Genomic DNA, 114,298 nt, shown 5'->3' with positions numbered 1-114,298 from the left:
CGGTTGGTCACGAACACCAGCGTGTCGCAGCCGGCCTCGATCGCCTCGTCCACGGCGTACTGGATCAGCGGCCGGTCGACGATCGGCAGCATCTCCTTGGGGACGGTCTTGGTGGCGGGAAGGAAGCGCGTTCCCAGCCCGGCGACCGGGAACACGGCCTTGCGAATGCGTTGGGTCATGTCTTGCGTGCCTGTCTTGCGGGGAATGCGACCACGGTACCGGCGCCGTCGCGGCCGGGCGTGACGACCGCCGGCCGGAACTCGGGCAGCGTGTCGCGCAGCAGCAGGGCCAGCGCCTCGGTGTCGAACGCGACCACCGCCTCGCGCAGGCGCACCAGTGCAGGCTGGATCTTCTCGGCTGACACCGACCGGGCCTCGGCCTGCAGGATCTTCGGATGCACGGTGGGACGGTAGCGTTCGTCCGCATGGAACAGCGTTTCGTGCAGTTTCTCGCCGGGTCGCAGGCCGGTGTAGACGATCGCGATATCGCGCTCGGGCTGCTTGCCGGCGAGCCGGATCATCTGCTCGGCGAGCAGCCGGATCGGGATCGGTTCGCCCATGTCCAGGGTGTAGATCGCCTGGCGCGAGCCGATCGCGACGGATTGCATGATCAGCTGGCAGGCCTCCGGGATGGTCATGAAGTAACGCGTGACTTCCGGATCGGTGACGGTCACAGGGCCGCCATTGCGGATCTGCTCGCGGAACAGCGGCACCACGCTGCCTGCCGAATCGAGCACGTTGCCGAACCGCACCGTCACGAAATGGGTGCCTTCCGGCTCGGCGAGCGACTGGCAGACCATTTCCGCCAGGCGCTTGGTCGCACCCAGCACGTTGACCGGATCGACCGCCTTGTCGGTGGAGATCAGCACGAAGGTGCCGACCTTCGCCGCGGCCGACGCCCGTGCCACGACCTCGGTGGCGAGCACGTTGTTGCGCACCGCCTCGCGCAGCTGGCCCTCCAGCATCGGCACCTGCTTGTAGGCGGCGGCGTGGAACACCGCGTCGGGGCTGGACAGGCCGAGCGCGTGCCGCATGACCGCCGGGTCGCCGCAGTCGCCGAGCACGGGGATGCACTGGATCTGGGGGAAGTCGCGCCGCAGTTCGGACTCGGCCTTGATCAGCGCGAGCTCGTCGATCTCCACCAGCGCGATCCTGCCCGCGCCATGGCGCGCGCACTGGCGGCACAGTTCGCCGCCGATCGAGCCGCCGGCGCCGGTCACGAGCACGCTGCGACCGCCGAGCCAGCCCCGGATCGCCTTCCAGTCGGGCGTCACCGGCTTGCGGCCGAGCAGGTCCTCGATCGCGACTTCCTTGAGTTCGCCGGGCAGCGACCTTCCCTCGAGCATGTCGTCCAGGCGCGGTACCGTGCGGAACGGCAGGCCGGTCCGCTCGCAGGCGGCCACGACCCGGCGCATGGTGGCGGCGTCGACCGAAGGCATCGCGATCACCAGCAGTTGCGCCGCGGTCTCGGGCGCGATCCTGGCGACGTCCTCGACCCGTCCCAGCACCGGCACCCCCTGCAGGCGGCTGCCGCGCAGCTTGGCCGCGTCGTCGAGGAAGCCGACCGGCACATAGGCGCCGGCCCGGCGCAGGTCGCGCACCAGGGTCTCTCCCGCCTGGCCGGCCCCCAGGATCAGCACCCGCAGCGCAGCCTGGTCGGTCCTGGCGATGCTGTGGTCCTTCCAGGCGCGGTACAGCAGCCGCGGCATGCCCAGCAGCGCGGTCAGCAGCAACGGATACAGCAGCAGGACCGAACGCGGCACCTGGTCGAGCCGGTTGTAGACGAACAGCACCAGCATGATCGCCAGCAGGCCGATCATGGCCGCCTTCAGGATGTTGATCAGGTCCGGCAGGCTGGCGAACCGCCAGACGCCGCGGTAAAGGCCCACCTGCCAGAACACCGCGCCCTGCGCGCCCAGCACCAGGAGCAGCTCGGTCGAAGACAGGGGCGGCACCGGCAGCAACGGCAGCATCGCGTAGCGGAAGTGATGCAGGCCCGACCAGCACAACCAGACCATGAACAGGTCATGGACGACCACCGCCATCCTCGGCACCGTGGTGGTGACCCGATCCTTCCAGTTGACCATGTTCAGGGCTTCCCGTCTCTGAGACTGCTAGGTCTTTCCCCCGCGGTGAGCCCGCGAAGCCGCTTCCATGCCAGCCCCCCCGCCAGCAGAAAGGTCAGGTACGTTGCCATGATAACCGTGGAACTCCATGAACGCATTACAAACATCGCCAGTACCGCGACCAAAGCGGCGGCGCCGTAGGCGAGCGTGACCAGCACGTGCCCGCCCCTGTTGCGCGCCCAGGCCTGATAGGCGTGCTGCACGTGCGGACGCCACCAGGCCTCGCCCCGCACCATGCGCGCAAGCAACGTCAACGACGCGTCAAGAAGAAACGGCAGCAGGGGAAACAGGTACAGCACGCGGGTGCCCCAATCCTGATGAAGGGAACCCAGCGCCAGTGCGCCTGCCAGGGCGTAGCCGAGTGCGCCACTGCCCACGTCGCCGAGAAAGATCCGGGCCCGCGGAAAATTGAACGGAAGGAAGCCGCAGGCCGCGGCGGCGAGCGCCAGGCCCGCCCAGAACACCGGTCCCTGTCCCGCGAACAGCGCGTATCCCGTCGCGACGATGGCGGCCTGGCTGGAGGCGATGCCGTCGATGCCGTCCATGAAATTCCAGACGTTGGCGAGGACGACGGCCGCGACGAACGCGGTGGCGGCATCCTCCCAGCCACCACCCTGCGTGCGCAGCGCCCATGCCAGCAGCGCCGCCGCGACCACGTGCACGCACAGGCGCGGAAGGGCCGGCAGTGGCCGGTGGTCGTCGATCCAGCCGATGCCCGACACCAGTACCAGGCCCGTCCCCGCCAGGACGGCAGCGGTGACATGCCCGGGCGCCGCCAGGACGCCAGCCGCCAGCGCAAGCAGCAGCACGACGACGATCGACACGCCGCCGCCACGCGGGGTGGCCGCGGCGTGGCTCCGGCGCTCGCCGGGCTGGTCGATCAGCCGGCGCCGCAGCGCATAGGCGCGTGCCAGCGCCGTGGTGGCGCCGCCGATGGACAGGCCGGCCAGCAGCCAGATCGCGACCGTCGCGGATGGCGCCATCAGACGACGGCGTAATTCAGCAACGGCTTGATCGTGCCCCAGTCCTTGCAGCTCGGGCACTGCCAGTGATGGCTGCGCGCGCCGAATCCGCAGCGGGTGCAGCGATAGCTCGGGTTGCGCACCAGCAGTTGCTCTGTGATGAGCCGCAGGTCCTGCAGGGTCGCGGCGAGATCGGTGTTGTCGGCCAGGGTGAGGTCGATCAGGGTGGCCTCGCCCCGCACCGAGGGGCGATCCTTCAGCTGCTGCGCAAGGTAGGCGCGCGCGGCATGGACCCCATCCTGCGCCTCGACCAGCCGGGTGAGCGCAAGCACAGGGGCGATGCCGCGGTAGTGCTCGCTCATCTCGGCGAGGAACTTGCGCGCGCCCGAAGCATCGCCGACGCGGTCGTAGGCGGCCAGCAGCGCCGGCAGCACTTCGGGAAGGAAGTCGGTGTCGTGGCGGGCCGCGCGTTCGTAGGCGCGGATCGCGGCGGCATCGTTGCCGGCATCGGTTTCCAGGCGGCCGTCGAGGATCCCCGCGCGCACCGACTTCGAATCGGCGGCGTAGGCGCGCGCGACCGCTTCCCGCGCGCCCTCGGCATCGCCGGCCAGTCGCAGGCGGTCGGCGAGCTCGCATTCGAACTGCGCCACCAGCTTGCCCATCGGCTCGCCGGTGGCGGCCTCGAAGCGGGTGGCGTTCTCGATCGCCTTGGCCCAGTCGCGCTCGGCCTCGTAGATGCCGATCAGGTGCTTGAGCGCCTGCGGCGCGCGCTGGTCGATCTTGGCCAGGTCGGTGAACACCACCTCGGCACGGTCGAGCAGCCCGGACTTCATGTAGTCCTCGCCCAGCGCGAGCAGGGCCAGGACCTTCTGCTGGTCGTTGAGGTCGGCGCGCTGCGCCAGTCCCTGGTGGAGCCGGATCGCGCGGTCGACCTCGCCGCGGCGGCGGAACAGGTGGCCGAGCGCGAGCTGGGTCTCGAAGGTTTCCTTGTCCAGCTCGGCGATGTGCAGGAACAGTTCGATCGCCTTGTCCGGCTGTTCGTTGAGCAGGTAGTTCAGGCCGCGGAAATAGGTGGTCGACAGCCGGCTGACCTGGGTGTCGCTGTGGCGCTCGCCTCCGCGGCGGCCGATGACCCAGCCGCTGAGCGCCGCGATCGGCAGCAGCAGGAAGAACCAGAACCACTCGGTGACGAATGCCATGCGCTCAGACTCCCGTGTGGTAGGGCGGTCGCGGCGGATCCTCGACCGCGCGGTCGCGCCGCTGCTGCCGCCGCAACGGCACGATCACCGCAAACGCCAGCGCGATGCCCCCGCAGAGCGCGCCCGCCAGCAATGCCGCCAGCAGCATCACGCCGAGGCTGGCATCGAGGACGGCGAACCCCAGGTCGAGGTGTACCGGCTGAGGATTCAGCGCGCCGACGGCGATGCCGATCAGGACGAACAGGAGGGCGGCGAGTATCCGGAGCAAACGCATCGCGCGAAGGCCTGGCGCGGGTGCGCGGCCTACTCCTCGGCCGGCAGCGGAATGACGGCGGTGACCCGCTCGCGCAATTCCTTGCCCGGCTTGAAATGGGGGACATGCTTGCCCGGCAGCGCGACGGCGTCGCCGGTCTTGGGATTGCGCCCGGTCCGCGGCGGCCGGAAGTGCAGCGAGAAGCTGCCGAATCCACGGATCTCGATCCGCTCCCCGTGCGCGAGCGAGCCGGCCATCATCTCCAGCAGCGACTTCACCGCCAGGTCGACGTCGTCGGCCTTCAGGTGCGCCTGGCGCTGGGTCAGGATCTCGATCAGTTCCGATTTGGTCATCGTCGACGCGCCCGTGGAAGTCCGCAAGGGCGGCCCGGACACGTGCCGGGCCGTCCCTCCTGCAACCGCCCGGCCGCGAAGGCCGGGCGTCTGCGGCTTTCGCCGCGAGTCCACTTACTCGGACTTGTTTTCCAGCTGCTCGCGCAGCAGCGCGCCCAGCTTGGTGGTGCCGCTCGACGCTTCCGCCGCGTTCTTGTTGTACTCGGCCAGGCTCTCGGCGGCCTCGGCTTCGTCCTTGGCGCGGATCGAGAGCTGCAGGGTGCGGCTCTTGCGGTCCTGGCCGACGTACTTGGCCTCGACCGCGTCGCCCACCTTGAGGTGCTGGCTGGCATCGTCGACGCGGGTGTCGGCGACGTCGCGCGCGGCGACATAGCCTTCCACGCCCTCGCCCAGGTCGATGACCGCGCCCTTGGCATCGACTTCCTTGACCGTGCCGGTGACCTTGGTACCACGCGGGTGGTTGGCCAGGAACTGGCCGTACGGATCCTGCTCGAGCTGCTTGACGCCAAGCGAGATGCGCTCGCGTTCCGGATCCACCGCCAGCACCACGGCTTCCACGGTGTCGCCCTTCTTGAAGTTGCGCGCGACTTCCTCGCCGGTCGAGTTCCAGGTGATGTCCGACAGGTGGATCAGGCCGTCGATGCCGCCGTCCAGGCCGATGAAGATGCCGAAGTCGGTGATCGACTTGATCTGGCCCGACACCTTGTCGCCCTTCTTGTGGATCGCGGCGAAGGTCTCCCACGGGTTGCTGGTGACCTGCTTGATGCCCAGCGAGATGCGGCGACGCTCCTCGTCGACGTCGAGCACCATGACCTCGAGCTCGTCGCCGACCTGCACCACCTTGGACGGATTGACGTTCTTGTTGGTCCAGTCCATCTCGGACACGTGCACCAGGCCTTCGACGCCCGGTTCGATCTCGACGAACGCGCCGTAATCGGTGACGTTGGAGACCTTGCCGAACACGCGGGTGTTGGACGGATAGCGGCGGGCGATGTTGTCCCACGGATCCTCGCCCAGCTGCTTCAGGCCGAGGCTGACGCGGTTGCGCTCGCGGTCGTACTTGAGCACGCGCACGTCGAGCTCGGCGCCCACTTCCACCACCTCGGACGGATGGCGCACGCGCTTCCAGGCCATGTCGGTGATGTGCAGCAGCCCGTCGATGCCGCCGAGGTCGACGAACGCGCCGTAGTCGGTGAGGTTCTTGACCACGCCCTTGAGCACCGCGCCCTCGACCAGCTTCTCCATCAGCTGCTCGCGCTCTTCCGAGTGCTCGCTCTCGACCACCGCACGGCGGGAGACGACCACGTTGTTGCGCTTGCGGTCGAGCTTGATCAGCTTGAACTCGAGTTCCTTGCCTTCCAGGTACACCGGGTCGCGGACCGGGCGCACGTCAACCAGGGAACCGGGCAGGAACGCGCGGACGTCCTTGATGTCGACGGTGAAGCCGCCCTTGACCTTGCCGCTGATGCGGCCGGTGATGGTCTCGTTCTTCTCGAGCGCTTCCTCGAGTTCGTCCCACACCATGGCGCGCTTGGCCTTCTCGCGCGACAGCACGGTTTCGCCGAAGCCGTTTTCCAGGGAGTCCAGCGCCACCTTGACGACGTCGCCGACGGCGATGTCGATCTCGCCGGCGTCGTTACGGAACTGCTCGATCGGCACGATGCCTTCGGACTTGAGGCCGGCGTTGATGACGACCACGTCGGTGCGCACGTCGACGACGGTGCCGGTGACGATCGCGCCGGGCTTGAGCTTGGCCAGGTTGGCCTGGCTGGCTTCGAACAGTTCTGCGAATGATTCGGTCATTTTGGAGATTACTCGGTTGAGGACACAGACCGCGCGCCGGCTTCGGCGCCGCGGTCCACCCGTTGTCGACCTGCGCGGGATTGCGTATGGCCGTGAGTGTTGTGTTGGACGGAACCGCACGGGAACTTCCCGCACGGGGCTGGTGTCTGCCTTGTTCGACCCGGCGGGGTCCCCCGCCCCGGACCGGGGCGCTGGAACCGCGCGACGGCCCTCAGGCCACGGATGTCCGCGGTCGGGGAGCCACCACGGCCAGCACGCGCTCGACGACCGCGTCGATGTCCAGGCCGGTGGTATCGATGTGGACGGCTCCCTCGGCCGGCCGCAGCGGCGCCACCGTGCGACTGGCGTCACGGGCGTCGCGCGCGAGGATCTCGCGCAGCAGACCGTCCATTGTGACCGAAACCCCCTTGTCCTTCAACTGTTTATAGCGCCTTTCCGCGCGTTCCCCGGCGCTGGCGGTCAGGAACACCTTGTACGGGGCGTCCGGGAAGATCACCGTGCCCATGTCGCGACCGTCCGCGACCAGCCCTGGCGCCCGGCGGAACGCCCGCTGGCGGTCCTTGAGCGCCGCCCGCACTTCCGGGATCGCGGCGATCGCGGAAGCCGCGGCGCCCGCGGTTTCGGTGCGCAACTCGTCGGTGGCGTCGTGGCCGTTGACCATCACCCGCAGCTCACCGGAATCCGATTCCCGGAAGCCGATTTCGGTATCGAAGGTGCACCGGACCAGCGCCCCCGCATCGTCGAGGTCGAGGTCGGCCCAGCCCGCGGCGACGCCGACGGCCCGGTACAGCGCCCCGGAATCGAGGTAGTGCCAGCCGAGCCGCTGCGCCACCAGGCGACTGATGGTGCCCTTGCCGGAGCCGGAGGGGCCGTCGATGGTGAGCACGGGGATCGGGTCGGTCATGCGCGGCACCTGAGGGGGAGGCGAGGGATTATCCTGCAGCGCGCGCCACGCCGCCCGCCTCCGCCACGATCCGGACAAGCGCTTGAATGGGCGGGGAAAAGACCGCTATAATGCGCGGCTTCGTTTTCCGCCTGCCCGTTTCCGAACCGTTTCCGAGGTCTGTCATGAAGGTCCTGTCCTCCCTGAAGTCGGCGAAGGCCCGTCACCGCGACTGCAAGGTCGTTCGTCGCCGTGGCAAGGTCTTCGTGATCTGCAAGTCGAACCCGCGTTTCAAGGCGCGCCAGCGCTGACCGCACGATCCGTCGCCCGGGACCCCGGGCGCCGCGGATCCCGAGACGTAACGCGAACGGCCGCAGCGATGCGGCCTTTTTGCGTGCGTGCGGCGGCGGGCGGCCGGGAGCCGACGGAGGCCTTGTCCCCCGTGCGCGCCAAACCCGGCAACCGACACAGCGCCCCGCGGCCGAATCTGCTACAACGCCGGGGCCACCCGCCCTGAATCCCGACGGAGCCCGACCATGCGCCTGATCCCGAGCCTCGCCCTGTCCGCGCTGCTGTGCGCCGCGGGCGCCGCTTCCGCCGACACCCTGCTGGTCGACCGTGCGCAGCACAAGGCGCACGTCGCCCTGCCCGAGCGCGGACTCAGCGCCGCCCAGGTGCAGGCCCGCTTCGGCGTCCCCACCGAGAAGCTCGACCCCCGCGGCGGCCAGAAGCGCCAGTGGCCCACGATCAACCGCTGGGTGTACCCGGCCTTCACCGTGTATTTCGAGCGCGATCGCGTCATCGACGCCGTCCTCAACCAGGCCCACACCGCCGAAGTCGGGCCGAAGCCCGCGATCCGGTAGTCCCGCCGAACGATGACCGCAGCGACATCGCGATTCCCCGCGGAGTGGGAACCCCAGTCCGCGGTGCTGCTCGCGTGGCCGACCGCCGACACCGACTGGGCCGCGCGCCTGGCCGAAGTCGAGGACACCTACATCGCACTGGTCGCGGCGATCACCCGCTTCGAGCCTGCGATCGTGTGCGTGTCCGATGCCGACGTGGAGGCCTATGCGCGCGCGCGGCTGTCGTCGGCGCGGGTCGACATGGACCGGGTGCGCTTCGTCGAGGTGCCCTACGACGACACCTGGCTGCGCGACTCCGGCCCGATCAGCCTGCGCGGGGCCGACGGCTTCCGGCTGCTCGACTTCCGCTTCACCGGCTGGGGCGGCAAGTTCGACGCGAGTCGGGACGACCTGCTGGTCGAGCGGCTCCACGACCTGGGAATCTTTGCGAACAGCTCGCGCCAACCGGTTGATTTCGCTCTGGAAGGCGGCGCGATCGAAACCGACGGCGCCGGCACCCTGCTCACCACCTGGCAGTGCCTGCACGAGCGCCACCCGGACGCCAGCCGCGGCGAACTCGACCGCCGCCTTGCGGGCTGGCTGGCGCAGGACCGGGTGCTCTGGCTCGAGCACGGCGCGCTGGAGGGCGACGACACCGACGCCCACATCGACACCCTCGCCCGCTTCGCCGCGCCGGATGCGATCGTCTACCAGGCCTGCGACGATCCCGCCGACAGCCATTACCCCGGCCTGCAGGCGATGGCTGCGGAACTCGCCGCGCTGCGTACCCGCGACGGCACGCCCTACCGCCTCTTCGCGCTGCCCTGGCCGGCGCCGATCGTGGACGAGGGACGACGACTTGCGGCGTCGTACGCCAACTTCCTGATCGTCAACGGTGCCGTGCTGATGCCGGCCTACGGCGATCCGGCCGACGCCGCGGCCGCGACCGTGCTGGCGCAGGCGTTTCCCGTACGCGAGATCGTCCAGGTACCGTGCCGGCCGCTGATCTGGCAGAACGGCAGCCTGCATTGCGTGACCATGCAACTGCCCGAGGGGCTGGCGTAGGAGCGCCCCCGGGTTCCAAACCCTTCCGGGCTTTACGCGTGCGGCGGTCGCGCCGGGGGCGGCTGAATGTCAGGCCCGCGATGCCCGCCGGCGCTCCGCGGCCGGCCCTACAATGTGCCGATGAAGACCAGGACCCTGCCCGTCGCGCTGATCCAGGAGCGCAACCACGGCGATGCCGACGCCAACCTGACAGTGATCGAAGCCCGTGTCGCAGAGGCCGCGAAGGCCGGCGCCAAGCTGGTGCTGCTGCAGGAACTGCACAACGGCTGCTACTTCTGCCAGCACGAGTCGGTCGCCGAGTTCGATCTAGCCGAGCCGGTGCCCGGGCCGAGTACCGAGCGCCTGGGCCGGCTTGCGAAGCAGCATGGCGTGGTGCTGGTCGCGTCCCTGTTCGAACGGCGGGCCGCAGGCCTGTACCACAACACCGCGGTCGTGCTGGAACGCGATGGCAGCGTCGCCGGCAGGTACCGCAAGATGCACATCCCGGACGACCCGGGGTTCTACGAGAAGTTCTATTTCACCCCCGGGGACCTAGGCTTCCAGCCGATCGACACCTCGGTCGGCCGCCTGGGCGTGCTGGTGTGCTGGGACCAGTGGTATCCGGAAGGCGCGCGGCTGATGGCGCTGGCCGGCGCGGAGCTGCTGCTCTATCCCACCGCGATCGGCTGGGACCCGGACGACGACCAGGGCGAGAAGACCCGCCAGCGCGACGCCTGGGTGCTGAGCCACCGCGGCCACGCGGTCGCCAACGGCCTGCCGGTCCTCTCCTGCAACCGAGTCGGCCATGAGCCTTCGCCGATGGGCGCGAGCGGGATCGATTTCTGGGGCAACAGCCACGTGCTCGGGCCCCAGGGCGAATTCATCGCCGAGGCCGGCACGGAGGCGACGGTGTTGCTGGCCGAGATCGACCTGGCCCGCAGCGAACACGTGCGGCGGATCTGGCCGTTCCTGCGCGACCGCCGCATCGACGCCTACGACGGCCTGCTCAAACGCTATCTGGACTGACTCCGTTGCCACCCCTGATCCGAGCGGCGACCGAAGCCGACATTCCCGCGATCGCCGCCATCTACGCCGATGAAGTCCGCGAACGCGTCAACACCTACGAGTACGACGTCCCCGACGCAGCGGAAATGCACCGCCGCATGCGGGCGATCGTGGGGGACGGCTTCCCGTACCTGGTGGCGGAGCTGGACGGCCGGGTCGCGGGGTACGCCTATGCGGGAAGTTTCCGTGCGCGGCTGGGGTACCGGTTCACGGTGGAGAACTCGGTCTACGTGGCCGCCGATGCCCAGGGACACGGCATCGGCGCAGCCCTGCTTGCAGCGCTGATCGAAGCCTGCGAGGCGCGTGGCTACCGGCAGATGATCGCGGTGATCGGCGAACCCACCAATACCGCCTCGATCCGCCTGCACGAGCGCTTCGGCTTCGTCCACACCGGCACCATGCCCGGAATCGCCTGGAAGCACGGGCGCTGGCTGGATACCGTGTTCATGCAGCGCCCGCTGGGCCCGGGCGCGTCGACCGCGGCCGCGGAAGACCCGGGAACCGGCACTTGATTGATACGAACGGTCGTGCTTTTATGGGGGCGTGCTCATGACGCCCTCCCCCACGAAGGGTGCCACCACGCGCGAGGCCATCCTCGCGCGTTCCTACGCGCTGGCCTGCGTCAACGGCCTCGAAGGCCTCACCATCGGTGGGGTCGCCGAGCAGGTCGGCATGTCCAAGAGCGGGGTGTTCGCGCACTTCGGCTCGCGCGAGGAACTGCAGCTCGCCACGCTCGACCTGGGCGGCGAGCTGTTCATCCGCGACGTCCTGGTCCCGGCGCTGCGCGAGAAGCGTGGCCTGCCGCGACTGCGCGCGATCTTCGCCAACTGGGCCGAGTGGGTCCGCCACGAGGACGACGGCGGCTGCCTGTTCCTCGCCGCCGCCAGCGAATACGACGACCGCCCCGGCCCGATCCGCGACCGCGTGCTGCAGCAGGAATCCGACTGGCGCGACCAGTTGGCCAAGGCCGTGCAACTGGCGATCGACAGCGGCGAACTCGCCGCCGACACCGAGATCGCGCAGGTCGCGTTCGAGATCTACGCGATCGCGCTCGCGGTCCATCACGACGCCGGGCTCACCGGCTACACCGAAGCGGCCGCACGCGGATTCCGCGCGTTCGAACGGCTGCTTCGCAGCTACTCCCCCACCGCCTGATCGCCGAACCCGAGAGGACCCTGGCATGGATGTTCTGGACGCAGAAAATAGCACGATCGTTCGTACTGAAAATCTGGACGGCAGCCTCGATTCGATCGACACCGGGCTGGGCGCGCCGGTCGCCGACACCCCGACTACCCAGGCGTCATGGCTCGGGAGCAACTGGCGCATGTCTGCCCTGCGCACCGCGATGCGCGTGCTCTCCCGGGTGTCGCCGGAACGCGCGGCCGCGCTGTTCGACCGGATCTGGTTCTCGGCGCCCAGGACCAAGCCCCGACCCGATGCCAGCGCCTGCCTCGCCCGTGGCGAGGCGCTCGCGTTCCGCGTACATGGCCGGCGCGTCGAGGCCTGGTCGTGGGGGCGCGGGCCGACGGTGCTGCTGGTCCACGGCTGGGGCGGTCATGCCGGGCAGATGCATGCGCTGGTCGAACCCCTGCTCGCGCGCGGCTTGCGGGTGGTCGCCTTCGACGCCCCGGCGCATGGCCGCTCCGATCCGAGCCGTCTCGGCGGCCACCGGGTGAGCATGCTCGAGATCGCCGACGCCCTGCGGGTGGTCGCCGCCGGGGTCGGACCGCTGACGGGCCTGGTCGCGCATTCGGGTGGCTGCACGGCCACCGCGCTGGCCCTGCGCGACGGCTGGGCGGGTCCGGGACGGATCGCGTTCGTCGCGCCGTTCGCCCTGCCTTCCGCCGCGATCGAGCCGTTCGGCCGCGCGATTGGCGCCAGCCCGGCGGTAACCGCACTTTTCAGCACGAAGGTCGAAGCCCGGTTCGCCCGTCCATGGACCGATTTCGACATGCCCGGCCTGGCGCGCCTGCGCGCGCTGCCGCCGCTGCTGGTCGTGCACGACCGCGGAGACCGCGACGTGCCCTACTTCCATGGACGCGCGGTGGCGCAGGCTTGGCCCGACACGCAACTGGTCAGCACCGACGGGCTCGGGCATCGGCGGCTGCTGCGCGATCCATCGGTGGTGTCGGACATCGCCCGGTTCATGTCGCAGGGCCGCGCGGCCCCGCCTCCGGCCACGCCCGGGGACGCGCGTTGCGAACTCGACCACGCCTACGCCTCCGCGGGCGTCTGCGGGCGGACTACGGCAGCGGAGTGAACGCGGCCCCGCGGCGACGTCCGCGCTGCTTTCCCTGTCGCGCGCCAGGTACTACCCTGTCCCCCGCAGACAAGACGGCGCCGCAAGGCGCCGTCTTGTTGTCGGAACCTCCCTCCATGCAGATCCTTCCGTTGAGCGAACACGCAGCCCCCGCCGCCGAAGCCGACTGGCGCGCCCAACCCCACGCCATCGTCGAGCGCGACGGCGTGCGCTACACCCTGCTGGGAACCGCGCATGTGTCGCGCGCCAGCGTGGAGGCGGTCCGCGCCGCGATCGCCGGGGGCGGCTTCGACGCGGTCGCGGTGGAGCTGGACCAGCAGCGCCTGGACGCGATCAGCGATCCGGACGCGCTCGCCAGGCTCGACCTGGTCAAGGTGCTGCGCGAGGGCAAGACCCCGCTGTTCGCCGCCAACCTTGCGATGGCCAGCTACCAGCGCCGCCTCGCCGAACAGCTCGGCATCGAACCGGGTGCGGAACTGAAGGCGGCGGTCGAGGACGCGCGCGCGCGCGGCCTGCCGACGCACCTGATCGATCGCGACGTCGGCCTGACCTTCCGCCGCGCGCTGCAGCGGCTGGGCTGGTGGCAACGCGCGAAGCTCGGCGGCGGCATCGTCGCCGGCCTGATCGTCGACGACGAGGTCGCCGAACACGACATCGAGAAGCTCAAGCAGGGCGACATGCTGCAGGCCAGCTTCAGCGAGTTCGCCGAGCAGACGCCCGAGCTGTACGACACCCTGATCGCCGAACGCGACCGCTACATGGCCGCCCGCCTGCGCGCGAGCGCGGGAAGCGCGCGCGAAGTGCTGGCCGTGGTCGGAGCCGGGCATCTCGACGGGCTGGCGCGGCACCTGCGCGAGGACGATGCGACGCCGGACACGGTCACGGCCGCGCTCGAGACGATCAAGCCGAAATCGAAACTGCCGGTGATGGAGATCTGCATCGGCGCGTTCCTGCTCATCGGCTTCGCCTGGGGCTTCGCCAGCGGCGGCCTCGACGTCGGCACCGACCTGCTGCTGTACTGGGTGCTGTGGACCGGCGGCCTCGGCGCGCTGGGCTGCCTCGTCGCCGGCGGCCATCCGCTGAGCATCCTCGGCGCGTTCGTGTCCTCGCCGTTCACGCCGCTGCATCCGGCGCTGGCCTCGGGCACCGTCAGCGCGCTGATCGAGGCCTGGGTGCGCAAGCCGACCTACGCCGACTTCATGGCGCTGCGGCAGGACGTGAACACGGTCCGCGGCTGGTGGCGCAACCGGGTGGCGCGCGTGCTGGTGAACTTCTTCCTGACCTCGCTCGGCACGGCGATCGGCGTCTGGACCGGCGGCGCGCGGATGCTGGCGCGGCTGTTCGGCTGACCGGCCTGCTCGCGCGCAGTACCCCACGAGGTTCCCGAGGAAGCGCCACAGGATCTTCGCGCCCACGGTCTAGCTGCGCGCGTTTCGCACCACGTGCGATTCGATCGCATCGAGCGCTGCGCGGGTTCGCCTGGATCTTCGGCGAGCAGGACATCGCCATTGCCACCTGAGCAGCGGATGCGCGTAGCGCAGCAGCGGATCTTCCCGCACCCGGGGGCGATCGGCGTATGCATCCGCCCGGCGGCTGAGGTACGTCGGCACGTAGTACGTGCCCGAAGCATGCATGGCCTAGAGGATCGCTCGCGCGCCAGGTCGTGGCGGTCGACCATCGACCGCCGATCCTCGCGCCATGCCGGCGTGCCCGCTGCCGCGCGCAGCGCGGCGGACCCGTCGAACGACTCGTGCAACAGGAATCGCGCGTGCTCCAGGCACCGTTGCTGGCGCCCCCCGATCGCAGCCACCGCGTGCGGCCGATGCCCGACCACCGGCATGCGGTGCCGCCGCGCCTCGTCGACCAGCGCGAGGCAGGCCTCGCGCGGGATCCCGTCGTACACCTTGATGGTGTCGATGCTGCCTGCGAAATGACGCACGAACGCCCTCGCCTGCGCAGGCATGGCGGTGCCGAAGAATGCCGGCACGTTGCCCAGCCGCGACGCCATGTCCGGGCCGTTGGCCATGAAGCTGCTGGCCGGATGGCCGCCCGGTGGCCAGCGGATCGAGCCTCGCGGCACGCGTGCGCGTCCCCTCCCCGGCGAAAAGCGGACCGCGCCCTGCCGGGGACGGAAGCCGGGAAGTGCGCGTCGGCCTATTCGGCGCGCAGCGGCACCGGTGCCTGCGCGACGGGCTCGCCCCGGCGTCCGCGCGCACGACGCACCACCCGCGACGTGCCCGTGCGCAGGTCGTCGAGCAGCGCGTAGATCGTGGGCAGGAACAGCAGGCTGACCACGGTCGAGAAGGCGAGGCCACCGGCGATCGCGCGTGCCATCGGATAGTACGGCGGCATGCCGTCGGCGGTGTCGGTGTTGAGCGCGATCGGGATCATCGCCAGGATCGCCGTGCCCATCGTCATCAGGATCGGGCGCAAGCGCTCGCGGCTGCCCTCGACCAGCGCCTCGGTCCTCGGCATGCCGCGCCGGCGCAGGTTGTTGATGTGCTCGATCATCACGATGCCGTTGTTCACCACCACGCCCATCAGCACCAGGATGCCGATCACCGCCATGATGTTCATCTCGGTGCCGGTGATCCAGAACAGCCAGTACACGCCGAAGATCGAGAACAGCACGCAGGACATGATCGCGGTCGGGAACAGCAGCGACTCGAACACCGCCGCCATGATCACCAGCATCAGCACCAGCGCGATCGCGATCGCGCGCAGCATCTGGTCCATGCCGTCGATGTTGATGTTGAAGCCCATGCCGGAGAAGGTGTAGCCGTAGCCGGGCGGGAACTGCACGCCCTCGAGTGCGGTTTCGACCGCCTTGCGCGCCTCCTCCACCGGCACGTCCTTGGCGATGCCGGCCTCGATGCGCAGCATCGTCTGCCGGTTCAGGCGCTGGATCGAGGTCGAGGCCGGGTTGAGGCCGACGTCCACCATCGCCATCAGCGGCACCTGGGTGCCGTTCGCGGCGCGCACCATGAAGCCCGACAGGTCCTCGATGCCGTACTCGTCCGATCCGGCGAAACGCACGTTCACCGGGATCTCGACGTCCTCGCGGTGGAAATCCCGCAGCGACGAGCCACGCAGCGCCATGCCGACGAACTGCGCCACTTCCTGCGCGCTGAACCCGTACGCCGCGGCGCGTTCCCGGTCCACGCGCACCGACAGCTCGGTGTTGGCGTCGCCGGTGTCCACGCGCACGTCGCGCAGCTTCTCGTTGCGCCCGAGCATCGGCACGATGTCGGCCGACAGCTCCTGCAGGACCTGGGTGGAATCCCCGATCAGGCTGAAGCTGATGCCCTCGCCCTCGTTGCCCATGCCGCCCGGCCAGCCGAGGCCGATCTTGGCGCGCGCCGACTGCGGCAGCCCCTCCCGGATCTTCTCCTGGATCTGCAGGCTCACCGCACGGTCCTCGACGTCGAGGAACAGGCGCGTCGAGGCCCAGCCCTGTTCGCTGTAGCGGCTGTAGACCTTCTCGATCCGGAACGCCTCGCGGTTGGCGTTGACGAACTGCTCGACCCGCGCGACCTCCTTGCCCATCTCCTCCTTCGAATAGGCGCCCTTCCACTGGTAGAAGATGTTGACCTGGCTGGGATCGCCGTCGTCGCCGCCGCCCTTGGTGTTCATCATCGGGTAGACGCTCGCCAGCGAGATCGCGAGGATGCCCACCACGCTCCAGCCGCGGTGGTCGAGCGTCCAGCGCAGCACGCGCGCGTAGCGGTTCTGCATGCCGGTGATGAAGGGCGACTTCACCGCCGGCGGGGTCTTCATGCGCGCCGACAGCATCGGGATCAGGCTCACCGCGACCAGCCACGAGGCCAGCAGCGAGACCGAGATGGTCAGCGCCAGCTGGGTGAGGTAGATGGTGATGATGTTGCGTTCGCCGAACATCATCGGCAGGAACACCACGCAGTGGCACAGGGTGCCGGCCGACAGCGCGATGGCGACATGGCGGGTGCCGATGATCGAGGCCAGCCAGGGCTTGTCGGGGTACTTCTCCCGCTCCTGGTAGATGCTCTCGACCACCACCACCGCATTGTCGACCAGCATGCCGACCGCCAGCAGCAGGCCCATCATCGAGATGATGTTGAGCGAGATCCCGGCGAAGTACATGAAACCCAGGGTCATGATGAAGCAGATCGGAATCGCCGTGGTGACCATCAGCGTCGAGGGCCAGTGGCGCAGGAACGCGTACAGCACGATGATCGACAGCGCCAGGCCGATGCCGCCCGCCTCGGCCAGCGCCAGCAGGGAGCCGGTCACCGCCTCGCCCTGGTCGTCGCTGATCTCGATGCCGATGCCGCGCATCGCCGGATCCTCTTCCAGTACCGCGATCTCGGCGCGCACCGCTCGCGAGAGATCGACCAGATTCGCGGCGCGTTCCTTGTACACGTCGACGCCGACGCTGGGCTTGCCCTCCATCTGTCGCACGTAGCTCATGCGCTGCGGTTGCAGGCTGACCTCGGCGATGTCGGACAGGCGCGTGCCGCGATCGTCGACGCGCAGGTCGCGCAGCGCCTGCAGTTCCTGCAGTTCACCGCGCGGTTGCACGCGCAGCCGGCGCCCATCCTCGGTGATCTGCCCGGCGGACACCGAGAAGTTGGCCGCCTGCAGCCGCTGCACCAGTTCGTTCAGGGCCACCCCATGCGCGCTGAGGCGGTCCTTGTCTAGCGCGACCAGCACTTCCTGCCGGGCCACGCCTTCGACTTCGACGCGCGCCACCCCGGGCAGGCGCTCGAGCCGCTGCTTGATGCTGCGCTCGATCAGGTCGGCGCGCGCGCTCAGGTCCTCGTCGCTGGTCAGGCGCAGGCTCATCGCCTCGCGGTCGCTGGTACTCCAGCGCTGCACGTAGTAGCGGCGGAAGTCGTCCGGCAACTGGTCGCGCACCGAGTCGATGCGCTCGCGCGCCTCGGATGCGGCGATGGCGATGTCGCGGCTCCAGTCGCTGAACTGGACCTGGATCTGGCCGCCCTCGGCGTTGGCGCGCGAATTCATCGACTGGATGCCGGACATCGTCGCCAGCGCTTCCTCCACCGGGCGCAGGATGTTGCGCTCCACTTCTTCCGGGGTGGAGCCCGGATACGGCAGCGAGACGAAGAAGAACGGGATGGTGGCCTCGGGCTCGGCTTCCAGCGGCAGCCGGAACGAGGCGATCAGCCCGATCGCCACCATCGACACGAACAGCATGATCGTGGTGATCGGCCGGCGGATGGAAAGCTCGGTGATGTTCATCGCATCAGCCCCTGGCACCCGGTCCGTCCAGCGCATCGTGCTCGTGCGACAGCACTTCGGCGACCTGCGCGGCGGTGGTGCGCGCGCGGCGGCCACGTTGCGCGTAGTGCTCGTCGGGCTTGCGGTCGAGCAGGTCGTAGACCACCGGGATCACCAGCAGGGTCAGCAGGGTCGACACCAGCAGCCCGCCGATCACGGTGATCGCCATCGGCGAGCGCACCTCCGCGCCCTCGCCGAAGGCCAGCGCCAGCGGCATGAAGCCGAACACCGCCGTCAGCGTGGTCATCATGATCGGCCGCAGGCGCGAACGCGCGCCCTCCACCAGTGCCTCGCGCTTGGCCACGCCGGCCTCGCGCAACTGGTTGACCTTGTCGATCAGGATGATCGCGTTCTTCACCACCAGCCCCACCAGCAGGATCAGGCCGATGAACACCACCACCGAGATCGGCGAACGGGTGAGCATGAGCGCCGCGACCGCGCCGACCATCGCCAGCGGGATGGTGAACAGGATCACGAACGGATGCAGCAGCGATTCGAACTGCGAGGCCATGACCAGGTAGACCAGGAACACCGCGAGCCCGAACGCGAACAGCAGCGAGCGCACCGAGTCGCCCAGTTCCTCGCCCTGCCCGCCCATGCGCATCACCACGTCGGCGCCGAGCGGGTTGTCGGCCACCATCTTCTCCACGTCCGCGATCGCGGTGCCGAGGTCGATGTCGCGCAGGTTGGCCGAAACGATCGCGACGCGGCGCTGGTCGGCGCGGTGGATCTCGCTCGGGCCGGAGGTCGAGACCACGTCGGCGACCGAGGCCAACTCCACCGGGTTGCCGCCGGTCGGGTTGACGATCAGGCGCCGGATGTCGTCCACCGAGGAGCGCTCGGACTCCCGCACCCGCACCAGCACGTCGATCTTGCGGTCGCGGAAGCTGTAGCGGGTGGCGACGTTGCCGCGCACCTTGTTCACCACCGCGTCCGCGATCTGGCGCGTTGTCAGGCCCAGCGCGGCGGCGCGGTCCTGGTCGAACACGACCTGGATCTCCGGGAACCCCTGCTCCACCGTCGAGGTGACGTCGGCGTAGTTCGGGTTGGCGCGCATCAGTCCGGCGAGGCGGACGCCGGCGACGCGGATCGCCTCGAGGTCGCTGCCCTCGATCTCGATCTCCAGCGGCGGCGACAGCGAGAACAGTTCCGGCCGCGCGAAATCCACCTGCGCCGAGGGATAGGCCTGCATGGTGGTGCGCAGGCGCTCGACCAGCGCCGCCTCGCGCGAGGTGTCGTCCATCACCACCGACAGCTTGCCGATGTTCTCGCCGCTCTCGGTCGGGCTGGCGTCGAGCCGGGTGCCGGTTCCGGAGACGCCATACAGCAGGCGCACGCCCTCCTCGTCGGCATGCTTGCGCTGCACGTCGCGCACCAGCGCGTCGGTCTGCGCCAGCGGGGTGCCCGGCGGCAGCTTGGCGGTCATCTCGAACCGGTCCTGGGCCAGCTGCGGGATCAGGTCCAGGCCCAGGAACGGCAGCGCCGCGACGGTCAGCGCGAACGCCAGCGCCGCGCCGGCGAGCACCGGCCAGGGCCGCGCCAGCGCCGCCGGCAGCATCCGCAGGTAGCGCGCCTCGGCGCGGTTGTAGGGCGCCATCGCCAGGTCGCTGGCCTTGCGCATCACCGGCCCGACCACGGCGACCAGGCCGCGCCACAAGCGCACCAGCGCCCACGCCGCGGCGAAGAACAGACCCCGGATGGTCGCGCCGATGCCCCGTCCGGTGGCGGCGACCGGCTTCTTCCAGCGGCTGGCCGGACGCCACTGCGGATGCGGTTCCTCTTCGGGGAACGCCATCGGTGGCCGGTCCTTGAGCGCGCTGAGCATCGGGATCAGGGTCATCGACACCACCAGCGAGACCGCGATCGCGATCGAAACGGTCAACGCCTGGTCGCGGAACAGCTGCCCGGCGATGCCCTCGACGAACACCAGCGGCAGGAACACCGCGATCGTGGTCAGGGTCGAGGCCACCACCGCCATGAATACTTCGCGCGTGCCCGAGATCGCCGCTTCCAGGATGCCCAGTCCGCGCTCGCGCGCCTTGGCCACCGATTCGAGCACGACGATCGAGTCGTCGACCACCAGCCCGGTCGCCAGCGCGAGCCCGCCCAGCGACATCAGGTTGAGGCTCAGGCCCAGCTGGCCCATGAAGAAGAACGTGGTGATGATCGAGATCGGCAGCGACAGCGAGATCACGAACGTGCTCCAGCCGTCGCGCAGGAACAGGAAGATGATCAGGATCGCGAGCACGCCGCCGATCACCGCATCGACCTTGACGTCGCGGATCGCGTGCCGGATGAAGACCGACTGGTCCTCGACCACGGTCATCTCGATGTCGCGCGGCAGTTGTTCGCGGACCAGTTCCAGCCGCGCTTCGAGCGCGTCGGCGGTGGACACGGTATTGGCATCGCCTTCCTTGTAGACCGCCAGCTCGACCGCCTCGTGGCCGGCGCTGCGGATCACCGCCTCGCGCTCCTTGTAGCCCTGGCGCACCTGCGCCACGTCGCGCAGACGCACCGGCGAGGTGCCGCCACCACCGCCGTCGCTGCGCAACGCCGCGATCACGTTGGGATCGCGGCTGCCCAGGATCGCGGTCATCAGTTGCTGGTTCTCGCCGGTGGACGACGCAGCGGACGCGCCACCCGCGGTGGTGAGCAGCATCTCGCCGATCTGCTCTACCGTGGCGAACTGGTTGACCGTGCGCACCAGGTAACGCTGCGAGCCTTCCTCCAGGCGTCCGCCGGAGAGGTTGACGTTTTCCTGCTGCAATCGTTCGATCACGTTGTCCAGCGACAGGCCGAGCTGGGCCAGCCGGCGCTGGTCGATGTCGACCTGGATCTCGTCCTCGAGCCCGCCACCGACCTTGACCGCGGCGACGCCGGCCACCGGCTCGAGCTTGCGCTTGAGGTCGTCGTCGGCATAGCGGCGCAGCTCCATCAGGCGACGCACGGCATCCGCCTCGCTGCCGCCTTCCTGGGTGGACGACAACGCCAGGCGCATGATCGGCTGGGTCGACGGGTTGAAGCGCAGCAGCACCGGCGGCGACGCTTCCAGCGGCAGCTGCAGCGTCTCCATCTTGTCGCGCACGTCGAGCCCGGCCTGCTCCATGTCGGTGCCCCAGGCGAACTCGAGCACGACATCGCTCTGGCCGGTACGCGAGATCGACTTGAGCTTGCGCAGTCCCTTGACCACGCCCAGCGCCTCTTCCGCCGGCTGCGAGATCAGGGTCTCGACTTCCGCCGGCGCGGCGCCTTCGTAGTCGGTGCGCACGGTCAGCGTGGGGTAACTCAGGTCGGGCAGCAGTTCCACCTTCAGGCCCGACAGCGAGATCAGGCCGAACAGCACCAGGGTCAGCGTCATCATCGCGATGGTGACGCGGCGCCGCGTGGCGAACTCGACCAGGTCGAAGCCGCCCCCGGGCGGCGGATCGTGCGGGCCCATCAGTTGCCCGCCCGCGCCGCCGCGGCCGGCTCCGGCTTCGCCTTGTCGGCCGCGGCCTCGCCCAGCACCTGCACCGCGCTGCCTTCGCGCAGCGCGGCCTTGCCGGCGACGACCACGGCATCGCCCTCTTCCAGTCCCTCGCGCACCTCGATCCAGCCGCCGTCCGCATAACCGAGCGTCACCGCGACCCGCGAGGCCTTGCCGTCGCGGACCGCATACACCGCCGGTTCGCCGCCATCCTCGAGCAGCGAGACGCGCGGCACCACCAGCGCGTCCGCGCGCTGGTCGTAATTGATCGACAGCCGGCTGAACATGCCCGGCTGCAGCCCGCCGTCGCCGGCGAACGCGGTGACCACGCGGAAGGTGCCGGTCCCGGTGTCCACCACCGGCGACACCCGATCCACGGTGCCGGTGAAACGCTTGCCGGGCAGCGCGTCGGCGACCAGTTCCACGCGCTGCCCCGGCTTGAGCTTGGCGACCTCGCGCTCGGGCACGTTGAGCGTGGCCTCGAGCCGGCTGCTGTCGACGATCCGGAAGATCGGCGAATTGATCTGCACGAAGTTGCCCGGCTTGATGTCGCGCGAGGCGATCACGCCCGAGATCGGCGCGACCACGTGGGTGTACGACAGCTCGAGGTTGGCGAGGCGGTTCACCGCGCGCGCGTTCTCCAGGTCGTAGCGCAACTGGTCGAGATCGTTGGCGCTGACCATCTGTTGCGCTTCGAGCTGTTGCGCGCGCTTGAAGTTGGCCTCGAGCTTGCGCAACTGCGCGGAACTCTGCGCGGCCTGCAGGCGGGCGCGGTCGGCGTCCAGACGCACCAGCGGCTGCCCGGCGCGGACCGCTTGGCCTTCCTCCACCAGCACCTCCAGCGCCACGCCCGAGGTCTTGGCGACCACCTGCGATTCGGCAAGGGGTTCGAGGGTGGCGGTGTTGGCATAGCTGGCCGCGATCGCACGCCGCGCGACCTTCTCGACCTCGACCGGGATCGGGTCCGGCCCCTTGTCTTCCGCATCCTTGGCCTGGGCGTCGGCGCCACCCTTGCAGCCGGCCAGCAGCAGCGCGGCCGCAAGCGTGCCGATGACCAGGACCGGGCGGAATGCCGGGAAGATTCGGTTCGTATACATGGATTTGGCCAGACCCCTATGGTGTTGTAGCAAGGTATATCACCCTGACTGCGGGCGGTATCCGCCGAAGGTCATGGTGACTCCCGGCGGCAGGTCTTTCGACGGCGGCAGGGATACGGACGTGACCGACGCGGTTGCACACCGGCCGCAAGCGCAGTGCATGCCCGCGTGTGCGCACCGGCGCGCCGCTTCGCGATCCGTTAACAGTCGGTGGAGCGCAAGCTATACTGGCCCGATTGCGCGCCGATGCACGTCGTCGCCCATTCCGATACCTCAAGCCATACAGCCACCAGGATTGCGGACACACTCCATGACGCGACCGTTGACGATCGCCGCCGGCCTCGCCGTTGCCTTGCTTGCGCTGGCTTCCCTGCCACGCACCGCGCCGGCCCAGGATGCCGAAACACCCCCGGCCGAAGCAGTTCCAGCCGAAGCGTCGCCGGCCGAAACCGCTGAAGCGCCCGCCCCCGCCACGCCGCCGCCGGCGGCCGTTCCCGCCGCCCTGACGGGTGATGCCGAGACCGGGCGCCTGCTGACCTACACCTGCCAGGGCTGCCACGGCATCGTCGGCTACAAGAACGTCTATCCGACCTACCACGTCCCGCGGATCGGCGGCCAGTCGGCGGTCTACCTCGTCAATGCGCTGACCGAGTACAGGAAAGGCACCCGCACGCACCCGACGATGGAAGCGCAGGCGCAGAGTTTTTCCGACCAGGACATCGCCGATATCGCCGCCTTCCTGTCGGAGCTGAAGCCATGAGCCGCGCCACCGCCCGTCCCGACCGCATCGGCCGGCTGGCCGTCGCGCTGCTGTTCTCCCTCGCGCTGGCCGCCTGCGGCGGCGAGTCCGGAACCGGACACGCCGACGGCGAGCAGATGTCCTCCTCGGCCGGCCTGCCCAAGGGCCGCGTCGCCGAAGGCGAAACCCTGGCCAACGCCAAGGGCCAGGCCACGGGACAGTCGTGCATCGACTGCCACGGCGCCGACGGCAACGCGCCGCTGGACGACACCTACCCCAAGCTGGGGGGCCAGTATTACGACTATCTCGAGCACGCGATCGTGCAGTACCGGGACGGCAGGCGCGAGCACGCGCTGATGTCGCAGCAGGCGGCCAACCTCAGCGACCAGCAGATCGCCGACCTCGCCGCGTATTTCGCCTCGCGTCCTTCGCAATTGCGGGATCTGCACGGCGCGCATTGAGATCGGGGCCGGGCGCCCGCCGCCCGCCGCCCGCCGCCCGCCGTCAGGATCGAGCAAGGCCCGCGGATCGCGGGCCTTTTTTCATTCGCTCACCGCTCCCGTCCCGGGAGCTTCGTGTACCCGCTGTCGCGCGCAGACCCCCGCCGGAGCGCGCCCGCGGTTGCAGAGGTCTTGGTTCACTGCCGGAACGGAGGCCTTTCGCTAGGACTCGCCTCGACGCGAAGACCACCCACGTCGCGCACGCGGATCATGCACGACGCCTTCGCTTCCGGCAGGTCGCCTCAGGGCGTGGCCGGCGCCGGGCCCAGGCTGTCCTGGTCTTCCTGCAGCTCGCGCTTGAACGGCACGTCCGGCGGCTCGCGCGCCTCGGCCTCGACGTCGAGCATGTTCGGATCGCTGATCCCGCAGGCGCCGCCCAGCATGAGCATGGCCACGGTGCAGCGGATGCGCTTGCCGGTGCCGGGAATCGGGATCAGCACCTCCTTGATGCTGCGCCGGACCCATTCCTGCAGCAGGGTCTCGTGCGGCACCCAGAAGCGGTCGAAGGCGCTCGGCTCGTAGCCGATCGGCGGGCGCTTGAGCCAGGTTCCCCTGCGGTCGATCTTTTCGAAATCCTCGGTGATCGTGCCGGGCGGCAGGCCGCCGCCGACGTCGCCGGCGCTGCCCGCAAGGCGCGGACTGCCGTCGGCGTTGAACAGGCCCGAAGGGCTTCCCGACTGCCCGCCCGGCACGTTGCGGTCGGAATCGCCCCAGTCGTCGCCACGCCGCGGCGAAGGCAGCGCACCCGGCGCCGGGCTCGATGCCGGTCCCGCACCCGCCGTGGCGGCCGAGGGCGTCGCGCCCTGCCCGCTCTGGCGTCGGCCACCGGCTTCGGTCGAGGACGAAGGCGCAGTGCCGCTGGCGGCGGGCGTGCCCTGCGCGGTGCTGTCGGTTGCGTTTTCGGCGGCGCCGGCCGCCGGGCGGGGGGCGCGCAATTCGATCTCGCGCTGGGTGACCGCAGGCCCGTCGCGCTGCAGTTCGGGGATGGCCGGCGTCGTGCTGCGCGGAACGCGCAGCGCGATCTCCGGCGCGGGCGTAGGCACGGCGCGCTCGACGATCTCAAGCTCCGGCTGGCGCACGTCGGGCACGTTGACGTCGCGACGCGGCAATGGCCGGATCTGCGGCGGTGGCGTCACCGTCGGCACTTCGACCAGGCGCACCTCGGGCGCTGGCGCGCTCAGCTCGGGCGTGGCCAGCACCGGCGGCCGGGGGACGTCGATGGTCGGTGGCACCAGCACGAAGTCGCTGTCGGGCTGCGGCGTATCGGTCACCTCGAGCGGTTGCGCGGCGACCGGCGGCGGCTGCTCCGGCGCGGGTTCCACCTCGGCCACCGACGGCGGAGGCGCTGGCGGCGAAGCCTGCGGCGCACTCGCTGCCGGTGCCGCGGCGGCCGGTTCCGGGCTGGCCGCCACCTGCGGCACCGTCAGTTCGGCCTGTTGCGAACCACCGCCTTCATCCTGCGGCGTGCCCTCGCCGATGAACTCCACCTGGGTGATGTTCTCGCCCAGCCGCTCGGCCTCGGCCTCGTCGCTCGGGAAACGCCCGACCATGAACATGATCATCAGCTGCAGCCACACCATGTGCAGCAGCACCGACGTGCCGATCGCGAACACGCGCGTGCGGCGATCGGGCGCGGGTCGTTCGCGCCAGTCGGCCCGCCACAACCGGGCGAACGCCTGCAGGCCGTTGAGCCGGCGGTAGCCCCGCGGATACACCGGCTGGCGGGCGAGGAACACCGACACCAGGTCCTGCGCCACCACCGCGATCCGGCGCACCTCCACGCGCGCCGACGCGAACCACTCGTCCCAGCCCGGGGGGAACTGCCCGACCGGCCGCGGCGGGCGGATCGAACGTCCCTTGCGCCGCGAGCGCCGGACCGCCTCGATCAGTTCGCTGGACGAGTACACCCGGCGCGCGTTCCGTCAGTCCGCGCGCGGCATGTAGGGCGCCGTCCCGGTCTCGTGGTCGGTCGCATCGCGCACCGCGGTCACGCCGGGCACCTTGTCCATCAGCGTGCGCTCGATGCCCTGCTTCAGGGTCACGTCGACCATGCCGCAGCCGTGGCAACCGCCGCCGAAGCGCAGCACCACCACGCCTTCGGCGGTGATTTCCTGCAGCGCGACATGGCCGCGGTGCATGGCCAGCTGCGGGTTGATCTCGGACTCGATCAGCCAGCGCACGCGTTCGACCATCGATGCCGATTCCGGCGGCGCCTCGCCCTTGATCTTCGGCGCGCGGATCTGCAGCTGGCCGCCGGTGGCGCGCGACTCGTAATCGATCTGGGCGCCATCGAGGAACGGCGCGCTCTCCGGGTCCAGCCAGAGCGTGAAGCCCTCGCAGTCGATCGCCCATTCGTCGCCCTGCAGGTCGGCCGGCTCGGTGAACTCGAGCCGCACGTCGGCCCGCGCCGTGCCTGGGTGCACCGCGGCCAGGCGCACGCCGAGGCCGGGCAGCGCCTCGCGTTCGATCAGCTTGCGGAAATGCGCCTGCGCATTGTCGGAAATCTGGATCATGGTCGGTTCCGTGTTTCGACGTATTCTAGGGCCAGCCCCGCGAGATGCCCGCACGCCGCGCCGCGGCAGGCGCCCCCGCACACGATCCGTTCATTCGTGGCGCCGCCATCCACAGGAGATTCCGCCATGTCGGACCTGATCCCGCTCGTCCAGGCCCACTGCCTTCCGCGCCGCGGTGGCGAACACCGGCTCGGAGAAGCCCGCATCCGCGAACTGCTGCCGGAGATCCCCGGCTGGGAGCTCGCCGAGAACGGTCGCGCACTGACGAAGACCTTCACGTTCGAAGATTATTACCGGACGATGGCGTTCGTGAATGCGCTGGCCTACCTCGCCCATCGCGAGGACCACCACCCAGACCTCGGCGTGCACTACGATCGCTGCGTGGTGCGCTTCTCCACCCACGATGTTGGCGGGCTGAGCGAGAACGACTTCATCTGCGCGGCCAAGGCGGACGCACTCGCGGCCTGACCGGGCCCGGCCCGCAAGGCCCTTCGGACCCCAGGCCGACCCGCGACCTCGATGCGTGGTTGCGAAGGATGCCGGCGCCCGCACCGGAACGGGCCTGACGGGACGCACCTGCCATCCGGGCTTCAGCCCAGCCGGTCCAGCACCTCGACCAGCTCCGGCGCCAGCGGCGCGCTGAGCACGTAGGGCGCCGCGCCGCCGTCGAGCGCGAACTCGAGCGAGGCCGCGTGCAGGAACAGCCGCGTCAGGCCCGCCTGTTCGCGCAGGCGCTGGTTGACCTCGACCGCCCCGTACTTGTCGTCTCCGGCCACCGGGTGGCCGATGTGCTGCGCGTGCACGCGGATCTGGTGGGTGCGGCCGGTCTCGATCCGCACCTCGCAGTAGGAATGCCCGCCGCGGCGCTCGAGCACCCGGAAGTGGCTCAGCGACGGCTTGCCGTCCGCATGCACCTGCACGTGCCGTTCGCCGCCCTGGCGCAGGCCGATGTGCAGCGGTGAGTCCACGCTCATCACCCCGTCGGGCATGCGCCCGGCCAGCAGGGCCAGGTAGCGCTTGGCGATGCCGCCTTCCTCACGCATCAGGGCCTGCAGTTCGCGCAGCGCCGAGCGCTTCTTGGCGATGACCATCAGGCCGGAGGTGTCCCGGTCCAGCCGGTGCACCAGCTCCAGCGGCTCGCCGGGACGCAGCGCGCGCAGGGTCTCGATCACGCCGAAGCTGATCCCGCTGCCGCCGTGGCTGGCGACCCCGGAAGGCTTGCTGATCGCCAGCAGGCGCGCGTCCTCGTGGACGATGCTGGCCGCCATCGCCGCCAGCAGGCCTTTCGCCGGCGTTCCCCTGTCTCCTGCTTCGCCGAGACGTACCGGTGGGATCCGCACCTGGTCGCCCCCCTGCAGCCGGGTCTCCGGCTTGGCCCGGCCACCGTTCACCCGCACCTGGCCGCTGCGCACGATCTTGTAGACCAGCGACTTCGGCGCCCCCTTGAGCTGGGACAGCAGGAAGTTGTCCAGGCGCTGGCCGGCCCGCTCGGGGTCCACCCGGACGGTGCGCACGCCGCCGCCGGGGGCGGGCTGGGACCGGGTCTCGTTCATTGTCATGCTTTATCTGATACACTCGGCGGGCGAGATAAGGTGCTGATTTCGCTGGAAGATTCCCGGGCCGAAAGCCCGCCTTCCGCGAGACCCGTCGAGTGCGCGACCACCGCCCCCGGGGCGGCCATGTTAGCGGCTGGACGGCAGTTCCGGACATCGCCCTCTGCGAAGGCAGCGGTGCTGAACATGTCCCGTGCGGCGCGAGAGCCGGCCCGAAAGGCCGTCCCGCGTCAGCCGCCGGCCCTGCAACACTTTTTTGAATTGAAGCGCTCCCGCGGTCCGCCGTGGTGTCGTAGCGCTGGAAACCCGGGATCGCCGCTGCGCTTGCGCGGCTGGCGGCCAACCGAAGCTCCAGGCGAAACGCCCCGGCGTTCCGCGCGCCTGCCCCCACCCGCAAGGACGGGGGCAGCGAGTAGCGCGAGGAACGCAACCATGAAGCGAATGCTCATCAACGCCACGCAGGCCGAAGAACTGCGCGTGGCCATCGTCGACGGCCAGTCCCTGTACGACATCGACATCGAACAGCCGTCCCGCGAACAGAAGAAATCGAACATCTACAAGGGCCGCATCACCCGGCTCGAACCGTCCCTCGAGGCGGCCTTCGTCGAATACGGCGCCGAACGCCACGGCTTCCTGCCGCTGAAGGAAATCTCCCGCGACTACTTCCAGGCCGGCGCCGACCACCGCTCCGGCAACATCAAGGAACTCCTGCGCGAAGGCCAGGAAGTCGTGGTCCAGGTCGACAAGGAAGAGCGCGGCAACAAGGGCGCCGCCCTGACCACGTTCATCTCGCTGGCCGGCCGCTACATGGTGCTGATGCCGAACTCGCCCACCGCCGGCGGCGTCTCGCGCCGGATCGAGGGCGACGACCGCGCCGAGTTGAAGAAGGCGATGGACGCGCTGACCATCCCCGACGAGATGGGCGTGATCATCCGCACCGCCGGCGTCGGCCGCGACGCCGAAGAACTGCAGTGGGACCTCGACTACCTGCTCTCGATCTGGCGCGCGATCGCCGGCGCCGCGCTGAGCAAGCCCTCGCCGTTCCTGATCTACCAGGAGTCGCGCCTGATCACCCGCGCGCTGCGCGACTACATGCGCGCCGACATCGGCGAGATCCTGGTCGACACGCCCGAGATGTTCGAGGAGGCGAAGGATTTCGTCGAGCAGGTGATGCCGCACAACCTGCGCAAGCTCAAGCACTACACCGACGATGTCCCGCTGTTCAACCGCTACCAGATCGAATCGCAGATCGAGGCGGCCTACGAGCGCACGGTGCGCCTGCCCTCGGGCGGTGCGCTGGTGATCGACCAGACCGAAGCCCTGACCGCGATCGACGTCAACTCCGCGCGCGCCACCAAGGGCGCCGACATCGAGACCACCGCGTTCAACACCAACCTGGAGGCGGCCGAGGAAGTCGCGCGCCAGATGCGGCTGCGCGACCTGGGCGGCCTGGTGGTGATCGACTTCATCGACATGGACTCGGGCAAGCACCAGCGCGAGGTCGAGAACAGGCTGCAGAACGCGCTCAAGTACGACCGCGCGCGCGTGCAGCTGGGCCGGATCTCGAAGTTCGGCCTGCTCGAGATGAGCCGCCAGCGCCTGCGCGCCTCGCTGGGCGAGTCGAGCCAGATCGTGTGCCCGCGCTGCGAGGGCCACGGCCGCATGCGCAGCGTCGAATCGCTGAGCCTGTCGATCATCCGCGTCGCCGAGGAGCACGCGATGAAGGACAACACCGGCCAGGTGCTGGTGCAGGCGCCGGTGGAGATCGCCAACTTCCTGCTCAACGAGAAGCGCGGCGCGCTGGCCGAGATCGAGAAGCGCCACGACGCGCCGATCGTCATCGTCGCCGACGAACAGCTGCATACTCCGCACTACGAGGTCACGCGCCTGCGCGAGAACGAACTGGGCGAGGAGTCGGCGCGTCCGAGCTACCAGCGCGGCACGCCGCGCAGGGTGGCGACGATCGCGCTGACCAAGAACAATCTCAACGTGCCTGCGCCCGCGGTCACCAACGTGCGTCCGTCGCAGCCCGCGCCGGTCCGCGAACCGCAGCCCGAGCCCGTGGCTCCGGCGCCCGCTCCGGCGCCGGCCCCGGCACCGGTGCCCGTGGCCGCACCCGTCGCCGCCGGTGGCCTGTTCGGCTGGGTCAAGCGGATCCTCGGCAGCGAACCGGTTGCGACCCCCGCACCTGCACCGCAGGCCGCCCCGTCGCAGCGCGGCGAGCGCCCGGCGCGCGGCGAGCGGAACGATCGGGGCGAGCGCAGCGGCGCCGCCCGCCGGGAGCCGCGCAACGGCAGGTCTCCCCGTCGCGAGGGAACGGCGCAGGCGGCCGCGCAGTCGCAGAAGGAGCCGCGCCAGGGTCAGCAGGCCCGCGGCCAGCAGGCGCGCCAGCCCGCGGCGCAGCCCGGCCAGCCCCAGTCGCAGAAGAAGCCCAGGCCGGCGCAGAAGTCCTCGTCGCCCAAGGCAGCTGAAGCCCCGGAAGCGACGGAACAGCACGCGACACCGGTCGCGGAAGCCGCTTCGGACAAGGCGCCCGCACTCGCCGGCATCGCAGTCCAGGCGCCGCTCGCGACAGACGAGGCGCAACGGGAAGACGCGACCGCGATCAATCCGATGGCGGCCGACGCCGGCACCGACGAGGCGCCAGGCGCTGCGGGCGGCGACGATGCCGCCGCCGGTGGCCGCCGTCGCCGCGGCCGCCGCGGTGGGCGCCGCCGCCGTCGCGGAGCAGGCGAGACAGCGACGGGCCTCTCCGCCGACGGCATCGACGACACCGACGCGGACGGCGAGGAAGAGAACGACGAGGTCGATGCGGCCGCGAAGGTGCTCGCACAGCGCAGCCAGCCCGAGTTCGAGTTCGATGAGCCGGGCGCCGCGAGGGATGCGGCAGCCCTTCCCGCGCAGGCAACGGGCGGATCCGCCAGCGAGCCGACGGGCGCGCCACGGCGCACGGCAGACGCCGCATCGTCTCGCATGCCCTCACCCGTGATCGAACCGCCGCAGGCAGCCGGTGCCGCGGACGACACCGCGGCGGATGCCGTACCACGTCCGGTGGCGGATGTCGCCGCCGGGCCTGTCCCGGCGAACGTGTCCGCGGAGCCGCTGCCGCGCGATGCGGTGGACGCCCGACCCGACGCCCCCGTCGCCAGTGCGCCCGTCGGCGACGCCGCGATGCCCGCGCCGCCCGCGCAGCCCCTGGTCGCCGATGCGGACGCCGGAATCGAGGCCGTCGCATCCGCCGCGCAGGCAGCTCCCGAGGCGGTGGAAGCCGCCGCAACCGCACCGCTGCCGCAGGCCGACATCGCGCCGGGCCTGTTCGATGCACCCGCACCGGCACCGGCACCGTTGGTGGCGCAGCAGGACGCCTCGCCCGCTGCCGAAGCTGCAGACTCGGTCGAAGCGGTCGAAGTCGTCGACAGCGCCAACGACGAACGCGAGGACCCGGCCGGAGAAGGCGCCACCCGCAGCGCCTGACGCCCGTGGCCCGGGTCCATGCCGATCGCGGCTGGACCCGGGCCGGCTGTATCGACCTGCGGACCCGCGGGTGGTCGAAAGACCGCGTGCGGGCGGCGCGCCGTTTCACTCGATCGGCCCGTACGCCGTACGCCGCACTCGCGCCGCGCGCCTGCGGCACCGCTGATCCGCCCGGGCCTCGCCGCCCGCGCCGCTGCGTTTGCGCCGGCGCGATCGCCGCCACGTGCGTCGTCCACCCGTTCGGGGTCGACGGCTCCGCGCCCGCAACAGGTCGGTCGCGACGCAGCGCCGACGCGAACCGCTACAGCACCTGCGACGGATCGACCAGGCCGTACTGGCTCGCCAGCCGCGCCAGCGCGATGTTGTCCTCGATCTGCAGCTTCTGGAACAGCCGCGACTTGTGCGTGTTGACCGTCTTCGGGCTGAGGCTGAGCTTCTTCGCGATCTCTTCCTGGCGCAGCCCCTGCACGAGCAGCATCGCGATCTCCAGTTCGCGCGGCGACAGCTCGTCGAAAGGCGAACCACCGCCGATCAGTCCGGCCAGCGCGAGCTTCTGCGCGATGCCGCTGGCGAGGTAGCGCCTGCCGCGCGCGACGTCGCGGACCGCGCGCAACAGCTCGGCCGAGTCGCCGCCCTTGCCGACGTAGCCCGACGCGCCGGCCTCGATCAGCTTGCGCGGCATCGGTCCGTCTTCCAGCACCGACACCACGATCACCTTGGCGTGCCGGCCCTTGACCACGCGTTCGGTCACCTCCAGGCCACTCACACCCGGCAGGTGCAGGTCGCACAGCACCACGTCGGGCTTGAGCTTGCGGATCATCGGCAGCGCGCTCTCTCCGCTCTCCGCCTCGCCCACCACCTCGATGTCGGTTTCACCCGAAAGAATCATGCGCATTCCCGCGCGGACCAGCGCATGGTCGTCGACCATGAACACCCGGATCGTCATCCCTGTCTTCCCTCGTTGTACGTCCCCTGCACGGAGGCTAGCGCCATGCGCCGTGCCTGCGCAAGCGAGCACCCGGCACGGCCCACGGCCGAGCCACCCTGTGCGCGGCGCCACGGATGACCGACACTGCCGCGCAGTCCCTGCCCGGCCCGACCACGGCAACTTCCGATGACCACGACCACGACATTCCGGATCCAGCGCCTGGCGGCAGACGACCTCGTCACGTTCCGCGCGATGATGGCGATGATGGGCGAAGCGTTCGAGGACCGCACGACCTACACCGCGGCGCAACCCGACGACGCCTACCTGCGCGCGCTGCTGGACGGGCGCCAGTTCGTCGCGATCGCGGCCATCGCGGGCGACCGGGTGGTCGGCGGGCTGGCGGCGTACGAGCTGCCCAAGTTCGAGCAGGCGCGCAGCGAGCTGTACATCTACGACCTCGCCGTGGACGCGGCGCATCGCCGCCGCGGCATCGCCACCGCGCTGATCGCCGAGTTGCGCGGCATCGCGCGCGAACGCGGCGCCTGGGTGATCTACGTGCAGGCCGATCCGCCGGACGCGCCCGCGGTGGCGCTGTACACGAAACTCGGCGTGCGCGAGGACGTGCTCCACTTCGACATCGGCGTGGACTGAGCGGGGCCCGGACGCGCGACGGACCGGTCGCGGCGTCGTCAGGCGAACAGCAGCTTGGTGCCGGCGATCGCGAGCACCACCGCGAGCAGGCGCTTGATCGCGGCATGCGGCAACCGGTGACTGCCCAGGTGCGCGCCGAGGTAACCGCCGATCAGCACCGCCGGCACCAGCGGCAGCACGAAGCCAGGCAGCGACTGCGTCGCGCCGAAGTTGCCGCCCAGGCCCGCGGCGGAATTGAGCAGGATGAAGGGCGCCGAGACGCCGGCCGCGGTGCCCGCACGCGCCCAGCGCATGAAGATCAGCAGCGGGGTGAGGAAGATCCCGCCGCCGGTCCCGGTCAGCCCCGCGAGCAGGCCCAGCCCGGCCCCGGTGGCCAGCGCGACCGGTTTGCCGGGCGTGCCGATCGCGCCCTCGCGCGGCGGCCGCAGCACCAGTTGCAAGGCCGATGCCAGCAGCACCACGCCCACCAGGATCCTGAAGACCCGCGTCGGCAGGTCGAGGTAACCGCCGACGAACGCCAGCGGCACCGCCAGCAGCGCGAACGGCCAGAACAGCGTCCAGGAAAAGTGCCCGGCGCGGCGGAACTGCCAGGTCGCGATCGACGCCACCAGGATGTTGAGTACGAGGGCGGCGGGCCGGATCTGTTCCGGTGCCAGCCCCACCAGCGACATCACCGCGATGTAGCCCGAAGCGCCCGCATGCCCCACCGACGAATACAGCAGCGCGACCAGCGCGACCCCGGCGATCAGCCACCAGGCGGCGTCCGCCGCGATCATCGCGGCTGGAACATGATGATCCCCATGCCGAGCAGTGCCACCGCCGCGCCGGCGACGTCCCAGGGCGTCGGACGGATCCCGTCGACCGCCCACAGCCAGGCGAGCGCGGTGGCGACGTACACGCCGCCGTAGGCGGCGTAGACGCGACCGGCGGCGGTGCCGTGGAGGGTGAGCAGCCACGCGAACGCGGCCAGGCTCAGCGCGGCCGGCAACAGCAGCCAGGCCGACCGTCCCTGTTTCAGCCACAGGTACGGCAGGTAGCAGCCGATGATCTCGGCCAGCGCGGTGAGGAGGAACAGGCCGGATGTCTTCACTGCAAGCGCCTCGCGCGGAAGGGGGTCTCGTCCGACGGCACCGCTCCAACGCATTGCGCGGGCGGGGGACCGATCGCAGCGGGCATCGTGGACGGGGCCCGGGACCGCACGGAACAGGCCTCAGGATGCTACATCGCGGCTTCGACGGCGACACGGCGCGCCGCTCCCCGTGGCGAGCGTCCGCGCGTCCGCGCGTTCGCGGGCGCTCCGGCATCGCGCGGCCATGCCGCCGCGACGATCCTGCGACAGGCGCTCATCGTGGCGAACGCCGGGGGACCGCTCCCGGCCGGGGCCGGCCCTTCGACACGTGCGCATTCGCCGGCACCGACCAGCGCCACGGCAGGTCGACGGCCCGGCTGATGCCGACGCGGGGGCCGACCACGGGGTTCGCCGGCGGAAGCACGCCATCGCACACGATCCACAGCCCGGCGTCCCCGGTCACCAGGTCCGCGCCGTCGAGCGCGCGGGTGATGCCCATCGCCTGGCCGAGCCGGCCCGGGCCCGAGCCGATGTCCCGTTCCTTCGCCGGGCCTCCCCGCGCCTGCCGCATCAGGTCCACGCCGGCCACCGGTTCGATCGCCCGCAGCAGGATTCCGTGGCCTTCGCCGACCTCGCCGCAGACCGCGTTCGCGCACCAGTGGATGCCGTAGTTCAGGTACACGTACAGATGTCCGCCGGGACCGAACATGCTGGCGTTGCGCAGCGTCGGACCGCGATGCGAATGCGCGGCCGGATCCTCGCTGCCGGCGTAGGCCTCGACCTCCACGATGCGACCGGCGCGCCCGTCCGCGCGCACGAGCACCTTGTTCAGCAATTCCGGCGCCACGACCGCCGGATGGCGCAGGTAGAAGCTGCGCGGCAGCGGGTTGCGATCAGCCATCGGTCGCGCTGCCCGCCATCGGTTCGTTGCGGGGCCCACTCACGGAAATCCGGCAGTGGCGGTGGTCGCCGCCCGGCCCGACCGCATGCCCCTCGCGCCGACGCGTCGGCGCGGCCGTGGCGATGTCCTTCCGACTCCCATGTCCTGCCTGCGAAGCGTGGAAAGGGCGAACGGTACGCCACGCGTGGCAAGATGACGTCAGCGGTACGGCTGCCGGTGGCTGGCAGCTGGCCGAAGACGCCTCCATCACGCCTGCCTGTCTAGCGTGTCTCCAGGCTGGAAGGGGAACGACATGCACGTGACCTTCGTAGGCGGACCGTGGCACGGAGTCACCAGGGACTGCCCTGCCCCCCCTGCCCCCGCGCATCGGTGCATCGGACCTCAGCGTCTACGTGCCGCTGACCGACCATCCGGCCACCGGCGGGGTGCTCGCCGACCCCTTCGAGCTCTCCGATGCCTATGCGCTGGTCGAGCTGGGTCCGCGCGAACTGCTGGAACGGCTCGAGGATGTCATGCTGGTCCAGTGAGGCGCACGAGGCGCCACCTTGCCGGCCAGCGCTGCGGGAACGTGGCCGCACACCCGGCCCGCTGCCCGGACGATGGAAAGAACTGGCGGAAGGGGTGGGATTCGAACCCACGGATGGTTTCCCATCGGCGGTTTTCAAGACCGCTGCAATCGACCACTCTGCCACCCTTCCGGCGGCGCATATTGTCGCCGGTTTGGGCGCCGGCTGCGTCGTTGCGCGCTCCGCCCCGCGTCCCGGCCACCGAACGGCGGGGCCACGGTCCGACGCCGCAGGGCATTGCGGGATCGGTACCCCGTAGCCGCGTTGCCGCGCGTCGGGCGTAGCGCCATGCGGACGTGCACCTGTGCCCGGTCCAGCGACCGCATCCGCAGCAGCGCGATGCTCGCGGTACCGCGCCTGCCGCCCGGGCACGGCAGGCGCCTGGATCGCGCTAGCGCATGGCCGCTTGCGCAGGCGCGGACGCCGGCTTCCGGCGGGGAGCTGCCACCCGTCCCGGGTCCCCCTCCTCGGCCCCGTCCTTGCCGCAGTGCCGGCAGTTGAGGCTGGATTCCTCGATCAGCGTCGGCAGCCGCTCGGCCAGGAAATCGATGAACACGCGCACCGCCGGCAGCATGCCGCGGCGCGAGGCGAACACCGCGTGCGCCACGCCCTGCGGCAGCCGCCACTCGGGCAGCACCACTTCCAGCTCGCCGCTGCGCACCGCGTCGGCGCACAGGGTTTCGGGCAGCATGGTGATGCCCAGACCCTGCTTGGCCAGGTCCATCAGCATCGGGAAGTCGAAGCCCGAGACCCTGGGCTTGAGCTCGATCCGGCGCACCTCGCCGTCGCGTCCCTGCAGTTCCCAGCGCTGCCGGCCCTCGTCCTCGCCCATGCTCATCGAGGTGTGGCCCTCGAGATCCTCGGGGGTCTTCGGACGACCGGCACGATCGAGGTAGCGCGGGCTGGCGACCAGCAGTTCCTGGATCATGCCGAAGCTGCGCATCACCAGGCTGCCGTCGTCGTCGAACTTGGTGCGCACGCGGATCGCCACGTCGAAGCCTTCGTTGATCACGTCCACGCGACGGTTGCTGACATGCAACTGCACCCGCACGTCGGGGAACCGCGCCAGGAAATCCGGCAGCAGCTTGGGCATCAACTGTTGCGCCACGCCCACGGGGACGCTGGCCTTCACCACGCCGCGCGGCTCCGCGCTGAGCCGGTCCACGACCTCGCGCGCGGCGGTGGCCTCGGCCAGCATCGACTGGGCATGGCGGTGCACGCTCTGGCCGACGTCGGTGACCGCGAACCGGCGCGTCGAACGCTGCAGCAGGCGCACACCGAGCTCGTTCTCAAGCTGGCTGATGCGGCGGCTCAGGCGAGACTTGGGGATCCCGAGCGCGCGCTCGGCCGCGGCGAAACCACCGTGGTCGACCACCATCGCGAAGTAATACAGATCATTGAGGTCCTGCACTTTAACCTCCTTTATGGAACGATGCGTGATATTTCACCACGTTTATTCCACTCATGCAACGCACTACCTTATCTCCGTGGCGGCGACGCCCGCCGAACCAACCCGAGGAGCGAGGCCCATGAAACTGCTGCACATCGATTCCAGCGTTCTGGGCGACCAGTCGGTCACCCGCGAACTCACGGCCGCCATCGTCGCACGCTGGCGGTCCCGGGTGCGTGGGCTGGAAGTCCAGTCCCGCGATCTTGCCCGAGACCCGCTGCCGCACCTGTCCGCGGCCACCCTGGCCGGGAGCGATGCGCTCGAGGCCGCGCGCGGCGAGACGGCCCTTCGCGAATTCCTCGAGGCCGACGTCGTGGTGATCGGCGCCCCGATGTACAACTTCGCGATCCCCTCCACGCTCAAGGCCTGGATCGACCGCATCGCGGTGCGCGGGCGAACCTTCCGCTACACCGAAAACGGGCCCGTGGGACTCGCGGGCGGCAAGCGTGTCATCGTCGCCACCGCGGCCGGGGGCATCCACGACGGACAGCCTTCCGACTTCGTCGAGCCTTACCTGCGGCACACGCTGGGCTTCCTCGGCGTGCAGGACATCGAGTTCGTGCGTGCCGACGGGATCGGCCTGTCGCCCGAACACCGCGCGGCATCGATCGCCGCTGCCCTGGGTGCGCTGCCCGGACCCGAGCGCAAGGCAGCCTGAACCCACGCGCAAGCCGCGCCCGTCACGGGCGCGGTCGCGTGGCGGGCTTCTCCCGTCGATCCCGACTGCAGGAACAGGTGGCCGCCGGCCACCGCTTCCCGTCCGAGGAGATCGACATGAAACGCACCTGCCCCACCGGGTCCCTGCTGGCGCTCGCCCTGGCGCTGGCCCTCCCTGCCACGGCGCAGCCGCCGCCCGCCGAGCCGGAAAACGATACCGGATACGGCATCCAGGGCGGGTTCGAGGAAGAAGCCGGATCCGACCCGTTCGATGATCCCACCGCCGAAGCCGATCCCTGGTCCGAAGTCGAGGCCGGGGCGGACGCCGGATCCGAGGAGTCGTTCGACTCCCTTTCCGAGTCTCGGGACCATGACGACGCCTTCGCGGCAGATCCCGCCGATCCACGGGACGCGGCCGATATCGCACCCGAACCCGCGGACGCCGGGGCCTCCACCAGCGCGGAACTGAAGGACGGACTCAGGCGCATGTTCGTCGGAGTGCTGATGCCGGCGGTGGAGCGCCGCGTCCGCAAGGCCGTCGAGGGAGACGACGCGCCGCAGTCCGATCCCGTGCCGCAAGCCGACCCCTAGCCCATCGCCCGGGAGCGTGGCGGGTTTTCGCCGCGTTCCGCGACTGCCCTTGCGCATGCGATGCCGTGTGGGCAATGGCCCCCGTCGCTCGCGCCGACTTCCGACACATTCTCCAGGAGCCACCATGGACACGATCCACTTTCCCGCATCGCGCCGCGTGCGCATGGCCGCCGCACTGGTCGCCGCCACGCTGGCGTTGCTGGCGGCACTGCCGGCCCATGCGGCCACATGGGCCGCCCGCCACGGAATGACCGCGGCGCAGTACCAGCAGGCCTTCGACGACTTCGACAAGAAGGGTTACCGGCTGACCTCGATCTCCGGCTACGACAGCGGTGGCGCGCGTTACGCCGCGCTGTGGAAGAAAGCCAGCGGTCCCGCATGGGCCGCACGCCACGGGCTCAACCCCGAGCAGTACCAGGCGGCCGTCAGCCACTACGTCGAGCAGGGTTACCGGCTGACCTGGGTCAACGGCTACGCGGTCGGCGGCAAGCCCTATTACGCCGCGATCTGGGAAAAGAAGGGCGGCCCGGCCTGGAAGGCCCGCCACGGCCTGACCGCCGGGCAGTACCAGGCCGTGGTCGGCGAGCTGTCGAAGCAGGGCTACGGCCTGTCGCACGTCAGCGCCTTCGGCCTCGGCGGCTCGCCGCGCTTCGCCGCGATCTTCGAGAAGGGCGGCCCGGCCTGGGTGGCGCGTCACGGGCTGTCGGCGGCCGACTACCAGAAGGCCTTCAACGATTTCGGCAAGCAGGGCTACCGGCTGAAGGTGGTCAGCGGCTACCGCCAGGGCAACGCCGACCGCTACGCCGCGATCTGGACCAAGGCGCCCGGACCGCACTGGTCGGCGCGGCACGGCATCCCCGCCGCGCACTACCAGGCGGTGTTCGACAACCATCGCTACCAGAGCTGGGAGCCGCGCTACATCGAGGCCTTCAATGCCGGAAACGGCGTGCGCTTCAACGGGGTCTGGGAGAACTCGACCTTCCGTGCGAAGGACCTGGCGCTGATCGAGCGCAAGGTGAAGTCGTACATGCGTGCCAACAACATCCCCGGCATGTCGATCGCGATCAGCCGCAACAAGAAGCTGGTGTTCGCCTCGGGCTACGGCCTGGCGGACAAGGAACGCGGCCAACCGGTCGGACCGGCGCACCGCTTCCGCATCGCCAGCGTCTCCAAGCCGATCACCCGCGTCGCGGTGGCCAGGCTGATCCAGGACACCAGCCTCGACTCGAGCTCGAAAGTGTTCGGCAGCAACAGCGTGCTCGGCGGGCAATACCCGACGCCGTCGGGCAACAAGAAGATCGAGGACATCACCGTCGACCACCTGGTGCGCCACCGCAGCGGCTTCGTCAATGTCGACAAGGACGGCGCCAGGAGCGATCCGATGTTCGCCTACGACGGCACCGGTCACAAAGGCCTGATCGAGTGGACGCTCGCCAACTATCCGCTCGGCTACGATCCGGGCACCGCGAACTACGACCCGGACAACGATCCGGAGACCAACGACATGTACTCCAACTTCGGCTATTCGTTGCTCGGCCGCGTGATCGAGTCCAGGTCCCGCAAGTCCTACGAAGCGTACGTGCGCGACGCCATCCTCAAACCCGCCGGCGCAAGCGGCATGGTCATCGGCGGCGACAAGGAGGCCGACCGCAAGGCCAATGAAGTCAAGTACTACGGCGGTGGCGCCTATTCCAGCGTCAAGCCACAGCGCTTCGACTCGCACGGCGGCTGGATCGCGACCTCGATCGACCTGCTGCGCTTCATGCGCCACGAAACCGCGCTTCCCACGTCCTACGCGCACTACGGCGAGATGAGCGGCACGATGTCGGTCTATCGTCGCCGCAACGACGGCTTCGGCTTCGCCGCGAGCACCAACACGTCCAACAAGAGCACGAAAGCGATGAACACGCTGTTGCAGGAAATCGTCGACGAAGTCTCGCTCTGGCCCGACGTCAACCTGTTCTGAACCGTCGCGGATCTGCTCGCGTTCGATCGGCCCTTGCGACGGCGTCCCCACGGGACGCCGTCGTTCTTTCCGCCTCGCCCTGCCCGCAGACTCAGGCGATCCGCTCGATCCCGCCCATGTACGGCCGCAGGGCCTCGGGCACGTCGATCGACCCGTCCGCCTGCTGGCAGTTCTCCATCACCGCGATCAGGGCGCGGCCGACGGCGACCCCCGAACCGTTGAGCGTATGCACCGGTTCCGGCTTGCCGGTGGACGGGTTGCGCCAGCGCGCCTGCATGCGCCGCGCCTGGAAGTCGCCGCAGTTCGAGCACGACGAGATCTCGCGGTATGCCTGCTGCGATGGCAGCCACACCTCCAGGTCATAGGTCTTGCGCGCGGCGAATCCCATGTCGCCCGAGCACAGCAGCATGCGCCGGTAAGGCAGGCCGAGTTTCTCCAGCACCACTTCCGCGCAGCGGGTCATGCGCTCGTGCTCGGCATCGCTCTCTTCCGGCCGGGCGATCGACACCAGCTCCACCTTTTCGAACTGGTGCTGGCGGATCATGCCGCGCACGTCGCGGCCGCCGCTGCCGGCCTCGGAGCGGAAGCACAGCGAATGTGCGGTCATGCGCAGCGGCAGGCGTTCGGGCTCGACGATCCCGTCGCGGACGAGGTTGGTGAGCGAGATCTCCGCGGTGGAAATCAGGTAGCGGCGGTGCTCGCCCAGCTGGGTGGCGAACATGTCCTCCTCGAACTTCGGCAGCTGGCCGGTGCCGTAAAGGCTGTCGGCGTTGACGACGACCGGGACGTTGGTTTCCTCGTACCCGTGTTCGTGCGCATGCAGGTCGAGCATGAACTGCGCCAGCGCGCGATGCAGGCGCGCCAGCTGCCCGCGCAGCACGGTGAAGCGCGCGCCCGACAGCCTGGCTCCGGCATCGCCGTCGAGCCAGCCGTGGCGGGCGCCCAGTTCGACGTGGTCCCTGACCTCGAAATCGAAGGCGCGAGGCGTGCCCCTGCGATGCTGTTCGACGTTCTGCGATTCATCGGCGCCGGCGGGCACCGACGGATCCGGCAGGTTCGGCACGCCCAGCGCGATCGCCTCGATCTCGTTGCGGATCGCGTCGAGCCGGGCCTCGCTGGCCTTGAGTTCGTCGCCCAGTCCGGCCACTTCCGCCAGCAGCGGCGCCGCGTCCTCGCCCTTCGCCTTGGCCTGCCCGATCGCCTTGCTGCGCGTGTTGCGCAGGTTCTGCAGTTCCTGGGTGCGCACCTGGATCTGCTTGCGCTCGGCTTCCAGCGCCTGCAGGCGCTCGACCGGCAGCGCGAAACCGCGCATGGCCCGCAGGGTCGCGGCGGTGTCGGCGAGGTGCTGACGGAGCAGGTTCGGATCGAGCATGTCGGCGGAATGTGGCGGGAAGACGCGGATTATCGCCGAGATGCGCGTGCGCTGCCGGGCCGCGGAGCGGTGCGCGAGCCGCGTATGCCAGAATCCGGACATCGTTTCCGCATCGTTGCCGCATGTCCACGTCCCCCGCGCCATCGTCGCCCTTCCGCCGATTCGCCCGGTTCCTGCCTGCCGGCCGCGCGTGGTGGCTGGTGGTCGCTGCCGTCGCCGCCGGCCTGCTACTGTTCGTCCTGGTGCTTTCGAACAGGCCCGACGAATTCGAGTTCCATCGCGCCGGGGCCGACCGCCCGGCCGGTGTCCCCGGGCAGGTCTTCGAACCGCTGCCGGCGCCGCTGCCCGCCGGCGAATCGACGGCGAGCGGCATGGACGATCGTCCCCCGGAGCGCGCCGAGGCCCCGCGCATCGATCAGCACGCCCCCCTGCCCGAACCCGCCGCGACGCCGTCCGAGGCACCCGGAGCGCAGGCGGCACCGCCGACTCCCGGCGCAGTCGCCGACACCACCGTGCCACGACCACTCTCCGCGCCGCCGCCGGACTATCCCACCGCCGCATTGCGCGCGGGCGCATCGGGCGACGTGGTCCTGCGCATCGAGGTGGGGGCCGACGGCCGTCCGGACTCGGTGACCGTGGTCGACAGCAGCCGCAACCGTGCGCTGGACCGCGCCGCGTTGCGTGCAGTCCGCGGCTGGCGCTTCCAGCCGGCGATGCGCGACGGCGTGCCGGTGCCGGGCACCGTTCGCCAGGTCATCAGTTTCGACGCGCCCCGCTGACAGGCGCTCACCTGGCGTTGACGCGGCGGCGACATGCCCTGCACGGCTGGCGTGAAATCGTCCGCCCGTCCCCGCAGACAGAAGGCCCACGCCATGTCCGACCCGATGAACCCGGAACGCCCCGCGCCGCGCGATCCCGCTCTCCGCCCGGAGACCCGCCCGGAAGACGAGCCGCCCCGCCGGGGTGCCGGCGCCAGCATGGTGCTCTGGATCCTGCTGCTGCTCGCGATCATCGCCACGGCGTGGTACTTCCTGGGACGCGACGATGCCGAGGAAATGCCCGAACCGACTCCGATCGGTGAAACGACCCCCGAGCCCTCGGAATCCCCGGTTTCCGCCGCCCCCGCACCGCGCGAAACCATGCCCGAGCGCGCTACCCCGCCAGCGGTCACCCGGGACGCCCGTCCGCTCACGCGGACGCCGCCCGAGTATCCCGCGGCCGCCCTGCGCTCCGGGATCGAGGGAACGGTGCTGGTGCTTGTCGAGGTGGGCGCGGACGGCGTACCGACCGACGTCTCGATCGCCCGTCGCAGCAGCTCGCGCGACCTGGACCGGGCGGCCCTGCAGGCGGTCCGGGGCTGGACGTTCCAGCCGGCCATGCGCGACGGCGAGGCGGTCGCATCGAGCGTGCAGGTGCCGGTCGACTTCCGGGTGGACAACCAGTAGCACGCAGCACCCGGACCCCATGGTGTCCGGCACCCCCGCGATCTGGCCGGGCTCCTTGGGGATGCGTCAGGGCATGGCGCCGGTGTGGAAGCATCCTCGCCCGCGGGTTGTGTGACGACCGGCCGCGCACTGTCACGCGCGTGTCGCGTAGCCGCCATCGTGGTTTCATCTTGACTGCGCATCCTCGTCCACGATTCCCGCAGGACGAGACTCATGCTGGTCGCCAGCGATACCCGGAGTGCACGTCGTACCACGTCCCCTGCGCGCCAGTTCGAACCGCGGGGATCTTGCCCCACCGCAGCGGGGAATACTTCGCTGCTTCGAGTGGGTCGCCTCTCCTCCGCGCGCCAGGTCGATCTCGCGAGCCAGGCGCTATGCAAGATGCAGCGCTTGCGGCAACAGCGCCTGGAAGCCTTCCTGGTCGATGCGGCAGGCCTGGAATCCTGCGCCGCGTCGATGCGCATGTGCCGCCAGGTGACGGTGGCCTCGTTCTCGCCACTGCTGCACCGCCACCTGCGCGCGGGGCGACTGTTCGTACCGACCTCGAACGAGGCATCCGCTGACCTGGCCTTGTATGCGCTGGCAAGTGGCGTGCCCCTCGAAGCGCTGAGCCTTGACCGCGTCGAAATGCCCGACGCGGGGCAGGCGACGCTCGCACCGGCCCCCGGCGACCTGTTCCTTTCGGTGGCCGACGCCTGCCATTGAGGCGGCTCGCCGGGCTCCACCTCGGCCCTGCGCTCAGGCGTCGCGCAAGCCGAAGCCCGCGCGCGTGGCCAGGGTGTCGAATCCGGGAAACGAGGTGGCGACATTGGCGATGTCGCCGATCCGCACTTCACCATCGGCCAGTTGCGCCGCGATCGCGAAGGCCATCGCGATGCGGTGATCGCCATGGCTCTCGACCACGCCGCCGCGCAACTGCCCGCTTCCGTGGATGGTCGCGCCATCCGGCGTTTCGTCCACCTCCGCGCCGAGGCTGCGCAGGCCGGTCGCCATGGTCGCGATCCGGTCGGATTCCTTGACCCGCAGCTCGGCCGCGCCACGCACCAGTGTTGCACCCTGGGCGTGGACCGCGGCGACGAACAGGGCCGGGAATTCGTCGATCATGTCGGCCACGTGTTCCACCGGCACCTCGATCCCGCGCAGCGGTGCATGGCGCACCACGAGGTCGCTGACCGGTTCTCCGCCCTGCTCGCCCGCAGGCGTTTCGCGGATGTCGGCGCCCATCAGCCGCAGCACGTGGAGCAGTCCGGTGCGGCGCGGATTCATGCCGACCCGGCGCAGCACCAGCTCCGAGCCGGGCACCAGCGTCGCGGCGACGATGAAGAACGCGGCGGAGGAGAAATCCGCCGGCACCACGATGTCGCGCGCGACCAGGCGATGGCCGCCCTCGAGTCGTGCGAACCCGGGCGAGAACTCGACAGGCCAGCCCAGCGCCTGCAGCATGCGCTCGGTGTAGTCCCGGGTCGGGTGCGGCTCGCGCACGGTCGTCGTGCCGGACGCGTACAGGCCGGCCAGCAGCAACGCGGACTTCACCTGCGCGCTCGCGACCTCGGTTTCGATGTCGATGCCCTGCAGCGCGGCACCGCCATGGATGTGCAACGGCGGTACGCCGCCGTCGCCGGTGTCGATGCGCGCGCCCATCCGCGCCAGCGGCACGGTGACGCGACGCATCGGCCGCTTCGACAGCGAGGCATCGCCGACGAGCGTGGTGTCGAACGACTGGCCCGCCAGCAGGCCCGCCAGCAGGCGCATGCCGGTACCGGCGTTGCCGCAGTCGAGTGGTGCCGCGGGCGCGCGCAGGCCGTCGATGCCGACGCCGTGGACGATGCGGCTGCCCGCTTCCGGCGCGTCGATGCGCACGCCCATGCTGCGGAAGATCGCCTCGGTCGCTCGTGCGTCCTCGCCCTCGAGGAATCCCCCGATGCGCGAGACGCCGTCGGCCAGCGAGGCCAGCATGATCGCGCGGTGCGAGACCGACTTGTCGCCCGGCACCACGAATTCGCCGCGCAGCGGCGTGCCTTTCGATGCGATCCAGTCCCTGGCCGTGACGCTGCTCATGGCGTGTTCCCGGGTGCAGACGCATTCGACGGCGGAATCGACAGCGTCGCGTTGCGACCTCCGGCAGTTGCGACCTGCACGCGGGCGCCACCGGCTCGCCCCACGCGCCGGGGCCGGGGAGAACCGAGCCCGCTCACGGCACCGCGACCGGATACGAGCCGAGCACGTGCACGTCGCCGGCGAAATCGTCGATCTCGGCGAGGGCGTCCTTCAGCGGCGATTCGTCGACATGGCCCTCGACATCGATGAAGAACGCGTACTGCCACAGCGCGCCGTGCGCGGGCCGCGATTCGATCCGGTTCATGCTGATCGCGCGCCGCGCCAGCGGTTCCAGGATCTTGTAGAGCGCGCCCGGCTGGTCGCGGATCGACACCATCAGCGAGGTCCGGTCGTTCCCCGAAGGCGGGAACGACGCGCGACCGACCACCAGGAAACGCGTGGTGTTGTCGGTGCGGTCCTCGATCGGGCCGGCCACGACCTTCATGCCGTAGACGTGGGCGGCGTTCTCGCCGGCGATGGCCGCCGCGTCGTCGGACTTCTTCGCCCGCCGCACCGCCTCGGCGTTGCTCGACACCGCTTCCCTGTGCACGTCGGGCAGGTTCTGCCGCAGCCAGTTCTTGCACTGCGCCAGCGACATGCCGTGCGAATACACGCGTTCGACGTCCTCCAGGTGGCCGGTGCGCGAAAGCAGGTACTGGTGCACCCGCAGCTCGACCTCGCCGCAGATCTTCAGCGGCGAGGTCAGGAACATGTCGAGCGTGGACTGGATCGTGCCCTGGCCGGAGTTCTCCACCGGCACCACGCCGAAATCGGCGTTGCCGGCCGCGACCTCGTCGAACACCTCCTCGATGCTCACCAGCGGCAGCCCGCGCGCGGAATGGCCGAAGTGCTTGTGCACGGCCTGCTGCGAGAACGTGCCCTCGGGGCCGAGGTAGCCGATCTTCAGCGGTTCCTGCTGCGCCAGGCAGGCCGACATGATCTCGCGGAACAGCCGCACCAGCACTTCGTCCGACAGCGGTCCGTCGTTGCGGTCGACGACGCGACGCAGCACCTGCGCCTCGCGCTCGGGCCGGTAGTAGTCGATCGCCGCGGCCAGCTGGCCCTTGGCCTTGCCCACCTGGTGCGCCCACAGCGCGCGCTCGGCGATCAGCGACTGGATCTCGCGGTCGATGCCATCGATCTGGGCGCGCACGGCCGCCAGGTCGGGCCTGGCCTGCTTGGCGAACTCGACGCGGCTGCGCGCGGAGGCCGCGGCGCCGGCCACGGACGCCGCAACCGCCTTCTGCGGTGAAGCGGACTTCGCCGCCGCGCGGCGCTTCGCGGGAGCCTTCGCGGTTGTCGAGGCCCTGGCGACCTTGCGGGTCTTCGCGGACTTGCCGGGGATGCGCTTAGCCATGGTGCCTGCGGAACTCCTGCATGTAGTCGACCAGCGCCTGCACGCCCTCGACCGGCATCGCGTTGTAGATCGAGGCGCGCATGCCGCCGAGCACGCGATGGCCTTTGAGGCCGATCAGCCCCGCCTCGCGCGCGCCCTCGAGAAACGCGGCGTCGAGCGCGGCTTCGGCGAGGAAGAACGGCACGTTCATGCGCGAGCGCACAGAGGGATCGACCTCGTTGCGGTAGAACCCGCCGGAGCCGTCGATCGCTTCGTACAGCAGCTTCGACTTGAGCGCGCTGCGGCGGTCGAACTCGGCGGTGCCGCCCTGTTCGATCATCCAGCGCACGGTCTGGCCCAGCAGGTACCAGTTCCAGGTCGGCGGGGTGTTGAGCATCGACTCGTTCGCCAGCTGCGAGCGGTAGTCGAAGATGTCGGCGCGGGGCTGGCCGGCGCGCTCGAGCAGGTCGCGGCGCACGATCACCACGCTGATGCCGACCGGGCCGAGGTTCTTCTGCGCGCCGGCGTAGATCAGCCCGTACTTCGACACGTCGACCGGTTCGGACGCGATGCTGGAGCTGAAGTCGGCGAACAGCGGCACGTCGCCGGTGTCGGGCGGCACCCGGCCCCAGCCGGGCCGAAACTCGACCCCGTGGATGGTCTCGTTGGCCGTGATGTGTACGTAGGCGGCCTCCTTCGACAGCCGCCACGTCTCGCGCGCGGGAATCGTGCGGAAGCCGTCCGAATCGCCGCTGGCGGCGATGTTGACGTCGACCGACACCAGTTGCTTCAACGCGGTCTTGCCCCAGTGGCCGCTCACCACGTAGTCGACCCGCTGCCCGGCGCCGGCGAAGTTGAGCGCGATCAGCGCCTGCTGCGTGGTCGCGCCGCCGGCGGGGAACAGCACCGCGTAGTCGTCGGGGATCGCGAGCAGCGTGCGCAGGTCGGCTTCGGCCTGGCGCGCCACCTGCAGGAACTCCGGGCCGCGATGGCTCATCTCGACGATCGAAGCCCCGGCATCGCCCCATTCGAGCATGTCCGCCTGCGCCTGGCGCAGGACCGCTTCGGGCAGTGCGGCGGGACCGGGGCTGAAGTTGTATGCGCGCGCCATCGGACTTCACGGGCCGGTTGGAGGAAGCGCATTAGTATGCCGCAGCGCACCAAGCGAATGCCGTGGGCGTGCAACTTTTTGGCCCCCGCATGCTCCAAGATGCAGTTCCGGAGGAAACCTTCCATGTCCCTGCGCAGCGTGCTCGCCATTCCCGCCTCGGCGGTTACCGATGAAACGGTGTACCGCGCGCGACGACGCCTGCTCGGGGCGTTCGCCGGCGCATCGCTGTTGCCCCTTGCAGGTTGTGCCGAGGCCGAACCGCCGCCTCCCTCGAATGCAGTGGTCACCCCGGCGCAGGCGAAATCCGGCTTCCGTACCGACGAGCCGCTCACCCGCTACGAGGACGTCACCAGCTACAACAACTTCTACGAGTTCGGCACCGACAAGGCCGATCCGTCGAAGGCGGCGAAGACGCTCAGGACCTCGCCCTGGAACGTCGCCGTCTCCGGCGAATGCGCCAGGCCCGGCACCGTCGCCCTCGACGATCTGCTCAAGGGCATGACCCCGGAGGAGCGCATCTACCGCCTGCGCTGCGTCGAAGGCTGGTCGATGGTGATCCCCTGGCTGGGCGTGCCGCTGGCGGAAGTGCTGAAACGGTTCGAACCGACCTCCAAGGCGAAGTACGTCGCCTTCACCACCCTCGCCGATCCGGTGCAGATGCCGGGCGTGCGCTTCCGCTCGATCGACTGGCCCTACCGCGAGGGCCTGCGCATCGACGAGGCCATGCATCCGCTCACCTTCCTCGCCACCGGCCTGTACGGCAAGCCGCTGCCGCAGCAGAACGGCGCGCCGCTGCGGCTTGTGGTGCCCTGGAAGTACGGCTTCAAGAGCATCAAGTCGATCGTCGAGATCCGCTTCACCGAGAAGATGCCCCGCACCGCGTGGAACCGGCTGCAGCCCGAGGAATACGGCTTCTACAGCAACGTCAATCCGGACGTCGACCATCCGCGCTGGAGCCAGGGCAGCGAGCGCCGCATCGCCGGCACCGGCAACCGCCTGTTCGCCGACCGCATTCCCACGCGCCTGTTCAACGGCTACGGCGACCAGGTGGCCTCGCTCTACGCGGGCATGGACCTCAAGCGCTGGTACTGACCGTCCGTGACGACGCCCCTGCCGCGACGCGGCTCGTCGCATGAAGCTCCGCAGCCCGGCGCCACCGCTGCTCGCTCCGTGCGCCTGAATCCCCGCATCCGCATGCGAACCCGCCCGCCATGACGCCCCGCGCCCTCACTGCCGCCAAGGTCGCCGTCCACGCCCTGGCGCTCACGCCGCTGTCCCTGCTGGGCTGGCGCTTCTGGCAGGTCTTCAGCGAAGCCGATATCGATGCGCTCGGCGCCGATCCCGTCGCCGCGATCGAACACGAGCTCGGGCTGTGGGCGCTGCGTTTCCTGCTGATCACCCTGGCGATCACGCCATTGCGGCAACTGACCGGGCAGCCGTGGCTGCTGCAGTTCCGGCGCATGCTGGGCCTGTACGCGTTCGCCTACGCCAGCCTGCACCTGGCCGCCTACCTCGGGCTCGACCTGCGCGGCTACTGGGCGCAGCTGTTCGAGGAGATCGTCAAGCGCCCCTACATCACCGTCGGCTTCGCCGCCTGGCTGCTGCTGGTGCCGCTGGCGGTGACCTCCACCCGCGGCTGGATGCGCCGGCTCGGACGCAACTGGGGGCGCCTGCACCGGCTGGTGTACGCGATCGCCGTGCTGGCGGTGCTGCACTTCTGGTGGATCGTCAAGTCCGACTACCGCGAGCCGTTGCTGTACGCCACGATCCTGGCGCTGCTGCTGGGCTGGCGGTTGTGGAAACGGCTGGCGAAGCGGCCTCCGCGCGCGACCTCAGCCTCAGCCTGAGCCGAACAGCAGCAGCGCCGCCAGCAGCAGGGCGATGCCGACCGCGGCGAGCAGCAGCCACGGCAGGCGCGAAACGTGGCCACTGCGTCCGGGTGCCGGTGCCGGCAGCGCGGCCGGCGCGGAGTCGTCCGGCACCGCCTCGACATCCGCCTCCGCCGGCCGCCGCCGCGGCGCCTCGACCACGAAGCGGTGGTGGCCGTCGAAGACGATCTGGTCGCCCGCCTCGAGCAGCGCGTCGCGCACCGCCTCGCCGTTGACCAGGCTGCCCTCGGCCGAGCCCAGGTCGCGCAGCACCACCTGGTCGCCGACCAGCTCCAGGCGCGCATGGCGATCGGCGAACGCCGGATCGTCGATGCGGATATCGGCCTCGGGATGGCGTCCCACCAGCCTGGGCTGCTCCAGGGTGAAGCAGCGACCGTGGAAGCGCCCGCCCACGCCGCGCAGCACCACGCGCAGGTTCGGCGCGTCCGCTGCAGGCGCCGCCGTCTCGATCGCGGGCGGCAGCTTCACCGGCTGCGGGGAGACCAGGCGCAGTTCGGTGCCGTCGACGTAGATCGCGTCGCCGACCCGCAGCATCGCCATGCGCCGCACCTCGCGCCCGTTCACGTGGACGCCGGGCGCGCCCTCGTCGACATTCAGCCACACGCCGCGACGATCCACGCACAGGCGCACCGGCTCGCCGGCGCCCCCCTCGACCAGTTCGAGCGCACCGCCTGCGCGCCGGCCCAGGCCGTGCACGCCGATCGCCAGCAGCCGGTCTTCCCGGCCCTGGTCGGCGAATCGCAGTCTGACGGACTCCATGGCGCGGCAATCTAGCATGTGCGGGCAGCGTCGCCGCCGGGTTTGGTGAACGCCGCGGTCCCGTCGCAGAATGGCGCACCACTCCACGCGCAGGCGCCACGCATCATGTCCGCGATCGACATCCGCCACACCCACACCCTGCCCGCGGGCAAGGCCCGCAAGGCCGTCGAGCAGGTGGCGAAGACACTGTCCGAACGGTTCGACGTGGATTACCGCTGGGACGGCGACACCCTGCGCTTCACCCGTTCCGGGGTGGACGGCCGGATCGCGCTGGAACCCGAGCAGTTGCACGTCACCGCCACGCTCGGCTTCCTGCTGTCGGCCATGAAGGGGCCGATCGAGGCCGAGATCCGGCGAGTGCTGAGCGAGAAGTTCTAGCCGCGTGGCCGTTCGCGCCGCCGGCGCGCGTCCGCCTCAGTCGTCGAACCTGAACGGATCGTCCTCGGCAGCGAACAGCCGCCGCGACGCCAGCGCCTCGTCCCGCTCGATCTCGGCGACGAAGGCGTCCGCATCGTCGAGCGATTCGAACGCGGCGAAGCCGCGCTCCAGGAAGCCCTGCAATTCGCTCAGCCCGGCCAGCTTCGCCGGCCCGCGCGAGAACGCCAGCAGCGTCGCCACCCCGGACATCTGCAGCGCGCTGCCGAAGCCGCGCCCGACCCGGCCGATCAGCGCGATCTGGCGCGCGCGCAGCTTCGCCTGCCCCACCTCGCGATAGGCCTCGCCATACAGCGCGGCGTCGAGCCGGCGCCGCCGCGGCGCGAGGTCCTGCAGCGCTTCGGCCATCGCCAGGTCGAGCTCCTGCGTCAGCGCGCCCAGCTCGATCGCGTCGGCGATCGTGCCCAGCAGCTTCTTCGGCAGCAGCCGCCGCATCATCGGGATCACCCGTGCGATGTCGGCGTCGCGGCGGGTGAAGTCGCGGTCGGCGTAGACGTCGTCGAGGAAGAACTCCGCCGCCGGCGCCCGCTGCGGGTCGTGCATGAAATGGCGGAAGCTGCGCTGCAGCCGTTCGGCCTGCCAGCGACGCAGCTCGGGCAGCCAGCGCAGGGCGTTGCGCGGCTCGCGGCGGGGATCGTGCAGGGCCTGGTGGCGCGCCAGCTCGCGACCGAGCCGATCCGAATCTTCCGACGTCATGCCCACATCCTGCGGGCGTCGCGCGTTTCGAGCAAGCCGTCGGATCGCGTCCGCTACACTCCGGCCACACCCAGTGGCCGTCGCCCATGCTCTCCCTCCACCCGGCGCGCAAACGTAGCAAGCACCCCGCCCGCCGGACGCCGCGGATCGGCCTGGCGATCGCCGGCGGCGGCCCGATCGGCGCGATGTACGAACTCGGCGCGCTGCGGGCGATCGACGAGGCCATCGAGGGCCTGGACCTGACCCGGCTGGACTGCTACGTCGGCGTCAGCAGCGGCGCGTTCCTCGCCGCGGGCCTGGCCAACCGCATCGGCACCGAGGAAATGTGCCGCGGCTTCATCACCGGTACCAGCGACGACATCGGTTTCCGCCCCGAGACCTTCCTGCGGCCCAACACCGGCGAATACCTGCGGCGCATGGCGCGGCTGCCGGCGCTGTCGCTGGCCTGGGGGCGGCGCCTGGCGGCGCATCCGGCGCGGGCGCTGCGCTGGTCCGAACTGATGGCGCGCTTCGGCGGGTTGCTGCCGACCGGCATGTTCGACAACCGCGCGCTCGAGCGCTTCCTGCACGACGTGCTGTCGCGGCGCGGGCGCAGCAACGATTTCCGCAATCTCGACACCGACCTGTTCGTGGTCGCCGTCGACCTCGACACCGGCGAGGCGGTGCGTTTCGGCGAACCGGGCTGGGACGACGTGCCGATCTCGAAGGCGGTCCAGGCCAGCGGCGCACTGCCCGGCCTGTATCCGCCGGTGGAGATCAACGGCCGGCATTTCCTCGACGGCGCGCTGCGCCGGACCATGCACGCCTCGACCGTGCTCGAGCGCGGCATCGACCTGATGATCGGGATCAACCCGCTGGTGCCGTTCGATGCGTCGCGCGCGCCACGCCGTTCGGGCGAGGCCGAGCCCCTCGGCCTGGCCGAGGGCGGGCTGCCCGCGGTGCTGTCGCAGACCCTGCGCACGCTGCTGCAGTCGCGCATGCAGATCGGCATGGAGAAATACCCGCAGCAATACCCGGAGGTCGATCAGCTGGTGTTCGAACCCAACGCCGGCGACAGCGAACTGTTCTCCATCAACCTGTTCAGTTTTTCCGCGCGCCAGCGCGTGTGCGAGCTCGCCTACCGCAATACCCGCGCCGACCTGCGCGCACGCGCCGCCGAACTGCGCCCGGTGCTGGCCGCGCACGGGCTGCGGCTGCGGGAAGAGCTGCTGGCCGATCCGCAGCGGAGCATCCTCGATTCGCTGCAGCCACCGCCGCCGCGCAGCACCGAGACCACCGCGCGCCTGCGCCGCGCGCTCGACGATGCCGAACGCCTGCTGGCGCCTGCGCCGTCGCCGCGTCGTCGCACGCGCTCGACGCGCCGCGTGGTGTGATTGCTCTAGCGTGCGCCGCCACGCTCCCACCCGACACCCGTCGCCCATCGGAGGGCACATGGCGAAGTTCAAGAAGACCTCGAAGAAGTCCGGCACCGGCGGCAAGGCCGATGCCCAGGCGCAGGCCGAGCGCCTGTCGAAATCGCTGAGCGAATCGGCGCAGCAGATCTGGCTCGCCGGCGTGGGCGCGTTCGGGCGCGCGCAGGCCGAGGGCACCAAGCTGTTCGAAGGCCTGGTCAAGGAAGGCGTGACCCTGGAGAACACCGCCCGCAGGTTCGCCGGCCACCGCGCCGAGGAAGTGCGCGATGCGGTCGGCAGTCGCGTCGGCCAGGCGCGCGAGCGCGCCGCCGATACCTGGGACCGGCTGGAGAAGGTGTTCGAGGGGCGCGTGCAGAAGGCGCTGGTGAGCCTCGGCGTCCCCGGGCGCGACGACCTGCGCGACCTCGCCAGCCGCGTCGACACCCTGACCGCGGAACTGCGCCGGCAGCGAGGCGGCAGCGCCCGCAAGGCGGCGTCCGTTCGCAAGGCGGCGCCCGCCCGCAAGACGCCGGCCAGGCGCGCCGGCCCTGCCCGCGCCACGACGGCGGCGAAGCCGGCAGGCAAGGCGGCGAAGAAGGCCCCGCGCAAGGCCGCGAAGAAGACCCCGGCCTGATCCAGCCGACCTGATCGAGCCGGCGGCGGCGGCGCCCCGTCGCCGCCCCCACTCGACCGGATCGATCGGGCAAGGCCCGTCCGCAGCTTCCGCTTGCGGGTCGACGGCGCCGGATGGCGATGGCAGTCCGGTCGCACCGCCCCGCACCCGGCGCGCGGCCTGGCGAACCCGGCCAGCACCGGCGCGGCGCCCGTCCGGAAGCCGCGCCCCGGCCACCGTACGTTGAGCTCGATTCCGGTATGCTTTGCGCCCCTCGCAACCCGGGCGAACGATGTCCAACTGGCTGATCGCGATCGGCGTGACACTGCTGATCGGCGGCGTCGCGACGTTCTACTTCCGCGCCGTGCAGATGCGGCGCGACGAGACGCGCGCCGGCATCACCGCGCTGTCCGGCGTGTCCTGGCGCAGCTTCATCCACATGGTGCTCGACGCCCTGTCCCGCCGCGGATTCAGCCGCCTGGTCGACAGCGACAACGCCGCCGACGACACCGACTACGTGCTGGCGCGCAACGGCGAGCACTGGCTACTCTCGTGCAAGCACGGCAGCGCGTTCGTGCTGGGGCGGCTGACGGTCAACGAACTGGCCCGCGCGATCGAACTCAAGGGCGCCGCCGGCGGGTTCCTGCTCACCCAGGGCCGGATCACCGACGACGCGCGCCCGGTCGCGGCGCTGCAGCGCATCGAACTGCTCGACGGCCCCGCGCTGTGGCCGCAGCTGCGCGATTTCCTGCCGGCCGAACAACTGGCCGGCATCCGCGCCAAGGCCGCGACGCTCGCCCGCCAGCGGGTGCTCTCCTCGTGGCTGTTCGCGCTGCTCGCCGGCGTGGCGATCTGGCTCGCGTTGCCGGCCCCGCCGGCACCGGCGCCCGCGCCATCGCCATCGCCGTCGCAGGCGCCCGCGGCCGTGGCGCCACCGGAAGCCGCGCCGGCGGCGCCTTCCGCGCCTGCACCTTCCGCCGCGGCGGGTGCTGGCGTCGAGCCGGCGGCTTCCGCGACCACGCAGGAGACAACCGCCGCCGCGCCCGCGGCCGCGCCCCCCGACGCCCCGGCCAGCATCGAACAGCAGCGCGCCGACGTGGCGGCCGCGGTTTCCACCCTGCCCGACGTCGACCGCGCCATCTGGTCCACCGAATCGACCCTGCAGGTCATGCTCTCGTCGATCGACGGCGATGCCTTCACCCGCATCTGCCCGCTGATGGAACGCTACGAGGACCTCGCGTCGTCGCGCATCCAGCTCACCCCACCGCCCGGCAGCACCGCGAGCGTGCGCTTCCGGCAGTGCCGCTCGTACTGAACCCGACGCCGGCCGCAACAAGGCCGGCCCCGCGGCGCGCTACCAGTGCACGCCGCGCATCATCGCCGCGAACGCGATCTGCTCCTGGCTCGGCGTCTCGTCCTTGAGCGCGGCGCGGTCGCCCCTGGCCGCGGCCGAATCCGGGAACAGCTCGAACGCGGTGCTCATCACCACCTCGTAGGCCTTGGGCGCGACCGCGTTGAGCAATGCCGAGAAGATCCCCAGGCGCGTGGCGATCCGGGTCGGGCGTTCGATGATCCCCTTCACCACCAGGTCCGCGGCCTCTTCCGGGGTCAGCGTCGGCACACTGTCGTACATCTTGGTTGGCGCGATCATCGGCGTCTTCACCAGCGGCATGTTGATCGTGGTGAAGCTGATGCCCTTGCCCGACAGCTCGCCCTGCGCGCAGCGGCTGAACGCATCCAGCGCCGCCTTCGAGGCCACGTAGGCCGAGAACCGCGGCGAACTGGCCAGCACGCCGATCGAGCTGATGTTGATGATGTGGCCCTTGCGCCGCTTCGTCATCACCGGCATGAAGCCCATGATCAGGCGCAGGCTGCCGAAGTAGTTGAGCTGCATGGTGCGTTCGAAATCGTGGAAGCGGTCGTAGCTGAGCTCGATCGAGCGCCGGATCGAACGCCCGGCGTTGTTCACCAGCACGTCGACGTGGCCGTGCTCTTCCAGGATCTTCGCCACCAGCCGGTCGCAGTCGGCCATGTCGGCCAGGTCCGCGGTGTAGGCGAACACCTTGCCTCCGGCGGCCTTCATTTCGTCGCGCGCCTTGAACAGTTCCTCCTCGCCGCGCGCGACGATCACCGTCACCGCACCGGCCTCGGCCACGCGCTTCGCGGTGGACAGCCCGATCCCCGACGAGCCGCCGGTGATCACCACCACCTTGTTGCGCACCTTGCCCTTGAGCGTGCGGTCGATGAACAGGTCCGGGTCGAGGTGGCGCTCCCAGTAGTCCCACAACCGCCACGCGTACGATTCCAGCGGCGGCACCGAGATGCCGCTGCCCTTGAGCGCGCGCTCGGTCTCGCGACTGTCGAAACGGGTGGGATAGGTGACGAATTTCAGCACCTGCTTCGGAATGCGGAAGTCGCGCAGCAGCATGCCGACGAAACGCTTCACCGGCGGCAGGTTGCCGACCGCGCCCCGGATCGCCGAGGGCACGAAGGCGAACATGCGCGCGTCGATGCGCATGGTCATCTCCGGCGCGTGGCCGGCGCGGCAGAAGGCGTTGAGCACCTCGCCCACGCGCAGCGGCTCGGGATCGGTGAGGTGGAAGGTATGGCCGTCGAGCCGCGGCTTGTGCGCGATGTGGTCCATCGCATCGGCCACGAAATCCACCGGCACGATGTTGATGCGCCCGCCCTCGATGCCCAGCACCGGCATCCACGGCGGCAGCATCTGCCGCAGCTTCTTGATCAGGGTGAAGAAGTAGTACGGCCCGTCGATCTTGTCGATCTCGCCGGTCTGCGAGTGGCCCACCACCATCGCCGGCCGGTACACGCGCCACTTCAGCCGCGTCTCGTTGCGCACCAGGCGCTCGGCCTCGTGCTTGGTGCGCAGGTAGGGATCGTCGAGCCCTTCGGCCTCGTCGAACATGTCCTCGCGGAAGATGCCCGGATACAGTCCCGCCACCGCGATCGAGCTCGCATGGTGGAAGCACCCGGCCTCGAGCGCGGCGGCCAGGTCGAGCGCGTACTGCGTGCCCTCGATGTTCGCCGCCCGCTGCGCCTCCGCGCCCGCGGTCAGGTCGTAGATCGCGGCGAGGTGGAAGAAGTGCTTCACCTTGCCCTTGAGCGCGCGCACCTGCGCGGCGGAGAGGCCGCAGTTGGCCGCGGTCATGTCGCCCGCCACCGGCAGCACCCGCTTGCGGTCCCAGCCCATCCGCTTCGCGATCGCCTCGAACTTCTTCTGCGAGCCCTCGCGCACCAGCACGTGGATCGTGCCCTTGCGCCTGAGCAGGTTGCCCACGAGGTAGCGGCCGATGAAGCCGGTGGCGCCGGTGACGAAATAGCCCATGTCGTTCGCTCCGTGTCGATCGTCGGCGCGTTCGGCGCCCTCCCGCGCGCTACGGTGCCAGAGCGCGCCCGGCGCCACAATCCGCGGCGTATTGACCGCTCCCGGGGCGCGTGGTGTCATGGCACCGGACTATCGGGGAGGGGCGAGATGGCCAAGGCCACGCTGACGTTCGAACAGGCCGCGCAGGACGTGCAGACCCTGGCCGAACGCCCCGACAACGAGACCCTCCTGCGCCTCTACGCCCTCTACAAGCAGGGTTCGGAAGGCGATGTCAGCGGCGAGAAACCCGGTTTCTTCGACTTCGTCGGCACCGCCAAGTACGAGGCCTGGAGCAGGCTCAAGGGCACCCCGCGCGATGTTGCACAGCAGCAGTACATCGAGCTGGTCGCCAAGCTCAAGGGCTGAGCGCACGCCGACCACGATGGCCCGCGATACGCGCCAGCGCATCCTCGATTGCGCGCTCGCCATGTTCAACGCGCAGGGCGAGCCCACCGTCACCACCAACCACATCGCCGACGAGCTGGAGATCAGCCCCGGCAACCTGTACTACCACTTCCGCAACAAGGACGACATCATCGAGCACCTGTTCGCGCGCTACGAGGCGCGCATGGACGAGGTGCTCACCCCGCCCGACGGCCGCCTGCCCGGCCTGGAGGACATCTGGCTGCAGCTGCACCTGGTGTTCGAGTGCATCTGGGACTACCGCTTCCTCTACCGCGACCTGCTCGAGATCCTCAGCCGCAACCGGCGCCTGCGCATCCGCTTCGCACGCATCCTCAAGCGCGCCGACGACCGCGCCCACGCGGTGATGCGCGGGCTCTCGCAGGCCGACGTGATCCGCGCCGCGCCGGCCGAGATCGACGCCGCCGCCACCAACCTGCTGGTGCTGGCCACGTTCTGGCTCAACTACGCCGCGATCCGCGGCGACCGCGACGAGCAGAAGGCGATCCGCGACGGCATCGTGCAGGTGATGATGCTGATCGCCCCGTTCCTGCGTGACGCCGAGCGCGTGCACCTCAACCAGCTGATCCGCGCCTACACCGACTGATCCCCCGGAGCCGACATGGCCAAGACCGCCTGGAACGCGTTTCCCCTCGATGCCAAGCCCTACGCCCACGCCGGCGACGCGCTGAAGAAGGCCTGGCCGCGCCTGCACGCCGGCGACCTCGAACCGTTCCCCGACGGCAAGCGCGCCGCCGCCCTGCTCGAGGCGGCCGGCAAGGCCGCGCCGAAAGGGCTGGATGCCGATGCGCTCGCCGCGCAACTGCAGGACGCCTGGCGCGCCTTCCACCGCGGCGACTTCAAGGCCGCCTTCGACGCCGGCGAGGCCCTGGGCCCGGTCGGCGCATCGGTCGCGGTCAAGGCCATCGGCATCCACGCCACCTACCTCGTCGACGACGAGGCCGGCAAGCTCAAGCGCTTCGAACAGGCCGCGAAACTGGCCGAAGCCGCGCTCAAAGCCCTGCCCGACGAGGCCAACAGCCACTACCGCCTCGCCTTCGCCCTGGGCCGCTACAGCCAGGGCCTGAGCATCGCCAAGGCGCTCAAGCAGGGCATCGCCGGCAAGGTCCGCGAGGCGCTCGACACCGCGCTGGAACTCGCCCCGAAACACGCCGAGGCGCACACCGCCCTGGCCCTGTACCACGCCGAGATCATCGGCAAGATCGGCGCCATGATCGGCGGCCTCACCTACGGCGCCAAGGCGGCCGACGCCGAGGCCCATATCAAGACCGCGCTCAAGCTCACCCCGGCCTCGCCCATCGCCCACATCGAATACGGCAACGTGCTGATGCTCCTGCACGGCGACCGCAAGGAGGACGAGGCGGCGGCGGCGTACGAGAAGGCCGCCGCGCTCAAGCCGGCCGATGCCATGGAAGCGCTGGATGCGACCTGGGCGCGGGAGCAGCTGGAGTAGCGTCGGGCCCCGGGCGCCCTCGCCGACCACTGCGGCCGTACAGCCACCCAGGGCGGCCGGGCTTGCCGCCCCCACGCTCCGCAACGTAGAATTCGCGTCCCGTTTCCGCCCCTGCGCACCCGCGCCGCGGAAGCGCCACGCGCCCGGGCAACCCGGATCCGCGAATCCGGGCGGTTAGCTCAGCGGTAGAGCATTGCCTTCACACGGCAAGGGTCGCAGGTTCGAACCCTGCACCGCCCACCAATTGCATCAATGACCACCTTGCTCACACAGAACGCGGGGCGCGGATGGTGAACTCTTGATGAATGCGCATACAAGCAGGTTCGTGATGCTGGCCGTCGCAGCTGTGATTGCTGTAGCGCTAACGCTGTTTGGGCGGCGGTCCGACCCCGAAGATGCGATACAGGGTCTAGACCAGACATCCGCGCAGGTCTCCGCAGAAGCTGGTTCGGTTGGCGCAGCACCGACAATGGCTCCCGTAGACTTGTCCTCTGTCCCAGTTCCGCCGTCGGTTGCTACTGCATCGGATGCCATTGAGCGCTACCGTCGACTGCAGGATTGCGTCACGTTCAGACGCTTTGATGCCATTCTTCGGCAAAACGCTAGCAATCCGTCATATCCGCTCAACAATCCGGAAAAGATGCGCGCGATGCCGCCAGGTGAGCGCAAGATGCTTGAAGACCGTGTGTTACTGGTTGAATCGCAGAAGGATGCCTGCCGTGATTGGGCCAAACAGACTTCAGAGCTAGATGCAGGCCGCTTAATCTACGCCAGCGCACTGGACGCCGCGCGCGCGGGTGATGTCCAAGCGGGGGTGTGCTATGCCATGGGGATCTGGCCAATGGCGCCTGGCGGAGAGGGCCCCCGGGCTGCTCGGTTGTATGCCCAATCTCGCCGGAACTTGATTCTTAAAGGCCTCAATGCTGGAAATTGGTCGGCAGTGATTGCTGCGAACAACATGATTCGGGCCGAGCACAGGCCGCAGACGCTGGTGCGTTTTTCTAACGAGGAAGGGTATGTATTCGCACGTCTGTTGCAAATGGGTATGCCAGACAAAGCGCTGTCTGAATCTTATGGGTACGATGCCGCGGGCTTTGCAAAGCAGTTGAATCCCAATCAGCTGCGCGTGGCAAACGATCGCGCAGAGAATTTATTCTTGACTACCTTTGGTGGTCGAGTGATGAGTGATGCGGAACGCTATGAAAATTGCGGAAACTGAGAGGTTCGCCCCTTTTTCTTCCTCGGAACGAGAATGCGAGAAACAGGAAGTCACAGCATTAAACGCAGAGGAGATGGATTCCATTTTTCAGGAACGGCAGAAACGGTGTAAGGTTCACTTCGCCTTGCGCATCGAAGCGACGTTGCCGTGACCCGTCCATCCATGCAGCGGAGTTCTGGTTTGTCATTGTGAGCGGTCGTCATTGTTGGCCGAACTACACGTCGCGAAGGCCAGCCCGCTACTCCAGTACAATTGCCCCACGGCCAGCACCCTCGGCCGTCCCGTTCCTTGGGGAGTAGCCTGCTTCCGGTTCTGCGGAAGCGCATCCGTCAACATGCTTGGCCTGAACCGGCCGTGGCGGATGCACCTGTCGGTTGGCGAGACCAGCGAGCCAGGCACGCCACTTCGGTGGGGCGCGCGCCCGGCTTGTTGCGTCCCAGCCCCGCCGCGGTACGGCGATGCATCCCCTCTCGATCCTCCTGCTGGGCCTGGCCATGTCGGCCGACGCGTTCGCCGCTGCCGTCGGCAAGGGCGCGGCGATGGCACGGCCACGCTGGCGCGATGCGCTGCGCACCGGCCTGATCTTCGGGATCGTGGAGGCGATCACGCCGATCGTCGGCTGGGCGCTGGGCTCGGCCGCCTCGCGCATGGTCGAGGCGTGGGACCACTGGATCGCGTTCGGGCTGCTGTCGGCGCTCGGGCTGCACATGATCTGGAAGGCCTTCCACGCGGGGTCGGCCGACGATCCGTCCGGCACGCGCGGCGGTCTCTGGACCATTGCGCTTGCGGGGCTTGCGACCAGCATCGATGCGCTGGCGATCGGCGTGGGGCTGGCGTTCGTCGACGTCAACATCCTGGTCGTGGCTGCCGCCATCGGGCTTTGCACGTTCGGCATGGTGACGGCAGGCGTGATGGCCGGGCGCGTGCTGGGCAGGCTGATCGGCAAGCGTGCGGAGATCGCGGGCGGCGTGATCCTGATCCTGGTGGGTGCGTTGATCGTGTACGAGCACGTGTTCGTGGCGCAGTGATTCCGCGGAAGTTGGGGTAGAGCGCCGGCGTTGCGACGTGGAGGGGAGCTGCCGCGCGGATCGTCGGTTCACGGCTTGCGCGGTGTCCGCACCTGCGTCGCTTCGCCGGGCCCTCATCCGGCGCTTCGCGCCACCTTCTCCCGGAGGGAGAAGGGTGCGGGTAGCGAGGTGCTTGTGGCACCCGGGTGCTCTCGCTCCGAGCTCGGCGTGGGCGATCCGGCAGGCGATCGGGCTGTCGATCCGTCCGCTGCGGAATTCGCGCAGTGCGTCACGGATTGGATCTTCAGCAAGCCGATTCCTGCCATGCAGGCCGAGCGCGATGTCCGCTACCGTCGACCCTTGCCGTTGTCTGCTCTGAACACGGATCGTGTTCGCCTGCATCCGCGAGGGTCGGGCGGCATGATCCGGGGCCGGCATCCGGTCATGCGTTCTCCGCGCTGGTTGCGGATCACGCAGTCGCAGGATGCGGCGCCCCGACCAAAACGACTCAGGGGGATTGACCGCGCAGCAAGCGCAGGCCTGCTTGCGTGATCCGTGGACGGCTGCTGGCCGCCGCGGCACGCAACGGGACGTGCGGAGGACGAATGAAGCCGGAGCCTTCCCCCCCGTTCGAGCCCCCCGGCTTCCACCGCGACCGCGCGGCCGACGCCGACCGCCCGCCGCAGGGACTGCTCGGCGCGTCGCCGGCGTTCGAACGCATGGTCGCCGACATCCGCATGCTCGCGCGCACCGATGCGCCGGCGCTGCTGGATGGCGAGACCGGCTCGGGCAAGGAGCTCGCCGCCCGCGCCATCCACTACCTGGGCGAACGCCGCAGCCGGCCGTTCGTGCCGGTGAACTGCGGGGCGATCCCCGAGGCGCTGTTCGAATCCGAACTGTTCGGCCACGTGCGCGGCGCCTTCACCGATGCGCGCGCGCCGCGCACCGGCCTGGTGTGCCATGCCGAGGGCGGCACCCTGTTCCTGGACGAGATCGACACCCTGCCGCCCAAGGGCCAGGTGGTGCTGCTGCGCTTCCTGCAGGACCGCCGCTATCGCGTGCTCGGGCAGTCGCAGGAGACCGTGTCCGACGCCCGCATCCTCGCCGCCAGCAACCGCTGCCTCGAAGACGAGGCGGCCGCCGGCCGCTTCCGCAGCGACCTGCTCTACCGGCTCAACATCCTGCGCCTGCGGGTGCCGCCGCTGCGCGAACGCGGCGACGACGTGCCGCTGCTGTGCCGCCACTTCGCGCGGATCTACGCCGGCCGCTACGGCCTGCCCTGCCCCGAGTTCGCGCCGCAGGCACTGGCGCGGCTGCAGGCGCAGGCCTGGCCGGGGAACGTGCGCGAACTGGAGAACGCGGTGCACCGGATGGTGCTGCAGGGCGTCGCGGAGCAGCCGGAGGCGTATGCCGGCGATCCCGCGCAGCCGCCCACGACGGCACACCACGGACCGGCGAGTTTCCGCGACGCCAAGGCCGAGGCGATCGCGGCGTTCGAGCGCCGCTACCTGTGCAACGTGATGGCGCATACCGGTGGCAACGTCAGCGCCGCGGCGCGACTGGCGCAGACCGACCGCCGTGCGCTGGGACGCCTGCTGAAGAAGCACGGCGTCGACTGCGACCGTTACCGGAACGGCTGAGGCGCAAGGCAGCGCATGGACCGCGCGTACCCGCCACGACACGATGCCTCGCGCAAGGGTGCGATGGTCCTGCCGCACGGGTGGGGTTGCGATGTCCCACCCGCCGCGTGCGCCCGCGATGCGGCAATGCACTGCGTATTCCTGCTTCCGCGTGCCTCGCGCGCCTGCGACTGCATGCGCCCATGCAACGCCACGCCCGCACCGCAACCCGTTGATCCGCAACGGCAGCGCACGCTGGCACGCGGCTTGCGCCCGTACACGCCGGGCACGTCATCGATGGATGGAGCCATGCCGGCCGGCGAACGCGGACGCACACGGGACCTGCAGCGCGCATTGCGCGGCTACCTGTCGCGGCATCCGGGCGCGGCCGACGGCATCGCCGGCATCCGCCTGTGGTGGTTGCCCGCGCACCTGCAGGGCGTGGGCGACCGCGAATTGCGCGGCGCGCTCGACGACCTGGTCGGACGCCACGAGATGCAGCGCACCGCCCTGATCGACGGCAGCGAGCTCTACGCATCGCTCGCGACCGTCGCTCCCGTCCTCCACCGCCACGCACAAGTCCGCCCCACCCACCACTGAACACCCGGCGTTTCCCCGCACCACCGGGTCCAGGAGCAGCTCCATGCCACAAGCCCTCACCTACCCCGGCGTCTACATCGAGGAAGTCTCCAGCGGCGTCCGCACGATCACCGGCGTGGCGACCTCGATCGCGCTGTTCATCGGCTGGGCCGCGCGCGGCCCGGTGGACCGTGCCGTGCGCATCACCTCGTTCGCCGACTACGAACGCCGCTTCGGCGGCCTCGACCAGCGCACCCTGCTCGGCTACTCGGTGCGCCAGTTCTTCGACAACGGCGGCGGCGATGCCTACGTGCTGCGGCTGGCCGCCAGCGGCCTGGAGGACGACGGCGACAATGCCGACAGCGCCAGCGACAGCGCCGTGGGCCTGACGGTCTTCGCCAGCTCGCCCGGCGAATGGGCCAACGACGTCCGCGTGCGGGTGACCCGCCGGGTCGGCGTGGACGCCGCCGATCCGGTCGGCCAGCGATTCAAGCTGGAGGTGATCGACCATCCCACCGAGGACGCGGTGGTGGAGGTGTTCGAGAACCTGTCGATGGACCCGACCGACCCGCGCTTCGCCGATGACGCGGTCAACGGACGTTCGCTGTTCATCACCGTCGAGGCCGATGGCGATCCACCCGCGGACGGCGCGATCCTCGAGCTCGACGGCGGCGCCGACGGCGTGGCCTGGACCGCCGACGACGCCGATTTCCGCACCGCGCTGCTCGCCAGCTTCGGACTCGGCACACCTACCGACCGCATCGACCTGTTCAACCTGGTGTGCGTGCCGGGACTGACCGATGCGGCGACCATCCAGACCCTCCAGGGTCGCTGCCGCGAACGCCGCGCGTTCCTGATCGTCGATGCTCCCGAAGGTGAAACGGTCGGGAACATGATGACCGACGGTCTGGACGGCCTCACCGGCGCGGACGCCAACTACTCGGCGCTGTACTACCCCTGGGTGCGCGCGCCCGACCCGCTCAAGCAGGGCGCGCCGCGCGCGTTCCCGCCCTGCGGCTTCGTCGCCGGCGTGTATGCACGTACCGATGCCAGCCGCGGCGTGTGGAAGGCGCCCGCGGGAATCGACGCCGGCATCAACGGCGCCGCCGCGCTGGAAGTGGCGATGAGCGACGCCGAGAACGGCCAGCTCAATCCGCAAGGCATCAACTGCCTGCGCGCGCTGCCGGTGTACGGCTCGGTGGTCTGGGGTGCGCGCACCCTGCACGGCCACAACGACCGCGCCTCGGAATGGAAGTACGTGCCGGTGCGACGCATGGCGCTGTTCCTTGAGGAGAGCCTGTACCGCGGCACGCAGTGGGTGGTGTTCGAGCCCAACGACGAACCGCTGTGGGCGCAGATCCGCCTGAACATCGGCGCGTTCCTGCAGAACCTGTTCCGCCAGGGCGCGTTCCAGGGACGCACGCCGCGCGAGGCCTACTTCGTCAAGTGCGACCGCGAGACCACGACCCAGACCGACATCAACATGGGCATCGTCAACATCCACGTCGGCTTCGCGCCGCTGAAGCCGGCCGAGTTCGTGGTCATCCGGGTGCAGCAGATCGCCGGCGACATCCCAGTCTGAGGAGCGGACCATGGCACAGTTTTCCGTCAACCCCACGCGCTTCGATCCCTACAAGAACTTCAAGTTCCGGCTGAAGTGGGACGGGCGCTACGTCGCCGGCATCAGCAAGTGCTCCGCGCTCAAGCGCAGCACGGAAGTTGTGGAGCACCGCGAGGGCGGCGACCCGAGCACTTCGCGCAAGTCGCCGGGGCGCAGCAAGTACGAACCGCTCACGCTCGAGCGCGGCGTGACCCACGATCCCGAGTTCGAGAAGTGGGCCAACAAGATCTGGAACTACGGCTCCGGCCTCGGCGCCGAAGTCTCGCTGCGCGACTTCCGCAAGGACCTGATCCTCGAGGTCTACAACGAGGCCGGCCAGCTGGTGCTGGCCTACCGCATCTATCGCTGCTGGGTGTCGGAGTACCAGGCGCTGCCGGACCTGGACGCGAACGCCAACGCGGTGGCGATCCAGACCCTGAAGCTCGAAAACGAGGGCTGGGAGCGCGACTACGACGTCGCCGAGCCGTCCGAACCGGCCTTCAGCGAGCCGGCCTGATGGCGCACGACGCGCAACTGCTGGCGCTGTGGGAGGCCGCCGTCGGCGCGCGTGGCGCGCCCCGCGACCGGGCGTTGCTCGGCGGGTTGCCACGCTCGTTGGCCGAGCGCAACCGGCTGGCGCTCCAGCGCTATGCGGACCTGTTCGGTACGGATGCCGAACTGATCGGACGCTGCGCGCAATGTGGCACGGCCGTCGAGTTCACCATCGATGCGCGCCACTGCGTCGCGGCGTTGCCCGCCCCCGGGACGCACGCGGCAGACGACGACCCGCAATGGCACACGCTCGACGGGCACGACGACGCCCCGCGCTTCCGCCTGCCGACACCGGAAGACCTGTACGCCCTGGAAGGCGTCGATGAGCCCGAGGCCTTCGCCGACGCCCTGCTTGCGCGCTGCGTGGAGGGCAACCTGCCGGCTGCGGCCGAGACACGTGAGGCGATCGGCGCCCGGATGCAGGCGCTGATGCCCGGCGCGACCCTGGATTTCTCGCTGCAATGCCCGGATTGCCGGCACGCGTGGGAGGCGCCGCTCGATCCGGTGGAGCTGCTGTGGCGCGTGCTGCGCGCCCGGGCCGAGCGGCTGCTGTCGGATGTGGCGCTGATCGCGCAGCGCTTCGGCTGGTGCGAGCGCGACATCCTCGCGCTCGGTCCGGTGCGCCGCGCCGCGTACCTGCAACTGGCGGGAGGTTGACGCGGCATGTCCGGATTCCTGCGCCGGCTCTCGCCACGGCATGCGGATGCCTTGCGCCCCGCGGCGCCGCTGCGTGCGCTGGCGACCGACCGGGCAGCGCCCATGCTGGCGACACCGGAGGATCCGGCGGATGTCATGGACAGGGATGCCGTCGCCCCGGCCGCTGCGCACGCGGTGGGCATCGAAACGCCATCGCGCCCCACCGCGACGAATGCGTCCTCGCGGAACCCGGTCACCGGTCCGGCTCACGTCATGTCCGTCGCACCGGGACCGTCCGTAGACGCGTCGGCACCCGGCCAATGGGTCGAACCCGTGCGCGCCGCGCCGACGGGATTTCGTGCGCCCGGTTTCGATGCCGTCACGAACGGGTCCGCCCACGAAAGAACCGCCATCGAAGCGCACACGGGGAGCGCGTTACCTCGGCCGCCTGCGCCGACGGCGTTTCCACGAATGTCCGATTCCGCTCCGCGCGCGCCGCTGTCGTCCTCCATCGATGTCCGTCCGCAGGCGCATGCGCCGCCTCCGTTGTCGGCCAGCACCGTCGCGCGGCTCGAAACCGCGTCTGCCACCTCGACACCACCGACGATCCACCTCCACATCGACCGCATCGAGGTGCGCGCGGCCGCCCGTCCCGCCGCGGCGCCCCCGACACGGCCGCGCGCCCGGCCCGAACCGCAGAGCCTCCACGACTACCTGCACGGGAAGCGGCGCGGATGAGTTCGCCGCTCGCCATCGGTGCGGTCAGCGCGGTCCTGCGCAACCTGCTCGACGACGCCATGATCACCAGCGTCGCGCCCGCCCTCGGCACCACCATCACCGTCACCGCGGTCGCGCCCGACACCATCGACCTCGACGACGAACAGATGGCGCCGCGGCTCAACCTGTTCCTGCACCAGGTCACGCACAACGCCGCCTGGCGCAATACCGCCCTGCCCTCGCGCAACGGCGCCGGCGAGCGGATGACCAACGGGCCGCTGGCGCTGGACCTGCACTACCTGGTCACCGCCTACGGCCGTGGGGATTTCCAGGCCGAAATCCTGCTCGGCCATGCGATGCATGTGCTGCACGAACGGCCGTGGCTGGACCGCGCTTCGATCCGCGACGCTCTTTCGCCCGGCCCGCTCGACCTGGGCATGTTCCCACCGCAGATCCAGGCGCTGTCCCAGTCCGACCTCGCCGACCAGCTCGAAGCGATCAAGATCACGCCCGCCGCGCTGGGCATCGACGAGATGAGCAAGCTCTGGTCGGCGATCCAGACCCACTACCGGCCCTCCGCGGCCTACCAGGTCTCGGTGGTGCTGATCGAAGGCACGCGCCCGGGCGTGTCGCCGCTGCCCGTGCTCTCGCGCGGCCGCGTCGATCCCGCGACCCAGCGCGATGCCGGCGTGCTGGTGAATCCGGACCTGCTGCCTTCGGTACCGACCCTCATGCAGGCCTTGCCTCCGCAGATGCAGAAGACGGCGCGGCTGGGCGATACGATCGAGGTGTCGGGCATCCGTCTGGCCGGTGCGGATCCGCAAGTGCGCTTGCACCATCGCCTGCGCGAAACGCCAATCGAACTCCCCGCTGCGCTCGACGCCGATGGCCGCGGCCTGCAGTTCGACCTGCCGGACGATGCCGCCGCGCAGGCCGACCTGCCGGCAGGCACCTGGCAGCTCAGCCTCGTGCTCACGCCCGCCGGTGAAAGCGAACCGCGCGAGACCAACGCGATTCCCCTGCTCCTCAGCGCCCGGCCGATGATCGAGGCCAGCGGCCCGCCGCTCGGGCTGCCGGCGATCTCGATCGTGCGCAGCGCCGACCCGCCACGGGTGCGCGTGACCCTTGCCTCGCAGCCGCGGGTACGCCCGCAACAGCAGGCCGTGCTGATGCTCGGCGCGCGCCAGTGCCATGCCAATCACCGGGCCGCCGCAGGCGATCCGCTGGTGTTCGACTTCCCGGGCACGCTGGCAGCGGACAACCACTACCTGCGCCTGCGCGTGGATGGCGTCGACAGCGAGCTGGTGCTGCAGGCGCCCGACCAGGCGCCGGTGTTCGACCCCGACATGCTGGTGACGGTGCCGGCATGACCGTTGCCCTCGCCAGCGACACCACCGTCGCCTGGAGCGAGCGCAACCAGCGCTGGCTGGTGTCGCGTTTCGCCGCGTTGCGCGAGTGCATTCCGGATCGGGCTGCAAAGCCATTCCGCGAGATGCCCGAAGACGACGAGCAGGACTTCGTCCCGGCCCTGCAACGCTGCGCGGAGCTGTTCGGCCTGAGCCGCTTCGAGCGCGACGTGCTGCTGCTGTGCGCCGGCGTGGCGCTCGATGCGGGCCTGGCCGATGCGGTGGCGCGCGCAGGCGGGCACGCGCAGGGGCGGCCGACGTTCCCGTTCGCGATGTCGCTGCTCGAGGCGCCGCACTGGGACGCACTCTCGCCGCAGGCGCCGCTGCGCCACTGGCAACTGCTGCATCTCGACGGCGCCCTGCCCACAGAGGCCGCCCTGCGCATCGACGAACGCATGCTGCACTATCTCTCCGGCGTCGCCGCGATCGACGAGCGCCTGGATGGCATGGTCGAACTGGTGGCGCCGCCCGATGCCGAAGCCGAAGCCGAGCCTGCCGCCTGGATCGCGCAGGTGGTCGCGACCTTCGCCATGGGCGGCGACTGCGTGCAGCTTCAACGCACCGGCGAGGCGCCGGGTCGCGACGACGTGCTGCAGTTGCTCGCTGCCACCGGCCGCCACGGCGTGTGGGTGCGCGATCTGCCCGAGGATCCCGTCGTACTGGCGCCGACGCTGCGGCTGGTGGATCGGGAGGCCGCGCTGTCCGCGGCGCTGGTGGTCCTGGACCTGCGCGGGCCGACGCCGCGGCTCGATCGCATCGCGCCGCAACTGCGAAGCCCGCTGCTGGTGCTTGCAGCTGCCGACACCGACATCGGCGCCACGCCCGGCCTGCGCAGCGTGTGGCTGCCAGCCGCCACGCCGGCATCGCGCGCGCGGGAACTCGCCGTGCGTGCGCGTCGCTTCGGCGCGTCGCTGCCGGCGGAGGCGCTGGAGACCGCGGTGGCCGAAGCCTGCGAACAGTTCGCGCCCGGTTCCGGCCGCGCACTCGACGATGCCGCACGCGCGATCGCCGGGGCGGGCGACGCCGGCGACGCGCGTCAGCGCGCCTGGGCCGCGCTGCGCGAACACAGCCGCGAAGGCCTGGACCGGCTCGCGCAGCGGATCGAGTCGACCACCACGCTCGACGATCTCGTACTGCCGCCGGCGCAGGCCGGCCTGCTCGCCGACATCGGCCGGCAGTTGCAGCAGCGCCGTCGTGTCTATCGCGACTGGGGCTTCGCGGGCAAGGGCGCGCGCGGCCTCGGCATCGCCGCACTGTTCACCGGCGAGAGCGGCACCGGCAAGACCATGGCCGCCGAAGCCATCGCCAATGCCGCCGGCCTCGACCTGTACCGAATCGACCTCGCCGGCACCGTCAGCAAGTACATCGGCGAGACCGAGAAGAACCTGCGCCGCATCTTCGACGCCGCCGAGGCCAGTGGCGCGGTGCTGCTGTTCGACGAGGCCGACGCGCTGTTCGGCAAGCGCAGCGAGGTCAAGGACAGCCACGACCGCTACGCCAACATCGAGACCGCCTACCTGCTGCAGCGGATCGAGGCCTACCGTGGCCTGGCCATCCTCACCACCAACATGAAGGGCGCGATCGACAAGGCCTTCCTGCGCCGGATCCGTTTCGTGGTGCAGTTCCCCTTCCCCGACGAAGCCGCACGCGATGCGCTGTGGCGGCGCCAGTTCCCGGCGCAGGCGCCGCTGAGCGAGGACATACGCTGGCCGTCGCTGGCGCGAATGCCCCTGGCCGGCGGCAACATCCGCGCGGTCGCGCTCAACGCCGCTTTTATCGCCGCGCACGAGGACGTGCCGATCGCGCAACGCCACCTGGCCGCCGCCGCGCACGCGGAGCTGGCGAAGCTCGAACGCAGCCCGGGCCCGCAGGGCGGAGCGCACACATGAGCGACACGCCCTCCACCGCGCTGCACCTGCATATCGGCCGGCTGGTGGTCGATGCCGGTGCACTGGGCGCCGACGGGCTGCCGCGCGACCTCGACGCGCTGCTGCACGAGGCCCTGACGGAACGGCTCGGGACATCGACCGGCACGCCTGCACCGACGCCCGCGGCGTGGATCGGGCCGGTGGCCGATGCGCTCGCGATGCACGTCGCATCCGCAGTGCCGGGACGCACACGATGAGCCACGTCCACGTCCCCCTCGCCACGCCCTCGTCCGCCGGTGCGCCGCGCCGGGTGCAGCGCGCCTGCCAGTGCGGCAGCTGCGAGAAGTGCCGCAAGAAGAAGTTGCAGCGCAAGGCGCATGCCGACGGCATGCCAGCCCGTGCGACCTCGCCTGCCGCATTCGAGACCGGCGGAAGCCCGCTTTCCCACGCGCTCCGCGCACGCCTCGAGCCACGGTTCGGCACCGACTTTTCGGCCGTACGCATCCACGACGACGCGGCCAGCCACCGTGCCGCACGCGAACTGCACGCCAATGCCTTCACCTGGGGCCAGCACATCCACTTCGGCGCCAGCCGCTATCGCCCCGACAGTTCCGCCGGCCTGCACCTGCTTGCGCACGAACTGACCCACACCGTGCAGCAGCGTGGCAGCGCGCCGGTGGCGGCGACCGATGCGATCGAGGTCGACGCCGCCGACACACCGCTCGAACGCGAAGCCGATGCTGCGGCCGATGCGGTGATGGCCGGGCGCACCGCGATGCCGCGCCCCACCACCCTGGCCTCAGGCCTCGTCCAGCGCGACGCCATCCCCGGCGACGCCGAGATCGACCTGCCCGATGCCAGCGGCGGTGGCGTGCGCATCCGTCGCACGATGCGCGAACGCCGCTGCGACCGCCCCGAGCGTGTGCCCCGGACAGAGTCCACACCGCGCGATCGTGTCTTCGAATGGGATGAGGACGCGCATGCACTACTCCTGCGCTACACGATCTGCCGTGGCCAGGTCCGCCTCTCTGCCGATGTCACCGCCGACTATTCCGACATCGTCAACGCGGGCACCCGTTTGCTCGAGGCGCTGCGCGAAGATCCGGCAAGCGCAACCGACCTGCCGGCCCTGGGCCGCGCCGCCGTCGATCAGGCCAGCCTGGGCGCGAGTGGCGCGGTCACGCTCGCGGTCAGCGGGGTGCTGCTGGCGCGGGTGGGTGCGGAGGGCGACGCGGGGACGGGGGAACAGACGCTGCGCATCAGCGGCGAACTCACCATCGCCCCGAACGGATCGGTGACCCTGCGCGTCACCGGTGGCGCGGGGCTGGAACGCAGCGATGCCCGCGAGCTCAGCCGCTACACGCTGGGCCTGCAACTGGGCACGCGCTGGTTCCGGATCGGCCTCGACTACCTTCGCGAATCCACCACGCCCGCAGGCGGCGGCACGAGCACCACAGACCGCGGTAGCGGCGAACTGCGCATTCCGATCCCGGGAACGGACATCGCGCCGTTCCTGCGCGGAACCCTCGAGAACGGACCGGATGGACCGTCGGGCAGCATCATCGGAGGCATCGGCGGCACCTTCGGTACGCCGTCGCGGCCGCCACGGGTCGACTGCTACGAGTGCCGCTGCCCGCCCCCGCGGCCGGAGTACGCCTGCACGCCGTACGGCACGCGCGACGTCGTCGATACGCCCGCCGACACGCAGCGGCCGGTGCTGCTGTATCAGTACGACGCGACCCAGCCCGCGGACCCGGCCGGGTTCGACGCGCGGGTCGGTTCGGTCGCGAGCCTGGCCGGCCAGGGGTACTCGGTCCGCGCCATCCGGGGCTACGCCTCTCCCGAGGGAACCGTGGCCTACAACCAGGCGCTCGCGCAGCGCCGGGCGGACCATGCGCACGGCGAGATTTCGCTGCGCATGCCGCCGGGCGCCGGCGCCTTGCCGGCTGCGACCGGCATCGGTGAGCTGCTTGGCGAATCGTCGTCCGCCGCGGGCAGCGAGGCACGCAACAGCGAGCTGACCAGCGAACTGCGCGGCCGGCTCGCCGGACTCGGGCCCGACGAGCGGCTCGAACTGCTGGGCATCGAAGGCGCGCGGCGCGGCGACCCGGTCGAACGCCAGCAGGCGCTCGACGACATCGAGGCTTTCGTGCAGGGGCGCGACGCGCGCGGTCGCCGGCTCGCGGGCCGCGCCCGCTGGGAACGCGTATTCCCGTTCCTGCGCCGGGTCGAAGTGGAACTGCATCGCGACGCCGTGACCCATACCGAACGCGTCGACCGGCCGGAAGACAGCAGCGCCTGCGACGCCGCCCAGCGCGCCCACATCGACCGCGAACGCCCGATTCCCCCCGCCGGTCGCATGCCGGCACGAAGGTGCGACGAATGAAGGACCAGGATCGCCCGCTGCCGGCACGCGTTCCGCCGCGATCCGAACCCGCGGCCGACGTGCGCCGGGTGCTGTCGCGTCCCGCGGAGGCACTGCCGGGTCCGCTCAACACCGACCTTGCCCGCCACTATGGCCGCGACTTCGCCGACGTCCGCATCCACGCGGACGCCGAGGCGGGCGCCGCCGCGCTCGCCGTCGGCGCCGAAGCCTTCACCGTCGGGCACGACATCGTGTTCGCGCCGGGCGCCTATCGACCGGCCAGCGCCGACGGCCGCAGGCTGGTCGCGCACGAGGCCGCCCACGTGATGCAGCAGGATGCACAGGCGGCCACGACCGGCCCATTGCGCGTCGACGCACAAGACAGCGCCGCCGAGCGCGACGCGGCGCGGGCCTCGTCGGAATTCGGCGCTCCAGGGCCACGGACGCCGCAAACGCCGACGCCCCGCCATGGCCCGCCGACGCTGCAACGCTCGCTGCTGGGCTCGATCCTCGGTGGCGCGCTGGGCGGTGCGGTGGGCGCGGGCCTCGGCGTCGCCATCGGGTCGCTGCTTGGCCCGGTCGGCATGGTCGTGGGCGGCATCGTCGGCGGCCTTGCCGGTCTGGTCGGCGGCGCGGTGGTGGGCGACCTGGCCTCGCGTCGCAGCCGTGGACTGAGCGGTACGGAGAAGGACTACCTGCGCGAGATCTTCCACGGCTCGGTGGACTACGACGCCGTCACCATCACCCGCGGCAGCGCGCTCTCCGCGGGCGCCGCGCGCACGACCGGCAACACCATCAACCTGCAGGACGAGCATTTCAGCGGCGACACGCTGGAACTGTCCGACGCCGGCACGCTGGTGCTCGCGCACGAGATGGGCCACGTCTGGCAATACCAGAACGGTGGCCTGGCCTATATCCCCTCCAGCCTCGTGCCACAGCTGGTCGCCGCGGTATCCGGCGGCGACCGCAACGCCGCCTACGACTGGCGCGACGCCGTTCGCAACCGCATCGACTGGGCCGACTGGAACGCGGAACAGCAGGCCGAATGCATCTCCGACTACAACGAAGCCTCGCGGCGGTTGAACGCCGACGCGTACCCGGGCACGGCCCTGGGCGGGCAGCAGCGCCTGCGCGACATCGAGACCGTCGTGCTCTCCGAACCCTACATCGAGCTCGTGCGTGCCCGCATCGGGGCGCCGGGTTCCGCGCGTCGCCGTCGCGAACCGGCTGCGGCAGCGGATGGAGCCTCCCCATGAGCCTCTCCACTTCCCCGAAGCTCATCAAGGGCGGCCTCGTCATCCTCCCCCCCGGCGGCACCGGCGCGCCGACTCGCACGATCGCGCTGCAGTACAACCCGGATTCGCTGGCGCGCAGCTACCAGGTGCAGGGCACGGGCGGCGACGGCGGTGGCGAGCGTGCGCAGCCGTTCCGGCTCAAGGGCCCGGCGGTGGAAACGCTGCGGCTCGAAGCGGAGATCGACGCCACCGACCGGCTCGAGTTCCCCGCCCAGCATGCCGATACCGTCGAGCACGGCATCGCACCGCAGCTGGCCGCGCTGGAATCGCTGGTGCATCCGTCCACCGGCGACCTGCAGGCGCTCGATGCGCTCGCCGCCAGCGGCGTGCTCGAGATCGTACCGGCGGAAGCGCCGCTGGTGCTGTTCGTCTGGGGCCGCAACCGCATCTCGCCGGTGCGGGTGACCGAACTTTCGATCACCGAGGAAGCCTTCGACGCCGCGCTCAATCCGCTGCGCGCGAAGGTGAGCCTGTCGCTGCGGGTGCTGTCCACCGACGACCTCGGCTTCCGCCACCGCGGCGGCGCGCTGTTCCTCAACCACCTGCGTGCGCGCGAGTCGCTCGCGGCCAAGTCGGCCGCCTCGACCTTATCCACGCTGGGTCTGACGAGTCTGGGCGAATGAGCAGACCTGCGACCACTGCCGGCCGCGGGAGGCGCGCATGAGCGCGCGCTGCGCTCTCCCGCGCCGCGTCCCGGCGCCACAGGCCGCGCCGGCACGCACGCGGACCATCCACCCGCGCGCGGCCGTGTCGACCGCCGCGATGAGCACTGGCGCGTTGCCGGCGGACCTGATCGCGGACCTGGAACGCAAGCTGGGATCAAGTTTCGGCAATGTACGCATCCATGCCAGCGGCGGCCGCTCGCGCGATGTCGCCGATGCTGGCGCCCTGGCGATCACGCGCGGCGACGAGATCGCCTTCGCGCCGGGTCGCTACCGCCCGGACACGCTGCACGGCCGCGCCTTGATCGCGCACGAACTCACCCACGTCGCACAGCAGCGCAGGGGCGCGCTGGGAAACCACGGCGCCGCGAGCGCACTCGAATGCGAAGCACAGGCCGTTGAGCAACGCATGCTGTCGGCGCAGGCGCCGGCGCTCGTATCCGGTCGCGCACCGATCTCCGAGCAGCGCTCGGAGTCCGTCGATATCGCGCGGGCGATGCGCGCGTACGTGTCCGGGGGCATCGAGTCGGTTGCCGATCTGGTCGCATCCCAGTTGGCCCGTGCGGATCCACTGATACGACAGCTCGCCGATCTGCGCGCGGCGGTCCGCGCGCGCGCGGGTGACATCGTGCTTGATTCGCACGTGGTGCTGGCCCTTCAGTCGCTGTACCTGCAACTTCGCGCCACGGCACCGTCGTGGTTGCCGATCCCCGATGTCCAGTTCCGTCCGCGAGGGCAAGCGGCGGCGCCGCTTATCGTCGTCGCCGGCGTGGCGCTGGGCGCCGCGGAGCTGCTGCTGCTCCTGGGCATCGTGCTGGTGCTGCTGTGGTGGATCTCGTTGCAGAACCCGGAGATCCGGCGGTCCCACGAACGCGCAGTGCAGGACCTGATCAACAGCATCCGAGAACTGATCCTGCCCCGCCGTTCCGACCCGTGGCCGCCGCCGATCATCGACGTGCCGCCGGCGCCCGACGCACCACCGGTGACAGACGCACCGCCAATTGCAGACGCGCCGCCGGTACCCGACGCCAGGCCGAGCCCGGATGCGCCGCCGGCACCGGACGTGGATACCGTGCCGGATGTCGACACGGCGCCGGACCCGGCGCCGCACCGGGAGCCCGAGCGCAGGCCGCGTCCGCGTCCACCCACCGATCCGCACCCGGCGCCGCGCTGCCGCTTCCCAACCGGATTGACTCGCGCCGACCCGATCCCGATGACCTGGCACAAGCCCAGGATCGACAACTTCTATCCGCGTCGGCTGCAGATCGGCACCCAAGTCTACGGACGCGACGATCCCGCCAACCCGCGGCACCTGGCACGGGGCGAACCGATCGGCGTGCCCGAGCGCTACTGGCCGCGCGTCGGCAAGGTGATGCAACTGGTGCCGGTGGAGCGTGGCCGCGGCGCCGCCGATTACCGCGCCGTGCTGGCGCGCTACGGATTCGACTGGTCTGGGCTGCAGGCCGACCACGTCCAGGACGTCGAATGGAGCGGACCGGACGACTTCACCAACCTGTGGCCGATGTCGTCCGACGCCAACGGCAGCGCCGGCCCGCGGCAGAACCAGCACCAGCGCGTCAGCTACTGCGAGACCCCGACCGGCCCCGCGGTCACCGGCGAGACGCTGCAGGTGTTCAAGTCCAGGCCCGGCCGCTACGGGCGCTACTTCCGAATTGCAGCGGTAGGCATATGAGACAGCTTCGATGAACGATCCCATCCAGTTGCTGATCGACGCCGGCGCCATCCCGAGCGAGCCGTTCGATCCGCTGAGCCGCTATCGCGGCGTGCCGCTGGCCTTGCACGCGCCCGCGCCGGGCGTCGAACCCGTAGCGTATGTCGCGCGACGCTTCATCCCGCAGCGGCATTCGATCGCGGTCGCGGTCGAGGCGGTGGTGGAAGCGGTGGACCGCCCCGACCTGCTCGCCGCGCGCACGCTCGGCAGCCCGCTGTCGTACTGGCGGATCGCCGATGCGAACGCGGTCACCGATCCGTTCGAACTCACCGACGTGCCGGGTGCGCGCGTCGCGATCCCCTCGGGAGGCAGCTGAGTGGACCCGCGCGGCGTCAAGCTCACATTGCTGATGGGGCCGGTGCCGGTGGCGGCGCCGCGCGAGGTGGTGGAGGCGCTGGTCTCGGCCAAGGTCGAGGCCGGCTCGGGCGATGCGCAGGGCGGGTTCGAGCTCACCTTCGAGCTGCCGGCGCGCTCGCCGCTGCGCACGCTGTTCCTGGTCAGCGGTGGCGGGGGCGGCGTGCCGCTGATGCGGGTGGTGCTGGTGGTGACGCTCAACGGCGGCGACGAGGTGATCGTCGACGGCATGGCCACCCATGTCGACACCGTGCCCGGCGACGGCGGCGTGTCAAAACTCGTGGTGCGCGGCAAGGACCTCTCCGCGCTGATGGATGTGATCGAGATCCCCGGCCTGCCGTTCCCGGCGATGCCGCCGTCAGCGCGGGTGCTGCTGATCCTGTCCAAGTACGCCGCGCTCGGCGTGATCCCGCTGGTGATCCCCAGCATCGTCGACGAGCCGCCGCTGCCCACCGACCGCATTCCCACCCAGCAGGGCTCCGACTACGCCTACGTCAAGCGCCTCGCGGCAGAGGCCGGCTACGTGTTCTACCTCGAACCGGGCCCCGCGCCGGGCACCAGCTTCGCCTACTGGGGGCCGGAGATCCGCGTGGGCGAACCGCAGCCGGCGCTGACCACGGGCATGGACGCGATGACCAACGTCGAGCAGATCAGTTTCAACTTCGATCGCGAGCGCAAGAAGATGCCGATCGTCTATTTCCAGGAGAGCAACAGCAAGGTCGGCATTCCCGTGCCGATCCCCGACATCACCCCGCTCAATCCGCCCCTGGGCGCGATCCCGCCGCTGCCGCCGAAGATCGAGAAACTCACCGACACCGCGCACATGAGCGTCGCCGGCGCGCTGGCCAAGGGGCTGGCGTTCGCCGGGCAGAACAGCGATTCGGTGTTCGGCAGCGGCCAGCTCGACGTCTCGCGCTACGGGCGCCTGCTGAAGTCGCGACGGCTGGTCGGCGTGCGCGGCGCCGGTCTGCCGTTCGACGGCCTGTACTACGTCAAGAGCGTCAGCCACCAGATCGAGCGCGGCGCCTACAAGCAGAGCTTCTCGCTGGCGCGCAACGGGCTGATCTCCACGGTCCCGGCGGTGCCGGTATGAGCGGCGAGCGCCACTACGGCAAGTTCCGCGGCTCGGTGCGCAACAACATCGATCCGCTGATGAAGGGCCGGCTGATGGTCGAGGTGCCGGATGTCGGCGGCAACCTGCTCAGCAGCTGGGCGATGCCGTGCCTGCCGGTGGCGGGCATGAACATGGGCATGTTCACCGTGCCGCCGATCGGCGCCGGCGTGTGGGTGGAGTTCGAGCGCGGCGATCCGGACTACCCGGTGTGGGTCGGCGGCTTCTATGCCGAGGCCGACGTGCCGGTGATGGCGCGCATGGTGCCGCCGGGCGTGTCGGGCATCACCCTGCAGACGCTTGCGAAGAACGGCCTCGTCATCAGCGACGTGCCCGGCCCCACCGGCGGCATCCTGATCCAGACCAGCACCGGCGCGATGATCTCGGTCAGCGATGTTGGCATCGTCATCTCCAACGGCAAGGGCGCCACGATCAACATGACCGGGCCCACCGTCGACATCAACCTCGGCGCGCTGACGGTGGTGTGAGATGCCGATGCCCGTCCTCCACCTCGGCGCCACCGTCCTGTGCATGCACGCGGGCAACGCGGTGCCGACCATGCCGTTCCCGCGGGTGAGCGTGTCGGCGCAGCCGGTGGTGCAGGTGACCACGCCCTACGTGATCGCAGCTTGCTCGCTCTCCACGTCGTCCGGACCGTTCTGCGCCACCGGCCAGTGGGTGGTCGGCGCCACCCGCGTGCTCGCGGGCGGGCTGCCGCTGGCGATCGTCGGCGGCACCGCGCTGTGCGTCGCCACGGGCACCGGAATGCAGGCGGTCGCCAGCCAGACCCGCGTGCTGGCGACCTGAGGAGCACGACATGCCGCATCTCGACTTCCCCTATCGCTTCGACGGCAGCGGCCGCACCGCCGGCACCGACGACGTCGACCACGTGCGCGACCTGATCGCCCAGGTGCTGCTGACCGCGCCGGGCGAGCGGGTGATGCGCCCCGACTTCGGCGCCGGCCTGCTGCAGCTGGTGTTCGAACCCAACAGCGTCGCGGTCGCGGCCACCGCGCAGATGCTGGTGCAGTCCTCGCTGCAGCAGCACCTCTCGCACCTGATCGCGGTCGACGCGGTGCGCATCGGCAACGACGACGGCGCCCTGCGCGTCGACGTCGACTACCGGCTGCTGCGCGACGGCAGCACCGCCAGCGCCGCGATCGACATTCCCGGAGGCGGCGCGCCATGAGGTACCACTGCTGCGATCCCCGCCGGCTGGAAGTCCTGCGCCGCTCCGGGAGCGACAACGCGATCAACTTCGTCGAGGTGCTCGACCGCGCGGCGCCCCCGGGCGTGGCGCGCCAGCGCACGCTGTTCCTGCGACTGCTGCGCGACGGATTCACGCTCTCGCCGGAGAACCTGCGCATCGATGGCGGCGAACGCATCGCCCGCGTCGGCATCGCCTGGTGCGCGCCGGCGGACGCCCTGCCGGCCGAAGCGGAAGCAGGCCTTGCGAACGGCCTCGACGATCCCGCGCGCACCCTGGTGATCCGCACCGACGGCGAAGGCGACTTCTCGCGCTACACCCTGGCCCTGGTGGCGAACTCCGGCGACGACCAGCCGCCCGCCGGCTTCGATCCGCTGCTGTCGCGGATCGAATTCTCGTTCAAGGTCGAATGCCCCTCCGATTTCGATTGCGCGCAATCGCTGCCCTGCCCCACCGAGGTGGCCGCCGCGCCCGACATCGACTACCTCGCCCGCGACTATCCCGGCTTCCGCCGCCTGATGCTCGACCGCATGGACCTGCTGGTGCCGGGTTGGCGCGAGCGCTCGGCGGCCGACCTCGGCGTCACCCTGGTCGAGCTGCTGGCCTACGCCGCCGACAACCTGTCGTACCGCCAGGACGCGGTGGCGAACGAGGCCTACCTGTCCACCGCACGCCGCCGCAGCTCGGTGCGCCGCCACGCGCGCCTGGTGGACTACCACCTGCACGACGGCTGCAACGCCCGCACCTGGGTCCAGGTACGCCTGGCCGAAGGCAGCGGCGACCTAGTGCTGGCGGGCGGCACGCGGCTGCTCACGCGGGTGCCCGGTATCGGCGCGGTGATCGAGCCCGGCAGCCGCGATGCGCGCCAGGCGATGGCCGCAGCGCCGGTGGTGTTCGAGACCGCGCACACGGTCACCCTGCATGCCGACCGCAATGAACTCCTCTTCTACACCTGGGGGGATGCGGGTTGCTGCCTGCCACGCGGCGCGACGAGCGCGACGCTACGCGGCCGGCCACCGCTGGCGGTCGGCGACGTGCTGGTGTTCGTCGAAACCCGCAGCCCGACCACGCTGTCCGAGCACGATGCCGATCGCGGCCATCGCTGGGCGGTGCGGCTGACCGGGGTCGATGACACCGCAATCGATCCTTCTGGCGGCCTGTTCGAAGAGCCCGCCGTCGATGAGCCGCGCGAGGTCACCCGCATCGAATGGGCGCCGGCCGACGCGCTGCCGTTCCCGCTGTGCCTGGGCGTCGAATCGCATCCGGAGCTGGTGTTCGCGGTCGCGCGCGGCAACATCGTGCTCGCCGACCACGGCCACACGCTACCCGACGAAGCGCTACCCGAGGTGCCCGACGCGGTGCGCCGCTACGCGCCCGGCGCATCGCAGGCCGATCGCTGCGGCACGCGCGAGCGGGTGCCGGTGCCGGTGCGCTACCGCCCCTGGCTGGCCTCGCAGCCGGTCACCCAGGGTTTCGCGCTGGCGGACCTGCTGGCCGCGACCCGGGACGACACCCCGGCGCCGCTGTGGCCCGCGAGCCAGTTGCTGCCGCTCGACCCGCGGCATGCGCTGCCGCGCATCGCGCTGCTCGAGGATGATCCGCAACTGCCGCCGTGGAGCCCGCGCCACGACCTGCTCGGCAGCGATGCCGGCGCGCCGCACTTCGTGGTCGAGACCGAGCACGACGGCCGCACCCGCCTGCGTTTCGGCGACGACCGCAACGGCAAGCGTCCCAATCCCGGCACCCGCCTGCGCGCGCGCTACCGCGTGGGCAACGGCGTGTCCGGCAACATCGGCGCCGACGCGCTCGCGCACCTGGTGTTCGATCCGGCGCTGTATGCCGACGGTCCCGACCCGCCGCCCGATCCGACCGCCATCGAGGCGATCGGCAACCCGATGCCCGCCGCCGGCGGCACCGCGCCCGAGGACGTGGAAGCCGCGCGCCGCGACGCGCCGCACGCGTTCCGTACCCAGGAACGCGCGGTCACCGCCGACGACTACGCGGCCGTGAGCGAGCGCAGCCCCGAGGTCGGCCGCGCCGCCGCGACCTTCCGCTGGACCGGCAGCTGGTACAGCGTGTTCGTCAGCGCCGACCGCCCCGGTGGCGCGGCGGTCGACGCGCCGTTCCGCTCGCAGCTGCGCCGGCACCTGGAGCGCTACCGCATGGCCGGCTACGACGTCGCCGTCGACGCGCCGCGCATGGTGCCGCTGGATCTCGCCCTGCATGTGTGCGTGAAGCCCGGTTATTTCCGCAGCGACGTGCTGGCGGCGGTGGAACGCGCGCTCAGTGCGCGCCTGCATCCCGACGGCAGCCTCGGGCTGTTCCATCCCGACCGTTTCAGCTTCGGCGATCCGGTCTACCTGAGCAGCGTGGTCGCGACCGCGCAGGCGGTCGCCGGCGTGGCCTCGGTGCGCGTCGACCGCTTCCGCCGCCTGGTCAATGGCAGCGCGGCCTCGCTGGAAGAAGGCGTGATCCGGCTCGACCGGCTCGAGATCGCCCAGCTCGCGAACAATCCCAACTTCCGCGAACGCGGAAAGCTGTCGCTGTCGGCAGGAGGCGGGCAATGAGCGCACTGCGTCCCGACGCGAAGGCCGGCAGCGTCGCGCCGCCGCCGGGCAGCGAGGCCTGCGGCTGCTGCGAGGGCATCGATGCGGCCACCCCGCAGGCGCACGCCAACCGCCACGGGCTGGACGCGGTAGCCTACCGGATCGGCCGCCATCCCGATTTCCGTTCAAGCCTGATCGACGGCCTGTCCGATTCGACCCTGCTGATTGATCCCGCCGAGCCCGTCGATCCGGCGGACCCCGTCGAGCCGAAAGCCAGTCCGCTTTCGAACCTGCTCACCCGCGACAAAGACGACTTCACCCTCGGCCTGATCGACGCTTTCGCCTGCAGCGCCGACGTGCTCGCGTTCTACCAGGAGCGCATCGCCAACGAATCCTGGCTGCGCACCGCCACCGAACGCGTCTCGCTGCAGGAGATGGGCCGGCTGATCGGCTACCGCCTGCGTCCCGGCATCGCTGCCGAGACCTGGCTGGCCTTCACCCTGGAGCCGCCGCGCGAGCCGCCGCCGGGCGCGCCTAAGGAGCCGGGGATGTTCGTCACCGGCATCCCCACGCAGGTGCAGCTGGATGCCGGACTCAAGGTGCAGAGCGTGCCGGGGCCGGACGAGAAGCCGCAGACCTTCGAGACGGTGGAAGCGATCGCCGCGCGTCCGGAGTGGAGCGCGATGCGCCCGTGGCTGTCGCGCCCGCGGCTGCCGGCGATGGGCGACCGCACGCTCTGGCTGCACGGCGTCGCCACGGGGCTCAAGCCCGGCGACGCGCTGCTGGTGGTCGGCGCCGAGTTCGATGCCGACCCCGCCAGCAACCGCTGGGACTTCCGCATCCTCAGCGAAGTGCTGGCCGAACCGGACTACGACCGTACCCGGGTTTCGTGGAAGCGCGCGCTCGGTTCGCTGTCGCCGGCGATGTCGCCCGCCGGCGACGACGTGCGCGTGTACGCGCTGCGCCAGCGCGCCTCGGTGTTCGGCCATAACGCGCCGATGTGGCGGACGATGCCGCAGGATTTCCGCAACGACTACACGGGCACCACGCCGGTGTTCATGCGGGCCGCGCTCCGTATCGGTGCGGATCGCGAGCTGCACGAAATCGACAGCGTGGCCCATCCCGGCCTCTCCGCCACGCTCGACATCGCGGACGATGGCTGGCCCGACTTCGTCGTCTCGCCTGCCGGCCCCACCGCCGACGGCGGTCACGTCGACCTCGACGCCGCCTACCCCGCGATCGCGCCCGGCGGCTACGCCGTGCTCGCCTACGGCGCCTACGACGCCGCCAGCGATCCCGCGCCGGTGGACACCTATGTCGAGCTGTACCGCGTCGATGGCGCGAGCGAAGTGGCGCGCGCGGAATTCGCGCTGTCGGGCAAATCCACGCGCCTGCGCCTGGCCGGCGACCAGTACGACCGCTTCGAGAAGAAGGTCCGCACGCTCAAGGTGTTCGCACAGTCGGAGGAACTCGTCCTGGCGCAGACGCCCGTCACCACGGCGGTCTCCGGCGACACGGTTCCCGTCGCCGTGGCGCCGGACGGGCTCGAAGTCGGCCGCCGCATCATCGTCCAGGGCACTGCAACCAGCGGCCAGTCCATCGTTCACCGCGCCACGCTCACCGCCCCGGCCCGCAGCGATGCCGGCGGCGCCCTGCTCGACATCGACCCGCCCCTGCCCGCACCGCTGCAGCGCGAGTCGGTGACGGTGCTCGCCAACGTCGCCGCCGCGCGCCACGGGGAAACCGTCGCCCAGGTGCTGGGCTCCGGCAGCGCCAGCCAGGCGCACCAGCGCTTCGAACTGAAGCAGGCGCCGCTCACCTGGCGCGCCGCCGCGAACGAACTCGGCGCCGCCAGCGAGCTCACCGTGCGCGTCGGCGGCATCGAGTGGAAACAGCGCGACAGCCTGTACGGCGCCGCGCCCGGCGACCACGCCTACACCCTGCGCACCGACGAGGCCGGACGCGACTGGTTGCAGTTCGGCGACGGCGAGCGCGGCGCGCGCCTGCCCAGCGGCAGCCAGAACGTGCGCGCCAGCTACCGCAAGGGCACCGGCGCCGAAGGCAACGTGCGCGCCGAATCGCTGACCCAGCTGATGACGCGCCCGCTCGGGGTGAAAGGGGTCGCCAACCCGGGCGCCGCCGAGGGCGGTACCGATCCGGAACCGGCCGCGCACGCGCGTAGCTCGATCCCGCTCGGCACGCGTACCCTGGGCCGGGTGGTGTCAGTGCTCGACTATGCCGACTTCGCGCGCGCCTATGCCGGCATCGCCAAGGCGCAGGCGCAGGTGCTGCAGCTCGCGCATGGCCCGGTGATCGCCATCACCGTCGCCGGGCAGGACGGCGCGTTGCTCGCCGAGAGCAACCCGGTGTGGGCCAACCTGCGCGACGCGCTCACCGCCGGCGGCGACCCGCATGTCTCCGTGCGCCTGATGGGCTACGTGGCCAGCACCTTCCGCATCGGCCTGAAGGTGAAGTGCGATCCGGCGCACGACCCCGCAACCGTGCTCGCCGCGGTCGAGGCCGCCTTGCGCGAGGCCTTCTCGTTCGACCGCCGCGAGCTCGGGCAGCCGGTGCAGCAGTCCGAAGTGGTGTCGGTGGCGCACGCGGTGCCCGGCGTGGTCGCGATCGACCTCGACCTGCTCTACGGCGGCACCTCGCCCTTCGCCCAGACCCTGCCCTCGCGCCAGGTGCGGCTGCTGGCCTCGCGCATGCGGGTAGCGGGCGGCCTGCCGCGCCCTGCCGAACTGCTGACGCTGCATCCGGGTCCGCTGACGCGACTGGAGACCATGCCATGAGCCTCGATGCGCAGCGCCTCTACGAACTGCTGCCGGCCATCCACCGGATCCGCGACGATGCCCTGGGCGAGCCGCTGCGCGCCCTGGTCGCGCTGTTCGCACGCGAACTCGAGGCGCTGGAGGAGGACGTCGAGCAGCTCTACGACGACCAGTTCATCGAAACCTGCGCCGACTGGGTGGTGCCCTACATCGGCGACCTGATCGGCTACCGCCCGCTCGCCGGCATCGCGGCCGAGGTCGCGTCGCCGCGTGCCGAAGTGGCGAACACCATCGCCTACCGCCGCCGCAAAGGCACCGCGCTGATGCTGGAGCAACTGGCGCGCGACCTGCTCGGCCGGCCCGCGCACGTGGCCGAGTTCTTCGAGCAGCTGGCGGCCACCCAGTACATGAAGCACCTGCGCCCGCACGCGATGGCCACCGCCGACCTGCGTTCGCAGCCGGCGATGCGCGCGCTCGGCGGCGCCTTCAACACCACCGCGCACACCCCCGACCTGCGCGCGCCCCAGGCCACGGCCGAATCCGGCGGCGGCCGCTACAACATCCCCAACATCGGCATCTTCACGTGGCGGCTGCTGGCGTTGCCGCTGACCGGCATCCCGCTGGTGCCGCACCCGGACGATGCCGGCGGCACCCGCTTCCGGCTCGATCCGCTCGGCGCCGACCTGGCGCTGTTCCGGCGGCCGCGCAGCGAGGACTCGATCGTCACGCTCAGCGCGCCGGTGCATGTCGCCGCACCGCTGGACGTGCGCGACATGGCCGCGGCGGTGCGCGCGGCACAGGACGCGGCCGACCCAGCCACCATCGACCACGACTACGGCCTGGGCGACAGCCTGGTCCTGCTGCGCCCCGGCGCGGAAGCCGACAGCTGGGAGCCGGTGCCGGTGGCGGAGATCGTGATCGCCGATCTGCGCGATCTGCCCGGCGGCGACTGGAACCATCAGGACACCATTCCCGACGATCGCGTCGCGATCGATCCGGAACGCGGCCGCGTGGTGCTGGGCGCGAATGTCGAAGCCCCGCTGCGCGCCAGCTTCCACCACGGCTTCGCGCGCATGCTCGGCGGCGGCGAGTACGAACGCGTGCCCGAGGGCGAGGCGCTCGCGCTGCAGGTGGAGGCGATGGCCGGCGAAGCGTTGCAGCCGCATCTCGACGCGATTGCCGCCGGCGGCCGCCTGCGCATCGGCGACAGCCTCACCTACACCGCGCCCACCACGCTGACCGTGGACGCGCCCGCCAATCCCGACGACGACGCCACCGTCGTCGTCGCGGCCCGCAACGGCGCGCGCCCGTTGCTCGCTGCGAGCGGCGACATCACCCTCGACATCGGCGCCGGCGCCAGTCTCGTCCTCGACGGCCTGGTGATCTCCGGCGGCGCGCTGGTGCTGCCCGACGCCGGCGACGACGCCACCCGCACCCTCGTGCTGCGCCACTGCACGCTGGTGCCGGGCCTGTCGCTGCTGTCCGACGGCAGCGCGGCCTCGTCCGGCGTGCCCAGCCTGGTGATCGAACATCCCTTCGCCAACGTGCGCCTCGAACACTGCATCACCGGCGCCCTGCGCGTGGCGCCCGGCGCCGAGGTCGAGCTGGTCGACTGCATCGTCGATGCCGGCACGCCGACCGCCGTGGCCTACGCCGCGCCGGACGACGCCTCCGCCGGCGGCGCCCTCACCATCCGCGACAGCACCCTGGTGGGCAAGCTGCATGCGCGCACCATCGAACTCGCGTCCGACACGATCTTCCATGCGGCGCTGGCAGAAGGCGACGACTGGCTCGCGCCCGTGCGCGCACAGCGTACCCAGCACGGCTGCGTGCGCTTCTGCTGGCTGCCGGCGGACTCGATCGCGCCGCGCCGCTACCGCTGCCTGCCCGACGACGCGCACCCCCGCGTGCGCCCGCACTTCAACGCGCTGCGCTACGGGCAGCCGGCCTACATGCAGCTGCGCGCCAGCACGCCCGCGGCGATCCTGCGCGGCGCCAGCGACGAGGGCGAGATCGGCGTGATGCACGCCCTCGCCCAGCCGCAGCGCGAAGCCAACCTGCGCATCCGCCTCGACGAATACCTGCGCCACGGATTGCGCGCGGGCCTGTTCCACGCCACCTGATCCTGCCTTCCGATCTGCCTTCGATGGAGTCGTCCCATGGCCACTGACCTGTCCCGCATCCGCCACGATCCCCTGCTCGACTGGTCCGGCGTGCAACTCAAGCAGGGCGGCGTGCTGCTCGATGCCGATGCCAACGAACTGGTTGCCGTGCTCGACCGGCGCCTGCGCGCGCTCGCCAGCGACGTGCTCGGCCGTTCCACCGTATCGCAGACCACGCCCGACGCCTTCCGCATCACGGCAAGCGGCGGCGGCCTGCAGATCGGCCGCGGGCGGATGTACGTCGACGGCCTGCTCGCCGAGAACCACGGCGGCGGCGAGGCCGCGTTCGATCCGTTGCTGGCCGAACCGCACGCGCTCGATCCGCTCGACTACACCGCCCAGCCGTATCTGACGGACGCGCCCGACCTGCCCACCGCCGGCCGCCGCTTGGTCTACCTCGACGCGTGGAACCGCGAGGTCACCGCGCTCGAGGACCCGTCCCTGGTCGAAAGCGCGGTCGGGGTCGACGCCAGCTCGCGCCTGCAGACGGTGTGGCAGGTGCGCGTGCTGGACTCGCAGCTGGGCACCGGCGCCAGCTGCGCCACGCCCGACGGCGAACTGCCCGGCTGGAGCGCCCTCACCGCGCCCAGCGAAGGCCGCCTGACCACCGGCACCTACGAAGTCCCGCCGCTCAGCGACCCCTGCGAGCTGCCGCCCACCGGCGGCTACCGCGGCCTGGAGAACCAGCTCTACCGCGTCGAGATCCACGACCCCGGCCTGCCCGGCGGCGGCGCCACCTTCAAGTGGTCGCGCGAGAACGCCAGCGTCGGCGCGCGGGTGGCCGCGTTCGTGTCGGCCACCGAACTGGAACTCGAGACCCTCGGCCGCGACGAGGTGCTGGGCCTGCGCGACGGCGACTGGGTGGAGATCCTCGACGATGCGCGCGAGTTCGCGCAGCTGCCCGCCGAGATCCGCCGCATCTCGATCGAGGATCCCGGCAACCGCCGCGCCACGTTTGCGCCCGCGCTGCCTGCCGACATGCTGCCGCCCGCCTTCCCCGACGACGCCCTGCCCGCGCAGCGCAACCTGCGCGTGCGCCGCTGGGACCAGGCCGGCAAGGTATTCCGCGTCACCGGTGCCGGCAACACCGCGCAGTTGCAGGATCTCGATGCCCCCGGTTCCACCGGACTCATCGCCGTGCCCGCCGCCGGTACCGAGCTGATCCTGGAACACGGCGTCACCGTCTCCTTCGCCAGCGCCGGCACAAATGGCTTCAAGCGCGGCGACTGGTGGACCTTCGCCGCCCGCACCGCCGACGCCAGCGTGGAACCGCTCGAAGCGGCACCCCCGCGCGGCACCCACCACCACTACGCGCGCCTGGGCATCTGGGACATCGCCTCGGGCAGCGTCAGCGACTGCCGCACGCCCTGGCCGCCCGGTGGCGGCGACGACTGCGGCTGCAGCCAGTGCGTCACCCCCGAATCGCATGCCAGCGGCCAGCTCACCATCCAGGCCGCCGTCGACCGCCTGCGCGACCGCGGCGGCACCGTCTGCCTCACCCCGGGCAACTACGCGCTGCAGGAGCCGGTGTTCCTGCGCGGCGCGCGCGCCATCACCATTCGCGGCCAGGGCGCCACCACCATCGTCACCGCCGCCGGCTCGGCCTTCGTGGTGGAAACCGGCATGGCACTCTGCATCGAGAAGCTCTCGGTGCTCTCGGCCGGCCTGGAATCCGCGATCCGCATCCAGACCGCGCTGGGCGTCACCCTGCGCGAGCTGATCGTGTTCGCCTACGACGGCATCCGCGACCGGCGCAGCGCCGCCGTGGCGCTGTCGGGCCTGTGCGCGGGGATCACCCTCCGCGACAACCTGTTCGTCGCCCCCGACGGCATCCGCACCGAGACCGCCAACGAAGGCGCCCCCGCCTTCGCCCTGCTCGGCGCGCTGGCGATCGAGCACAACATCCTCGCCTGCCAGCGCAACGGCATCGTGTTCGACGGCAGCGTCGGCCACCTGTGGGACAGCCGCATCGGCGACAACCAGTTCACCGACTGTCCGTCCAACGGCATCCGCGTGCTCGGCCTGGCCACCGCCGGCAGTTCCCTGCGCGTGGAGGGCAACAACCTCAACCTCACCGGCCACGGCATCGTGTGCGGCACCGGCAACGCCTGGATCGAGAGCAACCGCGTGCACGGCACCGGCGACACCCCGCACGTGGACGGCAACGACGGCATCGCCCTGGTGCCCGGGCTCGACCGCGCCGGCGCCAGCCAGGTGCACGTGCTCGCCAACCAGGTCAGCGGCTTCCGCAACACCGGCATCGCCATCCGCGCGCGTATCGGCGACCTCATCGCCAAGCTCAACGTGGTGCGCGATTGCGGCAACGGCATCGTGATGGCCGAGGACGCCGAATCCGACTCCGCCAGCATCGAGAACAACCACGTGCGCGACATCACCGGCGCGCCCGGCGATGCCGATCGCGCCATCGTCGCCGGCATCTCGGTGCTGCGCACCGCCGCCGCCACCATCGCCGGCAACCAGGTGCGCGACATCGCCCGCAACGCGCAGCAGCGCATCTCGCTGTCGGCCGGCATCGTCGCCACCGGCGTCACCCGCTCGCGCATCCACGGCAACGAGGTGAGCGGCATCGGCCCGGTGGGCGACTTCAACGGCGCCGGCGTGGGCCTGCTGGTGCAGGCCCCGCTCGACCGCACCGAGATCGCCCACAACCAGGTGCAGCGCGACGACCAGACCCAGGCCGGCAGCGGCGCCTGGTATGCCCTGCTGGTGGGCGGCGTGGCCTCGCGCGGGGTCAACGACGCCGGCGCCGTGGCCGACCTCGACCTCACCGCCGCCGCCGCGGCCGTGCACCACACCGTCAACGTCTCCACCGTGCGCCTCGACACGCGCCGCACCCTGGTGCTGTCCGGCGACCGCGCCTACATCGCCACCGCCGCCACCGACCTGCTGGCCGCCTCGGTGCTGGCGCGCGGCTCGGTGGCCACCGTGATCGGCAACATGCTGATCGCGCGCGGCGGCTCGGTGGCGGTGGAAGTGCGCGCCGGCGGCGAGATCATGTTCAGCGACAACTGCTGCGAACTGTTCGACAACGCCCAGAACCCCGCCGTGCGCCTGGTCGCCCCGGTGCTGGTGCTAAACGCCAACCGCGTGCGCAGCGTCACCAAGCCCAGCGTGCAGCTGGTCAGCCAGTCCGTGGCCGCGCTCGGCAACATCACCACCCACGGCATCGATCCCCTGCCCACGCAGTGGCAGCCGTTCAACCTCAACGCCTGACGGAGCCCCCCATGCGATTCCTCGTGATCAAGCAGGACACCTCGCTGCAGGCGCTCACCGCCCAGCTGGTGAAGGACGGCGACCACGCCCCCGCCGCGCTCGACCGCCTGCGCGCCCTCAACCCCCACCTCGACCTGCAGCGCGTGGGCAAGGGCGCCGTGCTGCTGCTACCCGACTCGCCGAGCTACCAGGCAGAAGGCGACAAGGCCGGCGACGACGGCTTCGACCTCTTCGCCAAAGAGGTGACCACCGCCCTGCGCGACGGCACCACCCGCGCCACCGACGCCCTGGTCGCGAACGAGGCGCAGGAAAAGGAGTTCAACAAGCTGTTCAAGAGCGCCGCGATCAAGAAGCTGTCCGACGAGGACACGGCGCTGCGCGGACGGCTGGACACGGTGGCCACCCGCGCGAGCGCGGCGGCCAAGGTGTCGAAGGAGGTGGCGCCGCAGCTGCAGGCGTTGAAGAAGGGCGCGGCGGAGGAACTGAAGAAGCTGCGGGGGTTGCTGGGGTGAAACCCGTGGCGGCCCCTCCCGTCCGCCACCGGCCGAAGCGGGACGACTAGTCCCCCATCGTGATCAGGCTCTTGCCGCGCGTGCGGCCCTGTTCCAGGAATTCGATGGCCTGGGGCACCTGGTCCAGGGGAAAGCGCCGGTCGATCACCGGGCGCACGCTGCCGGCTTCGAGCATGGTGCGCAACACGGCCAGGTCGTCCTTGTTGGCGCTGGCGAACAGCGTCACCTGGGTCTGGCTGGCGAAGGATGCGGTCAGCCGGGTGGCCAGCATGCGGCCCACGGGACCGATCCACGGGTTGTCCTTCGGCCCGGTCACCATGACCAGGGTGCCTTCCGGCTGCAGGGCCGCCCGCAAGGCGGCGACCGGATGGTTGCCGACGTTGTCGATCACCAGGTCGTAGCGCGGGCCGCCGCGGGTGAAGTCCTCCTGCGCGTAATCGATGGTGTGGTCGGCGCCGAGCGAGCGCACCAGTTCCGTGTTGCGCGCACTGCTGACGCCGGTCACTTGGGCGCCGAGGGCCTTGGCGATCTGCACCGCGAAGGTGCCGACGCCGCCAGAGGCGCCATTGATGAGGACCTTCTGCCCGGGCTGCAGCCGACCGGCATCGCGCAGCGCCTGCAACGCGGTGATCGCCGCGATCGGAACGGCGGCGGCCTGTTCGAAATCGATGTTGTCGGGTATCTGCACCACGCTTCGGCTCGCGTCCACCACGACGTACTCTGCGAACGCTCCGCTGGCGGCCCCGAAGACCCGGTCCCCGGGCTTGAAGCCGTCCACGGCAGGCCCCACCGCCTCGACCGTGCCGGCGAAATCGACGCCGGCGCGCGGATTCTCCGGCCGACCGAAGCCCGAAGACAGGCGCATCACATACGGCTTGCCATGCAGGTAATGCCAGTCCAGGGGGTTCACGCCGGCGGCGCGTACGCGCACCAGCAATTCGCCCTCGGCCGGGACCGGCCGCGGCACGTGTTCGAGCCGCAGCGCCTCGGTCCCCCCGTAGCAATGCACGCGGATCGCCTGCATCGAGTCGCCGGTCTGCGACAGTGCGGCAGCAGGCGGACAGGCCGCATCGCGACTGAGGACCACGGCGAACACCACGCCCGCGGCGGTCAGCACGCCAAACAATCCCAGCAGCAGCCTGTTGCGTCGACGCATGATGACTTCCCCGGAATCGGACCCCTGGCGCCCAAAGTGCGCCGATGACCGCGCGCCCGCGCGTGCCGATCGTCCACGTGCCAATCGTCATTGCGTTGCAAGGCCCGATACGGAGGTGGTGGCGCCGCAGCTGAAGGCATTGAAGAAGGGGCGGCGGAGGAACTGAAGAATTTGCGGGGGTTGTTGGGGTAGTCACCGGCCCGCTTGCGGGGATCCGTCTTGACTAGAGGCCAGCAGCGACTGTCCGCTACCGGCCAAGAGCGGGCGTTCGTCATCGCACAGGCGATTGTCAGGTCGCTGCAATAATTTCGGGAGGCTCCACGCATTCACGCAGGTATCCCTGGTACCTCATAGACGATTTCAGCATAAAAATCCGTCCCTCGACCACAAACCCGTCAAGCTGATGCTGCAATGTGTAAGCCGAAAGTTCGGACATCGAGTTAATGAAGCCTTTGGCTTTGAAATTCAGAGATGTATTGCACAACACGCCATAACCCGTCAGCGCCTTGAAGGCACTCAGCAACCCGAACAACGGAGGATTGGTCCGCTCCGACACCGTCTGGATTCGCGCAGTACGGTTTACATGGGTCACCGCGGCCAGCCCCTCCGTGGAGGCACTATACGTGTAAAGCATGAAGGGGCTTGGGATCGTGCACCCAAACCACTTCTCAGCTTCATCCTCCAAACACGCGGGAGCAATTGGGCGAAACTGCTCGCGCTGCTTAATGACGTTCAGCCGTTCTTTCGTGCTCGACCTAAATGGGGCTGCCAATATAGATCGATTACCAAGGGCGCGCGGCCCGATCTCGTAGCGGCCGCTCACCCATCCGACTATCAAGTCACGGGCCAGCATTGCGGCAACTGTCGCAACGTTCGGCTTCCACTCATCGAACTGAGCGCTGTCAACAGGCTCGTCGAACTGAAAAGCCAACCCAGAATATACGTCCCACGTAATTTTTGCGTTGCGGGTAAAATGGAACTGCGCATCAACAGCAGTGCCAATTGCTGAGCCAGAATCGTTTGCGACTGGGGGGACGAACACGTCGCGAAACAATCCTGACTCTCTCCACTTCGTGTTCCAATCGCAGTTAAGCGCACAGCCTCCCGTTATCAACAACGGCATGCCCCGCCTCAGATTCGCCGCTGCGAACTGATGAAATCGGTCGAACAAACGGTCGCTGAATATGCCTGAAAAGTTGCGAAATTCAGGGTCTTCCAGCCCTACGTTGTAGTACCGCATGCCTTTCAACGCTTCAAGCTCGCACGGCCTAAGGTGCTGGCAATCCTGTAAGAGAAAAGATGCAATTTTCTCTTCTTCACTCGATGGCAGGCTTCTTGTCGAGAACGAAGCGAGGGCCATTAGCTTTCCGGCGTCAGAAAGTCGGGAGAATTCCGCTGTGTTTTTATCGAATGTCGGATCAGCTAATGCGTAGAGCATGGCGTAGCGATGGCCAGGCTCCGGCATCACCTCGCCAATCTTCGTCACGTTTAGTTCTGTATCGATCTCGTAAAACGCCCCGATAACGCCCTCCCAAAGCAGCGCGTAGCAGGGGGTGCCCATCGGTAGATTGGACATTCCAAACGCGCACAGAAGATGCGAGCGTTCATGGGACGATGAGAAGAAGTCGACAGTCTTTCCCAGAAAACGCTTCTTGCTCACAAGCACCTGACTGTAATCGCTTCCGCGGTAGCCGGCGCCCTCTTCCGACCAGCGCGGAGAGTCGCCGGGCCACCAGCCTCCTTTGCATAGCACGTCGGGAACGGCATTCAGCTCGGCAAGTGCATCGAATGCATCGGGAACAGCTAGCGATGAATGCCGGTACTTCGACCCCTTCTCGGCCTCCATTGAGAACAGCAAGCGGCCATCTTCGACATACGCAAATGCGCCATCGTGGCCAGGGTTGTAGGAGAGTATTTTCATGGGGCAACTCCGGTGACAACTGGCCGGTCCGGCGCTGTGAGAAGTCGATCCTCTTGCCAAAGCAACGACGGGGCGTGCGCCATTGCGCGAATCGACTGAACTTGGACGATAGACGGAAGCCGTCGTGGGTTAAGCCGCCCGGCAAGCTGAGTGGAACGAGAAGGCCAAGTGTTGAAGTGCAGTTTCATCGGCAAATGTGGAATCGGGGTTGGATCCCAGAGCACACGCCGATGAACTAGTCGATCATCAACCCACCATCGGATCTCCCACGGGGTCCACTCGATGGCATACCGATGCAGCCCCTTCGAAGCGTCGAAGCCCAATTCGATGTGGCTTGGAGCACCTCGGTAGCCGTAGTCGAACGGAGCGCCTTCTCCGCCGGGGTTGTAGAACACATTGACAATGAGGCGATCCGGCATATTGCCGGCAATTTCAATATCGATTTCTTGATGCGGGGAGTTTCGATGAAGAAAGAAGCCTGTGACTACCCCTGGCACGCTTGACGCCCGGAAAGTTGATTCGAACCTCCCGAACAGGTGATCAGCATGACTGGTCAGGGCGCCTGCGCTGTACTGTCGAACACCTAACATTTCTCGTCGTATCTGGATCATTGCGCCCCCAACACCGTCGAACTCGACGTTCAGCGGACGGAACAAGGCCAAGTTGCTCGTGAACGTGTCCGTACGTGCAGTCCAGCGAAGCGGGTCCAGTCCCGCCGAGCAATCGACCTCGATCCAATGGCCGTCGCTCTCCGGCGCTGGCGGTTCAACCCGAATACCTAGCCAACGGCTACGACCCGACTCAACAACCCACGGGGAGCGGTCCCGTTCAGGCATCGGGCGCCCTTTGGCGCTGACAGGTTGCGGGCATGCTTCGACAGTGTGGCGTTGCCCCAAGTCGTCTAATTTTGGGAATGAGCATGCAGGGGGGGCGCACCTGAGGTACTCGCAGAGAATCCGCCAAGCGTTGACGTTCTCAGGATCAAATACGATGACGTCCGCGACTTCGAAGCCGGTCGAAATACTGCGAACGGCTTGGCTAGCGGCGTGACTTGAGGAGGCCGTCACGATGAATTTTGCCTGGGGATAGCTGCATCGAATCTCGCCGATTATCGGTTCGAGGCACCCCACGTTAACGTACGCATCGAAGACCCGATCAACGCTGCCTTCGCGAAGCAGCTTCAACTCCTCGAACGGCAGGTCCTCCAGATCGCTGCAGCATCGGTACCCGAGCATGGACAATGCCATCGCAAGAGACGTTAGGCCCGAATTAGCTACGCCGAATGCAAAAACGGGCCGCTGACTCGGACGAGCGTGGAACAAAGCCGCGCCCTCACTGTTGATCGCACCGATTGTAGAGAGGGCGGGAAGAATCGAGTAAGAGTTTGCCGAGAAGGCGTCTCTTCTTTGGGGGGCAATCGAACGTTTCGTTGCGATTACATTCAGTACGCTGAACTGTTGATTGATCCAAAGATCGACTGGTCCACGACAGGGCAATAAACGAAGAAGCTTCTCTGCGCCCCTTCGGGAAATAATGTATCCGGACAGGTGCCACAGGCCCCGCACTGGCTTGAACGCATGGGTCGATACAAAAGCTTTCGGAGCGCCGTGCGTCGCCTCCGCGTAAGAAATATAAAGTAGGTCAAATCCCTCGTGATTTCCTTCTGCGGTCGCGACATCCTTCCAGACTTGGTCCAGATGATGTGCAAAACGCGGGTGAAACCACACGTCGTCTTCTAAGACGAGAACATGTTCTTGCGCCCCTTGCGCAATGCGCCTCCAAACCTCAATATGAGATCTAGCAACAGCTACCTCAGCTCTGCTCATTCGAATCGGCGCGTCAAGCTCAAATCGCGTTGGAAGTGTCTGCGGTTGAGGCTCGACAAAAAGCTGGTCTGCCAGCGTGTAATAAGGATCCACGTCCGCGTCTTTCGGGGGCTCCTGCACAAACGCCCTCGCATCCACGGCAGCGTACCGTTCCGTGAGCCTTAGAAGATCATTGCCGAATGGATCTCGTATGCGTTTAAGCTCTTGCTTTACGCGGGACCACCGATCTGGCTCACGGTCGAGGTTGATCACGTATATTTTTTCAATCGTCTGAACCTTCGCATCCCGTCGAATCCCGAACGCGTTGGAGGTCTGCATTGGAAGGATTCTGCGCAGGGCGTGGCCCAAGCGAGAAGCTAGCCGAATAGCCGCCAAGCGTGTACGTACTGGATTCATTGCACGTCCGAAGTCGGGGGTGCCATGTATTCTTGCTGATTGGACAGCCTCCAGTTTCTTGAGTCATTGCGGTAGCTAAGCGGCCACTGACTAGTGGATATCAGCTCCCAATCGTGTACAACCATCATCGCGTCAGGCGCGCATCCCTCGCTAATTACCTCGAACACTGATCGGGTGAGATTTCCCGGCCCCGTCGTAGCCTGGACCTCGGGCAAGCTGTTCGCGCAGCCCATTTCTAGAGACACCGTGGCGTTAAGAAGCGCTCGTTCAATGATGGGATGACGACGTGATGCGATCAGAGGCGTCGTATTGAAGTAGAAAATCCACCCAGGTTGATTGGCTCCCGGTTCAGTAAATATCGACGGCGCCACCATTTGAGACGTTGCCACGTCATAGCAAAACGGCTGGAGTTTCACTCGTCCATCCATGAACAGTTCGTCAATCGGCGCTCCGTGGTAAACATCATCAGCATCGATGTAGAACCCCCCTTCCACAAAGACGTATGAGTAACGAAAGTAGTCTGACATCATTGAAGGGTGATAGCACTTGTTGAAGGCGTCTTCATAGCGAGTTCCTAAGCGATTGCGGATGAAGGCGCTCGCAGAGGTTTTGTCGAACACCTCCAACGTAAATCCGATTCGTTTGAGTTGTTTCCAAGAATCCATGCAGGTTCTTACGTCGTCAGGTAATCTCTGTAGGTCGTCCCAAAACTGCACAATCCGTTTTGGAGTGGGACCAGCCCACATCGCCGAACAGAGCGATGAGCATTCATGACGCTGCACCATTTCGCGGACGAAATCTGAGCGCGCACGTTCCGCGGGTCCCAATGGATCGGTCTCTACAGCTTGGTTCACTCGTTCTTCGTTCAAGTGCGTATTCCATTCTTTGACGTGGCCGGTCAAATGTCCACGCGGTCAATCGACGAGGCGACGAGAACTGCGCCCCCCCTTGTCGGTATTGAGACGGCGCGAAGCCATTCTGGCTGACAATGGCTTTCGCATCATTTTGCGACGTTTACCGTCCCATCAATAGTATGCGCCGGCGCGCCAGCACGATCAGGCTCTGACAGACGCATCGAAGCTCCCCATTTCGCTTCCGCATTCGCTGCACGAGTTTCGTATGATCACAAATCGGAACGCAATGCCCGCAATCGATCATAGCGGCCCATCCCGCGACCACCATTCCTCCCTATTCTCTGGCAGACTCACCCCGCACCCGCCGCCGGCCCTGCCGGCGCTCAGATCGTTCACGCCACAGGGAAGCGGCGGGGCGGTGCCGTTGGGCTTGCAGGCACGCGGGGCGTGCCGGCCTCGGCATCCCACATGGAATGCAAAGGAGAATGCAGTGAGCCAGGATCTGATCGACCTCACCCTGTCCGAGGCCCAGTTGTCGGCGGTGGACAATGCCCTGTTGGAGCTGGAAACCCAGCTGTCGGGCCTGATCGCAATGAGCGTGCAGCAGCGGCGCAAGCTGATGCGGATGGGCGACAAGTCCGAATCGTTCTGCCGGCAGACGCTGAGCGTGCTGGGGCAGAACCCGCAGGTGGTGCCACCGAGCCTGAAGCTGGCCGCCGCGCAGTCGGACCTCGCCACCCTCGACGCCCTGCGCCCGCGCCTGCAGCGGCTGCAGCGCCTGGCCGAACGCGCGGTGGACAGCGAGACCGCGCTGGGCAGCGACATCATGCGCTGCGCGCTGGATGGCTATGCCCTGCTGAAGGTGGCCGGCCGCAACCAGGGACTGGAAGGGCTGCGCAAGGAGATCGGGACGCGGTTCGCCAAGGGGCCGCGGGCATCTGAGGGGGCGGAGGACGCGGCCTGAGGGCTGGCAGTCGCCAGGGAGTCACGGGGCCGCGCTTGCGCGGCCCTTTTCGTTGGGGACGCGGGGCTTTGGGCGGCAACGGTGAGGGGTCGAGGGATTCCGGTGGGCTGGCCGAGTGCGACGGAGCGGCTTCGAGGGGCTGCCGAGAGCCTTTCGGCTCCTTCGATGAGGGGCCGGCGCTGGGCGCCGGGCGGCCGGCCATCAGGCGAGACCTCGCGGGAGTCAACGCTGACGCTTTTTTCGTCATCCATGCGCCTGCCGGCCTCGACGTTGGGGCTTTTCGGTGCACGGTCCAGGATCGACGGGTTGCGGGTGACCTACGCCGGGCATCGCTGGCATTTGAAGCGGCAGCTAAGGCGTGGTGCGCCACGGTCGCGCGGGGTCTGCCGCCGGCCAATGGGGAGCGCATGCATTCGCGTCGACCACCTGCCCTCACCCCTGCCCGAGCGTGGCCGGATGAAACGATGTCTCCCGGGCTCCCCGCCCCGGGAAGGACCCTGTCGTAAGCTACCCAGCCTGACAGCACGAAGGTTGGAACGATGGCGGAGCCGGTACCTGCTTCTTCGACGGAAAATGTGGATTTTGTCGACGTCGCCATCCTTGGCGGCGGCCTTGCCGGACTCACGCTTGCCCTGCAGCTGCGCCAGCGCGACCCCTCGCTGGCGGTCACGGTACTCGAACGCCGCGCCCACCCCGTGCGCGAAGCCGCCCACAAGGTCGGCGAGTCGACGGTCGAGATCGGCGCGCATTACTTCGCCGATGTGCTCGGCCTGCGCGAGCATCTGGAGACGGAGCAGGTCCGCAAGTACGGGCTTCGCTACTTCTTCACCGATCGCGAATACGACGTGCAGGACTGCAGCGAGATGGGCGTCAGCAGGCTGCTGCCCACGCCGTCGTGGCAGCTCGATCGCGGCCGCTTCGAGAACTTCCTGGGCGATCGCGCGCGGGAGATGGGCGTGGATTTCCGGGACCAGGCGGTGGTGCGCACGCTGGAGTTGTCGGAAACCGATGCGCCGCATACCGTCGCCTTCGATCACGCCGGCGAACGCCGGGTGCTGAAGGCACGCTGGGTGGTCGACGCATCCGGCCGCGCCGGCCTGATCAAGCGCAAGCTCGGCCTGGCGATGGCCAATGACCACGATTGCAATGCCGTGTGGTGGCGCATCGATGGGCAGTCGGATCTCGACCAGTGGTCCGACGATCCGCGGTGGCGCGACCGCTTCACGCCCGCGCGCCGGGTGAACTCGACCAACCACATGTGCGGGCCGGGCTACTGGTTCTGGCTTATTCCGCTGGCATCGGGTTCGCATTCGCTTGGCATCGTCTGCGACGCGAAGATGCATCCACTCGAGACCATGAACACCTTCGACAAGGCCATGGACTGGCTGCGCACGCACCAGCCGCGCGTCCACGAAGCGCTCGACAGACCGGACTACACGCTCCAGGACTTCCTGTTCCTGCGCCACTTCTCGCACGGTTGCAGGCAGGTGTATTCCAGGCACCGCTGGGCCCTGACGGGCGAGGCGGGGCTGTTCCTCGATCCGTTCTACTCGCCGGGCAGCGACTTCATCGCGATCAGCAACACCTACGTCTGCGAACTGATCGGCAAGGACCGCGCGGGCGACGCCATCGCGCCTTATGCCGAGATCTACCAGCAGCTGTATTTCTCGTTCTACGAGAACACGCTGACGCTCTACCAGGACCAGTACCCGATCTTCGGCCACCCGCAGGTCATGCCGATCAAGGTGCTGTGGGATTACGTGTATTACTGGTCGCTGCTGGCGCCGCTGTTCTTCAGCCGCCGCCAGGCCGACCTGTCGATCCTCGCCAGGCTCAAGCCCGCATTCGCCGAAGGCCGTGCCCTGAACCTGGCGATGCAGGCGCTGCTGCGCGAATGGGGCACGCGCGATGCGACGCCGGACCTGCGACTGGCGCGTGGCTTTGATCAGTACCAGGTCGAGTGGTGCCGCGAAATGAACGGCGGGCTCACCGACGAGCTCGACGACGCCGCCTACCTCGCACGCACCCAGCGCTCGATGGCGGCGATGCGCCAGCTCGCGTCCGAGGTGCTGGCCCTCGCGCGCGCTGCGATTCCGGAGATCGGCGACCACGGCCTCGACACGCTGCTGGCGAAGCACGACAGCCGTGCGCATGCGCCGATGTTGCCGGTGGACTGGTTCGCGTCGGTGGCCGAAGCCGCCTGAGCCGTCGACCAGCGTCGGAACCCGGCTGATCCTCGAAGCCGCTGCGGCGTAAACGGCGCGCCCTCACCGGCGGGCAGGCCGCGCTTGCTCAATCGCTGCGCTGCGCAGTCGCGTGGCCTTGCGCGAACTCCGGGAAGGTCTCCGCGAACGGAACGCGTCCGGCCGGGCGACCGGGGCCTGCTAGCGCAGCAGTTCCTGCGGCAGCAGCACGAACGCGATGAGCACCAGCGCCAGGCACACCCAGCGCCATGCGCCCATGCCGCGCCAGGCGGCCTTCCATGCGTCGCGCGGCGCGGTCATGCGGCGGCCCCGGACTTTCCGGACCGTCGCGCCGCGGCGCGAAGCACGTCGGCCACGCGCAGGCCGTAGAGGTAGGCGCCGGTCAGGCTGAGCGTGGTGAGCAGCAGCCCGAACACGAACCAGATCACCTGCGTGAGCAGGCCGCCGAAGGTGCCGAAATGCAGGGGATCGGCCATTTCGGAGATGCGGTGGTGCCCGTCCAGGTCACCGGCGGTGCGGCGGCCGGTGATGGCGTGGCCGCCCGGGTCGAAGCCCAGCGCGTTGGCGCGGTCGCGCACCAGCCATGCCTCGGCCTGGCCCTCGATCACCAGGCCGCGCGTGGACAGCGCGAGCCTGCGCACCTCCAGGCCCGGCCATTCGCTGCGCGCCTGCGCGATGGCGCGGTCGATGGCCGCGGGGGTGATCGGCGTTGGCACCTTGGCGTCCGCGTCGGCCGTCTGTTCCGGCAGCACGTCCGGCTGGCCGCCGGCGCCGCCGCCGAGCGATTCCACCAGGTACCAGCCGCCGGTGACGGCGATCAGGGCGATGAACCACAGGCTCCACACGCCGGCCAGCCGGTGCACGTCGCCCCAGAAGCGGCGCTGGCGTTCCGGACGCGGCATCGACAGGAAGCCGCGCCACCATTTCTTGTAGATCACCAGGCTGGTCACCAGCGTCACCAGCAGGGCGATGGAAAGCGCGGACACGATCGGCACGCCGAACTTCACCGGCATCATCAGGTGGCGATGGGTGTTGCGCAGGAAGCGCTGGGCGTTGAACCAGTGGGTGTCGCCGGTCACCGTGCCGCGATACGGATCCACCCAGACGAAGCGCAGCCGGCCTTCGCCGGTCTTCATGCTGGCCATCGCCGCCGAGCGCGGACCCTTGGGTGCGGACAGGCCGTTGAGGGTCCAGTCGGGATGGGCGCGCTGCACCGCACCGACCATCGTGCCCCAGCTGGCGTGCTGCGGCCCGGGCGAGACGCGCATCTGCGGATGCAGCGCCCAGTCGATCTCGTGCGAGAACACCGCCAGGGTGCCGGTGAGGCAGACGAAGGCCATCAGCACGCACAGCTTCAGCCCGACCCAGCTGTGCAGGTCGAACCACACGCGCCGCCTGCCCTTCGCGGGCATGGCGGCGACGGCTGCGGATGGCGGGGCCGGTGGCATGCGCTGGCTCGTTCGGCCCGTGGGTCAGAAGCGGTAGCGCGCCTGCAGGTACAGCCGCCGCGGCTCGCCGGGGAAATGCCCGGTGCGTTCGATGAAGCCGCTGGCCGCGTAGACCTTGTCGAACAGGTTCTTGATGTTGGCCTGGAAGGTCCAGTCGCGCCATTGCGTCTGCCAGCTGGCGTCGAAGATGGTGTAGGCCTTGACCGCCTGGCCCTCGAGCGAGACGCGCTCGCCGACATGGTCCACGCCGAACGCGATCGACGAGGCGATGGCCGGCAGGTCGTAGCGGGTCCAGAGGCCGAGCTTGTGCCGCGGCGCGTTGGCGAAGCGGTCGCTGTCGCCGGTGGTGTTGCCGGCGGCGGCCGGGTCGCCCTCGAGCACGCGCGCGTCGTTGTAGCCGTAGGCCAGGTTGAGCACCCAGCGCTCGGTAAGATCGGCCAGCAGGTCGAGCTCGAAGCCGTCGCTGCGCACCAGGCCGAGCGCGGCCAGGTCGTCGACGCCGTCGTTGCCGGCGTCCTCGCCGGTGCCCTGCACCACGTTGCTGCGCTCGATCCGGTAGACCGCGGCGTTGAGCGTGATGCGCCCGCCGGCGAGGCTCGACTTGGCGCCCATTTCCCACTGGCGGCTGCGCTCGGGATCGAACGGCCCGCCGGCCAGCGGGTTCTGGCTTCCGGCCGACTGCGGCGAGTAGCCTGTCGCCATGCTGGCGTAGAGGTTGACCGCGTCGGTCGCCTCGAACGTGGTGCCCACGCGCCAGGTCAGGTCGTTGCCGTCGATGGCCGTGTCGGCCACGCGATTGGTGTCTTCGAAACGGTCCCAGCGCAGGCCGGCGAGCACGTGCCAGCGGCCCAGGTCCATCTGGTCCTGCAGGTACAGACCGTCCTGGCGGCTGCGGGTGCGGGTGGCGGGGCGGAACGGCAGCGTGTCGAGGCCGTAATCGGCACCGCCGCTCAGGCCGTACACCGGGTCGAACAGGTCCAGCCCCGGCACCGGGCCACCGCGTTCCACGCCCGTGGCGGTGCGGCCGATGAAGTAGGCGTCGAGTTGCGAGATCTCGCCGCCGAACAGCAGGGTGTGGGCGATGCTGCCGGTGGTGATGTCCAGGGCTGCGTGCCCGGCAGTCGCCAGCCCTTCAACGTCGCGCGCCTGGTCGCGGAACTCGCGCCACACCGTGCGCCCGTCGGCGGCGATGCCGCGCGACTCGTGGTACTGCTGGCGCTCGGCGTTCTCGAACCAGCGTACGGCGAGGCTGACATCCAGGGCATCGGTCGGTGCCGCGGTGTAGCGGGCCAGGCCGATGCGGGCGTCGAGTTCGAGGTAGTCGGTGGGTTCGTTGGTGTTCCACTCGCGGTCGGTCAGGAAGACGCCGTCGTCGCTGGCCGGCACGCCGCGCAGCCTGTTCGCGTCCAGCTCCTGTTGCAGGTCGGTGTACTGGAGCAGCAGCTCGCCGGTGTCGCCGACATCGAATGCGAAGCCGACGTCGCCGATCAGGCTGTCCTGCGAGGTGTTGTTGCGGAACCCCTCCTCGTGGTCGACGTGCACGCCGACGCGGTAGCGCACTCGTCCCGCTGCATCCAGCGGACCGGAGGCCTCGATCGAGGCCGCGCCGTAGTCGAAGTTGCCGGCCTGCAGGCGCAACTCGCGCTCGGGCAGCGCGGTCGGCTTCTTGGTGGCGTAGTTGATGACGCCGCCGGGATCGCCCGAGCCGTACGCCGCGCCGGCCGGCCCCTTGAGCACCTCGACGCGCTCGATGTTGAACAGCTGCGGCACCGAGAAGCCCGCATAGGGGTCGCCGCGCAGGCCGTCGTACAGCACGTTTTCCTGGCGGAAGCCGCGCAGGACCACGCCGGCGTAGCTGAAGAAGCTGATGCCGCTGATGTTGCGGTAGAGGTCGGTCACCTGGTGCGCGCCCTGGTCGTCGATCAGGTCGCGGTTGATCACCTGCACCGACTGCGGCACCAGTTCCAGCGGGGTATCGGTGCGGGTCGCCAGGCTGGTGTCCTCGGCCTTGTAGAGGCGCTGCGCACGACCGACGACGCGCACGGCATCCAGCTCGGTGGCGTCGCCGTCGGCGGAGGAAACCGCCGTCGCCGAGGTGGCGCCGGGCGCGTCCGGCTGCTGGGCGGCCGCCGCGAACGGCGCCAAGGCCAGGATCGACGCGATCGAAAGGGTGAGGTGCGAACGACGGGTCATCTTTGCGCCAGTAGCCGTGAAGAATGCGGATGTTAATGATAATGATTCCTAGCATCAAGACAAACGCATGCTCCACTTGGCCCCCGGACCCAGTGCGCATCGGTGAACCGGAGCCCCGGTGAGGAGCCAAGCGGATCTCGAGGGCGACTGCCGCGCGTCGCTGCGGTCAGACGCTGTCCGCCATGGCGTAGGGCCCGGCGAGCGCGAAGCTGTTCGGGCCGCGCCGGACAATGACCTCAGGCACTGCGTGCTGGACGACTCGGCGGTGTGCAGGTCGCAAGCCGTCATGCACCCCGGCTGCGGTCCCTCGAGCCCTCGGCTGGCGGGAGCAAGCGTGCCCTGGCGCGTGTCCGGCCAGGCGCGACGAGCAAGGAACTAGCTGTCGTCGGCCGGGGGCTCGCGACGCTCCGCCCGCGCCCGCCGCAGCGCATCGAGCTTTTCCTTGAGCTTGAGCTCCATCCCGCGCGCCACCGGCTGGTAGTAGACGCGCTCGCCCATGGCGTCGGGGAAGCCGGTCTGGTCCAGGGCCACGCCGCCTTCGCTGTCGTGGTCGTACTGGTAGCCCTTCGAATAGCCGAGTTCCTTCATCAGCTTCGTTGGCGCATTGCGCAGGTGCATCGGCACGTCCTGGGTGCCGTATTCGCCCACGTCGCGCTTCGCGGCGCCGAAGGCGCGGTAGGCGGCGTTCGATTTGGCGGTGCTGGCCAGGTAGATCACCAGTTGCGCCAGGGCGAGGTCGCCCTCCGGGCTGCCGAGGCGCTCGTAGGTGTCCCAGGCGTCGATCGACATCTGCAGTGCGCGCGGGTCGGCCAGGCCGATGTCCTCCACCGCCATGCGCGTCATCCGGCGCGCGAGGTAGATTGGGTCGCAGCCGCCGTCGAGCATGCGCGCGAACCAGTAGAGCGCGGCGTCGGGGTTGGAGCTGCGCACCGACTTGTGCAGTGCCGAGATCTGGTCGTAGAACTGTTCGCCGCCCTTGTCGAAGCGGCGGGTGCGGTCGGCCAGCACCTGTTCGAGCACCGCATCGGTGACGGTGCCGCCCTCGCCCGCCAGTTCGGCGGCGATCTCCAGCAGGGTCAGGCCGCGGCGCACGTCGCCGTCGGCGGCGACCGCGATCAGGTGCAGCTGGGCCTGCTCGATCCGCAGGCCGCGGCCGCCGAGGCCACGTTCGCCGTCATCGAGCGCCTGTTGCAGCGCGAGTTCGATGTCGTCGGCCGACACCGCTTCCATCACGTGCACGCGACAGCGCGAGAGCAATGCGGAGTTGAGTTCGAACGAGGGGTTCTCGGTGGTGGCGCCGACGAAGACGATCGTGCCGCGCTCGATATGCGGCAGGAAAGCATCCTGCTGCGCCTTGTTGAAGCGGTGCACCTCGTCGACGAACAGCACGGTGCGGCGCCCTTCGGCGAAGCGGTGGGCGGCTTCGGCCAGCACCTGGCGCACTTCGGGCAGGCCGGACAGCACCGCCGAGACCGAGCGGAACTCGGCATCCGCGTAGCGCGCCAGCAGCAGCGCCAGCGTGGTCTTGCCGCAGCCCGGCGGGCCCCACAGCACCATCGAATGCACGCTGCCGGCCTCGATCGCCTGTCGCAGCGCGGAGTCCGGCGACACCAGCCGCCGCTGCCCCACCATCTCCTCGAGCGTGCGCGGGCGCATGCGCTCGGCCAGCGGGCGCAGTGCGGTGCGGTCGACCGTCAGCAGGTCGCCGCGGTCGTCGGGCGGGGTGGCTTTGGTGCGTGGCACGGGGAAAGCAGCAGGCGGAACCGGGAACGCACGATAGCAAGACGCGTTTGCAGGGCGTGCGAATGCGCGCCTGGCGTTGCCGTTCCCCGGCTGCGTGGGATCGCCGTCACGATGCGTGCGACCGGTGGTCCGCAACCGTGACGCCGGCGCCCCCGTGCAGTAAGGTCGCTGCGCACGGAACCGGGGGGGAACCGCGGCCGGGAGGGCGTCGCGCATGCGCGGGCTCCCGGCGCCATGCACGTGGTGGACCCGCGCGACGCCGCAGCCCCTCGTGCGCACCTGCTGGAGGATATCGGATGTCCCTGCACGCCCTGCCCGCGCGCCTGCCCCGCCCGCTGGCCGCCGTCGTCGCCACCGGCCTCGCGCTGTTCCTCGCACTGGCCCCGGCCACCGGCCTGGCGGCCGACCCGGTGACGGTGGCCGATTTCCGGCTGCCCGCCCAGGACGACGCCGGCTGGACCCGGCTCTCGCCAGCCGCCGACAGCCGCCTGGTCTATGTCGATTCGCAGCAGGGCGACGATGCCACCGGCGCGATCTACCTGCCCGCCGACCCCGAGATCGGGGCCGACCCGCAATCGCCGCGCGGCGCGGTGCGCGCGTTCCGCACCCTGGCGGCCGCGCATGCCGGCCTGCGCGAGGACCAGCCGGACTGGCTGCTGCTGCGTTCGGGGCGGGTGTGGAACGAGTCGCTGCAGGTACGCCGCGGTCGATCGCCAGGCGCACGCGCCGTGGTGGCCGCGTGGGGCACCGGCGCCCGACCCGAGCTGCGCACCGGCGCCGACAAGGGGATCGGCAACGTCTCGCTGGTGAACGTGGCGATCGTGGGCATCCGCTTCTGGGCCCATACCCGCGACAGCGACGGCCCGCACTTCACCGGTTTCGAAGGCTCCAGCGGCATCAGCGTGTACACCCGGCCGGAGGGCGACGCGCGCCAGGTGCGCGACGTGCTGATCGAGGACTGCGTGTTCCGCGCCTATGCCAACAACGTGCTGACCGGCGGACGCTCGCAGAACAACGCGCCGATCACCCGCTTCGTGATCCGGCGCAGCATCGTTTCCGGCAACTACGCCACCACCGGCCATTCGCAGGGCCTGTACCACGCGGGCGGCGGCCAGCCGGTGCAGCCCTCGATCCTGCTGCAGGAGAACCTGTTCGACCACAACGGCTGGCGCATCCAGTCGCGCGAGGGCAACAACGCCCAGGCCGAGGGCCAGGCGACGATGTTCAACCACAACACCTACTTCACCGCGCCCAACGGGGTAGTGTTCCAGCGCAACCTGTTCCTGCGCGCTTCCTCGATCGGCAGCAAGTGGACGGGTGCGACCGACTCGCCCGCGCGCGCGGTGGTGATGGACGACAACCTGTATGCCGAGGGCGAGATCGGGATCAGCATCGGCGGCAATTCCGCGGGACCGGCCCGGTTCCAGGACGTGGTGATCCGCCACAACGTGATGACCGATCTCGGCAGGAGCCGCCCGACCAATCGTTCGCTGTCCTGGGGCATCGAAGCGCTGGACTGGCTGGGCGGCGAGATCGACCGCAACCTGGTGATCCACCAGCGCTCCGGCATCACCAATACCTGGGCGCTGAAAACCGGTGGCGAGCGGATCGAGGACGTGGTGATCGGCGGCAACGTGTTCGCCAACCTGGCGGCGGGCAACGGCAGTCCGACCTTGCAGTTGTCGGCCGCCGCCAACGCCGTGTTCCGCGACAATACGGTCCAGGCGCCGGGTGGCAACGCCGCCATCCGCCTCGAGGGTAGCGGCGTGTCCTTCGCCGGCGCCAACCGTTATGCGACCGCGGCGACACGTCCGTTCGTGCTCGATGGCTCCACCCTGGACCTGTCGCAATGGCGGTCGTCGACCGGAGACAGCGGTGCCACCACGGCCGCGCCCGCCTTTCCCGATGCTGGGCGCGACCTCGAGGGCTACGCGGCGCACCTGGGCATCGGCAACGGCTTCGACGGCCTGCTCGATGCACTGTACCGGCAGTCAAAGGCCAGCTGGGATCCGCGCCTGGGCGCAGGCGCGATCAACGACTGGCTCCGCGCCGGCTTCGGCATGACGCCGCCGGGTGCGCGCGTACGTCGTAACGGGAGCGCACCGCTCGCGCCACCGGCCGCGTCACCGGGCGTGGTACCGGTGGCCGTGCGGCGTGGCGCCGGGCCGCTTGCCCAGGCAGCCGCCATGGCGCCTGCCGCAACCGCGCCTGCAGTGCAGCCGCAGGCACCGGTGCCCGGGTGGCGCGCAAGCCGACCGGTCGCTGCGACGGGGGCCGCGCGCGGCTTCGACCTGCGCCGCATCCTGTCGCGCATTCTTCCGGCGTGGCGCGGCGCCGAGTCCGCAGACCCGCGGGACGCGCGCTCGGAGCAGGAACGGTAGGCGGACTTTCCCCGGGGACCCCGCCGCCATCGGCACGGATGCCCGGATGGGCATCCCACGGAACGTCGGCGCATGCCGGCGAAGCGGAGCTTCCTGCGCGTCGGCGGTCCATCGCCTGCCGCCCGGGCTCTCCGCGGCCCTATCGCGCGGTCGCCACGCCCAGTTCGTAGTTCACCCGCTGCCAGGCGTTCGCGACCTGGTCGTACAGGGCCTCGATCCGCACCGGCGTGTTGCCGTTGCGGCCGAAGTCGGCGATGCCCGCGGCATTGATCCGCAGCAGCCGGCGGCCGCCCTCGACGGTGGTGATGTCGTCGAGCTGCAGGCGCGCCTCGGTGTCGCCGAACTGGCGGTCGAGTTCCACCGCGACGCGCTCCTCGAGCTGGCGCACCAGCACCGAATCGTTCGGCACTTCGCGTTCGCCGGCGGAGACGCCGCCGATCATGATCCGCGGGTAGCCGGCGCTGGCGAAGGTGGTGTCGTAGAGCGTGCTGTAGCGGAAGCCGATCCACTCGGCGTCGTCGCCCAGGCGCATGCGCCCCTGCCCGCTCACGGTGCGGTCGCGCACGCTGGCGATGACGACGTCGAACGATTCAATGGCCACCGCGATCGAGGGGGTGTTCATCTGTTCGACCAGCGCTGCGACCACCACCGCGGCGACGGCATTGTCGAGGGCTTCGTCGCCACTGGTCGCCAGGCGCTGGGGCGCGGGCACGGTGGGCTGCACGGCGGGCGGCGTGGCGACGGGGGCGGATTGCGCCAGCACCGGCACCGTCGCCAGGCACGCCGCCAGCAGCAGCACCCGGATGGTGCGCCTGCGTCGTGTCATCGGTTGCGGTTGCCCATGCATGCGGTGGTCCTGTTGTCGTCGCCGAGGCGCCGGACGGGTCAGCCTTCGCCGACCACGTCCACGCCCGCGGGCGGCGTGAAGGTGAAGGTGTCGCGGGTGAACGACGGGTTGCGCTTCCAGCCGCTGAAGCGGATCTCGGTGCGCTGGCCCAACGCGTCCACGATTTCCATCCGCGCCAGGCCCTCGCCCGACAGGCCGAGCCTGGCCGACTGGAACGCGGGCTCGTCGCCACCCTGCTTCGGCTTGAGCAGCAGCCATTGCAGACCGTCGGCTTCGCCGGCGTCCTCGACCAGGAAGTCGCGGTCGAGGCGGGCCGGGTCGATCAGCGCGGCGAGCGGGCTGTCCTGTTCGGCGCCGCCCTGCGGACGGCGGCTGACCTGGTCGAGGTCGGGATCGTGCACCCAGACGGTCTTGCCGTCGGCCACGATCAGCTGCGGATAGGGCTTTTCGTATTCCCAGCGGAACAGGCGCGGCGCGGCCAGCGCCACGCGGCCGCTCGACGATTCGCGCACCCGGCCGTTGTCGTCGAACACCTGCTGCACGAACTGCCCGTCGAGACCCTTCAGGCCCTTGGTGAAGCCGTCGAGCCGTTCGCGCGCGCCGGCATGCGCAAGGCCGGCCAGCAGGGCGACAGAGACGAGCAACCAGCGACAACTGCGGATCATGGAAGGCTTCCTGGTGGAGGGAGGTGGCGGCCAGTCTGCGCAGAACAAGCTGAACGCGCTCGTGCCATCCCTGCCCCTGTTCAAACGCAAAGGGAGGCGCGAGGTGGACGCGGGAAGGCGGGCACCGGTTGATGGCGCGGATGTGTTCATCCGGGGTTTCGGCTGGCGGCGAGTTGCCAGCCGAGCGAAGTGGGATGCCCCCTCTCCCGCTTGGCGGGAGAGGGTTGGGGTGAGGGTCGGGGGAGCCCGCTGCTCCCCGCGCCTGCGGCGCGCCCTCATCCGCCTTCGGCACCTTCTCCCGCAAGCGGGAGAAGGAAAAGCCGGGGCACGCGGCGGGTGTTGCTCCCTCTCCCGCTTTGCGGGAGAGGGCTGGGGTGAGGGCCGGAGACGCCGCGCTGCTTCCCGCGCCTGCGGCGCGCCCTCATCCGCCTTCGGCACCTTCTCCCGTAGAACGGGAGAAGGAAAAGCAAGCGCCGCTCCGAACGCCCGGCGCGCTCTGGCGGGCCTACTTCGGCGGCGGCGGTGCCAGCACGCTGCGGTCGCCGTTGTGTTCGGGGGCGGAGACCACACCGGCGGCTTCCATCGCCTCGACCAGGCGCGCGGCGCGGTTGTAGCCGATCTTGAGGCGGCGCTGCACGCCGGAGATCGAGGCGCGGCGGGTCTCGGTGACGATCTTCACCGCCTCGTCGTAGAGCGGATCGGACTCGTCGCCCGATGCGGCACTGGCCTCGGGCAGGCCGGTCGCGCCGACGCTGCTGCCGTCGTACATGGTCTGCGACTCGTCCAGTACGCCCTCGATGTAGTCCGGGCCGCCGCTGCCCTGCTTGAGGTGCTCGACCACGCGATGCACTTCCTCGTCGGAGACGAAGGCGCCATGCACGCGCTCGGGCAGCGCGGTGCCCGGCGGCAGGTACAGCATGTCGCCGTGGCCGAGCAGGGTTTCCGCGCCCGACTGGTCGAGGATGGTGCGCGAGTCGATCTTGCTCGAGACCTGGAACGCGATGCGCGTGGGGATGTTGGCCTTGATCAGGCCGGTGATCACGTCCACCGACGGCCGCTGCGTGGCCAGGATCAGGTGGATGCCGGCGGCGCGCGCCTTCTGCGCCAGGCGAGCGATCAGTTCCTCGACCTTCTTGCCGACGATCATCATCATGTCGGCGAATTCGTCGATGAAGATCACGATGAACGGCAGCGTCTCCAGCGGCTGCGCGACCTCGTCCGATTCCGGGTTGGCGCGGAACAGCGGGTCGAGCAGCGGCTGGCCCGCGTCCTGCGCGTCGCGCACCTTCTTGTTGAAGCCGGCCAGGTTGCGCACGCCGACCGCGCTCATCAGCTTGTAGCGGCGCTCCATCTCCGCCACGCACCAGCGCAGGCCGTTGCCGGCCTCCTTCATGTCGGTGACCACCGGCGCCAGCAGGTGCGGGATGCCCTGGTAGACGCTGAGTTCGAGCATCTTCGGGTCGATCATCAGCATCCGCAGTTCCTTCGCGGAGGCCTTGTACAGCAGGCTCAGCACCATCGCGTTGACCGCCACCGACTTGCCCGAGCCGGTGGTGCCGGCGACCAGCAGGTGCGGCATGCGCGCGAGGTCGGCCACGGTCGGGCGGCCGGCGATGTCCTTGCCCAGCGCCAGCGTGAGCGGGCTGGCGGCCTTGTCGTATTCCTTCGACCGCAGCAGCTCGCTGAGGTAGATCATCTCGCGATGGGTGTTCGGCGTTTCCAGGCCGACCACCGACTTGCCGGGGATCACGTCGACCACGCGCACCGACTTCACGCTCAGGCCGCGGGCGATGTCCTTGTCGAGCGAGCTGATCTGGCTGACCTTGATGCCGGGCGCCGGCTCGATCTCGAAGCGCGTGATCACCGGACCCGGATAGGCGCCGACCACCTGCGCGTCGATGCGGAAATCCTTGAGCTTGAACTCGATCTGGCGCGACAGGGTTTCCAGCGTGTTCTCGTCGTAGCCCTTGGGCTGCGGCTTGGGATCGTCCAGCAGCGCCAGCGGCGGGATGCCGCTGCCGTCGCCGACGTGGAACAGCGGGATCTGCTGCTCGCGCTTGGCGCGGTCGCTCTTCTCGACCACGGGCGGGGGCGGCGGTTCGATCCGCACCTTCTCGCGCTTTGCGCGCAGGCCGAGGTCGACCTTGCGGACCTCCTCGCGCTCCACGCGCATTTCGCGCGCTTCCATCCGCTCGACGGCCTGCTGCCGGCCGCGGCGCAGCAGCGCGGGCAGCATCAGCACCCAGCCGCCGATGCGGTCGGCCACCGCGAGCCAGGACAGGCCGGTGGCGAGCGTCACCGACACCAGCAAGAGGGCGAGCGTGAACAGGTTGCCGCCGAGCGCGCCGAAGCCGCGGTCCAGCGAGTTGCCGACCAGCCTGCCGAGCACGCCGCCGGCGCCGGCGGGCAGGTTCTCGACCGCGCCCATGCGCAGGTACAGCAGGCCGCTGGCCGAGACCAGGAAGCCGACGATGCCCACCAGCCGCAGCGCCGGACCGAAGTCCACCCGGCCATTTCCGTCAGAATCCATGCCGAACAGCGCGATCCACGCCACCGCGCCCAGCACCAGCGGCAGCAGGTAGGCCACGAAGCCGGTCAGGTACAGAAGCACGTCGGCGATCCAGGCGCCGATCGGCCCGCCAGCGTTGTTGAGCACGGCCGTGACCCCGCCCGAGGCCGTGGACCAGCCCGGGTCGTCCGGCGAATAGGTCGCCAGGCACACCAGCAGGTACAGCAGCAGCGGCGCGATCAGGATCATCGCGATGTCGCGCAGCAGCCGCTGGCGGCGGGGATCGGGGGGCGATGCCGCCTCCCTCTCGACCGCGCGCTGGCGCTTGCCACGCTCAGGAATCGCCCGTGCCACCGTCATCCACGACCTTAGGAATTCGATCCAATGCCTTGATCTTAAGTCAAAGTTTCATCGATTGCAGGGCCGGATGCACGAGCTTGCCGGCTTCCACGTTGATCCCCCGCACCAGCGGCGCACTGCCCCGCCAGTCGCCGCCGGCCAGCCGGTCGACCCAGGGCAGGATCGCCGCGCAGATCGCCTGCGACGAGGTCTGCGGCACCGCGCCGGGCATGTTGGTCACGCAGAAGTGGATCACGCCCTCCTCCACGTAGGTCGGTTCCTTCCAGGTGGTGGGGCGCGAGGTCTCGAAGCAGCCGCCCTGGTCGATGGAGATGTCCACAAGCACGCTGCCGTCCTCCATCGCCTCCATCATGCCGCGGGTGACCACGTGCGGCGCGACCGCGCCGGTGACCAGCACCGCGCCGACCACCAGGTCGGCCGAGGCGACCTCGCGGGCGACCAGGTCGTCGTAGGGATACAGCGCGGTGACGTTGTGGCCCAGCCGCATCATCTCGTCCATGCGGTCGATGCGCTTCTCGAACACCACCACGTTGGCGCCACCGGCCGCGGCCAGCGACGCCGCCGCCCCGCCCGCCTGGCCGGCGCCGAACACCACCACCTTGCCGCGCGCGGTGGACGGCAGGCCGCCGAGCAGCTTGCCCTTGCCGCCGAGCGGCTGGTGCAGATAGTGGGTGCCGACCTGGATCGCGATCTTGCCGGCGATCACCGACATCGGCGCCAGCAGCGGCAGGTCGCCATCGTCGAGCTCGACCGTCTCGAACGCGATCCCGGTCAGGCCGATGTCGAGCAGGCGCCGGGTCAGCGCCGGTTCCGCCGCCAGGTGCAGGTAGCAGAACAGCAGGTGGTCCTCGCGCAGCAGGGCGAGGTCGCCCTCGACCGGTTCCTTGACCTTGACGATCAGCTCGCCGCGTTCGTACAGCGCGGCCGCGTCGGAGGCGATGTGCACGCCCAGCCGCGCGTACTCGGCGTCGGCGAAGCCCGACCGCACGCCCGCGTCGCGTTCGACCCACACTTCGTGCCCGCGCCGGACCAGGTCGCCGGCCGCGGCCGGCACCAGCGCGACGCGCCCTTCGAGGGTCTTGGTTTCCTTCGGTATGCCGATGCGCATGGTGGGTTTCCTGGTGGCTCAGGCGTCGCGCCGGCCGCGCATGAAAAAACCCGTGCAGCGCCTGCACGGGTTCGACCGGAACCGCCTGCCCGCCGTCGCGGGCCGTGGACACTGCGTTGCGCGCGGAACGCCTGCGCGCGCCTTGTGTTGCCGCCGTCGCGCCGCCAAGCTATGGGCTTCGATACGCCGCAACTCCATGACCCGCGAGTATACATGACCCCTTCTGCGCCCCGGCACATCCGCCTGATCATCCTCGGTTCCGGCCCGGCGGGCTGGACTGCCGCCGTCTACGCCGCGCGCGCCAACCTCAAGCCGGTGGTGATCACCGGGATGCAGATGGGCGGGCAGCTGATGACCACCACCGAGGTCGACAACTGGCCGGGCGACGCGCACGGACTGATGGGCCCCGACCTGATGGCGCGGATGCAGGCGCACGCCGAACGTTTCGAGACGGAGGTGGTGTTCGACCACATCCACACCGCCGACCTGTCGCAGCGCCCGTTCCGGCTCAAGGGCGACAGCGGCGAGTACACCGCCGACGCGATCGTGATCGCCACCGGCGCGACCGCGAAGTACCTCGGGATCCCGTCGGAGGAAGCGTTCAAGGGCCGCGGCGTGTCCGCCTGCGCCACCTGCGACGGCTTCTTCTACAAGGACCAGGACGTGGCCGTGGTCGGCGGCGGCAACACCGCGGTCGAGGAGGCGCTGTACCTGTCCAACATCGCCCGCAAGGTCTACCTGGTGCACCGCCGCGACACCCTGCGCGCAGAAAAGATCATGCAGGACAAGCTGTTCGCCAAGATCGCCGCCGGCAGGATCGAGCCGGTGTGGCACCACGTGGTGGACGAGGTGCTGGGCAACGACGCGGGCGTGACCGGCATGCGGCTGAAATCGGTGCAGGACGGCGGCACCCGCGAGATCGACGTGCACGGCTTCTTCGTCGCCATCGGCCACACCCCGAACACCGCCCTGTTCGAGGGCCAGCTGGCGATGAACAACGGCTACCTGGAGATCCGCTCCGGCCTCGGCGGCGGCGCGACCGAAACCTCGGTGCCCGGCGTGTTCGCCGCCGGCGACGTGGCCGACCAGCATTACCGGCAGGCGATCACCTCGGCCGGTTTCGGCTGCATGGCCGCGCTCGACGCGGAGCGCTTCCTCGACAAGGGCGGCTGATCCGGCGCATCGGCCCGCGCGCGTGGACAAACTCCTGCTCAAGCAGTGCCTGTACCACGGCAGCTGGCTCGCGCTTCCGTTCATCGCCTGGTTGCTGTGGCGCCTGCGACGACCGCGGCACCGCTGGCTGGCGGTCGTGCTGCTGGTGCCCAGCCTGGCATTCGCGTGGGCGCGGTTCGTGGAACCGCGCATCATCCGGGTGCACGAGACGACGCTCGAAGGCACCGGCCTGAAGGCGGACATCGCGCTGGTCAGCGACATCCACCTGGGCGTCTACAAGGACCGCGCCTTCCTCGAACGCGTGGTCGACAGGATCAATACGCTCCCGGTGCAGGCGGTCGCGATCGCCGGCGACTTCACCTACGAGCCGGCGGAACACTCCCTCGCGGCGATGTTCGCGCCGCTCGCGCGACTGCGCGTGCCGGTGTACGCCGTGCTGGGCAACCACGACCAGCAGGCGCCCGGCCCGGACATCGACCTGGCGCTGCGCGAAGCGTTGCGCGGCCATGGCGTGCGGGTGATCGAAGGCGGCATCGTCGACGCAGGCGGCTATCGCTGGGCCGGGCTGGGCGATCGCTGGGCGGGCAAGGACGATCCGGAATTCCTGCGGATTTCGCCGTCGCCCCTGCCGACGCTTGTGCTCGCCCACAACCCCGACAGTGCGACCGGCCTTGCGCGGACGGACGCGACCCTGCTCCTGGCCGGCCATACCCACGGCGGCCAGATCCGCATCCCGTGGCTGTACCGTCGCGTGATCCCGAGCGCGCACGGGTTCGACCGCGGCGAACAGGTGGTGCGTGGCGT

Annotated in this window: 97 protein-coding genes, 2 tRNA genes and 1 riboswitch (2 of these 100 cut by a window edge); of the genes, 61 read left to right on the top strand and 38 right to left on the bottom strand. The window is 69.8% G+C overall.

All coding sequences use genetic code 11. The annotated features are described in order from the left end of the window. The 8 genes from galU to cmk all read right to left on the bottom strand — a co-directional run. Positions 1–179, bottom strand: partial view of a UTP--glucose-1-phosphate uridylyltransferase GalU gene (gene galU, locus FZO89_RS16875; protein WP_149104587.1) — the 5' portion only. The gene continues 724 nt to the left of window position 1, outside the view; the window shows 179 of its 903 coding nt (coding positions 1–179); its start codon is at positions 177–179; the stop codon falls past the left edge of the window. Next, the gene (locus tag FZO89_RS16870) at positions 176–2,086 is read right to left on the bottom strand and encodes a polysaccharide biosynthesis protein (protein WP_149104586.1); all 1,911 of its coding nucleotides are present in this window, start codon (positions 2,084–2,086) and stop codon (positions 176–178) included. Before FZO89_RS16870 ends, galU begins: the two co-directional genes overlap by 4 nt. A gap of 2 nt (positions 2,087–2,088) precedes the next feature. Next, positions 2,089–3,108, bottom strand: coding sequence for an MraY family glycosyltransferase (locus FZO89_RS16865; protein ID WP_149104585.1), 1,020 nt, complete (start codon positions 3,106–3,108; stop codon positions 2,089–2,091). Beyond that, positions 3,108–4,286 (bottom strand): lipopolysaccharide assembly protein LapB, encoded by a 1,179-nt coding sequence (lapB, locus tag FZO89_RS16860; RefSeq protein WP_149104584.1) that lies wholly within the window; start codon positions 4,284–4,286, stop codon positions 3,108–3,110. Before lapB ends, FZO89_RS16865 begins: the two co-directional genes overlap by 1 nt. Before the next feature lie 4 nt (positions 4,287–4,290). Next, the gene (locus FZO89_RS16855; protein ID WP_149104583.1) at positions 4,291–4,560 is read right to left on the bottom strand and encodes a lipopolysaccharide assembly protein LapA domain-containing protein; all 270 of its coding nucleotides are present in this window, start codon (positions 4,558–4,560) and stop codon (positions 4,291–4,293) included. A 29-nt stretch (positions 4,561–4,589) separates the two neighbouring features. After that, positions 4,590–4,892: an integration host factor subunit beta gene (locus FZO89_RS16850; protein ID WP_149104582.1), complete on the bottom strand. Its 303-nt coding sequence runs from the start codon at positions 4,890–4,892 to the stop codon at positions 4,590–4,592. Positions 4,893–5,006: 114 nt separating this feature from the next. Next, complete coding sequence (gene rpsA, locus FZO89_RS16845; RefSeq protein ID WP_149104581.1) at positions 5,007–6,695, bottom strand: 30S ribosomal protein S1; 1,689 nt, start codon at positions 6,693–6,695, stop codon at positions 5,007–5,009. 211 nt (positions 6,696–6,906) lie between these two features. Continuing rightward, complete coding sequence (gene cmk, locus FZO89_RS16840) at positions 6,907–7,599, bottom strand: (d)CMP kinase (RefSeq protein WP_149104580.1); 693 nt, start codon at positions 7,597–7,599, stop codon at positions 6,907–6,909. A 164-nt stretch (positions 7,600–7,763) separates the two neighbouring features. Between cmk and ykgO the strand changes: the two genes are divergently transcribed. The 8 genes from ykgO to FZO89_RS16800 all read left to right on the top strand — a co-directional run bounded on the left by ykgO (position 7,764) and on the right by FZO89_RS16800 (position 14,138). Continuing rightward, complete coding sequence (gene ykgO, locus FZO89_RS16835) at positions 7,764–7,889, top strand: type B 50S ribosomal protein L36 (protein ID WP_010342887.1); 126 nt, start codon at positions 7,764–7,766, stop codon at positions 7,887–7,889. A 225-nt stretch (positions 7,890–8,114) separates the two neighbouring features. Beyond that, positions 8,115–8,441, top strand: coding sequence for a hypothetical protein (locus tag FZO89_RS16830; protein WP_149104579.1), 327 nt, complete (start codon positions 8,115–8,117; stop codon positions 8,439–8,441). Positions 8,442–8,453: 12 nt separating this feature from the next. Continuing rightward, positions 8,454–9,485, top strand: coding sequence for an agmatine deiminase family protein (locus FZO89_RS16825; RefSeq protein WP_149104578.1), 1,032 nt, complete (start codon positions 8,454–8,456; stop codon positions 9,483–9,485). A gap of 120 nt (positions 9,486–9,605) precedes the next feature. Continuing rightward, complete coding sequence (locus FZO89_RS16820) at positions 9,606–10,490, top strand: carbon-nitrogen hydrolase (protein WP_149104577.1); 885 nt, start codon at positions 9,606–9,608, stop codon at positions 10,488–10,490. A 5-nt stretch (positions 10,491–10,495) separates the two neighbouring features. Beyond that, positions 10,496–11,041, top strand: a complete 546-nt coding sequence (locus FZO89_RS16815) for a GNAT family N-acetyltransferase (RefSeq protein ID WP_262378751.1) — start codon at positions 10,496–10,498, stop codon at positions 11,039–11,041. A 37-nt stretch (positions 11,042–11,078) separates the two neighbouring features. Next, entirely contained in the window at positions 11,079–11,684 is a 606-nt protein-coding gene (locus FZO89_RS16810) for a TetR/AcrR family transcriptional regulator (protein ID WP_149104575.1), read from the top strand. 25 nt (positions 11,685–11,709) lie between these two features. Next, positions 11,710–12,789 (top strand): alpha/beta hydrolase, encoded by a 1,080-nt coding sequence (locus FZO89_RS16805; RefSeq protein ID WP_149104574.1) that lies wholly within the window; start codon positions 11,710–11,712, stop codon positions 12,787–12,789. Between the two features lie 116 nt (positions 12,790–12,905). After that, positions 12,906–14,138 (top strand): TraB/GumN family protein, encoded by a 1,233-nt coding sequence (locus FZO89_RS16800; protein ID WP_149104573.1) that lies wholly within the window; start codon positions 12,906–12,908, stop codon positions 14,136–14,138. Positions 14,139–14,943: 805 nt separating this feature from the next. Here FZO89_RS16800 and FZO89_RS16795 read toward each other — a convergent pair. Genes FZO89_RS16795 through FZO89_RS16785 form a run of 3 tightly spaced genes read right to left on the bottom strand, consistent with a single transcriptional unit; the run spans position 14,944 to position 22,629 of the window. After that, complete coding sequence (locus FZO89_RS16795; protein ID WP_149104572.1) at positions 14,944–18,027, bottom strand: efflux RND transporter permease subunit; 3,084 nt, start codon at positions 18,025–18,027, stop codon at positions 14,944–14,946. Positions 18,028–18,031: 4 nt separating this feature from the next. After that, complete coding sequence (locus tag FZO89_RS16790) at positions 18,032–21,505, bottom strand: efflux RND transporter permease subunit (RefSeq protein WP_149104571.1); 3,474 nt, start codon at positions 21,503–21,505, stop codon at positions 18,032–18,034. Then, positions 21,505–22,629, bottom strand: a complete 1,125-nt coding sequence (locus FZO89_RS16785; protein WP_149104570.1) for an efflux RND transporter periplasmic adaptor subunit — start codon at positions 22,627–22,629, stop codon at positions 21,505–21,507. Before FZO89_RS16785 ends, FZO89_RS16790 begins: the two co-directional genes overlap by 1 nt. 310 nt (positions 22,630–22,939) lie before the next feature. Between FZO89_RS16785 and FZO89_RS16780 the strand changes: the two genes are divergently transcribed. Both FZO89_RS16780 and FZO89_RS16775 read left to right on the top strand, forming a co-directional pair. Beyond that, positions 22,940–23,389, top strand: a complete 450-nt coding sequence (locus tag FZO89_RS16780) for a c-type cytochrome (RefSeq protein WP_149104569.1) — start codon at positions 22,940–22,942, stop codon at positions 23,387–23,389. Then, positions 23,386–23,829 carry a c-type cytochrome gene (locus FZO89_RS16775; RefSeq protein ID WP_149104568.1) on the top strand — a complete coding sequence of 148 codons (444 nt, stop codon included), beginning with the start codon at positions 23,386–23,388 and terminating at the stop codon, positions 23,827–23,829. Before FZO89_RS16780 ends, FZO89_RS16775 begins: the two co-directional genes overlap by 4 nt. Positions 23,830–24,110: 281 nt before the next feature. On the opposite strand, the gene FZO89_RS16770 is transcribed toward FZO89_RS16775, so the two are convergent. Both FZO89_RS16770 and FZO89_RS16765 read right to left on the bottom strand, forming a co-directional pair. After that, on the bottom strand, positions 24,111–25,775 hold the full coding sequence (locus tag FZO89_RS16770; protein ID WP_149104567.1) for a hypothetical protein: 1,665 nt from the start codon (positions 25,773–25,775) through the stop codon (positions 24,111–24,113). A gap of 15 nt (positions 25,776–25,790) precedes the next feature. Beyond that, positions 25,791–26,381 (bottom strand): NfuA family Fe-S biogenesis protein, encoded by a 591-nt coding sequence (locus tag FZO89_RS16765; protein ID WP_149104566.1) that lies wholly within the window; start codon positions 26,379–26,381, stop codon positions 25,791–25,793. A 126-nt stretch (positions 26,382–26,507) separates the two neighbouring features. Between FZO89_RS16765 and FZO89_RS16760 the strand changes: the two genes are divergently transcribed. Beyond that, the gene (locus FZO89_RS16760) at positions 26,508–26,849 is read left to right on the top strand and encodes a 4a-hydroxytetrahydrobiopterin dehydratase (RefSeq protein ID WP_149104565.1); all 342 of its coding nucleotides are present in this window, start codon (positions 26,508–26,510) and stop codon (positions 26,847–26,849) included. A 122-nt stretch (positions 26,850–26,971) separates the two neighbouring features. Here FZO89_RS16760 and FZO89_RS16755 read toward each other — a convergent pair whose 3' ends face one another. Further along, the gene (locus tag FZO89_RS16755) at positions 26,972–27,934 is read right to left on the bottom strand and encodes an RluA family pseudouridine synthase (protein ID WP_425480489.1); all 963 of its coding nucleotides are present in this window, start codon (positions 27,932–27,934) and stop codon (positions 26,972–26,974) included. Between the two features lie 432 nt (positions 27,935–28,366). Between FZO89_RS16755 and FZO89_RS16750 the strand changes: the two genes are divergently transcribed. Beyond that, a complete protein-coding gene (locus FZO89_RS16750) occupies positions 28,367–31,408 on the top strand; it encodes a ribonuclease E/G (RefSeq protein WP_149104563.1) in 3,042 nt (1,013 codons plus the stop codon). A 301-nt stretch (positions 31,409–31,709) separates the two neighbouring features. Here the strand turns inward: FZO89_RS16750 and FZO89_RS16745 are convergent, their stop codons facing one another. Further along, positions 31,710–32,354 (bottom strand): response regulator, encoded by a 645-nt coding sequence (locus tag FZO89_RS16745; protein WP_149104562.1) that lies wholly within the window; start codon positions 32,352–32,354, stop codon positions 31,710–31,712. A 168-nt stretch (positions 32,355–32,522) separates the two neighbouring features. On the opposite strand from FZO89_RS16745, the gene FZO89_RS16740 reads away from it, so the two are divergent. Then, entirely contained in the window at positions 32,523–32,987 is a 465-nt protein-coding gene (locus FZO89_RS16740) for an AAC(3)-I family aminoglycoside N-acetyltransferase (RefSeq protein WP_149104561.1), read from the top strand. Positions 32,988–33,025: 38 nt separating this feature from the next. Here the strand turns inward: FZO89_RS16740 and FZO89_RS16735 are convergent, their stop codons facing one another. The 3 genes from FZO89_RS16735 to FZO89_RS16725 all read right to left on the bottom strand — a co-directional run bounded on the left by FZO89_RS16735 (position 33,026) and on the right by FZO89_RS16725 (position 34,957). Beyond that, positions 33,026–33,763: a sulfite exporter TauE/SafE family protein gene (locus FZO89_RS16735; protein WP_149104560.1), complete on the bottom strand. Its 738-nt coding sequence runs from the start codon at positions 33,761–33,763 to the stop codon at positions 33,026–33,028. Then, positions 33,760–34,077 (bottom strand): YnfA family protein, encoded by a 318-nt coding sequence (locus FZO89_RS16730; RefSeq protein WP_425480482.1) that lies wholly within the window; start codon positions 34,075–34,077, stop codon positions 33,760–33,762. Before FZO89_RS16730 ends, FZO89_RS16735 begins: the two co-directional genes overlap by 4 nt. Before the next feature lie 253 nt (positions 34,078–34,330). Beyond that, a complete protein-coding gene (locus FZO89_RS16725; protein ID WP_149104558.1) occupies positions 34,331–34,957 on the bottom strand; it encodes a DNA-3-methyladenine glycosylase in 627 nt (208 codons plus the stop codon). Positions 34,958–35,349: 392 nt separating this feature from the next. On the opposite strand from FZO89_RS16725, the gene FZO89_RS18920 reads away from it, so the two are divergent. Then, the gene (locus tag FZO89_RS18920; protein ID WP_262378750.1) at positions 35,350–35,484 is read left to right on the top strand and encodes a hypothetical protein; all 135 of its coding nucleotides are present in this window, start codon (positions 35,350–35,352) and stop codon (positions 35,482–35,484) included. 83 nt (positions 35,485–35,567) lie between these two features. Here FZO89_RS18920 and FZO89_RS16720 read toward each other — a convergent pair. Next, positions 35,568–35,655 (bottom strand) — tRNA-Ser (locus tag FZO89_RS16720). 259 nt (positions 35,656–35,914) lie between these two features. Further along, on the bottom strand, positions 35,915–36,934 hold the full coding sequence (locus FZO89_RS16715; RefSeq protein ID WP_149104557.1) for a LysR substrate-binding domain-containing protein: 1,020 nt from the start codon (positions 36,932–36,934) through the stop codon (positions 35,915–35,917). Between the two features lie 118 nt (positions 36,935–37,052). On the opposite strand from FZO89_RS16715, the gene FZO89_RS16710 reads away from it, so the two are divergent. The 3 genes from FZO89_RS16710 (at position 37,053) to FZO89_RS16700 (ending at position 40,187) form a co-directional block, all read left to right on the top strand. Further along, positions 37,053–37,631: an FMN-dependent NADH-azoreductase gene (locus FZO89_RS16710; RefSeq protein WP_149104556.1), complete on the top strand. Its 579-nt coding sequence runs from the start codon at positions 37,053–37,055 to the stop codon at positions 37,629–37,631. A gap of 38 nt (positions 37,632–37,669) precedes the next feature. Then, positions 37,670–38,221: a hypothetical protein gene (locus tag FZO89_RS16705; protein ID WP_149104555.1), complete on the top strand. Its 552-nt coding sequence runs from the start codon at positions 37,670–37,672 to the stop codon at positions 38,219–38,221. Positions 38,222–38,345: 124 nt separating this feature from the next. After that, a complete protein-coding gene (locus FZO89_RS16700) occupies positions 38,346–40,187 on the top strand; it encodes a serine hydrolase (protein WP_187471234.1) in 1,842 nt (613 codons plus the stop codon). Between the two features lie 91 nt (positions 40,188–40,278). Here the strand turns inward: FZO89_RS16700 and serS are convergent, their stop codons facing one another. Then, the gene (gene serS / locus FZO89_RS16695) at positions 40,279–41,559 is read right to left on the bottom strand and encodes a serine--tRNA ligase (RefSeq protein ID WP_149104553.1); all 1,281 of its coding nucleotides are present in this window, start codon (positions 41,557–41,559) and stop codon (positions 40,279–40,281) included. Between the two features lie 122 nt (positions 41,560–41,681). On the opposite strand from serS, the gene FZO89_RS16690 reads away from it, so the two are divergent. The 3 genes from FZO89_RS16690 to FZO89_RS16680 all read left to right on the top strand — a co-directional run bounded on the left by FZO89_RS16690 (position 41,682) and on the right by FZO89_RS16680 (position 43,709). Continuing rightward, positions 41,682–42,338: an energy transducer TonB gene (locus tag FZO89_RS16690; protein ID WP_149104552.1), complete on the top strand. Its 657-nt coding sequence runs from the start codon at positions 41,682–41,684 to the stop codon at positions 42,336–42,338. A 93-nt stretch (positions 42,339–42,431) separates the two neighbouring features. Next, positions 42,432–43,004 carry an energy transducer TonB gene (locus tag FZO89_RS16685; protein WP_262378749.1) on the top strand — a complete coding sequence of 191 codons (573 nt, stop codon included), beginning with the start codon at positions 42,432–42,434 and terminating at the stop codon, positions 43,002–43,004. Between the two features lie 213 nt (positions 43,005–43,217). After that, positions 43,218–43,709, top strand: coding sequence for a hypothetical protein (locus FZO89_RS16680; RefSeq protein WP_187471233.1), 492 nt, complete (start codon positions 43,218–43,220; stop codon positions 43,707–43,709). A 33-nt stretch (positions 43,710–43,742) separates the two neighbouring features. Here FZO89_RS16680 and aroA read toward each other — a convergent pair whose 3' ends face one another. From aroA to serC, 3 genes are all read right to left on the bottom strand, one after another. Beyond that, on the bottom strand, positions 43,743–45,062 hold the full coding sequence (gene aroA, locus FZO89_RS16675; RefSeq protein ID WP_149104550.1) for a 3-phosphoshikimate 1-carboxyvinyltransferase: 1,320 nt from the start codon (positions 45,060–45,062) through the stop codon (positions 43,743–43,745). Between the two features lie 133 nt (positions 45,063–45,195). Continuing rightward, positions 45,196–46,458, bottom strand: coding sequence for a prephenate dehydratase (pheA, locus tag FZO89_RS16670; RefSeq protein WP_149104549.1), 1,263 nt, complete (start codon positions 46,456–46,458; stop codon positions 45,196–45,198). Next, positions 46,451–47,548 (bottom strand): phosphoserine transaminase, encoded by a 1,098-nt coding sequence (serC, locus tag FZO89_RS16665; RefSeq protein WP_149104548.1) that lies wholly within the window; start codon positions 47,546–47,548, stop codon positions 46,451–46,453. Before serC ends, pheA begins: the two co-directional genes overlap by 8 nt. Before the next feature lie 123 nt (positions 47,549–47,671). Here serC and msrP point away from each other — a divergent pair, with 123 nt between their 5' ends. Together msrP and msrQ are read left to right on the top strand one after the other, a co-directional pair. Next, positions 47,672–48,640 (top strand): protein-methionine-sulfoxide reductase catalytic subunit MsrP, encoded by a 969-nt coding sequence (gene msrP / locus FZO89_RS16660; RefSeq protein WP_149104547.1) that lies wholly within the window; start codon positions 47,672–47,674, stop codon positions 48,638–48,640. 119 nt (positions 48,641–48,759) lie between these two features. Then, positions 48,760–49,395: a protein-methionine-sulfoxide reductase heme-binding subunit MsrQ gene (msrQ, locus tag FZO89_RS16655; RefSeq protein ID WP_149104546.1), complete on the top strand. Its 636-nt coding sequence runs from the start codon at positions 48,760–48,762 to the stop codon at positions 49,393–49,395. On the opposite strand, the gene FZO89_RS16650 is transcribed toward msrQ, so the two are convergent. Then, a complete protein-coding gene (locus tag FZO89_RS16650) occupies positions 49,387–50,196 on the bottom strand; it encodes an FHA domain-containing protein (protein WP_149104545.1) in 810 nt (269 codons plus the stop codon). The two genes, msrQ and FZO89_RS16650, sit on opposite strands and share 9 nt — an antisense overlap. A gap of 105 nt (positions 50,197–50,301) precedes the next feature. Here FZO89_RS16650 and FZO89_RS16645 point away from each other — a divergent pair, with 105 nt between their 5' ends. Further along, positions 50,302–50,574, top strand: coding sequence for a polyhydroxyalkanoic acid system family protein (locus tag FZO89_RS16645; RefSeq protein ID WP_149104544.1), 273 nt, complete (start codon positions 50,302–50,304; stop codon positions 50,572–50,574). A gap of 36 nt (positions 50,575–50,610) precedes the next feature. On the opposite strand, the gene FZO89_RS16640 is transcribed toward FZO89_RS16645, so the two are convergent. Continuing rightward, complete coding sequence (locus FZO89_RS16640) at positions 50,611–51,327, bottom strand: DUF8198 family protein (RefSeq protein ID WP_149104543.1); 717 nt, start codon at positions 51,325–51,327, stop codon at positions 50,611–50,613. A gap of 86 nt (positions 51,328–51,413) precedes the next feature. Here FZO89_RS16640 and FZO89_RS16635 point away from each other — a divergent pair, with 86 nt between their 5' ends. From FZO89_RS16635 to FZO89_RS16625, 3 genes are all read left to right on the top strand, one after another. Next, on the top strand, positions 51,414–52,700 hold the full coding sequence (locus tag FZO89_RS16635; RefSeq protein ID WP_149104542.1) for a patatin-like phospholipase family protein: 1,287 nt from the start codon (positions 51,414–51,416) through the stop codon (positions 52,698–52,700). Positions 52,701–52,758: 58 nt separating this feature from the next. Then, a complete protein-coding gene (locus tag FZO89_RS16630; RefSeq protein WP_149104541.1) occupies positions 52,759–53,352 on the top strand; it encodes a phasin family protein in 594 nt (197 codons plus the stop codon). A 271-nt stretch (positions 53,353–53,623) separates the two neighbouring features. Then, the gene (locus FZO89_RS16625; RefSeq protein WP_149104540.1) at positions 53,624–54,646 is read left to right on the top strand and encodes a restriction endonuclease; all 1,023 of its coding nucleotides are present in this window, start codon (positions 53,624–53,626) and stop codon (positions 54,644–54,646) included. A gap of 39 nt (positions 54,647–54,685) precedes the next feature. On the opposite strand, the gene FZO89_RS16620 is transcribed toward FZO89_RS16625, so the two are convergent. Then, positions 54,686–56,674 (bottom strand): SDR family oxidoreductase, encoded by a 1,989-nt coding sequence (locus FZO89_RS16620; protein WP_149104539.1) that lies wholly within the window; start codon positions 56,672–56,674, stop codon positions 54,686–54,688. A 147-nt stretch (positions 56,675–56,821) separates the two neighbouring features. Here FZO89_RS16620 and FZO89_RS16615 point away from each other — a divergent pair, with 147 nt between their 5' ends. The 30 genes from FZO89_RS16615 to FZO89_RS16470 all read left to right on the top strand — a co-directional run bounded on the left by FZO89_RS16615 (position 56,822) and on the right by FZO89_RS16470 (position 89,746). Beyond that, a complete protein-coding gene (locus tag FZO89_RS16615) occupies positions 56,822–57,079 on the top strand; it encodes an acyl-CoA-binding protein (RefSeq protein WP_149104538.1) in 258 nt (85 codons plus the stop codon). Between the two features lie 16 nt (positions 57,080–57,095). Beyond that, entirely contained in the window at positions 57,096–57,722 is a 627-nt protein-coding gene (locus FZO89_RS16610) for a TetR/AcrR family transcriptional regulator (protein WP_149104537.1), read from the top strand. A gap of 15 nt (positions 57,723–57,737) precedes the next feature. Next, a complete protein-coding gene (locus FZO89_RS16605; protein ID WP_149104536.1) occupies positions 57,738–58,589 on the top strand; it encodes a tetratricopeptide repeat protein in 852 nt (283 codons plus the stop codon). Positions 58,590–58,757: 168 nt separating this feature from the next. After that, a tRNA-Val gene (locus FZO89_RS16600) sits at positions 58,758–58,832 on the top strand. Positions 58,833–58,890: 58 nt separating this feature from the next. Further along, the gene (locus FZO89_RS16595) at positions 58,891–59,808 is read left to right on the top strand and encodes a hypothetical protein (protein ID WP_149104535.1); all 918 of its coding nucleotides are present in this window, start codon (positions 58,891–58,893) and stop codon (positions 59,806–59,808) included. Between the two features lie 276 nt (positions 59,809–60,084). Then, a riboswitch (yybP-ykoY riboswitch) is annotated at positions 60,085–60,227 on the top strand. A gap of 39 nt (positions 60,228–60,266) precedes the next feature. Continuing rightward, entirely contained in the window at positions 60,267–60,836 is a 570-nt protein-coding gene (locus tag FZO89_RS16590; protein ID WP_149104534.1) for a manganese efflux pump MntP, read from the top strand. A gap of 207 nt (positions 60,837–61,043) precedes the next feature. Further along, the gene (locus FZO89_RS16585) at positions 61,044–61,367 is read left to right on the top strand and encodes a hypothetical protein (RefSeq protein WP_149104533.1); all 324 of its coding nucleotides are present in this window, start codon (positions 61,044–61,046) and stop codon (positions 61,365–61,367) included. 53 nt (positions 61,368–61,420) lie between these two features. Beyond that, a complete protein-coding gene (locus FZO89_RS16580) occupies positions 61,421–62,455 on the top strand; it encodes a sigma-54 interaction domain-containing protein (RefSeq protein WP_149104532.1) in 1,035 nt (344 codons plus the stop codon). A gap of 288 nt (positions 62,456–62,743) precedes the next feature. Continuing rightward, a complete protein-coding gene (locus tag FZO89_RS16575) occupies positions 62,744–63,034 on the top strand; it encodes a hypothetical protein (RefSeq protein ID WP_149104531.1) in 291 nt (96 codons plus the stop codon). Between the two features lie 43 nt (positions 63,035–63,077). Beyond that, positions 63,078–64,595, top strand: a complete 1,518-nt coding sequence (locus FZO89_RS16570; RefSeq protein ID WP_149104530.1) for a phage tail sheath family protein — start codon at positions 63,078–63,080, stop codon at positions 64,593–64,595. Positions 64,596–64,605: 10 nt separating this feature from the next. Beyond that, positions 64,606–65,130 (top strand): phage tail protein, encoded by a 525-nt coding sequence (locus FZO89_RS16565; protein WP_149104529.1) that lies wholly within the window; start codon positions 64,606–64,608, stop codon positions 65,128–65,130. Then, complete coding sequence (locus tag FZO89_RS16560; RefSeq protein ID WP_149104528.1) at positions 65,130–65,822, top strand: hypothetical protein; 693 nt, start codon at positions 65,130–65,132, stop codon at positions 65,820–65,822. Before FZO89_RS16565 ends, FZO89_RS16560 begins: the two co-directional genes overlap by 1 nt. A gap of 6 nt (positions 65,823–65,828) precedes the next feature. Continuing rightward, positions 65,829–66,539 carry a hypothetical protein gene (locus FZO89_RS16555; RefSeq protein WP_149104527.1) on the top strand — a complete coding sequence of 237 codons (711 nt, stop codon included), beginning with the start codon at positions 65,829–65,831 and terminating at the stop codon, positions 66,537–66,539. Beyond that, positions 66,536–67,888: a Pvc16 family protein gene (locus tag FZO89_RS16550; RefSeq protein ID WP_149104526.1), complete on the top strand. Its 1,353-nt coding sequence runs from the start codon at positions 66,536–66,538 to the stop codon at positions 67,886–67,888. Before FZO89_RS16555 ends, FZO89_RS16550 begins: the two co-directional genes overlap by 4 nt. After that, entirely contained in the window at positions 67,885–69,813 is a 1,929-nt protein-coding gene (locus FZO89_RS16545; RefSeq protein ID WP_149104525.1) for an ATP-binding protein, read from the top strand. The genes FZO89_RS16550 and FZO89_RS16545 overlap by 4 nt, the downstream gene beginning before the upstream one ends. Then, entirely contained in the window at positions 69,810–70,049 is a 240-nt protein-coding gene (locus FZO89_RS16540) for a hypothetical protein (protein ID WP_149104524.1), read from the top strand. The genes FZO89_RS16545 and FZO89_RS16540 overlap by 4 nt, the downstream gene beginning before the upstream one ends. Further along, positions 70,046–72,178: an eCIS core domain-containing protein gene (locus FZO89_RS16535; RefSeq protein WP_149104523.1), complete on the top strand. Its 2,133-nt coding sequence runs from the start codon at positions 70,046–70,048 to the stop codon at positions 72,176–72,178. Before FZO89_RS16540 ends, FZO89_RS16535 begins: the two co-directional genes overlap by 4 nt. Then, entirely contained in the window at positions 72,175–73,413 is a 1,239-nt protein-coding gene (locus FZO89_RS18670; RefSeq protein WP_222928165.1) for an eCIS core domain-containing protein, read from the top strand. The genes FZO89_RS16535 and FZO89_RS18670 overlap by 4 nt, the downstream gene beginning before the upstream one ends. Continuing rightward, positions 73,410–74,075 (top strand): CIS tube protein, encoded by a 666-nt coding sequence (locus tag FZO89_RS16525; RefSeq protein ID WP_149104522.1) that lies wholly within the window; start codon positions 73,410–73,412, stop codon positions 74,073–74,075. Before FZO89_RS18670 ends, FZO89_RS16525 begins: the two co-directional genes overlap by 4 nt. A 37-nt stretch (positions 74,076–74,112) precedes the next feature. Continuing rightward, a complete protein-coding gene (locus tag FZO89_RS16520; RefSeq protein ID WP_149104521.1) occupies positions 74,113–75,807 on the top strand; it encodes an eCIS core domain-containing protein in 1,695 nt (564 codons plus the stop codon). Between the two features lie 10 nt (positions 75,808–75,817). Then, entirely contained in the window at positions 75,818–76,162 is a 345-nt protein-coding gene (locus FZO89_RS16515; protein WP_149104520.1) for a Base plate wedge protein 53, read from the top strand. Next, positions 76,163–77,293, top strand: a complete 1,131-nt coding sequence (locus FZO89_RS16510) for a hypothetical protein (protein WP_262378748.1) — start codon at positions 76,163–76,165, stop codon at positions 77,291–77,293. It abuts the gene before it with no gap. Further along, positions 77,290–77,799 (top strand): phage baseplate assembly protein V, encoded by a 510-nt coding sequence (locus FZO89_RS16505; protein ID WP_149104519.1) that lies wholly within the window; start codon positions 77,290–77,292, stop codon positions 77,797–77,799. The genes FZO89_RS16510 and FZO89_RS16505 overlap by 4 nt, the downstream gene beginning before the upstream one ends. Before the next feature lie 7 nt (positions 77,800–77,806). Continuing rightward, positions 77,807–78,118, top strand: coding sequence for a hypothetical protein (locus FZO89_RS16500; RefSeq protein ID WP_262378747.1), 312 nt, complete (start codon positions 77,807–77,809; stop codon positions 78,116–78,118). Positions 78,119–78,128: 10 nt separating this feature from the next. Then, positions 78,129–78,500, top strand: coding sequence for a GPW/gp25 family protein (locus FZO89_RS16495; protein ID WP_149104517.1), 372 nt, complete (start codon positions 78,129–78,131; stop codon positions 78,498–78,500). Further along, positions 78,497–81,085 (top strand): putative baseplate assembly protein, encoded by a 2,589-nt coding sequence (locus tag FZO89_RS16490; protein WP_149104516.1) that lies wholly within the window; start codon positions 78,497–78,499, stop codon positions 81,083–81,085. The genes FZO89_RS16495 and FZO89_RS16490 overlap by 4 nt, the downstream gene beginning before the upstream one ends. Then, entirely contained in the window at positions 81,082–83,859 is a 2,778-nt protein-coding gene (locus FZO89_RS16485) for a putative baseplate assembly protein (RefSeq protein ID WP_149104515.1), read from the top strand. The genes FZO89_RS16490 and FZO89_RS16485 overlap by 4 nt, the downstream gene beginning before the upstream one ends. Further along, on the top strand, positions 83,856–85,961 hold the full coding sequence (locus FZO89_RS16480; RefSeq protein ID WP_149104514.1) for a hypothetical protein: 2,106 nt from the start codon (positions 83,856–83,858) through the stop codon (positions 85,959–85,961). The genes FZO89_RS16485 and FZO89_RS16480 overlap by 4 nt, the downstream gene beginning before the upstream one ends. A gap of 36 nt (positions 85,962–85,997) precedes the next feature. After that, positions 85,998–89,234 (top strand): DUF6519 domain-containing protein, encoded by a 3,237-nt coding sequence (locus FZO89_RS16475; RefSeq protein ID WP_149104513.1) that lies wholly within the window; start codon positions 85,998–86,000, stop codon positions 89,232–89,234. An 11-nt stretch (positions 89,235–89,245) separates the two neighbouring features. After that, positions 89,246–89,746, top strand: coding sequence for a hypothetical protein (locus FZO89_RS16470; protein WP_149104512.1), 501 nt, complete (start codon positions 89,246–89,248; stop codon positions 89,744–89,746). Positions 89,747–89,792: 46 nt separating this feature from the next. Here the strand turns inward: FZO89_RS16470 and FZO89_RS16465 are convergent, their stop codons facing one another. The 4 genes from FZO89_RS16465 to FZO89_RS16450 all read right to left on the bottom strand — a co-directional run bounded on the left by FZO89_RS16465 (position 89,793) and on the right by FZO89_RS16450 (position 95,914). Continuing rightward, positions 89,793–90,902, bottom strand: coding sequence for an NAD(P)-dependent alcohol dehydrogenase (locus FZO89_RS16465; protein ID WP_222928164.1), 1,110 nt, complete (start codon positions 90,900–90,902; stop codon positions 89,793–89,795). A gap of 289 nt (positions 90,903–91,191) precedes the next feature. After that, on the bottom strand, positions 91,192–92,823 hold the full coding sequence (locus FZO89_RS16460; RefSeq protein WP_149104511.1) for a carbamoyltransferase C-terminal domain-containing protein: 1,632 nt from the start codon (positions 92,821–92,823) through the stop codon (positions 91,192–91,194). Continuing rightward, complete coding sequence (locus tag FZO89_RS16455; protein WP_187471232.1) at positions 92,820–94,967, bottom strand: family 16 glycosylhydrolase; 2,148 nt, start codon at positions 94,965–94,967, stop codon at positions 92,820–92,822. Before FZO89_RS16455 ends, FZO89_RS16460 begins: the two co-directional genes overlap by 4 nt. A gap of 74 nt (positions 94,968–95,041) precedes the next feature. Beyond that, complete coding sequence (locus tag FZO89_RS16450) at positions 95,042–95,914, bottom strand: glycosyltransferase family 32 protein (protein ID WP_222928163.1); 873 nt, start codon at positions 95,912–95,914, stop codon at positions 95,042–95,044. Positions 95,915–96,389: 475 nt separating this feature from the next. Here FZO89_RS16450 and FZO89_RS16445 point away from each other — a divergent pair, with 475 nt between their 5' ends. Continuing rightward, positions 96,390–96,863: a hypothetical protein gene (locus FZO89_RS16445; protein WP_149104509.1), complete on the top strand. Its 474-nt coding sequence runs from the start codon at positions 96,390–96,392 to the stop codon at positions 96,861–96,863. A 539-nt stretch (positions 96,864–97,402) separates the two neighbouring features. Continuing rightward, positions 97,403–99,067, top strand: a complete 1,665-nt coding sequence (locus FZO89_RS16440) for an NAD(P)/FAD-dependent oxidoreductase (RefSeq protein ID WP_149104508.1) — start codon at positions 97,403–97,405, stop codon at positions 99,065–99,067. 296 nt (positions 99,068–99,363) lie between these two features. Here the strand turns inward: FZO89_RS16440 and FZO89_RS16435 are convergent, their stop codons facing one another. The 3 genes from FZO89_RS16435 to FZO89_RS16425 all read right to left on the bottom strand — a co-directional run bounded on the left by FZO89_RS16435 (position 99,364) and on the right by FZO89_RS16425 (position 104,451). Beyond that, a complete protein-coding gene (locus FZO89_RS16435) occupies positions 99,364–100,515 on the bottom strand; it encodes a PepSY-associated TM helix domain-containing protein (RefSeq protein ID WP_149104507.1) in 1,152 nt (383 codons plus the stop codon). A gap of 24 nt (positions 100,516–100,539) precedes the next feature. Continuing rightward, complete coding sequence (locus FZO89_RS16430) at positions 100,540–102,708, bottom strand: TonB-dependent siderophore receptor (RefSeq protein WP_149104506.1); 2,169 nt, start codon at positions 102,706–102,708, stop codon at positions 100,540–100,542. Positions 102,709–103,083: 375 nt separating this feature from the next. Continuing rightward, positions 103,084–104,451, bottom strand: coding sequence for a replication-associated recombination protein A (locus tag FZO89_RS16425; protein ID WP_484496930.1), 1,368 nt, complete (start codon positions 104,449–104,451; stop codon positions 103,084–103,086). Positions 104,452–104,747: 296 nt separating this feature from the next. Here FZO89_RS16425 and FZO89_RS16420 point away from each other — a divergent pair, with 296 nt between their 5' ends. Next, entirely contained in the window at positions 104,748–106,832 is a 2,085-nt protein-coding gene (locus FZO89_RS16420; RefSeq protein WP_149104505.1) for a hypothetical protein, read from the top strand. Between the two features lie 139 nt (positions 106,833–106,971). Here the strand turns inward: FZO89_RS16420 and FZO89_RS16415 are convergent, their stop codons facing one another. The 4 genes from FZO89_RS16415 to FZO89_RS16400 form a co-directional block, all read right to left on the bottom strand. After that, positions 106,972–107,658: a hypothetical protein gene (locus tag FZO89_RS16415; protein ID WP_149104504.1), complete on the bottom strand. Its 687-nt coding sequence runs from the start codon at positions 107,656–107,658 to the stop codon at positions 106,972–106,974. A 59-nt stretch (positions 107,659–107,717) separates the two neighbouring features. Next, positions 107,718–108,344: an outer membrane lipoprotein periplasmic chaperone LolA gene (gene lolA / locus FZO89_RS16410; protein WP_149104503.1), complete on the bottom strand. Its 627-nt coding sequence runs from the start codon at positions 108,342–108,344 to the stop codon at positions 107,718–107,720. Between the two features lie 505 nt (positions 108,345–108,849). Next, positions 108,850–111,207 (bottom strand): DNA translocase FtsK, encoded by a 2,358-nt coding sequence (locus FZO89_RS16405; RefSeq protein ID WP_149104665.1) that lies wholly within the window; start codon positions 111,205–111,207, stop codon positions 108,850–108,852. A gap of 46 nt (positions 111,208–111,253) precedes the next feature. Next, complete coding sequence (locus FZO89_RS16400; RefSeq protein WP_149104502.1) at positions 111,254–112,321, bottom strand: alanine dehydrogenase; 1,068 nt, start codon at positions 112,319–112,321, stop codon at positions 111,254–111,256. A 213-nt stretch (positions 112,322–112,534) separates the two neighbouring features. Here FZO89_RS16400 and trxB point away from each other — a divergent pair, with 213 nt between their 5' ends. Then, a complete protein-coding gene (trxB, locus tag FZO89_RS16395) occupies positions 112,535–113,494 on the top strand; it encodes a thioredoxin-disulfide reductase (protein ID WP_149104501.1) in 960 nt (319 codons plus the stop codon). A 22-nt stretch (positions 113,495–113,516) separates the two neighbouring features. Next, on the top strand, positions 113,517–114,298 hold the 5' portion of the coding sequence (locus FZO89_RS16390; RefSeq protein ID WP_187471231.1) for a metallophosphoesterase. 106 nt of this gene lie beyond the right edge of the window; 782 of the gene's 888 nt are visible here — the first part of the coding sequence; the start codon lies at positions 113,517–113,519; its stop codon lies beyond the right edge, outside the window.

The sequence above is a fragment of the Luteimonas viscosa genome (assembly GCF_008244685.1).
Classification (GTDB): Bacteria; Pseudomonadota; Gammaproteobacteria; order Xanthomonadales; family Xanthomonadaceae; genus Luteimonas; species Luteimonas viscosa.
This window is presented reverse-complemented; position numbering and strand designations above follow the sequence as displayed.

Excerpts from the sequence above, each read along its gene's own strand:
- FZO89_RS16800 (WP_149104573.1), top strand. The coding sequence starts at position 12,906 with ATGCAGATCCTTCCGTTGAGCGAACACGCAGCCCCCGCCGCCGAAGCC.
- FZO89_RS16460 (WP_149104511.1), bottom strand. The coding sequence starts at position 92,823 with ATGAAAATACTCTCCTACAACCCTGGCCACGATGGCGCATTTGCGTAT.
- FZO89_RS16540 (WP_149104524.1), top strand. The coding sequence starts at position 69,810 with ATGAGCGACACGCCCTCCACCGCGCTGCACCTGCATATCGGCCGGCTG.
- FZO89_RS16635 (WP_149104542.1), top strand. The coding sequence starts at position 51,414 with ATGCTCTCCCTCCACCCGGCGCGCAAACGTAGCAAGCACCCCGCCCGC.
- FZO89_RS16560 (WP_149104528.1), top strand. The coding sequence starts at position 65,130 with ATGGCGCACGACGCGCAACTGCTGGCGCTGTGGGAGGCCGCCGTCGGC.
- FZO89_RS16680 (WP_187471233.1), top strand. The coding sequence starts at position 43,218 with ATGCTGGTCGCCAGCGATACCCGGAGTGCACGTCGTACCACGTCCCCT.
- FZO89_RS16850 (WP_149104582.1), bottom strand. The coding sequence starts at position 4,892 with ATGACCAAATCGGAACTGATCGAGATCCTGACCCAGCGCCAGGCGCAC.
- FZO89_RS16610 (WP_149104537.1), top strand. The coding sequence starts at position 57,096 with ATGGCCCGCGATACGCGCCAGCGCATCCTCGATTGCGCGCTCGCCATG.
- FZO89_RS16625 (WP_149104540.1), top strand. The coding sequence starts at position 53,624 with ATGTCCAACTGGCTGATCGCGATCGGCGTGACACTGCTGATCGGCGGC.
- FZO89_RS16515 (WP_149104520.1), top strand. The coding sequence starts at position 75,818 with ATGAACGATCCCATCCAGTTGCTGATCGACGCCGGCGCCATCCCGAGC.
- FZO89_RS16455 (WP_187471232.1), bottom strand. The coding sequence starts at position 94,967 with ATGCAGACCTCCAACGCGTTCGGGATTCGACGGGATGCGAAGGTTCAG.
- FZO89_RS16645 (WP_149104544.1), top strand. The coding sequence starts at position 50,302 with ATGTCCGCGATCGACATCCGCCACACCCACACCCTGCCCGCGGGCAAG.
- FZO89_RS16465 (WP_222928164.1), bottom strand. The coding sequence starts at position 90,902 with ATGCGTCGACGCAACAGGCTGCTGCTGGGATTGTTTGGCGTGCTGACC.
- FZO89_RS16470 (WP_149104512.1), top strand. The coding sequence starts at position 89,246 with ATGCGATTCCTCGTGATCAAGCAGGACACCTCGCTGCAGGCGCTCACC.
- cmk (WP_149104580.1), bottom strand. The coding sequence starts at position 7,599 with ATGACCGACCCGATCCCCGTGCTCACCATCGACGGCCCCTCCGGCTCC.
- FZO89_RS16615 (WP_149104538.1), top strand. The coding sequence starts at position 56,822 with ATGGCCAAGGCCACGCTGACGTTCGAACAGGCCGCGCAGGACGTGCAG.
- FZO89_RS18670 (WP_222928165.1), top strand. The coding sequence starts at position 72,175 with ATGAAGGACCAGGATCGCCCGCTGCCGGCACGCGTTCCGCCGCGATCC.
- FZO89_RS16415 (WP_149104504.1), bottom strand. The coding sequence starts at position 107,658 with ATGACACGACGCAGGCGCACCATCCGGGTGCTGCTGCTGGCGGCGTGC.
- FZO89_RS16855 (WP_149104583.1), bottom strand. The coding sequence starts at position 4,560 with ATGCGTTTGCTCCGGATACTCGCCGCCCTCCTGTTCGTCCTGATCGGC.
- aroA (WP_149104550.1), bottom strand. The coding sequence starts at position 45,062 with ATGAGCAGCGTCACGGCCAGGGACTGGATCGCATCGAAAGGCACGCCG.
- FZO89_RS16570 (WP_149104530.1), top strand. The coding sequence starts at position 63,078 with ATGCCACAAGCCCTCACCTACCCCGGCGTCTACATCGAGGAAGTCTCC.
- FZO89_RS16420 (WP_149104505.1), top strand. The coding sequence starts at position 104,748 with ATGTCCCTGCACGCCCTGCCCGCGCGCCTGCCCCGCCCGCTGGCCGCC.
- FZO89_RS16805 (WP_149104574.1), top strand. The coding sequence starts at position 11,710 with ATGGATGTTCTGGACGCAGAAAATAGCACGATCGTTCGTACTGAAAAT.
- FZO89_RS16435 (WP_149104507.1), bottom strand. The coding sequence starts at position 100,515 with ATGCCACCGGCCCCGCCATCCGCAGCCGTCGCCGCCATGCCCGCGAAG.
- FZO89_RS16865 (WP_149104585.1), bottom strand. The coding sequence starts at position 3,108 with ATGGCGCCATCCGCGACGGTCGCGATCTGGCTGCTGGCCGGCCTGTCC.
- msrP (WP_149104547.1), top strand. The coding sequence starts at position 47,672 with ATGTCCCTGCGCAGCGTGCTCGCCATTCCCGCCTCGGCGGTTACCGAT.
- FZO89_RS16775 (WP_149104568.1), top strand. The coding sequence starts at position 23,386 with ATGAGCCGCGCCACCGCCCGTCCCGACCGCATCGGCCGGCTGGCCGTC.
- FZO89_RS16565 (WP_149104529.1), top strand. The coding sequence starts at position 64,606 with ATGGCACAGTTTTCCGTCAACCCCACGCGCTTCGATCCCTACAAGAAC.
- FZO89_RS16490 (WP_149104516.1), top strand. The coding sequence starts at position 78,497 with ATGAGGTACCACTGCTGCGATCCCCGCCGGCTGGAAGTCCTGCGCCGC.
- FZO89_RS16780 (WP_149104569.1), top strand. The coding sequence starts at position 22,940 with ATGACGCGACCGTTGACGATCGCCGCCGGCCTCGCCGTTGCCTTGCTT.
- FZO89_RS16735 (WP_149104560.1), bottom strand. The coding sequence starts at position 33,763 with ATGATCGCGGCGGACGCCGCCTGGTGGCTGATCGCCGGGGTCGCGCTG.
- FZO89_RS16555 (WP_149104527.1), top strand. The coding sequence starts at position 65,829 with ATGTCCGGATTCCTGCGCCGGCTCTCGCCACGGCATGCGGATGCCTTG.
- FZO89_RS16520 (WP_149104521.1), top strand. The coding sequence starts at position 74,113 with ATGAGCGCGCGCTGCGCTCTCCCGCGCCGCGTCCCGGCGCCACAGGCC.
- FZO89_RS16755 (WP_425480489.1), bottom strand. The coding sequence starts at position 27,934 with ATGAACGAGACCCGGTCCCAGCCCGCCCCCGGCGGCGGCGTGCGCACC.
- pheA (WP_149104549.1), bottom strand. The coding sequence starts at position 46,458 with ATGGCTAAGCGCATCCCCGGCAAGTCCGCGAAGACCCGCAAGGTCGCC.
- FZO89_RS16710 (WP_149104556.1), top strand. The coding sequence starts at position 37,053 with ATGAAACTGCTGCACATCGATTCCAGCGTTCTGGGCGACCAGTCGGTC.
- FZO89_RS16685 (WP_262378749.1), top strand. The coding sequence starts at position 42,432 with ATGTCCGACCCGATGAACCCGGAACGCCCCGCGCCGCGCGATCCCGCT.
- FZO89_RS16790 (WP_149104571.1), bottom strand. The coding sequence starts at position 21,505 with ATGGGCCCGCACGATCCGCCGCCCGGGGGCGGCTTCGACCTGGTCGAG.
- FZO89_RS16740 (WP_149104561.1), top strand. The coding sequence starts at position 32,523 with ATGACCACGACCACGACATTCCGGATCCAGCGCCTGGCGGCAGACGAC.
- FZO89_RS16580 (WP_149104532.1), top strand. The coding sequence starts at position 61,421 with ATGAAGCCGGAGCCTTCCCCCCCGTTCGAGCCCCCCGGCTTCCACCGC.
- FZO89_RS16750 (WP_149104563.1), top strand. The coding sequence starts at position 28,367 with ATGAAGCGAATGCTCATCAACGCCACGCAGGCCGAAGAACTGCGCGTG.
- FZO89_RS16765 (WP_149104566.1), bottom strand. The coding sequence starts at position 26,381 with ATGATCCAGATTTCCGACAATGCGCAGGCGCATTTCCGCAAGCTGATC.
- FZO89_RS16400 (WP_149104502.1), bottom strand. The coding sequence starts at position 112,321 with ATGCGCATCGGCATACCGAAGGAAACCAAGACCCTCGAAGGGCGCGTC.
- FZO89_RS16545 (WP_149104525.1), top strand. The coding sequence starts at position 67,885 with ATGACCGTTGCCCTCGCCAGCGACACCACCGTCGCCTGGAGCGAGCGC.
- FZO89_RS16440 (WP_149104508.1), top strand. The coding sequence starts at position 97,403 with ATGGCGGAGCCGGTACCTGCTTCTTCGACGGAAAATGTGGATTTTGTC.
- FZO89_RS16575 (WP_149104531.1), top strand. The coding sequence starts at position 62,744 with ATGCCGGCCGGCGAACGCGGACGCACACGGGACCTGCAGCGCGCATTG.
- FZO89_RS16605 (WP_149104536.1), top strand. The coding sequence starts at position 57,738 with ATGGCCAAGACCGCCTGGAACGCGTTTCCCCTCGATGCCAAGCCCTAC.
- FZO89_RS16475 (WP_149104513.1), top strand. The coding sequence starts at position 85,998 with ATGGCCACTGACCTGTCCCGCATCCGCCACGATCCCCTGCTCGACTGG.
- FZO89_RS16630 (WP_149104541.1), top strand. The coding sequence starts at position 52,759 with ATGGCGAAGTTCAAGAAGACCTCGAAGAAGTCCGGCACCGGCGGCAAG.
- FZO89_RS16620 (WP_149104539.1), bottom strand. The coding sequence starts at position 56,674 with ATGGGCTATTTCGTCACCGGCGCCACCGGCTTCATCGGCCGCTACCTC.
- lolA (WP_149104503.1), bottom strand. The coding sequence starts at position 108,344 with ATGATCCGCAGTTGTCGCTGGTTGCTCGTCTCTGTCGCCCTGCTGGCC.
- msrQ (WP_149104546.1), top strand. The coding sequence starts at position 48,760 with ATGACGCCCCGCGCCCTCACTGCCGCCAAGGTCGCCGTCCACGCCCTG.
- FZO89_RS16525 (WP_149104522.1), top strand. The coding sequence starts at position 73,410 with ATGAGCCTCTCCACTTCCCCGAAGCTCATCAAGGGCGGCCTCGTCATC.
- FZO89_RS16700 (WP_187471234.1), top strand. The coding sequence starts at position 38,346 with ATGGACACGATCCACTTTCCCGCATCGCGCCGCGTGCGCATGGCCGCC.
- lapB (WP_149104584.1), bottom strand. The coding sequence starts at position 4,286 with ATGGCATTCGTCACCGAGTGGTTCTGGTTCTTCCTGCTGCTGCCGATC.
- FZO89_RS16505 (WP_149104519.1), top strand. The coding sequence starts at position 77,290 with ATGAGCGGCGAGCGCCACTACGGCAAGTTCCGCGGCTCGGTGCGCAAC.
- trxB (WP_149104501.1), top strand. The coding sequence starts at position 112,535 with ATGACCCCTTCTGCGCCCCGGCACATCCGCCTGATCATCCTCGGTTCC.
- FZO89_RS16825 (WP_149104578.1), top strand. The coding sequence starts at position 8,454 with ATGACCGCAGCGACATCGCGATTCCCCGCGGAGTGGGAACCCCAGTCC.
- FZO89_RS16725 (WP_149104558.1), bottom strand. The coding sequence starts at position 34,957 with ATGGCTGATCGCAACCCGCTGCCGCGCAGCTTCTACCTGCGCCATCCG.
- FZO89_RS16430 (WP_149104506.1), bottom strand. The coding sequence starts at position 102,708 with ATGACCCGTCGTTCGCACCTCACCCTTTCGATCGCGTCGATCCTGGCC.
- FZO89_RS16485 (WP_149104515.1), top strand. The coding sequence starts at position 81,082 with ATGAGCGCACTGCGTCCCGACGCGAAGGCCGGCAGCGTCGCGCCGCCG.
- serC (WP_149104548.1), bottom strand. The coding sequence starts at position 47,548 with ATGGCGCGCGCATACAACTTCAGCCCCGGTCCCGCCGCACTGCCCGAA.
- FZO89_RS16590 (WP_149104534.1), top strand. The coding sequence starts at position 60,267 with ATGCATCCCCTCTCGATCCTCCTGCTGGGCCTGGCCATGTCGGCCGAC.
- FZO89_RS16500 (WP_262378747.1), top strand. The coding sequence starts at position 77,807 with ATGCCCGTCCTCCACCTCGGCGCCACCGTCCTGTGCATGCACGCGGGC.
- FZO89_RS16830 (WP_149104579.1), top strand. The coding sequence starts at position 8,115 with ATGCGCCTGATCCCGAGCCTCGCCCTGTCCGCGCTGCTGTGCGCCGCG.
- FZO89_RS16595 (WP_149104535.1), top strand. The coding sequence starts at position 58,891 with ATGAATGCGCATACAAGCAGGTTCGTGATGCTGGCCGTCGCAGCTGTG.
- FZO89_RS16810 (WP_149104575.1), top strand. The coding sequence starts at position 11,079 with ATGACGCCCTCCCCCACGAAGGGTGCCACCACGCGCGAGGCCATCCTC.
- ykgO (WP_010342887.1), top strand. The coding sequence starts at position 7,764 with ATGAAGGTCCTGTCCTCCCTGAAGTCGGCGAAGGCCCGTCACCGCGAC.
- FZO89_RS16745 (WP_149104562.1), bottom strand. The coding sequence starts at position 32,354 with ATGACGATCCGGGTGTTCATGGTCGACGACCATGCGCTGGTCCGCGCG.
- FZO89_RS16550 (WP_149104526.1), top strand. The coding sequence starts at position 66,536 with ATGAGTTCGCCGCTCGCCATCGGTGCGGTCAGCGCGGTCCTGCGCAAC.
- FZO89_RS16795 (WP_149104572.1), bottom strand. The coding sequence starts at position 18,027 with ATGAACATCACCGAGCTTTCCATCCGCCGGCCGATCACCACGATCATG.
- FZO89_RS16690 (WP_149104552.1), top strand. The coding sequence starts at position 41,682 with ATGTCCACGTCCCCCGCGCCATCGTCGCCCTTCCGCCGATTCGCCCGG.
- FZO89_RS16535 (WP_149104523.1), top strand. The coding sequence starts at position 70,046 with ATGAGCCACGTCCACGTCCCCCTCGCCACGCCCTCGTCCGCCGGTGCG.
- FZO89_RS16760 (WP_149104565.1), top strand. The coding sequence starts at position 26,508 with ATGTCGGACCTGATCCCGCTCGTCCAGGCCCACTGCCTTCCGCGCCGC.
- FZO89_RS16870 (WP_149104586.1), bottom strand. The coding sequence starts at position 2,086 with ATGGTCAACTGGAAGGATCGGGTCACCACCACGGTGCCGAGGATGGCG.
- FZO89_RS16650 (WP_149104545.1), bottom strand. The coding sequence starts at position 50,196 with ATGGAGTCCGTCAGACTGCGATTCGCCGACCAGGGCCGGGAAGACCGG.
- rpsA (WP_149104581.1), bottom strand. The coding sequence starts at position 6,695 with ATGACCGAATCATTCGCAGAACTGTTCGAAGCCAGCCAGGCCAACCTG.
- FZO89_RS16640 (WP_149104543.1), bottom strand. The coding sequence starts at position 51,327 with ATGACGTCGGAAGATTCGGATCGGCTCGGTCGCGAGCTGGCGCGCCAC.
- serS (WP_149104553.1), bottom strand. The coding sequence starts at position 41,559 with ATGCTCGATCCGAACCTGCTCCGTCAGCACCTCGCCGACACCGCCGCG.
- FZO89_RS16495 (WP_149104517.1), top strand. The coding sequence starts at position 78,129 with ATGCCGCATCTCGACTTCCCCTATCGCTTCGACGGCAGCGGCCGCACC.
- FZO89_RS16820 (WP_149104577.1), top strand. The coding sequence starts at position 9,606 with ATGAAGACCAGGACCCTGCCCGTCGCGCTGATCCAGGAGCGCAACCAC.
- FZO89_RS16480 (WP_149104514.1), top strand. The coding sequence starts at position 83,856 with ATGAGCCTCGATGCGCAGCGCCTCTACGAACTGCTGCCGGCCATCCAC.
- FZO89_RS16785 (WP_149104570.1), bottom strand. The coding sequence starts at position 22,629 with ATGTATACGAACCGAATCTTCCCGGCATTCCGCCCGGTCCTGGTCATC.